The organism is Cellulosimicrobium sp. So1_17 (genome assembly GCF_055181235.1).
Map to the genome: position 1 here is coordinate 688547 of NZ_CM143702.1, position 110554 is coordinate 799100.

The window sequence follows — 110554 nt, forward strand, 5'->3', positions numbered from 1 at the left end:
GGTACGTGCGCGCGCCGTCGAGGACCTGCCCGTGCGCGTCGTGGGCGGTGTACGCGTACGCGGAGCCGGCGCCCACCTGGGCGTGCGCCATCGCCGGCGTGACGACCGTCGCGAGGAAGTGGAACTGGGTCCGGGCGTCGAGCAGGCGCGCGCCGTCGGCGAGGAACTCGTACGAGCCGCCGAGGAACCCGTTGAGCCAGCTCGACCCGGGAGCGACCGGCGCCTCGGGGTCGCGCGGGGAGTACACCAGCGCGCGGCTCATCGCCGCGGCCGTGCGTGCGGCGGTCTCGAGCGTCGCGCGGAGCTCCTCGCTCGGCGCGAACGGCCGGTCGTGCCGGATCCCGACGGCACGCAGCAGGCCGGCGCGCTCGGGGTCGAGCGAGCCCGGCGGCTCCTCCGCGACGATCTCGGCGACCTCGTCGAAGAAGGACGCGTCGTTGGCGTGGACGGTGTTGACGCGGGCCCCCGCGATGTTCACGAACTCCGTCGACGGGGGGTCGGCCGCGTCGGCGAGCGGGTAGACGCGCGTCTCCTTCATCGCCGGCACGCCGCCCAGCGCGCGCAGCACGACCCAGTTGGTGAACGTCGGCGTGCGGTAGACGAAGTACCCGTCCGGGACGTCGCCGTCGTGGTCCGGCGGGAGGAACAGGTACCGCCCGCCCTCGCCGCGGTCCGGCCCGGCGATGCCCATGTCGGCCACGTACCGGAACCAGAAGTCGTCCACGACGCACAAGGACTGCTTCGGCGGTTCGATGACGAACGGTCCCGTCTCGCGGAGGTCGAAGAAGAACGTCCCGTACGTCGTCTCGGTGTTCGCGGTGAGGAAGATGCCGTGCGAGTCCGCCCGGGGCTCGGTGTAGCCGATCTGCTGTGACCGCACCAGGCCGAGGCTGCGAAAGCCGTTCCGCATCGCGACGAGCGACGCGCCGGGGATCGCGCTGAGGTACGCCTCGATGCCCCGGACGAGGTCGAGCGACGCGTACAGGCGGTCGACCGACTCCGGCGTCGGTACCCCGTCCACGAGCTCGAACCGTCCGAGCGGCGTGTCCAGGGGGGACGGCGTGCTGACGGCGGCGAGGACCGCGGCGAGCGGATCCTCCTGCAGGTTCTCGGCGCGCTCGGTCATCGCAGTGCCCTTCGTCCGCGTGTGCGGCCGGCGCCCCGTCGACGCCCGCCCGACTACCGCGACCGTAGGGCTGCTGGGGGACCAGGGCGACCGGGACAGGAGCACTTCACCCGCGCCGGGTGCGGACACCGGTTCGGCGTTCACCGGCGCTCGACGGCGTCGGCCCACAGCCACGCCCAGCCCTCCCGTCCGTGCCGGTCGACATACCGGACGTTCACCTGGCGCCCTGCCCACGCGATCGCCTCCCCGTCGACGTGCGACTCGCCCGACTGGCGCTGCGTGATCCAGGCGCGGACCGGGATGCCCTCGTCGGGCCGCACGATCGCGGCGTCGCGGCGCGCGAGCGCAGGCGCCTCGTCGGCGCTGTCGCGCAGCGGCACGTTCTCGATGCCCGACGGCCTGCCGCCGTGCGGTCCTCGACGCGTACCCATCCGCCGATCGTAGTCGAACACCTGTTCGACAGGGGCTCTCTTACTCGCAGGTGAGGGCGGGTCGGCCGTCGTCGCCCGTGGAGACGGCGTGTCGACGACGGGCGACCCGCGGCGTCGTGCGACGTCGACCGACCCGTCGACAACGGGCCGACGCGGCAGGCCGGCCGGCTTCCTAGCGTCGCTGCCATGACAGAGAACCGACACCGCGCGACAGACGACCGGCCCGCACCGACGACGGACGTAGTCGGCAGGCCGACGAGAACCGGATGGACCCGCGGCCGCTGGGGGACGGCCGCCCGGGTCGTCGCGCTGGCCTACGCCTGGGTCGCCATGATCCTGCTCGGCGCCGTGGTGCTCGAGACGTTCATGATCTACCCGAACATCTTCAGCGACCCGCCCGCGTCGCTCGAGCTGGCGATGGAGTTCCTCGCCGTGAGCGGCCCGTCCGACGTCTTCCCGCCGCTCGGGTTCCTCTCGTGGACCCTCGTCGTCGCGGCGCTGCTGCTGTGCTGGCGCCAGCGTGACGCGCGGTGGTGGCTGCTGCTGAGCCTCGCGATGGCCGTCGGCGAGGGTGTCGCGTCCATCCTCTACTTCTGGCCGCGCAACGAGATCATGTTCGTCGAGGGCCTCGCGGTGCATCCGCCCGAGTACCTGGCCCAGGTCGCCCGCGAGTTCGAGACGTGGCACTGGCGGTCCCGCATGGGGTTCAGCGTGCTCGCCGCGGTGGGGGCGTTCGTCGCGTACCTGCGGATGTACCGCGCGCGGCTCCTCGGCGGCCCGACCCTCGCAACCGGCCGGTGAACGCGATGGTCGACGGCGTCGCGGCGCTCCTCGGGCGCGGGATGGCCGACAACCCCCTGCACCAGGTCGTCTACGGGACCGTGGAGGCCGCCGCCGCCCGCGCGCACGCCCGGCTGATGCGCGTCCTCGTGGCGAGCCCTCGCCTGCACGTCGACGTCGTCGAGCACGACGGGACGCTCGTGGGGGTCGCGGCGTCGGCGCCGCCGGGCAGGTGCCGGCCGTCGTCCGGCACGCGGCTGCGGCTGCTCGCCGCGGCGGCGCGTGAGGGGCCGCGGGTCGCCGCACGCCTGGTGGCCTGGACGGGGGTGTGGGCCCGGCACGATCCGGCCGAGCCGCACGTCCATCTCGGGCCGGTGTCCGTGGACCGGCACCTGCGGGGCCGAGGCATCGGCGGCGTGCTGCTGGCGCGCCACGCACGCTCGCTCGACGCGTCGCGCGCCGTCGGCTACCTCGAGACGGACCGGCCGGAGGCCGTCGGCTTCTATCGCCGGTTCGGCTACGACGTCGTCGGCGAGTCGGACGTGCTCGGCGTGCGCTGCTGGTTCATGCGGCGCGCGGGAGGATGAGCCGGTGTCGAGAGAGCAGGACGCCGAGGAGCACGCGATGATCGCCGAGATCGGCGTGCGGCACCGGCTGTGGCCGGCCGATGCCGCGGTGCGAACCGTCGCCCGCGGAACGGAGAACACCACGTGCGCCGTCGCGGACCACATCGTGCGTCGGTCGGACGACGTGGCCGCGGTGGCACGCGAGGTCGCGCTGCTGCACGCGCTCGCCGGCGCCACGGCGGTGCCCACCCCGGTTCCCGTCGCGCACGAGCCGGAGCTCGGGATCCTCGTCTACCGGCGGCTCGCGGGTGAGCCCCTCCTGCGACGGCCCCGCCGGGCGAGCGGCGGGGTCGAGGACGCCCTCGTGGACGTGCTGTCGACGCTGCGGCGCGTCGCCCCGCGCCTCGACCTGCCCCTCGACCACCCGTCGACCGAGGAGTGGCACCGGGACGCCGCGAGGTCGTTCGACGCCGTCCGGGCGGCCCTGCCGCCGGCGTGGGCGGCCGCGGTGGCCGCGTTCCTCGACGAGCCACCACCGCCGACGGCGACCCGGACGGTCGCGCAGCACAACGACCTCGGCGCCGAGCACGTCCTCGTGGACGCGCACGGTGGCGTGACGGGCGTCATCGACTGGACCGACACGGCCCGGGCGGTGCCCGCTCGCGACACCGGCCGCATCCTGCGCGACCTCGGGCCGGGGACGGCGTTCCGCGTCGCCGAGCGGCTCGACGGTCCGCTCGACCCCGACGACGAGCGCCGCGTCTGGTTCCACGCGCGCTGTGCGTGGCTCGAGGACGTCGAGTACGCGCTCGAGGAGCCCACGGCCAGGGCGGCGTACCTGGCGAACGCCGGGCGCGCCGTCGAGCACGTCTTCCCGGGCACGTCACGCCCGTCCCGAACCGCGGCCGACGAGCGCTCGTCGAGGCGACCTCATGGCCGCTGAGGTCGAGGGCGTGTCTCCCCGCTCGGAGCGGAGCCGGACGGCGGGCATCGCCGACCGATACCGGGCCGGGGTCTCGTGGCGGAACCTGCTGCGCGATCAGTTCGGGCCACGGCAAGGCTCGATGAGGAGGCGCGCCGGAGTGGTCGGTGCCGGTCATGCTGTCTACCCTGCTTGAGGAGTCCGTCCGACCCAGGGAGCTTGCGATGCCGCACGTGTGCTCAGCCGACGGCACGTCGATCGGGTACGACCGGCTCGGCGACGAGGGGCCCACGCTGGTGCTCATCGGTGGCGGCCTGGACGACGGCACGGAGAACCGCGCCCTCGGCGATCACCTGGCCAGCAGCTTCGCCGTCGTGAACTACCGGCGCCGTGGTCGCGGCGACAGCGACGACGGACAGCCCTACGCCGTGGAGCGGGAGGTCGACGACCTGGCGGCGGTGATCGACGCCACCGGAGGGCGAGCGCACCTCTTCGGGGCGTCGACCGGAGGGGCGCTCGCGTTCGAGGCGGCCGCCGCGGGACTCCCTGTCGACCGGATCGCCGTCCACGAGGTGCCGTACCAGGTGGGCGATGCGATGGTCTCCGCGTGGCAGGCGTACAGGCTCGAGCTCGACGCCGTTCTCGACGCCGGCGACCGCGATCAGGCGCTCCGGCTGTTCATGCAGCTGGCCGGATCCTCCGAGCAGGACGTCGCGGGCGCAGAGGCCTCCCCGGTGTGGCCCGCGCTGCGTGCGCTCGCGCCGACGCTGCGCTACGACGCGGCATGTCTCGGTGACGGCCCGCCGCCCGTCGACCGTCTTGCGATGGTGCGGCAACCGGTGCTCCTGACGACCGGCATCGCGGTCGACGCGCAGATGGCCGGACTTCCCGCCGACTTCTTCGGTGCGGCAGCCGACGCTGCCGCAGCCGTGCTGACCAACGCCCGGCGGGAGACCTTCGGGGTCGAGGGCCACGTGGCTGACCCGGCCGTGCTCGCCCCCGTCCTCAGCTCCTTCTTCGCCGGCTGACGCGTCGGTCGGGGGCGCGATCGGCTGGTGGTCGGCGAACGCGCGGTGGAGCATCCACCTCCTGCGTGGGATGAGGTCAGGCAGCTCGACGACGTGCCTTACGCCATCTCCACGACGCCCGTCGAGCCGGGCCCGTCCGTACCGAGATGCTCGTCGACGCCCCGCCACCGTACGGCTCGAGCTGCGTCAGGCGGGCTCTGCGGATGGTGCGAGGGTGGCTGCCAGAACCAGCCAGCCCGCATCGGCACGCACCCAGAGGCGTGTGTACACCAACCGCGCGGAGACTGCAGTACCGGCCTGGATCGCGTCCACGGCGGCGACCAGCCTGGTGACTCCGCTCGAGCCGTCCTCCTGGACGTCGAGCGACTCCTCCTCGAGGCGCGTGATCTGCAGCACGCCTGAGCGGTAGCTCTCCAGGTCGTCCTCCTTGGAGAAGACGGACCCGTCCGGGCCGGCGCCCACGCAACGAGGATGCAGCAACGCGTCCAGCGCGTCGACGTCGCCGGCACGCTGGGCGGCTTGGAGAGCGTGCTCAGCAGCAAGAAGACTCATCGCGCGAGTGTACGCACCGGGAGCTGCCCAGGGACACGCCCTAGAGGTCGCGCAGCTCCGCCTCCCGCTCGTCGTAGGCGCTGCGGGCCGCGGCGATGCGCTCCTGGTGCGCCTCGGTCCACACGACGAGAGCCTTGGTCGTCGCGTGGAGCGACCGGCCCATCTCCGTGAGCGCGTAGTCGACGCGCGGCGGGACGGTCGGGTAGACGGTGCGCTCGACGATGCCGTCGCGCTCGAGCTGGCGCAGCGTGCGCGACAGCATGCGCTGGCTGATGCCGTCGATCTCGCGCTTGAGCTCGGTGAAGCGCATGACCCGGCGGTCGAGCATCGCGATCGCGAGGAGCGACCACTTGTCGGCGATGCGGTCGAGGATCTGGCGGACCTCGCAGTCCTCGCGAGCGTCCCACTGCCACACGTCGACGTCGGACTCCCACCGGGTCGGGGAGCGCCGCGCGGGCGCGGTATCCGTGGTGATACCAGGTGCGTCGGATGTGCCGTCTTCCATGCTTCCTGATCCTGTCCCACGATGGGGTCGGTATCAAGAGGTAACCGGGTATCTGTCGGGCGGTGCCGACCGGTATCGAGAAGCATCGAGCGGCACGCGCACGATCGCCACGAGAGGGGACGCCATGACCGAGCCGACGACCGGTACGACCCGAACGGGCACGGGACCCGAGGCGCGCTTCACGCTGCGCGACTGGGGACTGCTGCTGGTGCTGTGCGGCGCGATCTTCCTCGAGGGCAGCGACATCGCGATGCTGTCGGTCGCGCTGCCCGGCATCCGCGCGGACCTCGGCCTGGCCACGGGGGAGCTCGGCGGCGTCGTCACCGCCTACGTCGTCGGGTACGGGGGCTTCATGCTGCTGGGCGGCCGTGCGGCCGACCTCTTCGGCCGGCGCCGCATGTTCGTGCTGTGGCTCGTCGTCTTCCTCCTGTTCTCCGGGCTGGGCGGCCTCGCGACCGACGGCTGGATGCTCCTCGTGTCCCGCTTCGTCACGGGCATCGCGGCCGGGTTCCTCACGCCCGCCGGCATGTCGCTCATCACGACGTCGTTCGCCGAGGGGCCGCGTCGCAACCGTGCGCTCGTCGTCTACGGGGCGGCCGGGGCGGCGGGGTTCTCGCTCGGGCTCGTGGTCGGCGGGCTGCTCGCCGCGATCCACTGGCGCTGGGTGTTCTTCGCCCCCGTCCTGCTCGCCGTCGTGCTCCTCGCGCTGGCGGTCGCGACGATCCGCCGGGACACCCCGACGCCCGGTCGCGGCACGCTGGACGTCCTCGGCGCCGTCCTCGCGACCGGGGCGATGGTGCTGCTCGCCGTCGGGATCGTGCGCCTCGAGCACCCGGGCGAGGGCGTGCCGTGGACGCTCACGGCCCTCGTCGGCGGCGCCGGGCTGCTCGCCGCGTTCGTCGCGCGGCAGCGGCGGGTCGAGCACCCGCTCCTGCCCTTGCGGCTCTTCCGCTCGACCGAGCTCGTCCGAGCGAACGTCGCGGCAGTGCTCTTCGCGAGCGGGTTCTACGGCTTCCAGGTGCTCCTCACGCTCTACCTGCAGGAGCTGCGCGGCTGGACGCCGCTGCAGACCGGTCTCGCGATGCTGCTCATGGCGCTCGACGTCGTGCTGGCCCCTGCGCTCACGCCGCGCCTCGTCGCCCGGTTCGGCGTGCCGCGCGTGATCGTCGTGGGACTCCTGGCCGGGGCCGTCGCCGCGGCGTGGTTCCTCGTGTCCGGTCTCGACTGGACGTACGCCGTGATGGTGCCCTCGATGGTGCTCCTGGGCGTGGCCTTCGCCCTCGTCTACGGACCGCTCGCCATCGCCGCGACCACGGGCGTCGGCGACGAGGAGCAGGGCGTGGCGGGCGGCGTGCTCAACACGGCCTACCAGCTCGGCGCCGCCGTCGGCATCTCCGCGGCGACGGCGGTCAGCGTCCTCGCGCTCGGCGACCGCACCGGCGCGGAGGCTGGGCTTCACGCCTTCCACGCCGCCCTCTGGGTCTCGGTCGCGGCCTTCGGCCTCGCCGCGGTCGTCATGGGGGCACCACGCCGGAGGGTCCACGCGTCGGCCGCCGCGCCCGACGGCGCGGGTCAGGCCGCCGAGCCGGCGCCCGTCGTGCGGTGAGCGCCCGGCGGTGTGGTCACCGCGTCCGCGACCTCGGTGGGGACGGTCTCGGGCAGCCAGTGACCGGCGTCGAGCTCGACGAACCGGTAGCTCGCGAGCACGTCCGCCTCCGTGCCCTCGGCGGCGTGCCGACCGAGCGCGCCGTCCTGCGAACCCCACACGTAGGTCGTCGGGACGCGCACGGGTCCGACGCTCCGCCGCGCGAGGGGCAGCGCCCGGTACCAGTTCAGCGCTGCCCGCAGCGCGTCCGGCCGGCGCAGGCGCTCCGCGTAGCGCGCGGCGTCGTCGGCGGGCAGCCCCGACCGCTCGAGCAGCGACGGCATCGACCGGGAGAGCACCGCCTCGGGCAGCGCGGGGAGCTGGAAGAAGCCCACGTACAGCGAGCGCAGAGCCTGGTCGGAGCGCACGAGCGAGCGGGACAGCGCCCGCGGGTGCGGCGTGGACAGCACGGTGAGGCTCCGCACGCGCTCCGGCGCCCACGCACCGAGCGCCCACGCGACGTTCCCGCCCCAGTCGTGCCCGACGACGTGGGCGGGACCGGTCGCGTCGAGCACCGCGAGCACGTCGGCGACGAGGAAGTCCAGCCGGTAGGCCGCGCGCTCGCGCGGTCGCGCACCGGGGGAGTAGCCCCGCTGGTCGAGCGAGACGGTGCGCAGCCCGGCGTCGTGCAGGTGCGGCGCGACGCGGTCCCAGCTCGACGAGTCCTCGGGGAACCCGTGCAGGAGCACCACCGGCTCGCCGTCCTCCGGGCCGGAGTCGTGCACGTGGAACGTGAGCCGACCGCGGCGCAGCGCGGCCAGTCGGGGCGACGTCATCGCTCCAGCGTGCGTGCGCCCCGCGGCGCCGGCAATCGCTCCCGTCGTCCCGGGCGGCGGAGCACCCCGGCCCGCCGTCGCGCGGGGCGGGCGGAGGTCGGTGAGGATGCACAGGTGGAGGCAGCGGAGCAGGGTGGGTCCTCGGGCACGCCCGTACCGGCGCAGCGCCGGGCGGCGCTCGCGGACCTCGAGCGCGGCACGACGACCACCGCGGCGCTCGCGTTCCACGACTCGCTGCCTGCGGTCGACGTCGACGACGTGCTCGGCACGTGGCACGGGTCCGGCATCCCGACCGGTCACCCGCTCGACGGCCTCCTGGAGGCGCTCGGGTGGTACGGCAAGCGGTTCGACGGCCCGGACGCCGCGCACCCGCTGCTCTTCGCGCACCGCCGCGAAGGCGTGATCGACGTCGACCCGGCGTACGCGCCGCTGCCGCTCGTCCTGCGGTGCGCCGGCCTCCTGCGCCGTCCACCCGTCGCGCGCGCCGTCCGGACGGTGCTGCCGCTCGTGCGGACCCGTCGGCCGCGGGCGCGCCTGCGCCGCGTGGAGCACCGCGGCGTCGTCACGACGGCGATGGTCTACGACGCGCTGCCGGTCCACGACGTGCTGCGCGCCGTCGACGACGACACCCTGCTCGGCCTCATGGACGCGCGCGGCCTGGCGCGGCCCTTCTTCTTCGTCCTGCGCCGGGTCGGCGCGCGACGTCAGGAGACCTTGCCCTGGAGCAGCCGGCGCCAGTAGATCGGTGGCTGCAGGTACCGGTCGAACAGCAGGAGGCTGCGGCGCGGTCGGGCGAGGTCGACGAGCCGGGTCGTCGGCTCCGGTCGGCGCTCGCGGTCGAACTCGGCGAGCAGCAGCTCGCTGCGCGACGTCGTCACGGGCGCGACGGAGTAGCCGTCGTAGCGGCTCATCGAGGTGCCCTTGCGGCGGGCCTGGATGTTGCGGGCCACCACCGGGACCTGGCGTCGCAGGGCACCGCCCGACGGCATCGCGTCGACCGCGGCCGCGTCGCCGAGCCCCCAGACGCGCGGGTAGGTGCGGTGCTGCAGCGTGGCCGGGTCGACGTCGACGAAGCCGTCGCTCGCGGCGGTCGCGAGCCCGCTCTCGGCGATCCAGCCCGGCGCCCGGTGCGGTGGCGCGAGGTAGAGGACGTCGTAGTGGGTCGTGTCCACGCCGTGGGGCGTGCGCAGGCGCGCGGTGCGGTCGGTGGCGTCGACGGACTCGACGGTCGTGCTCGTCCGGATCCGCACGCCGTAGTCCTGGGCGGCGGCGAGCAGCTCGTGCTCGGCACGCGGGTCGTCGACGAGCCGCGGCGACTCGACGACGAGCTCGACGTCGATCGCGTCGAGCACGCCCGTGCGCCGCCAGTGGTCGGCAGCGACGAACAGCGGCTTGAGCCCCACGGGGAAGCACGGCACGTGCCGCGACGCGATCGCGAAGAGCGCGCGCCCGGAGGTCAGCGCGGAGAGCATGTCCCAGGTCTTCGGCGCGAGCTCCGGCAGGTAGCTCGTCGACGCGGACGGCGTCCCCACGGCCTCCTCAGAGCCGGGCACCGCGTCCCAGTCGACCTCCGACCCCGGGCACACCGCGAGGTCGCCGTAGCCGAGCTCGGTCCCGTCGGCGAGGCGCACGACGGAGCGCTCGGCGTCGACGGACACGACCGGGCTCGGGTACCGCCGCACGCCGTCGGGCACGACGTCGTCCTGCGGCCGGCTGAGGTCGTCGAGCGTCGCCATGCCGGACGCTACGTACGAGAGCAGGGGCCGGTACCGGTGCACGTCCTTCGGCTCGACGACCGCGACGTCGCGGCAGCCGTCGCGCCGCACGCGACCGGCGAGGGACAGGCCGGCGTTGCCGCCGCCGAGGACGAGCACGTCGTGCGCCCGGGGTGAGCTCATGGGGGAACCGTTCCGGTGGGTGGCAGGGAAGACCCACGCTAGGAGCTGTCTCGCCCGCTCGCCGCTGGGCGCGGTGCCCACCGGTCGCGCCAGCGCTCCCACGGCGGCGACACCTCCCAGTTGAGATGGAGCGTGTTCCACGCGCGGTCCATCCGGCGGCGGCGTTGGCCCCGCCCGCGCAGCGACCGCGCCGAGACCCCGACGCGCCACGACCGCACGAGACGCGTCCGACGGCGCGGGCCGAGCCGGAATGCGAGGTCGAGGTCGTCGTGCACCTCGGCGTCCTCCCGGACGACACGGTCGCGGACCTCCTCCCACGTGTCGGCGCGCACGGCCATGCAGGACCCCCAGAGCGTGGTGTGCCCGAGCGCGAGGTGGGTGAAGAGGTAGTAGGCGCCGAGATAGCCGACCGACGCGACGGTCCGCACGCCGACGGGGAGGTCGTGGAAGCGTCCGGTCCCGGTCATCGCGTCGAGCGTCGGGTCGGCGGCCATGCGTTCGACGACGGTCTGCACCCAGCGCGCGTCGGGCCGCGAGTCCGCGTCGAGGCGACCGATGACGTCGCCCTTGGCGGTGTCGTAGCCGGCCGCGGCGGCGGCCGGGATGCCGACGCGCGGCTCGTGCACGACGACCGCGCCCCACCGGTGCGCGACGGCGGCCGAGTCGTCCGACGAGGCGTTGTCGACGACCACGACCTCGAGCGGCGCGACCGTCTGGCGCGCGAGGAGGGACAGGAGGTGGTCGAGCGCCGCGGCGTCGTCGCGCACCGGCACGACCACCGAGACCGTCGGCACACCGGCGGGCGTCACGACCGCACCTCGGGCCGGCGCTCGCGACGGGCGAGGACCAGGCCGGCGACCACCGCACCGAGGAGCCCCGCGGCGAGGTCCGTCACCGTGTCGTCGTACCCGACGCCGATGCCCTCGTCGAGGTAGGTGTGGCCGGCCCACTCGCCGACCTCCCAGAGGATCGCCGCGAACGCGCCGAGCCCCGCCGTCACCACGACGACGCCCGCGGACGCGCGCGCCGGGGGCGTGGCCACGGCGCCCGGCAGCAGCTCCCAGCGGACCAGCGCGAGGTACGCGACGGCCGCGATGAGTCCCGTGCAGACCAGGTGCACGGCGAGGTCGAGCCAGTCCACGGCGTCGTACCACTCGAGCTGGGACGCCCACGCCGCGAAGATCAAGGACGCCCCGTACGCGACGTCGAGCGGAGCGGGCAGGTCGAGCGCACGCGGCACCGAGACGCCGCCGAGCACGAGGAGGAACAGCGCTCCCGCGATGCCACCGAGCGTGAGCGTGCCCACCACGAGGCTCACGAGGGCCGCGACGCGCACGACGTCCGCCGGGGTGAAGGCCCGGCGGTCGGTGGCGGTGCGGGGCATGCAGACCTCTTCGCGGACGGGGGGACGGTGTGGTGTGACAGCGTCACATATCACCCGTGTGCTCGCAGGACCTCGGACGGCGTGCCGGTCCCGACCGGCCGGGCACGGTCAGACCGTGCGGACCGGGACCTCGCCGGCCGCGTCCCACGACGGTCCGAGCACGTCCACGGGAACCGCCTGGACGGTCAGCAGGTCGCCGCTCGCGACGTCGCCGTCGCCCGCGAGGTCGACGTGCACGCGCACCGTGGCGCCCGGCGGCACGGTGTCGACGTCGATCGCGAACGGCAGCCGACCGCCGGGGGAGAGGTCGACGCCGGGCAGCACCGCCTCGGCGAGGCGCACCGCCGCGACGTCCTGGAGCGTGGTGTCCTCGACGGAGACGCGGACGGTCGCGGCGCCGGCGGGGGCGTCGCCGGGGAGCGCGACCGTGCCGAACAGGGTGGTCATGCGACCACTCTGACACGGTCCCGGGACGCGAGCGCCTCGACGACGGCGTCCGTGATCGGCAGTCCTGTCAGGTGCTCGCAGAACAGCCAGAGCCCGGCGGGGTTGACCTCGAAGAACACGTGCTCGCCCGAGGGCGTCCGCCGCAGGTCGACCGCCCCGTAGACCAGCCCGAGCCGGTCCATGAGCGCCCGCACCTGCGCGAGCTCGGCGGCGGGCAGCGTGGCGGGCCGGACCGTCGCCTCGTCGAGCACCATGCGCATGTCGCTCGGCAGGCTCGTCGCCGTCGCGTCGATCTCGGTGGTGAACGCCTCGCCGTCGACCATCGTGACGCGCAGGTCCACGCCCGGGACGTACTCCTGGAGGATCGTCGGGGCGAACCGCACCTGGTCGAGCCGCTCGACGTCCTCGGCGTCCAGCACGTGCGTCTCGCGCCACGCGTCGAGGCGCGCGATGAACGCCTTGGTCACGACGCGGCCCGGTCCCATGGAGGCCACGAACTCGTGCGCCTGCGCCGGGTCGCGCGTGACGACCGTGCGCGGGAGCGCGAGACCGAGGTCCGCGGCGACGGCCCACTGCCACGGCTTGTGGTGCGCGTCGGCGTCGGACCGCGGGTCGTTGACCCAGCGGAGCGGCAGCGACGCGACGACGCCCTCGAACACCTCGGCGAGCTCGCTGCTCGCGAAGCCCGCGGCCGCCGGGTCGGTGATCGACGGGTCCGGCGGCGTGCCGCGCAGACGCCGCCACCAGCCCGTCGTCGCCTCCCGCAGGTCGTGCTCGCGCCGGTCGCCCTCACCGTCCGCGGCGACGAGCCGCATCGCGGCGGGTGCGCCGGTCCCGTACGCGAGCTCGAGCGAGCCCGTGGTTCCCAGGGTCGACGTGTCGAGCACGACGACCTCGTGGCCGAGCGCCCGCAGGCGCTCGACCACGACGGCCGTGTGGTCGTCGTCGGGGAAGCTGACGACGAGGATCATCGTCCGCGCCCCTCAGAGCCCGGCCTCGGCCGCGGCCTGCTCGGCCAGGGCCGCGACCGAGGCGCGGACGGCGTCGAGCGCCGTGACGACCTCGGCGAGCACGACCGCGAGGTCGGCGGCCGACGTCGTGCCCGCGCCCGCGTCCTGCGCCACGCCCGACTGCTGCGCGACCGCCGCCTGGTAGCGGCTCACGAAGTCGCTGTCGCGGCCGAGCACGAACGGGAGCGACCTGCCGAGCGCCGGGTTCACGACCGGGAGCTCGGGGCGGATCGGCTCGACCACCTCGCGGATCGTCGGGCCGGGGTCGCGCACCGGCTTGAGGACGTCGCGCAGCGGCTTGACCACCTCGTCGCGCGGCTCCTTGACGATCTCCTTGAACGGCTCCTTGACGTCCTTGAGCGGTTCCTTGATCGTCGCGATCTCGCCGACGTCGCCGATCGGCTCCTTGATGACGTCCTTGAAGACCGGCTTGGGCCACGACAGCCCGGGGTACATGACCTTGAGGCCCGCGAGGTCGCCCGCCGAGAGCGACGTGCGCTGCCCGATGACGGTCCCCGCCGGGACGGTGGCGAGGGGCACGATCGTCGGCTGACCGTTCTTGGAGAAGGCCGTCGTCGGGTAGTGCATGATCGAGCCGAAGTCGTAGCCGCCGAGGTCGTCGCCGTCGCTGATGTGCTGGTTGAAGTTGTGCGCCTTGCCGTCCTCGATGTTCGCGAAGTTGATCTGGACGAACGCGTCGCGGTCCTCGCGCGACTGCTCGTGCCACAGGCCCACGGCGTGCGCGATCTCGTGGATCGTGTTGCCCACCGTGCAGCCGGGGCCGAGCGTGATGTCCTGCCGCCCGCCGCGGCGCCCGACGGCCGAGCTGCAGCCGCCACCGCCCACGAACCGGACGAAGTCGCCCTCGCCGTTGCGCGGGACGAGACGCAGCGGGGTCTTGGCGTGCCAGTGCGCGATCGCGTTGTGCACGCGCGACGGGTTGGTGAGCGCGCCGTCGATCTCGAACGGGACGACCCCGTTCGGCCAGCGGAACTGGGCCCCGCTGATCCCCACGGCGTGCGCGACGTCGGTGTCCTCGTCCGACGTCAGCGTCGCGATGTCCCGCGCCCTCGCCTCCTCGACGGTGCCGATGACGATGTCGCCCTCGACGACCGCGAGCCCGTCGACCTCGGCCCACACCACCGGCATCGACGCGAAGCCGTAGCCGTCGATGAGCGCGGTACCGCCGACCGGTCCGGCCGCCTGCTCGCAGGACAGGTGCTCCCCGACGCCCGGCGATCTGCCCGCCGTCGTGCGCCGGCTCTTCGCGCCGCCGGACCGTCCGCCTGCCGGAGCCTTCTTCTCGACCATGACCGTCTCCTTCTCCGGAGAACCGCGCCGAGGTCGTTCTCCGCGCGGGCGGGGCTGTGTGCTCCTAGGGAGAGGGAGAGCCGCCGGGCGCCCGATGATGCGTGTCACCGTCATCAGCGCCGATCTCGCTCGACGCGTGCGACCCGGGCCAGCTCGCCGTCGCGGGGTCGACGCCGTGCTCCCGGGCGTTGTCCTCGACGGCCGCGCGCAGCCACGCCGCCAGCCCCGGCGCGAGCGCGTCGTAGTGCGCCCTGAACCCCGGGTCGTCGGTGTAGGTGCGCCCGAGGCAGACGTGCATGGCGTGCGAGCAGTCGAAGTACGTCCCGATCGACGCCCGGTGCCGCTCCGCCAGTTCGTGCGCACGCTCGCTGCCCGGCGGGACACCGTCGCGGCACGCGGCGGCGAGGGCCTCGTCGAGGGACGCGACCTCGGCGGCGACGCGCCGCCAGTCGTCGGGCGTGCGGTCCGCGGAGCGCTCGGCGTACTGCGCCCACTGCGCGGTCTCTCCCCAGCGCTCGCGCGCCTCGCGTGCCCAGGACGGCTGCCAGCTCTCGCCGAAGATCGCGACCTGCTCGGCGGGGGAGAGCAGCAGACCGCGCTCGCGCGCGTCGACGAGCCGGTCGAGCGCCGCTGCGGTCCGCTGCAGCGCGGCGATGCGCTCGCCCAGGAGCGTGCGCTCGCGCCGCAGGGTCGCGACCGCGTCGTCCGCGGGGGCGTCGAGGAGGCCCGGGATGTGCTCGAGGGACACCCCCAGCTCGCGGTACGCCACGACGCGGCGCAGGCGCGCGACGTCGGGCCCGGTGTAGAGCCGGTACCCGGCGGACGTGCGCGCCGACGGACGGGCGAGGCCCATGGCGTCCCAGTGGTGGAGCGTCCGGACGGTGACGCCGACCGCCGCGGCCACCTCGCCGACGGTGCGGCCGTCGCCGGTCTCGTCGTGGCGGCGGGTCGCCGCGGCGTCGGACGTCATGCCGCCCAGTGTCGCAGGGCTCACCGGTCCGGCGCCTCGATGCCGATGTCGCGCAGGAACCGGGCCTCGGCGCTCTCGGGCTCGAGCGGCTTCGCGGCCGTCATGATCACCCGGGCGTTCTCGGGTGTGCGGACCTCGACCTCGACCGAGTTCCACGGCATCGCGCGCGGTCCGGTGACCGAGCCGGGGCGGAGCCCCTCGCACGTGGTGGCGATCGCGTCGACCTGGCCGAGCACGCACGAGAAGCTCACGGTGAGCGCGGGCGCCTCGGCGGGCGGCGTGCCCGGGACGAGCAGGACGTCCTGGAACGCCCAGCGGCGCAGGTGGACGATCTGGTCCGGGACCGCGAACAGCCCGAAGAAGCCGAGACCGCGGGTCCAGAAGTCGACGGACGCTGCGAGGTCCGCCGTCGGCACGGTGACGAACTGGGGCATGCCGTAGATGCCGCGGAAGTGCTCCGGAGCCGTGGCGTCCTCGGACGGCTCGGGCACGGGGCTGATGTCGAAGGCAGGGTAGGTGTCGGTCATGCGACCACCCTGGAGCCTGACGTCGCGTCAGGGTCAAGCGGGGACGTCTCGGGGGACGCAGAAGGGCCGCGCGCTGCGCGGCCCTTCGTCGGTCAGACCCTCGACGCCGTGGGCGACGAGGGCCCGGGTGTCACAGAGGCTGGATGTTCGTCGCCTGGGGGCCCTTGGGGCCCTGGGTGACGTCGAACGAGACGCTCTGGTTCTCCTCGAGCGAGCGGAAGCCGGTGGCCGCGATCTCGCTGTAGTGGGCGAACACGTCGGCGGTGCCGTCCGAGGGGGCGATGAAGCCGAAGCCCTTCTCGGCGTTGAACCACTTCACGGTGCCAGTAGCCATGATGTCTTCTCTCGTTGAAACGTGCGTCCCACGAACGTGGGTCCGCTTGTCACGCCTTGTGGGGCGCTGACGGGTGTGGAGGCGGGATCGGGACGATCCGGCCGGGCTCGCGGTCGGTGCCGCGAGGTGTCTGGTCGCCTGCTCGAGCGCGGTCACCACGGTCGTCGGCCGCGTGTAGCGGTCGTGCACCTGGAATCCGTCGGGGAGCCGGGTGACCATGCCGGCGTACTCGCCGTCGGACGTGGCGACCCAGAGGTCGTCGTCGACGCGGCTCAGCACGGGCTGGGGTCGGGCGGTGCCCACGACGGCAGAAGCAGTCGTGGGGTGTACAAGGGTGGAGGTGGTGATGTTCTCTGCTCTCGCTCCGCGCTCAGTGGTGGGCGGAGATCGTCGGTGGCAGCTTCTGCTGCTCGGCGCGCGCGTCCTCGCGTCGGAGCTGAGGAACGCAGGACGTCGCAGGAGCATGTCCCGCGACCCGAGCGCGACTCCCAGACTACACCACACCTCTCCTCGTGCACGGGAAGGCTCAGCCGCAGCTGTCGCAGACGCCGGTCGCAGGGAGCGTCATGAAGCACGTGGGGCAGATGGGCGCGGGCCTCTCGGGCTCCGCGGCGCGGCGGGGCGTGGTCGTGCGTGCCCGCGGCGTGCTCGACGGAGCGCGTCGGGCACGCTGCACCGGAGGCGGCGTCGGGGCAGCGGGGCCGTACGCCTCGAAGCCGTGCTTGCGCAGGATCGTCGTCGCGTCGATCCTGCCGCCGTCGAGCTCCTCGGCCGTCGCCGCCCGGCCGGTCGCGTTCTTGTGCGCGACGCCGAGGACCGCCTTCGAGTCGTACGTCCGGTCCTCGTGGTCGAAGGTCTCGCGCACCGACGGCGTGAACCCGTAGACGCCGAGGAAGTTCTCGGCCCCGCGGTCGTCGTACTCGGCGATCGCGGAGAGGATGTGCTGGCGGGTCACGGCGGAGAAGGTAGCCACCCGACGAGCCTAGTCCGCCGTCCGGTCGTGCCGGACCGGGAGGCGGGGCGCCGCCGTGTGGCCCCCGACACGCCCCGGCCTGCACGCGCGGGCGTCCCGCTGAGCCGACCGGCGTCAGCTCAGCCGACGCTCGAGGTGCACGGTGACGGTGTCGCCGACGTCCTTGCCGAGCCGCTTGCGGACCTTCGCGCTCAGCGACAGCATGAGCCCGCCGCTGCCCGTCGGCATGAGACCCACGTTCGGGAGCGCGACGCCGTCGACGCTCGCGTCGACGCGCACCGACCGCCCGGTGCCCAGCAGCTCGCGCGCGCCCGGCACCTCCACGCAGGGCCAGGTGTCGCCCTTGACGTCCACGCCGATCGGCGCGGTGAACGTGTGGTCGAGGGCGACGGGGTCGAACGGCATGAAGGCCTCCGGAAGCGGGTGGCAGGGATCCTGACGACCTCACGACCCCGTGCACCGCCGGAAATCATCGGCACCGCACGCGACGCGTCGTGCGCGCACCTGCCCCCGACGCGCGATGATGCCGTGGTGAGACTGCGCAACGACGCGGACGGCTACGGCGTCGTGACGAAGACCCTGCACTGGGCCACCGTCGCGGCGCTCGTCGCGCAGCTCGTCGTCGGGTACCTCCTCGACGACGACGGCGACGACGGCGGGGGAAGAGGCCGCGGGCGTGGTCGCGGCGAGGGGTCGGGCCGTGGACGCGGTCGCGGTGGCGACGACCGCGACGACGACGACGGCGGGCTCGCGGAGCTGCTCGACGGCGACCTCGACGGGCTGCTCGGCGTGCACGTCGCGCTCGGACTGACGATCCTCGTCCTCACGGTGGTCCGGCTGCTGTGGCGGCGTCTGACGCCGCTGCCGCCCTGGGCGCCCGGCCTCAGCGCGGTCGAGCGCCGGCTGGCGCACGGCACGGAGGTGACGTTGTACGCGGCGCTGCTCGTCATGCCCGCCACGGGGATCACGCTGCTGCTCGTCGACGACGACCTGCTGTGGTTGCACGTCGCGAGCCACGTCGTGTTCTTCGTCGCGCTCGCCCTGCACCTCGGCCTCGTGCTCAAGCACCAGGTCGTGGACCGCGACCGGTTGCTGCGCCGGATGCTCTGAGCGTCGGCGACGTCAGCCACCGAATCCCCGGCCCATCGGGCCGGCGGGCGTGGCGTTGCGCTCCTTGCCGCACCGCGCGCACGTGAAGTACTGCGAGTCCTCCACCTGCCGGCGAAGCCATCGGTGCATCCCGACGAGGCATCGCAAGTCCTTCATGACGCGCCCCTCTCCACCCCGTGGCCGTCGTCGCGGTGCACCGCGACGGGTGACCACCTCCCACGGTAGCCCTGCCGAGGGCCGGAGCCCAGGGCGTCGTGCGGGCTGCTCACGACCGGCTCACGGCTCGGCCCCGGGATCCGCGGACGGTCTCCCACCCAGGACGGTGCGCAGCCGCTCCTGGCGCGCCCGGTACGCGGGCCCGAACCGGGCGTCCGAGCGTTCGAGCCGCCGCGGGTGCCGCGCGTACCGGCGTCGGGCCCAGTACGACGACGGCTTGGCGAGCCGGACTGCCCCGACGAACGCGACGAGCGGCACGACGATCCCGATCAGGCCCGTCGCGAGCTTGCCCTTGAGGATGCACACGAGCGCGAGGCACAGGTGCGCGACGACCGTGACGACGTACGCGACCCGGCCGCTCGCCGCGCCGTCCGACGTGACCCCGATCGGGGACGCGGAGAACAGCAGGGCGCCGCCGATCGCGCCCCCGAACGAGGATCGCCTCGATCGACCGCTGGCCCTGCTCGGCCCAGTACACGTCGTCGAGGTACAGCCAGAGCGCGAACTCGTCGAGGGCGAGCGCCGCGCCGGCTCCGAAGAGCAGCGCGAGGACCTCGGACCACGGGTGGCCGGGGGAGTAGCGGAACTCGAGCATCCCCGTGAGCAGGACGAGCAGGATGCCCCAGACCTGGTGATGCACGTGCACGCCGCCGATCGAGACGTCCCTGATCAGCGACCGCCTCCCGGGCGGACGATCGGCCTCCGAGGCCTGCCGCGCCCGGATCCTGCGGGTGACGGACCGGACGACGACGAAGGTCACGACGAACCCGACCAGCGCGAACAGCGCCGGCGCACGCCCGGCGTCGACCACGTGCTCCGTGTACCAGCCCATGTCCCTCCCGCTCCGAGACCATCGTCGGGCGCGCGGCGGGACGACGCGACCGCGTCGGCCGGCGCCGCGTCAGGGCCGGGCGACGGTGCGGCGTGCGGCTGCTAGCGTGACCGGGCCCCTCGGCCCGCCGTCGTCGGGCCGAGCGGAGGAGCGAGATGGACCTGGCAGTGCAGCGTGACGACGACGACGGCCCTGCCGGCCCCGCCGGCCCGGCGAGGGACCCTCGCGCTCGTGGCGCCGCGCGGGTGCGCACGGCCCTGCGTCTCGTGCTGGCGCTCGCGCTGCTCGCAGCGCCCGCCTGGGTGCTGGCGACGACGGGCGACGCCGTCCCGCACCAGCACTGGTCGCTCGCCGCGCTGCTCGCGCTGAGCGCCGTCGCGGGGCTCGCCCTGGGCATCGCGACGGTCCTCGCCGCTCGGCGCACGCCGACCGACCGGCGCCACGGGGACGGCCGGCGCCGCCGGGTGCTGCGCGCGACCGTCGCCGGGCTCGGGTTCGCGGCCCTCGTCGTCCTCGCGGCGGCGGTGGTGTGGCTGCGGCCCTTCGTCGCGACGGCACCGGCCCTCGCGGCGCTCGAGAGCGACGACGCCGTCGAGGTCCGCGAGGAGGCGGGGTGGTACGCGTTCGTGCCGCGCGACGGGGACCCGACGACGGGCCTCGTCTACTCGCCCGGCGCTCGCGTCGACGCGCGGGCCACGGCGGCGGTCCTGCGGCCGCTCGCCGAGGCCGGTTACCTGGTCGTCTCGCTCAAGGAGCCCCTCGGCATCGCGTTCACGTCGCCCGCGCAGTCGGCTGCCGCGATGGACGCGTTCGGCGGCGTCGACCGGTGGGCCGTCGGCGGTCATTCGCTCGGTGGCGTCGTGGCGTCGTCGTTCGCAGCGGACCACGAGGACGAGGTCGACGGCCTGCTGCTGCACGGCTCGTACCCCAGCAAGGACATCAGCGGGACGGACCTGCTGGTCACCTCGGTCTGGGGATCTCGGGACGGGCTCTCGACGCCGGACAAGATCCAGGCCTCGCGCGCCGACCTGCCGCCGGGCACGCGCTTCGTCGAGGTGCCCGGCGGGGTCCACGCGTTCTTCGCCGACTACGGGGAGCAGCCGGGCGACGGCGTCCCGGGGACCAGCCGCGCCGACGCCCAGGCGCAGATCGTCACGGCGAGCCTGGAGGCGCTCGACGCGGTGGCGGCTCCGTAGCCCCTGGCGGCCGGGGCGTGGCAGCGGTTCCGGCGGTCCGGGCGGTCAGGGCCGCCAGGACTCGTCGTAGTCCGGGTGGTCGGCGTAGACGGTGGCGAGCTCCTTGAGGATCCGGTCGCCGACGAACGAGACCCCGCTCTGGGCGCGGGCGCTGCTGTCACGCTCCAGGTCGACGGTCATGTCGTAGCCGGTGGCCTCGTGCGCGAGCTCGACGATGCGCCGCTTCGCGTCGCACTCGGCCAGCACCCGGGCCGGGCTCCAGCGCGCCCGATGCCGGGCAGGCCCCGCCTCGCCGTCCTCGCCGGCCTTGCCGTCGTCCGGCCCGACGGCTCGCGCCGCGGCCACGTCCTCGGCGATCCTGGAGAGCAAGAACTCGGTCGGCGTCATGGGCCTAGTGTCCCGCCTGCGCGTCCGTGACGACGAGCTCGACCACCTCCACGCCCCACCCGAGCGGCTCGTGGCGGGCGACGCGCCACCCGGCGCGCTCCGCGAGGCGGGCGACGTCGTCCGGCGTGCGCGGCGGCGCGCCGGTGGCGGCCAGCGACAGCAGGGCGTGCTCGGCGGCGTGCGGGCTGAGCCCGTCGGGTGCGAAGTCCTCGACCAGGACCACGTGGGGAGCGGCCGCCCGCAGCGTCGTCAGCAGCGAGACGAGCTCGGCGTCGGTGCGGTGCCCCGCGCCCAGCGCGCTGACGGCCACGTCGACGCCCGGCCACACCGTGGCGAAGGCCCACGACGACGCGTCCTGGTCGCCGCCCGCGGCGTCGCGCAGGGCGGCGAGCGGGACGGTCTCCTCGACCACGGTCACCGACTCGACGCCCGGGACGTCGCCGAGCCGCTCGGCGACGACCACCGCTCCCGGGCCCCCGACGGCGACCTTCGTCGCGCCCTCCCACACGGGCCACGACGCGAGACCGGTGAGGACGTACGCGAGGACGTCGGCGTGCTCGACGAGCTCCGCGGCGCGCTCCACGTCGCGCTCCACCTCGGACCGCAGGGTGCGTCCCCGCACCTGCTGCCACGCGGGCACGCCGGCGCGCTGCGCACGGGCGAGCCCGGCGAGCGCGAGGACGAGGTCGGCCTCGTGGCCGTCGTACTCCTCGCGCTCGTGCTCGTCGTCGAGGAGCTCCTCGCCGGCGTCGCCGAGCCGCAGGGTCGACCCGTCGACGTCCACGATCCCGACGCCGACCAGGACGCCCGCGAGGGTCTCGACGGTCCCCGGCGGCACGGAGAGCGCGCCCGCGAGGTCGTCGACGTCGCGCGGGCCCGTGCCGAGCGCGTCGAGCAGCCTGAGCTGCAGGGCCGCGCGCGTCGCGAGCCACGGCACGGGGGAGGGGACGCCAGCCGGCGCGGCCGCTGCCGGTGCCGCGGCGCCACCGCCGGCCGGTGTCGCGGCGGTGGTGCCGTCCTGCTCGGTCGGCATGGCATGGGCGACGTCGGCGGCGGCCGGCTCGAGGTGCCAGTAGCCGGTGACGTCCACGTGCGACCGGTCGAGCCCGCGCTCGCGCACGAGATGCCGGCGCACGGGCAGCAGCGCGCGGCTCTCCGCCGCGGCCCACGCGTACGCCTGCCCTGGCCACCAGTCGAGCGCGCGGACGGCGTCGTCGAGCACCGTCCGGTCGCCCTCCGGTGCGACGACCCAGCGGACCGTGTCGCCGGGGCGCAGCGCGAGCTCCTGCCGGGCGCACCCGTCCGCGACGTGGACCACGACCTGCACGGGCACGTCGACCGGGCGCTCGTCGAGGAAGCGGCCGATCGCCGGCAGCGCCGTCTCGTCGCCCGCGAGCAGCGCCCACACGACGTCGTCGGGCCACACGGTCGACGCCTTGGGCCCGACGAACCACACGTCCGAGCCCGGTACGGCTCCGGCGGCCCACGCGGCCGCCGGGCCGTCGCCGTGCAGCACGACGTCGAGGTCGAGCTCGCCCGCGACCGGGTCGACCCGGCGGGGCGTGTAGTCGCGGCCCTGGCGCTGGGACGAGGGGAGCCAGTCGATGCCGTGCGCACGCTGGACCGGCAGCGCGGCCTCGACGTCGCCGTCGGCGGCGAAGACCAGCTTTACGTGGTCGTCGAAGCCGGGCGCCGCGAACGCGGGCATCGGCAGGCCGTCGCGCTCGAACGCGCCGAGCTCGGGGCCCGCGAGGGTGAGGCGCCGCATGCGGGGCGTCACGTCCACGACGCGCGCGACCTCGACGTGCCGCAGGACGAGCGGGTGGGTGCGCAGGCGGTGCTGGGCCATCAGGAGAACTGCTCCTCGACGACGTCGAGCAGGCCCATCGCCTCGTGGTAGTCGCCGCGGATCGTCCACGTCGGCAGGTCGTGCGCCTGCCCGGCCTCGAACGACGGCAGCCCGGCGAACACCGGGTCCTCCGCGAGCGTCGCGACGTCGGCCGTCGCGCCGTTGAACCCGATGACGAACACGGTCGGAGCGGTGAACACCGAGCCGACCTGCTCCGCGGAGACCTCGAACATGTCGCCGCCTGCCGTGTACGGCTCGGCGCCCGTGCGCTCCTGGACCGTGTCGATCTCGAAGCCGAGGTCCTCGAACGTGCTGGGCAGTGCCTCGCCCTCGATGAGCGCGTACGTCGTCCCCTCCGACGTCCGCGCGAGGAAGGCCGTCGGGCCGTCGGGCACGGTGATCGCGTCGCGCACCTCGGCGAGGCGCTCGTCGTACCCGGAGACGAGCTCGTCGGCGGTGTCCGCCTGGGCGAACACGTCGTCGGCGAGGAACTCGAGCTGCTCCTGCCACGTGGTGAACGACCCGGACACGAGGACCGTGGGGGCGATCTGGCTCAGGCCGTCGTAGACGTCGGTCGCCTGCTTGAGGGGGAAGCCCCACCCGCCGCCCACGATGAGGTCGGGCTCGAGCGCGAGGATCGCCTCGAGGTTGTACCCGTCCGCGCTCCAGTCCATGAGCTCGGTGCCGTCCGCCTCGGCCTCCTCGGCCCAGAACGGGGAGAACGCCGGGTCGGGGTCGTCCGCGACCTCGGGGACCGTCGCGAGGACCGGGACGTCGAGGGCGTACAGGTACCCGGCGAGGGCATGGTTGAGCACGACGACGCGCTGCGGGTCCGCGGGGACGGTCACCTCGCCCTGGTCGGTCACCACGACGCGGTCCGCGGCCTCGGAGGTCGACGTGTCGGGGGCCGCGTCATCGGTCGCCGTGGCACCGGGGTCGGTGCTCGTGGAGCACGCGCCGAGCGCGAGCACGGCGGCGGTGGTCAGCGTGGCGGTGCGGAGGGTGGCATGACGCAGGGGCAGCATGGAGAGACCTCACACTCGGGAGTCGGGATGCGAGGGCCGCGTCCGGCGGCACGCCTCACGAGGTTAGGCTAACCACACCTGACGCCGCGAACGTCCCCGGAGGCGACATCTCCGGTCCCGGTCCTGACACCGGTCGCACCGCGGGAGCCACCCGTGCGGCACCGGGGAGAGGAGCACCATGACACCGACGGCCCTGAGCGCCGTCGTGCCCGAGAACTCGATCCGGTTCCTCGGCCACGGCACCCACACCCACGACGAGCCGCACCTCGTCCACGTCGTCACCGGCACCGCCGAGCTCGTCGTCGACGGCGCCCCTCTCACCCTGCGCACCCACGAGTGCCTGTGGCTCGCGCCGGGCGTGCCGCACTCGATGCGCCTGCCCGACGGCGCGATGGCGCTCGGCCCGATCCTGTCGCCGGGCGTCGAGCCCGGGCAGCGCGCCCGGCGGCTGGGCGTCGTGCCGGCCATCACCTCGCTGCTGACGGCCGCGCTGTGCGCCGGCCCCACCTCGCCCGAGCAGGTGGCCCCCTTCCGCGCCGCCCTCGAGGACGTGCTGCGGGGTCTCGGCACCGACTACTTCGCGCTCACGCCGCCCCAGCACCCCGTGGCGCGCGCCGTCGCGGCCGAGGCACCCGGCACCGGGGCGACCCTCGACGAGCTCGCCGCGCGCCGGCGCACGAGCACGCGCCACGTGCAGCGGCTCTTCGTCGAGGAGACGGGACTGGCGTTCGGGCGCTGGCGCACGCGGTCGCGGCTCAACGTCGCGATCGCACGCCTCCGCGGCGGGTCGCAGCTCGACGCGGCCGCCCACGCCGCCGGGTACACGACGCGGGCCGGGCTCCTGCGCGCCCTCAGCCGCGAGACGGGGATCGGCGTGGCCGAGCTGTCGCACGACCCCGTCGCGGCGCTCGCGGCGGGGACGGGCGTGCCGGTCTGAGCTCCGCGGTCGACGCCGGTCCATACTGACGTCGCGGCGGGCAGGGGTTCGCCGGGGCGCCCGGAGGACGGGCCCGCACCACGGAGGCAGCATGACGTCGAAGGTCGACCCCGAGCAGGTCCCCGCTCCCGCGCGGCGCGCGTCGTTCCTCGGCGCGCTCGTGCCGCCCGCGCAGCGTCGGCCTCTCGACGAGCTCGCCGACCGGCTCGACCTCGAGGCAGGCGACGCGCGGGCCAAGACGTCGGCCTTCTGGGTGATGCTCGTCCTGTCCGGGGTCATCGCGGTCGCCGGCGTCATCACCGACTCCACGGCGACGGTCATCGGCGCCATGATCATCGCGCCGCTGTCGACCCCGATCCTCGGCGTCGGGCTGGGGATCGTCACGGCGAAGGGCCGGCTCGTCGCCCGCTCCGTCCTGACGGTCGTCCTCGGGCTCGCGACGGTGGTCGTGCTCGGCTGGCTCGTGGCGCTCGTGCTCCCGGACACGGCGCACGTCCTCGCGAACTCCCAGGTGACCGGCCGGACGTCACCCGGCCTGCCCGAGCTCGTCGCGGCGTTCGCGACCGGCTTCGCGGGCGCCATCGCGCTCGCCCGCCGCGACCTCGGCGACGTGCTGCCCGGCATCGCCATCGCCATCTCGCTCGTCCCGCCGCTCGGCGTCGTGGGCGTGTGCCTCGGCGCCGGTGCGCCGTCGCTCGCCGCGGGCGCCCTGCTGCTCTTCACGTCGAACGCGGTCGCGCTCGTCATCGCCGCGACCGTCGTCTTCACCGGTGCGGGGTACGCGGCCGAGGCGTCCGAGGCGCGCGCGGCCGCGCACGGCCCGCGGCGCGTGCGCCGGGCCTACCTGGTCGCGGGCGCCGCGCTCGTCGTCGTCGCCGTCCCGATGGTCGCGAACACCGTGCAGGCGGCGCTCGCGGAGCTGTGGGCGGGCCAGACCCGCGCCGCCGCGCAGGACTGGCTCGCGGACGACCCGGCAGCGGTCGTCGAGGGCGTCACGTGGCAGGGCCAGGAGCTCGTCGTCGCCGTGCGGACGCCGAACGACCTCCCGCCCGTCGACACGCTCCAGTCCGACGTGGACGCGCTCGTCCCCTGGCAGCCCGAGGTCGTGGTCGTCCACACCGTCGGCGAGCGGGTCGAGGAGGACGGCTGACGGCGAGGGTCAGGCGACGTCGAGGTCCGCGTAGAGCGCCGCGTGGTCGGACGCCGCGTGCACCGGCGACGTCATCGTGTCGTAGTGGGGGAACAGGGTGCCGTTGCGCCCGCCCCAGACGCCCTGGCGGAAGACCGAGCCACCCACCGTGCGCTCGAACAGCGCGGGGGAGAGCAGCACGTAGTCGATCTTCTGGCTCGCGGTGCCGTTGCCGTAGGTGCCGGGCCGGTCGTCCCCGGCGAACGTCGGGTGCGTGCTGACGTCGCGCAGGTCCGTCCCCTCGAGCAGCGGCCGCAGCGGGGCGCTGTCGGGGGTGTCGTTGAGGTCGCCCGCGACGACGACGTTCTGCTGCCCGCTCGCGCGCAGCCGCCGGTAGATCTCGGCCACGTGCCGGGCCTGCCGGCGCCGGGTGGCGTCGCTGACCGCCTGGACGCCGTAGCCCTTCGACTTGAAGTGGTTGACGAGGACCGTGATCGTCGCACCGGACGGGAGCTGGACGACGTACTCGGGGCAGTCGCGCCCGAAGACGACCCGCCCGCTCGAGTCGCGGTCGTCGACGTGCGAGCGGATGCCCCCGATGCCGAGGCGGCGCGTCGTGAGGAGCCCGACGTCGATGCCGCGGTCGTCGTTGCCGTCGATGAGCATGACGTGCGGGTACAGCGGCTTGCCGCTGCGCGTGACGACGCCTGCGTCCGTGAAGTGCTTGAGCGCGATGCGGCTCTCGGCCTCGACGACGGCGAGGACGTCCGCGTCCACGTCGGCGATGACGCGCGCCGCGTGCGCCGTGGCGAGCTCGTCGACCCGCTCCTTGACGAGGTCGACCCACCCGATCCACTCGCCTCGTCCCGTCGCGACGACCTCGGTCCGCGCCGTTCCCGCGGCGAGCGAGCCGGTGCGGCGCAGGAGGCGTCCCCGGACCTGGCGCAGCACGGCGAGCTCCGCGCCGTCGGACCGGAGCAGGCCCAGCGTCTCCAGGTGCTCCAGGACCTCGGCGCGCACGGCGTCGGTGTAGACCTCCTCGCCGAGCAGCGCGTTGACGCGGGCGTGCGCCGCGAGGACCTCGTTCCCGCCCCCGCTCATCGGGCCGTGCATCGCGCGCGGCCGCTCGAACAGGTTCTCCACGTTGTACGCACCGACCCGGACCGGCATCGCGGCCTCCCTCACGTCGCCCCGACGCGAGGTCGGGGACCCGTCCGGGCGTCGTGACGGTCGGCGCCCTACCTGGGGAGAGGGCGCACCGCCGCGGTCCGGACGTCGTGCACGCGTCCGCCCGCAGCAGCGTGCACGGGAAAGGCTCGGCCGGTGTCACCGCCACCGACCGAGCCGCTCGGGACCCGACGACGCCGTCAGCGCGGGCGCGGCGCCGGTGCCGTCGGGTAGATGTCGCGGAACGTGGGCTCGAACGCGGGTCTGAGGAGTCTCATCCCCGCCTCGTCGGGCGTGCGCCCGCCCTTGACCGCGTTGCACGGCTCGCACGCCGCGACGGCGTTGAGCCACGTCGTCGTCCCGCCCTGGCAGCGGGGCACGACGTGGTCCATCGTGGTGGCGGTCCCGCCGCAGTAGGCGCACCGGTACCGGTCACGACGCAGCAGGGCCGCACGCGAGTACGGGACCCGGCCCTGGCGGTCGTAGACCCACCGTGCGTGGACGTAGCGCACGAGCTCGACGGAGCGGGGCCGCTGGTACGGCCCGAACGTCTCGCCCTCGACCACCTCGAGGACCTCGGCGACGCGGCGGTGCAGCATGCGGATCGCGTGCCGCAGCGAGACGCGGCCGAGCACCTGGCTGCCGCCGAGGTTGTAGATGACCACCTCGCTCATCGTCGCGTCTCCTGTCTCGTTCCTGGCCGGGACGACGAGAGCCGCCCCAGAACGGTGCCCCGGGACGGCTCAGCAGGTCGACGACAGAGGTCGTCTACCTGAGGAGCGCCCTTCGGGACAGGTCGGTGGTCCACGGGTACGTCATGCGGTCCACCAGCCTCTCGTCGGTCGTCACGGTCGAGCGTCCGGGCGGTCTCGACCGGACGAAAAGCAGGCTATGCCCGCCAGGGCCCCACGTCCACGGTTTACGCGCGCCTGTCGCTGCAGGACGGAGGCTAGCGTGGTCGTGCCGCCACGGGTCGGCGGGCGCGGGACGACAGGTGCGGGACGAGGAGAGGACGGCGACAGCGGTGGAGCTCACGGAGCGCACGACGTGGCGAGGGCGCGAGGTCGCCTGGGCGCGCGAGGGCAGCGGTCCGCCGCTCGTGCTGTGCCACGGGACGCCGTGGTCCTCCGCGCTGTGGGCGCCGTTCGCCCGGGCGCTCGCGGCCGAGTTCACCGTGCACGTCTGGGACATGCCCGGCTTCGGGCGGTCCTCGAAGGAGCCGGAGCACGCGGTCGACCTCGCGACCCAGGGCGAGCTGTTCGCCTTCCTGCTGGCGCAGTGGGGGCTCGACGCCAGGCGTGCCGGGGCGCAGGCGCCCCACGTGCTGGCCCACGACGTCGGGGGTGCGGTGGCGCTGCGGGCGCACCTCGTGCACGGGGTGCCGGTGTCCTCGCTGTGCCTCGTCGACGTCGTGGCCCTGCGCCCGTGGGGGTCGCCGTTCTTCCGGCTCGTCGCCGAGCACGCCGACGTCCTCGAGCGGCTGCCGCCCGCCGTCCACCGGGGCGCGGTCGAGGCGTACGTGCGCGGTGCGAGCCACCGCGGGCTGCGCGACGACGACCTCGCGACGCTCGTGGAGCCGTGGCTGGGCGACGAGGGCCGCGCGGCGTTCTACCGGCAGGTCGCCCAGGCCGACGAGCGGCACACGGCCGAGCTCGAGCCGCTGCTCGGGCAGGTCGGCGCACCGACGCACGTCGTGTGGGGCGAGGAGGACACCTGGATCCCGGTCGACCGGGCGCACCGCCTACGGGCGGCGATCCCGGGGGCGACCCTCGCGCTCGTCCCCGGCGCCGGGCACCTGGTCCATCTCGACGCGCCGGTCGAGCTGGCGACGGAGCTGCACCGCTGGCTCGTGTCCGTGCGCTGACCGCCTCCGCCGCAGGACCGCTGCCGGACGGGTCTCAGTCGCCCGCGGCGGGAGCGGGCGTCAGGGGCAGCCGGACGACGAAGCGCGTGTCGCCCGGCCGGGACGTCACCGACAGGTCGCCGTGGTGCTTGTTCACGACGATGCGCCACGAGATGTCGAGGCCGAGCCCCGTGCCCTGGCCGACGGGCTTCGTCGTGAAGAACGGCTCGAAGATGCGGGGCAGGACGTCCGCGGGGATCCCCGTCCCGGTGTCGGCGATCTCGATCTCTGCGGCGTCCTCGGTACGGCGCGTCGTCACGGTGAGCGTGCCCTCGCCCTGCGTCCGCCCGTCCGACGACGCGCCCATCGCCTGGGCGGCGTTCTCCACGAGGTTCGTCCAGACCTGGTTGAGCTCCGCGGCGAACACCGGCACGGCGGGCATGTCCGGGTCGTAGCGGCGCACGACGGCGATCCCGGCGAGCGCGCGGTCGAGCATGACGATCGTGGAGTCGATGAGCTCGTGCAGGTCGACGGGGCGGAACGGGGCGCGGTCGAGCTGGGAGTACTGGCGCGCGGCGCCGACGAGCGAGGAGATGCGCACGGTGGCGTCCTCGATCTCGGCCATGAGCTGCTCGGTCTCGATGGTGTAGGCGAGCCAGCTCACCGCGCCGGTGAGCGCGCCGGCGTCGATGCGCTCGGCGGCCCGGTCGAGCCACGGCTCGTCGATGCCGGCCTGCACCAGCGCGGGGGCGACCCGCCAGCCCTCGGGCATCCCGTGGTCGTCGAGCCAGTCCGTGAGCCGGTCCTCGAGATCGGAGGTCTCCAGCGCACCGACGACGTCCGCCTCGCGCGCGTCGGCGTACCGCTCGAGCGCCTCTTCCTGGAGGCGGATGAGGACGGCGAGCGTCGCGCGGTCGTAGGGGCCGTCGGCGATGAGTGCGAGCTTGTGGCGCATGGCGCTTACGCGCTCGCGGAGCGTGCCGGTGGCGCGCACGGCCGCTGCGGCCGGGTTGTTCAGCTCGTGGGTCAGCCCGGCCGAGAGGGAACCGAGCGCGAGGAGGCGCTCGCGCTGCCCGACGAGCTGCTGCGCGTCGCGCGTGCCCCAGAACACGCCCTCGAGCAGGTGCACCGCCATGGGGAACCACTCGGTCATGAGCTTGGCGAAGTCCGGCGCGGAGAGCACGAAGAACCGCGACGGCTCGAGCACGCGCACGCTGTGCAGGTATGTCTGGGGCAGGCGGTCGCCGAGGTAGGCGTTCCACGCGCCCATGTAGACGCCGACCTGCCGGGTGCGGTTGATCTCGACGTCGTCGGTGCCGACGCGCCGGAACAGCGCGACGCCGCCGTCGAGCAGGACGAAGAACCGCTCGGCGGGCTCGCCCTCGCGGCACAGCCAGCCCGGCTCGGCGTGCTCGACGTGCCCGGTGCGGCACAGCCACGCGAGCTGGTCGTCGGTGAGGTGCTCGAAGAGGAACGTGGCGCGCAGCTCGTCGACGTCGCACGGCAGCCAGCCGCTCGTGTCAGGGACCGTGGCGTCGCCGGGCGCCGTGCCGGTCCCGGTGCTCGGCAGGGCGTCGTCCTGGGTGCCGGTCATGGCGTCACCTCCGGTGGGTCAGAGCTGTTCGAGGTAGCGGTGCACGAGCATGACCGCCATCGCGCCCTCGCCCACGGCGGAGGCGACGCGCTTGGCGGACTCGGCGCGGACGTCGCCCGCGGCGAAGACGCCGGGGACGGACGTCTCGAGGTGGTAGGGCGGTCGCTCGAGCGGCCAGCCCGGGGGCAGGGGCCCGTCGTGCGGGAGGTCGGGGCCGGCGAGCACGTACCCGCGTTCGTCGCGCGCGACCACGCCGTCGAGCCAGTCGGTGCGAGGCGCGGCGCCGATGAAGACGAACGCCCACCCGCAGTCGACCCGGCTCGTCGCGCCGGTGTCGACGTCGCGCAGCTCGAGGTGCTCCAGGTGGTCGTCGCCGACGGCGGCCGTGACCTCGGTCCGGGTGAGGACCCGCAGGCGCGGGTGGGCCTCGACCTGCTCGACGAGGTACGCCGACATGGACCGGGACAGGGTGTCGCCGCGCACGACGAGGGTGACCTGCTTCGCCTCGCGCGCCAGGTACAGCGCTGCCTGGCCCGCGGAGTTGGCGCCGCCGACGACGTACACCTCCTGGTCGTGGCACGCGGCCGCCTCGGTGAGCGCCGACCCGTAGTACACGCCGCGCCCCACGAGGTCGCCGAGCCCGGGGCCGTCGAGCAGCCGGTACGACACCCCCGACGCGAGGACGACGGTGTGCGCGTCGATCGACGTGCCGTCGGGGAAGCGGACGCTGCGGGCCGAGCCCGCGACGTCGAGCTCGATCGCGTCGCGCGTCGTGACGATCTCCGCTCCGAACCGCACCGCCTGGCGCCGCGCGCGGTCGGCGAGCTGGGCGCCGGAGATGCCGTCGGGAAAGCCGAGGTAGTTGTCGATGCGCGAGCTCTGCCCGGCCTGCCCGCCCGTGGCGGTGCGTTCGACGAGCACGGTGCGCAGGCCCTCCGACGCGCCGTAGAGCGCCGCGCTGAGGCCCGCGGGACCGCCCCCCACGACCACGAGGTCGTAGAACTCCTCGGTGGGCCGGGTCGCGAGGCCGACGCGCTCGGCGAGGGTCGCGTCGTCGGGCGCGACGAGCGCCTCGCCGTCGGGCGTGACGACCAGCGGCAGGGAGGTGGCGTCGGCCTGGGCGGCGGTCAGCAGCCGCGTCCCCTGCTCCGAGTCCGAGGCGTACCAGCGGTAGGGCACCCGGTTGCGCGCGAGGAACTCGCGCACCTGCGACGACCGCGCGGACCAGCGGTGCCCGACGACGACCGCCTCCGCGGGGCGCCGCCGGTCGGTGCGCTGCCAGGCCTCGAGCTGGGCGTCGACGACGGGGTAGAGCTTCTCCTCGGGCGGGTCCCACGGCTTGAGGAGGTAGTAGTCGAGGTCGACGACGTTGATCGCCTCGATCGCGGCGTCGGTGTCCGCGTACGCGGTGAGCAGGACGCGACGCGCAGCGGGGAAGAGGTCCATCGCCTGCTCGAGCAGCTCGACGCCCGTCATCTGCGGCATGCGGTGGTCGGCGAGGATGACGGCGACGTCCTCGCCGCGCAGCGCGAGCTCACGCAGCGCCGCGAGCGTGTCGGCGCCCGACTCGGCGCGCACGACCCGGTACCGGTCGCCGTAGCGCCGCCGCAGGTCGCGCGCGACGGCGCGCGAGACCCCGGGGTCGTCGTCGACGGTGACGATGGCGGGTCGAGACGTCGGTGCGACGGGTTCCACGCGGCCTCCTCGGAGGGCCCCGGACGGGCCGAGTGCCATCCTCTCCCCGGGGCCCCCGCACGTCCACGGGTGCGGTCGTCGGGTCACCCGGGCGTGCGTGGCGCAGACCACACTTGACGCCCTCGTGGCGTGCGCTAGGTTAGGCAAGCCAAACCTCAGAACTTACCGGTGCGCGGTGTGCGCCCGGTCCTTCTCCCTGCCTCGAGGAGCTTCGTCATGCCCTCAGCACGACCACTCGTCGCGCCGGCCGCGTCCGTCGCGACCACGGCGCGCGCCGTGCCGCCCTCGCCCGCTCGCGCCGCCAAGTCGTTGCTCACGACGGCGAACGCCGGCGCCTACGCGACCACGCTGCACGCCGTCGTCGACGACGTCGCGGCCCGCGTGGCGGCCGTCACCCAGCCGTGGTCCGGCGCGTCGCGGGCCCAGCTCGCCGCACTGGTCGACGCCGTGGACCTCGACGCGCCGGGTGTCGGCACCGACGTCGCGCTGCGCGAGACCGCCGACCTCTACGCGACCCACGCCGTGTGGTTCCACGACCCGGCGTACGCCGCGCACCTCAACTGCCCGGTCGCGCTGCCGGCCGTGGGAGCCGAGGCGATGCTCGCGGCGGTCAACACGTCGGTCGACACCTACGACCAGTCGACCGTCGCGACGTTCATGGAGCGCCGCCTCGTCGCCTGGACCGCCGAGCGCATCGGGTACGTCGCGGGCGACGGCGTGTTCACCTCCGGGGGCACCCAGTCCAACCTGCAGGCGCTGTTCCTCGCCCGCGAGCACGCGGTCGAGCGCGAGACGCGCGGCGGCGCGACCGGCCGCGCCCCGGGGGCACCGACCCGCTCCGACGTGCTCCCGCGCCTGCGCGTCCTCACGAGCGCGTCCAGCCACTTCAGCGTCGCCCGCTCGGCGTTCCTGCTCGGCCTCGCGGAGGACGCCGTCGTCACGGTCGCCGCCGACGCCGACGGCCGCCTCGACCCCGCGGCGCTCGCGGGGGCGCTGGCGCGCGTGCTGGCGGCGGGCGACGTCGTCATGGCCGTCGTGGCCACCGCCGGGACGACCGACCGCGGCTGCGTCGACCCGCTCGCGGCGGTCGCCGACGCGTGCGACGCCGCGGACGCGTGGCTGCACGTCGACGCCGCGTACGGGTGCGGGCTGCTCGTGTCCCCGACGCGCCGCCACCTCCTGGACGGGATCGAGCGGTCGCGCTCGGTGACGGTGGACTACCACAAGGCGTTCTTCCAGCCGGTGTCCGCGAGCGCGCTCCTCGTGCGGGACGCGGCGGACCTCGCGCGCGTCGCGCACCACGCCGACTACCTCAACCCGCTCGAGAACGCCGAGCCCAACCAGGTCGACAAGTCGCTGCAGACGACCCGCCGGTTCGACGCGCTGAAGCTCTGGGCGACGCTGCGGGCGCTCGGCGCCGAGGGCGTCGGGCGCATGGTCGACGCGGTGTGCGACCTCGCGGCCGCGGTGCACGCGGACCTCGCGGACGACCCGGACCTGCGGGTCGTCGCGCGCACCGACCTGTCCACGGTCCTGTTCCGCTACGAGCCCGCCGGGCTGGCGCGCGAGCACGCGGACCGGCTCGTGCCGCTCGTGCGGCGCGTGCTGTTCGAGTCGGGTCGTGCGCTCGTCGCCAAGACCGTGCTCGACGGCGTGCCGTGCCTCAAGCTCACGCTCCTCAACCCCGACGTCACGCTCGACGACGTGCGCCGCGTGCTCGACCTCGTGCGCACGACCGCCCAGGCGCTCGTCGACACCGACGAGCTGCTCGCCGACGACGCCCCGGCGGTGGCCCGGTGACCGCCGTCGTGCGCGACGTCGTCGGGGTCGGGATCGGGCCGTTCAACCTCGGCCTCGCCGCGCTGTCCGCGCCGCTCGCCGACGTCGACGCCGTCTTCCTCGACCAGGCGCCGGAGTTCCGCTGGCACCCCGGCATGATGATCGAAGGCGCCACGATCCAGGTCCCGTTCCTCGCCGACCTCGTGACGATGGCGGACCCGACCTCGCCGTACTCGTTCCTCGCGTTCCTCAAGGCGACCGGGCGGCTGTACCCGTTCTACGTCCGGGAGTCGTTCTACCCGCTGCGCGCCGAGTACGACGCGTACTGCCGCTGGGTCGCGCAGCAGCTGCCGTCGCTGCGGTGGGGCCGGCGCGTCGTCGAGGTGTCCCGTGACGAGGCGTCCGACGCGTTCGTCGTCCGGGCCGAGGTGCTCGGACCCGACGGCACCGCCGCCGGTGTCGAGGAGCACCGTGGGCGGCACCTGGTCCTCGGGGTCGGCACGAGCCCCGTGCTGCCACCCGCGCTGCGGGCGCTCGCCCAGGAGGTCGCCGCCGGGGAGCACCCGGGTGCCGGCCCGCTCGTGCACAGCGCGCAGTACGTGCCGCACCGCGACGCGCTCGCCGCGAGCGGGTCCGTCACGGTCGTGGGCAGCGGGCAGTCGGCGGCGGAGATCTACCGCGACCTGCTCGACGGCGTGCACGGGGACGGCCGCGTCGGCAGCGCGAGCGAGGCGGGTCCCGGTGGCTACCGGCTCGACTGGGTGACGCGCTCGCCGCGCTTCTTCCCGATGGAGTACACGAAGCTGACGCTCGAGATGACCTCCCCGGAGTACACCGACCACTTCCACGCCCTGCCGCTGGAGCTGCGCCAGCTCCTCGGGCGCGAGCAGCGCGGGCTGTACAAGGGCATCAGCGGCGACCTGGTCGACGACATCTACGACGCGCTCTACCGGCTGAGCCTCGACCGACCGGTCCCGACGACGCTCCTCACCGACACCGAGGTCGTCGCCGCGCGCTACGAGCCGGCCGCCGTCCCCGGGTCCGGGTCCGGGTCCGACGGCGCGGGGGAGTACGTCCTGCGGCTGCGCCACGCGCAGCTCGGTCGCGAGGTCGAGCGCCGCACGCGGGCGCTCGTCGTCGCGACGGGGTACGCCGCCACGGTCCCGACGTTCCTCGACCCCGTGCGCGGTCTGCTGCGGTTCGACGAGCTCGGCCGCCTCGACGTCGCGCGCGACTACACCGTCGACGCCGCGCGACGCGTGCACGTGCTCAACGGCGAGGAGCACACCCACGGCCTCACGGCGCCCGACCTCGGCTTCGCGGCGTGGCGCAACTCGGTCGTGCTGCGCACCGTCACGGGGCGCGAGGTGTACCCGGTCGAGGAGCGCATCGCGTTCCAGCAGTTCGGCCTGCCCGACGACGAGCACACCCGCCCGGTCGAGACGTCGCCCGGTGCGTCCCTCGACGTGACGGCCGCGGCGAGAGAGGGGTCCCGATGACCGCGACGACCGACCTGACGGCTGACCTGACGACTGCGGTGACATCCACCGGGACGACTGCCACCACCTTCGCGGTGCGGGTGCGCTGCGGCGAGGGTGTCGCGGACGTGCGCATCGAGCCCGTCGACGCGGCGCGTGACGCGGCGCTCGTCCAGGGGTGGCTCGCCGACCCGCGCTCGGCGTTCTGGCAGCTCGGCCACCTCGACGTCGACGGGGTGCGCGAGTACCTCGACGGCGTCGCGACGGACCCGCACCAGGACGCGTGGCTCGGCCGCGTGGACGGCACGCCCGCGTTCCTCGTCGAGACGTACGACCCCGCGCGGGTCACCCTCGCAGACGTCCCGGAGGCCGCCGCGCTGCTCGAGCCGGGCGACGTCGGGATGCACCTGCTCGTCGCGCCGCCGCACCCCGCCGCTGTGCGGCACGGCCTGACGTCCGCGGTCATGGGCGCCGTCGTGCGGTTCTGCCTCGCGCCGGACGGGCGGGGCGCGCGGCGCGTCGTCGTCGAGCCGGACGTGCGCAACGCGGCGATCGGCGCGAAGAACGCCGCCGCCGGGTTCCGCGTGCTGCGCGAGATCGACCTGCCCGGCAAGCGTGCGCACCTCGCGGTCGCCACGCGGCCGGACCTCGACGCGAGCCCGCTCGGCGACGGCGTCGACCCCGCGCCGCACCTGCGCCCCGACCTCGCCGACCGCGCGCACCGGCACCTCGTCGCCAAGACGATCGCCGAGCTGACCCACGAGCGGCTGCTCGCTCCGCGCACCGTGCGCGAGGCCGCCACGCCGAACGGGCCGGGGGAGTACGTCCTGGCCGTCGCGGGCGGCGCGGTCGAGTACAGCTTCACCGCCCGCCGCTACGCGCTCGAGCACTGGGTGGTCGACGAGGCGTCGATCCGCCGCACGGTGCACGGCGGCGTACCCGCTGCCACCTCGCCCACCCCGACCGACGCACCGGTCGACGTGCTCGACCTCGTCGTCGAGCTCCAGCCGGACCTGCGGATCCCCGACGACCTGCTCGCGACCTACCTCGAGGAGGTGTCCTCGACGCTCGCGAGCGCGACGGCGAAGCTGGAGCGCAGCGAGTCCGCCGGCGGTCCGAGCGCGACGGACCTGCTCGACGCGTCGTTCCAGGAGGTCGAGGCGGCGATGACGGAGGGCCACCCCGCGTTCGTCGCCAACAACGGCCGCATCGGCTTCGGGCTCGCCGAGTACCGCGCCTACGCGCCCGAGAACGCCGGGCGCGTGCGCCTCGTCTGGCTCGCCGCGCGCCGGGAGCACACCCACCTCGCGCTCGGCGCGGGGCTGGACGAGGCCGCGCACTACGGCGCCGAGCTCACCGCCGACGAGCGCACCGCCTTCGCCGGGCGCCTCGCCGCCCGGGGTCTCGACCCGGCCGACTACCTGTACCTGCCGGTGCACCCGTGGCAGTGGGAGCACCGCGTGCCGATCACGTTCGCGGCAGACGTCGCGCGCGGTGACCTCGTGCCCGTCGGCCTCGGCGCGGACGAGTACCAGCCGCAGCAGTCCATACGCACCCTGTTCAACCTCACGCGGCCCGAGCGGCACTACGTCAAGGTCGCGCTCGCGATCCAGAACATGGGCTTCCTGCGCGGGCTGTCGCCCGCCTACATGCGCGCGACGCCGGCGATCAACGACTGGGTCGCCGACCTCGTGGCGGGCGACCCCGAGCTCGGCGGGAGCGGCTTCACCGTGCTGCGCGAGCTCGCCTCCGTCGGGTACACGGGCGACGTCTACCACCGCACCACGACGCCGTCCCCGCACCGCAAGATGCTCGCCGCGCTCTGGCGCGAGAGCCCGGTGCCGCGCACGGCCCCGGGCGAGCGCCTCGTGACCATGGCGTCGCTGCTGCACCGCGACGCCCGCGGCGGCGCGTACGCCACGGCACTCGTCCGCACGTCGGGCGTCGACCCGGCCGACTGGGTCCGGTCGTACCTGCGCGCCTACCTGCGCCCGCTCGCCCACGCGCTCCTCGCGCACGACCTCGCGTTCATGCCGCACGGGGAGAACCTCATCCTCGTCGTGCGCGACCATGTGGTGGTGCGCGCGTTCATGAAGGACGTCGGCGAGGAGGTCGCCGTGCTCGGCGAGCGCGCCCTGCCGCCCGGCGTCGAGCGCGTGCGCGCCGTCGTCGACGACGCCGAGAAGGCGCTCGCGATCTTCACCGACGTGTTCGACGGCGTGCTGCGCCACCTCGCCGCGATCCTCGCCGGCGACGGCGTGCTCGGCGAGGACCGGTTCTGGTCGCTCGTCGGCGAGTGCCTCGACGACCACCGCGCCGACCACCCGGACCTGGAGACCGGCGTCGACCTGCGCGCCCAGCGGTTCGCGCACTCGTGCCTCAACCGGCTCCAGCTGCGCAACACCCTGCAGATGGTCGACCTCGCCGACCAGTCCGCGTCGCTCCTCTACGCGGGCACGCTCGCCAACCCCGCCGCGCGGGTGCGCTGACGTGGCACCCGACCGCGACCTCGACGCCGACCACGGCGGCGTGCCGGGCCCGTGGCCGGCGGCAGGCACGTTCGAGGTCTTCCGCGACGCGTGGGGCGTGCCGCACGTGCGGGCCGGCGACGAGCTCGCGCTCGCGCGGGGCCAGGGCTACGTCACCGCCCGCGACCGCGGGTGGCAGGTCGAGGTGGACCGGTGGCGCGCGGAGGGCCGCCTCGCCGAGCGCCTCGGCGAGGCGGGGCTGGTCTGGGACCGGTTCGCCCACCGGGTGCGCCTCGCCGACACCGCCCGCCGCGTCCACGCGGCGCTCGCGGACGACGACCGGGCGTGGCTCGACGCGTACACGGCCGGCGTGAACGAGGGGCTCGCGCTCGGGCGCGACGTGCCCGAGATGCACGCGCTCGCCGACCCGGCGTGGCCGGGCGGCGGCGAGCTGCCACCCCACGAGCCGTGGCCCGCGTGGGCGCCCCTCGGCGTGTTCCTCGTCGCGCACGTGCTCTTCTCCGGGTTCCCGCACGTGCTGTGGCGCGACCACGTCGCCCGCACGCTCGGCCGTTCCGCCGCCGCCGCGGCACCCGGGGACCCGGACGCCGTCGACCGGGTCCTGGACCTGCTCGCCGTCGACGGCGGCCCGTCCTCCGGCTCGAACGCCTGGGCGCTCGCCGGGTCGCGCACGACGAGCGGCGCGCCGCTGCTCGCGGGCGACCCGCACCGCCTGCTCGAGCTGCCCGGCGTCTACCAGCAGGTGCGGCTCGCGTGCCCCGCGTACGACGTCGTCGGTCTCGCGTTCCCGGGGGTGCCCGGCGTGCTGCACTTCGGGCACGCCGGGGACGCGGCGTGGGGCATCACGAACGCCGCGGCGCACCACGTCGACGTCCTGGCCGAACGGCTGCGGCGCACGACGGACGGCGACGTGGAGGCGCTCGGGCCGGACGGGCCCGAACCGGTGGACACGGTCACCGCGACGGTCCGCGTGCGCGCGGCCGGTGGCCCGGTCGAGCACCGGGTCGAGACGTGGGAGACGGCGCGCGGCGTCGTCGTGACCGGTGGGCCGGACGCGGGCGAGGCGGATCCGGGCGACGAGGGACGCACGTTCGTGGTCCGGCTCGCCGCGCGGGTGGACGCCGACCTCGGCGTGCGCTCGTGGCGGCGGCTGCTGCACGCCCGCTCGGCGCGCGACGTCGCCGACGCGTTCGCCGGCTGGGTGGACCCGGTGAACCGCGTCCTCGCGGCCGACCGGGACACCGTGCTGAGCCTCACCGCAGGGCGCGTGCCGCGCCGGTCGCCGAGGGAGCGGGCGCTGCCGCTGGAGGCGTGGTCCGACGCCGCCCGCACCCGCCCGTGGGTCGACCTGCCGGCCCCGGTGACGGTCGACGGCGTCGCGGTCGACGCGAACGAACGGCCCGACCGGGAGGAGATCGCGCTCGGGCACACCTACGCGCCGCCCCACCGCGCGCGCCGGATCCGCGCGCTGCTGCAGGCGGCCGACGACCGGCTCGGGCCGGCGGACCAGGCGCGCGTGCACGGCGACACCGCCCTCGGCAGCGCCGACGCCCTCCTCGCGTGGCTGGACGACGGGGGCGTCGGGGGGCTGGACTTCGCGGGAGACGCGGGAGACGCGGGAGACGCGGGAGACGCGGGAGACGCGGGAGACGCGGGAGACGCGGGAGACGCGGAACCGCGCGAGACGGTCGACCGAGGCGTGGGAGGGCCGGACGGCGCGGCCCACAGGCGACGGAGCACGGCGACGCGCGCCGCGGCGGCGCGCCTGCTCGGGTGGGACCGGCACATGGACGCGGGAAGCACGGACGCGGCCCTGTACGCGACGTGGCGGTCCGCCCTCGTGCGACGCGTCGCGGCGCACCCGGCGCTCGCGCCGCTGCACGAACCCCACGGTCTCGACGAGATCTTCGCGCCGTGGTCGTCCGTCACCGCCCGCGTCGCCGACGCCCTGCCGATGCTGCTCGGCGCGTCGTGGCTCGGGATCGACGGCCGCACGGCGGCGTGGGCGGCGCTCGAGGACGTCGTGAGCGACGGGACGACGGCCGAACCCCCCGGGATGCCGCCCGAGCCCACCGGGGCGCCGGCATGGGGAGACACCCACCGCGTGCTCGGCCTGCACGTGCTGCTCGACGTCCCCGGCGCAGGCGCCGCGCGCGTCGCGCCGCTGCCCCTGTCGGGGGACACCGACACGGTCCGCTGCACCGCGAGCACGCCGGGCGTCACGGACGTGTGCGTGCGCGGCTCGGTCGCACGGTGGGTGTGGGACCTCGCCGACCGGGACGCGAGCCGGTGGGGCGTGCCGTTCGGCGCGAGCGGCGACCCGCGCTCCCCGCACTTCGCCGACCAGCACCCCGCGTGGGCGGACGCCACGACCGTGCCGGTCGTGACCGACTGGACCCTGCTCGACCTCGAGGAGACCCGATGACCGCGACCACCGCGACCGCCGCGGGCGTCACCGCCCAGGAAGCCGTCACCGCCCAGGAACCCGCCACCGGGAGACCTGCCGCCGACGCGGGGCCGGGAGCCGCCGTCGGGCGCCTGCCCACGGGCGCGCCGGGCGAGCTGCTGCTGGTGCGGGACCTGCCGGGGGCAGGCCGCCTCACGGTGCGGGTGCTCGACCCCGACGCCGACCTCGACGTGCTGCACTCCTGGGTCACGCGACCCTGGGCGCGCTTCTGGGGGCTCGGCGACCTCACGCCGCACGCGCTGCGGGACCTGTACGCGTACGTCGGGTCGCTGCCCACGCACCACGCGTTCCTCGTGCGCTGGGACGACCGGCCGGTCGCGCTCCTGCAGACCTACGAGCCCGAGCACGACCCGGTCGGCGAGTGCTACGACGTGCTGCCCGGCGACGTCGGCGTGCACTTCTTCCTCGGCGACCGGGGACCGCGCGGTACCGACCTGTGGGCGGTGCTGGCAGCCGTGCTCGCCGAGTTCCTGTTCGCCGACCCTGCGGCGCGCCGCGTCGTCGTGGAGCCGGACGTCGCGAACGTCCGCGCGCACGCCCGCATGCGCGCTCTCGGCTTCGAGCTCGGCGAGCCGGTGCGGGTGGGCGACAAGGACGCCCTCCTGGCCTTCCTGCCGCGGGACCGCGCGACGACGCTCGCGGAGCGGTGACCGGTGGAGCGGTGACCGGTGGAGCGGTGACCGGTGGAGCGGTGACGACGGGCGGTCGGCGTCACGGCACCGCGACGGCGTGCCCGGCGTCACGCAGCGCGTCGACGGCCCCCTCGAGGCGGTCCTGCGGCACGAGCACGAGGTCCGCGTGGAAGGTCGAGGCCACGAACACCGGGACCGACGCGTCGGCCAGCGGGCCGACGAGGGACGCGAGCACGCCCGGCACGTCGAGCCCGTGCGGCTCGGCGTAGAACCCGGCCCAGCGCTCGCCGTCGCCGCCCCAGGGGGACGCGTGCCGCAGCACCGTCAACCCTTCGGGTGCGCGCACGAGGGCGACCCACTCGTCGTCCTCGGGGAACGTCGCCCCGGGGTCGTGGGCGAGGACGAACCGGTCGGGCAGCACGCGCAGTCGCAGGGTGGGCACGCCGGGACGATAGCGGCCGTCGCCCACGCGCGCCGGGGACGGCCGCGACGACCGAGGGCCCGTCAGTCGAGCAGACCCGCGGCGTAGCCGACGAAGAACAGCGCGGTCAGCACGGCGACACCGCCGATCACGCCGATCCAGACCCACGGCACCGCGCGGTGCGGCCCGTGCTCCTCGTGACCCTGCGGTGCGCTCACCTGGTCCTCGGCGGGCGGGGTCTCGCCGGGCTGCACGTCACCGCTCGCGGAGAAGTCCGCGGCGGGGGAGCGGCCGGTCGAGTCCGTGGGGTCGGGGTCGGCCGGGGTGCTGTGCGTCATGGGTGGTCTCCTCGGGGAGTCGGTGCGGTTCGTGTCATGTCGCGCCGGGTGCGGCGGCCGGCGTCGCCGGGCCGGGTCGGTCGGGCCGGGCCGTCGTGCGACGGCTCGCGGCGGGTCAGGGGCGGCGCCAGTCGTCGGACTCCAGGTGCGAGCCGGCCATCGGGCCCATGGTGAGCATCCCGCCGTCGACGGCCCACGACGCCCCGGTGACGTACGACGCCGACGGCCCGCACAGGAACGCGACGACAGCGGCGACCTCGCGCGCGTCGCCGGGGCGGCCGAGCGGCACGCCGGGCCGGTGCGTGGCGTGCGGGTCCTCGTCCTCCTGCCCGGTCATCGGCGTCGCGATCTCGCCAGGGGCCACGGCGTTCACGGTGATGCCGTGCTCGGCGAGCTCGAGGGCGGCGACCTGCGTGAGCAGCCCGAGCCCGCCCTTCGCCGCGCAGTAGGGCGCCGCGCCGACGCGCGGCGCGCGCTCGTGGACGCTCGTGACGTTGACGACCCGCCCGCCGCGACCCCCCGCGATCATGTGCCGTGCGGCCACCTGCAGGAGGACGAACGGGCCGTCGAGGTCGGTGCGGATCACGCGGTGCCACGTCGCGAGGTCGAGGTCGAGGAGCAGCGTCGACGTGCCCGTCCCCGCGACGTTGACGAGCGCGTCGAGGCGACCGGTCTCGCCCACGATCTCGTCGACCGCGGGGGCGATCCCGTCCAGGTCCGTGACGTCGAGCCGGCGCAGGACGGCCCGCGCCCCGGCGTCGCGCACCTCGCGCTCCGTGCGCTGCGGGTCGTGCTCCTCGGCGTACCAGGTGAGGGCGAGGTCGAACCCCGCCTCGGCGAGCGCGACGGCGGTCGCGCGGCCGATCCCGGACTCCGAGCCGGTCACGAGGGCGACGGGCCGCTCGCGACCGGTGCCCGGGTCGCCGCCCGGATCGCTGCGCGAGTCGCTGCGCGAGTCGGTGCGCGGGTCGGACGTGCGGGGGTCCAGGTCGGGCGACGTCATCCGTCCAGCCTGGGAGCGGGTCCGGTCGCACGCACCCCGTGGGCTCAGCGGGCGAGACGCTCCACGACCGCGGCGTACAGCCAGGGCGCGGCGCTCGCGGCGGGGACGATCGCGCCGCGCGCCGGGCTCGCGGCCCACGCGAGCAGACCGGTGGTCAGCACGCGGTAGTCGCGCGTGGCGCGCACCCAGGCCCGCTCGTAGGCGTCGGCGTCGTCCAGGTGGCGTACGGCGACCTCCGCCTGCGCGAGACCCACCCGCACGCCCTCCCCGGTCAGCGCGTCGACGTAGCCGGACGCGTCGCCGACGAGGCGCACCCGTCCGGCCGTCCGGCGTCGCGCCCGACGGCGCAGGGGGCCGGCGCCGAGCACCCGGCCCACGACCGGGGCGTCCCCGAGCCGCGCGGCGAGCTCGGGGAAGGCCTCCAGCCGGTCGTGGGCGTCGGCGCCGTCCGGCGCGGTGCGGTCGCCCGAGCCGAGCGGGCTGCGCGCGCCGTGCGCGCTGCCGGTGGCGCGGGGCCCGAGGACGGCGACCCCGACGACGTCGGGGGCGACCGGCGTGACGTACGCCTCGGTGCGGGCGGACCAGTGCACCTCGACGAGATCGGTCCAGGGCGCGACGCGGTAGTGCGTCCGCAGGCCGTAGCGGGAGGCGGCGAACCGGTAGGGCGCACCCTCGAGGCCCGCGAGCCGGCGCACCGTCGAGTGCAGGCCGTCGCACCCGAGGACGTACCGGGCGCGGAGCTGCTCGGGCCCGTCCAGGGCGCCCGACCCGGGGCCGGGTCCGGCGAGGGTGACGTCGACGCCGTCGTCGTCCTGGCTCAGGTCCCGCACGGTCGCGTGGCGGACCTGCGCGCCGAGCGCGACGGCCCGTGCGTGCAGCGCGGCGTGCAGGGTCGTGCGCCGTACGCCGCGCCCCGGTCCGGCGGCGAACGGGTGGTCGGCGTGGCGCACGGACCCACGGCGGTCGAGCGTCCGGTAGCTGATGCCGGCGAGGGGATGCCCTGCCGGGTCGACGTCCAGCGCCCGCACGGCGGCGAGCGCGCCCGGCAGCAGCCCCTCTCCGCACGCCTTGTCGAGCGTGCCGTCCAGGACGGCTCCGCGGCGGTCCACGACGAGGACGCCCAGCCCGGCACGGCGGGCGTGCACCGCGGCCGCGAGGCCGACGGGGCCGCCGCCGACGACGAGGACGTCGACGCGCTCGGTCACGACCGGGCCGGGCCGGGCCCTGCGGGCGCCTGCGGCAGCAGGCCGAGGGCGCGCTCCTCGGCCGGGATGCGGAACCGCGCGAGGAGGACCGCGTTGAGCACCGTGAAGACGAGGGCGGTGACCCAGGACGTGTGCACGAGCGGGAGCGCGAAGCCCTCGACCACGACGGCGACGTAGTTGGGGTGCCGCAGCCATCGGTAGGGGCCCTTGTCGACGAGGGGCAGGCCCGGGACGACGACGACGCGCGTGTTCCACCGCGGGCCGAGGGTCGCGATGCACCACCAGCGCAGACCCTGGCTCGCGAGGACGAGAGCGAGCATGGGCCACCCGAGCCACGGCAGGAACGGCCGGTCGGCGAGCCACGCCTCGGCGACGCACGCGACGAGGAGGCCGGTGTGCAGCGCGACCATCGCGGGAAAGTGGCCGCGGCCGGTCTCGAAGCCGCCGCGCGCGAACGACCAGCGGGCGTTGCGGGCCGAGACGACCAGCTCCGCGAGCCGCTCCAGGGCCGTGGCGCCGACGAGCGCGACGTACCAGGCGAGGCTCACGCGGAGCTCCGGCCCGTCCCGGCGGCGCGTGCCCGCACCGGTCCCGAACGCGGCGGGCCGTCCAGGCGCAGGAGCACGAGCTCGGTGCTCACTCCGGGGCCGAACGCGACGAGGACGGCGGGGGAGCCCGCCGGCGCGGTGGAGGCCGCGAGCGTCGCGTCGAGCACGTGCAGCACCGACGCGGACGACAGGTTGCCGGCCTCGCGCAGGCTCGCCCGGCTGTGGCGCAGGTCCTGCTCGTCGAGGCCGAGCGTGTCGCGCACCGCGTCGAGGATGCGGGGCCCGCCGGCGTGCACGATCCACGTCGGCACCTGCGAGGGCTCCAGGTCGTGCTCGACGAGCAGCGCCTTGACGTCCCCGAGGAGGTGGGCCCCGACGAGCTCGGGCAGGCGCGCGGACAGCACGACCTGGAACCCGGTGTCGCGCACGCGCCACCCGAGGTCGCCGGTCGTGCCGGCGTGCAGCGTCGAGCGGGAGTCGAGGACGCGGGCGGTGCGGTGCGCGTCCGTCTGCCGGCCCGCGTACCCGGCGGCGAACCGCGGACGCGCGAGCCGGTGCTCGTCGCCGACGAGCACGACCGCCGCCGCGCCGTCGCCGAACAGGCCGGAGGCCGCGAGGTTCGCGGTGGAGTCGTCGCCGTGCTGCAGCGTCAGCGAGCACAGCTCGACGGCGATCAGGAGCGCGACGTCGCGCGGGCGCCCGCGCAGGATGTCGTCCGTGCGCGCGAGACCCGCCGCCCCGCCCGCGCACCCCCACCCGAAGGACGGCGTGCGGCGCACGTCGCTGCGCAGTCCCAGGCGCTCGGCGACGAGCACGTCCACCGAGGGTGCGCCGATCCCCGTGACCGACGTGACGACCACGTGGTCGACCTCGTGGGCTCCGAGCCCCGCCTCCTCGAGCGCACGGGCCGCGGCCTCTGCCGCCAGGTCCGTGGCGACGTCGAGGAACGCGTCGTTCGAGGCCCCGAACGTGCGCAGACCCGCGTACGCGTCGAGCGGCAGCGCGAGGTGCCGGGTGTCGACGCCCGCGTGGGCGTGCAGGCGCCGCGCCGCCGCCGCGCGGACGGGGTCGTCCGTCAGGAGCGGGGCGATGACGTCGGAGATCTCGGACTGGGTGTGGCGGCGGTCCGGCAGCGCGGTCCATACCGCGGCGACGCGCGACATGTCCGCATCGTCCCACCGGGGCCACGGGTTCGCGCGGCGAGCGCGGTCCGGTGCGGGCACCGGGCCCGAGGGGTCGGGTCGGACCGCCCGCTGCTAGCGTTCCCGCATGGCGCACCCGACCGGGCCGGGCGGCGCCCGCACGGGCGCCGCCGTGCGGGCGGTCTCGCTGCGCGGTCTCGTCGTCGCCGCGCACGCCGCTCCCGCCGCGCTCGTCACCGCGCTCGCGTGCGCGCTGTCGCTCGGCATCGGCTCGGGCCCGGGGACGACGGCGCTCGTCACCGCCGCCGTGCTCTGCGGGCAGCTCTCCGTCGGATGGTCGAACGACTGGATCGACGCGCCCCGCGACCTCGCGGTGGGCCGCGTCGGCAAGCCCGTCGTCGCGGGGCTCGTCACGCCCGCCGGGCTGCGCGCCGCCGCGCTCGCCGCCCTCGCGGCCTGCGTCGTCCTCTCCCTCGCCACCGGGCTCGTGCCCGGGCTCGTGCACCTCGTCGCGGTCGGCGGCGCATGGGCGTACAACGCGGGCCTCAAGGCGACGGCCTGGTCCTGGGTGCCCTACGCGGTCTCGTTCGCGCTCCTCGCGGTGTTCGTCGTCCTCGCGGCGCCCGGCGACGCCGTTCCCGCGCCCTGGGCGCTCGCGGCCGCGGCGCTGCTCGGCACGGGGGCGCACGTCGCGAACACGCTGCCGGACCTCGAGGACGACGCCGCCACGGGCGTGCGCGGCCTGCCGCACCGGCTCGGTCGGCGCGCCGCGAGCGTGCTCGCGCCCGTCCTGCTGGGGGCGGCGGTCGCCGTCGTGGTCCTCGCGCCGTCCGGTCCGCCGGGCGTCGCGGCGTGGGCGGGGGGCGGTCTCGCGCTCGTCGCTGCGGTCACGGCGGGCGTGGTCGGTGCCGTGCGGCCGTCGTCCCGGGCACCGTTCGCCCTCTCGATGGCGGTCGCGGCGGCGTGCGTCGTGCTGCTCGTCCTGGCGGCGCCGGAGGTCGCGGTCGCGCGCTGAGCACGGCGCGGCGACGCCCGCACGCGGTCGCGCGCTGAGCAAGGCGCGGCGACGCCCGCACGCGGTCGGCGCACGCCGAACCGGTCGGTGTGTCCGGCAGCCGAGACGGCGTCGGCGCCCCGGCGGGGGTGTCGGCGGGCGGTGGCAGGATGTGGGGAATCCCTTCCCCGCGCTCCGAGAGGTCGCTGCCGACCCGTGCCCGCACCGTCCAGCCCCACCGCCGCCCAGACCTCCGCCACGTCGGCTCGCGGTCTCCACGACGTCGCCGGACCCGGCACCGGACCTGCACCAGGGCCGACGCGCCGCGTTCTCGCGGCCGACCGTCGGGCGTCGACGGTCGCGTCGCTGCGGCGCCTGTACCCGTTCGTCCGCCCGGCGCTGCCGCGGCTCGTGGGCGGGATGCTCTCCGCGCTCGGCGCGAGCCTCGCGGCGCTCGCGATCCCGCGGGTTCTCGAGCATGTCGTCAACGGGCCGCTCGCCGCCGGGGCGCGCGAGCACGACACGGGCGCCCTCGCGGGTGCGGTCGCGCTCGTGGCCGGCCTGGGCCTGCTGGAGGCCGCGTTCATCCTCGCGCGGCGCAGCTTCGTCATGCTGCCCGGCACGCACGTCGAGGCGCGCATGCGCGTGGCCCTGTACCGGCACCTGCAGGACCTGCCCGTCGCGTTCCACGACCGGTGGGCGGGCGGGCAGCTCCTGTCGCGGTCGATGAGCGACCTCGGGCTCCTGCGCCGGTGGCTGGTCTTCGGCATGCCGACCCTCGTGGTCTCGGCGACCACGATCCTCGTCGGGGTCACGATCCTCATCGTGACCGGCGGGGTGCTCGGGCTCGTGTACCTCGCGGGCGCCGTCCCCGTGACGATCCTCGCGTTCCGCTTCTCGCGCCGGTACCGCGCGATCTCGCGCCTGTCCCAGGACCAGTCCGGCGACCTCGCCACCACGGTCGAGGAGTCGGTGCACGGCATCCGTGTCCTCAAGGCGTTCGGCCGCGGGCGGGACGCTCTCGACGCGTTCACCGACCAGGCCGACCGGCTGCGGCGCACCGAGATGGCCAAGGCGTCCACGCAGTCGACCGTCACCGCGGCGCTCACCGCGATCCCGGAGCTGACGCTCGGCGTCGCGCTCGTCGTCGGCGTGCTCCAGGCAGCGGACGGGCAGATCAGCGTCGGCGCGCTCGTCGCGTTCTTCGCGACCGCCGCCGTCGTCAACACGCCCGTCGTCGACCTCGGCATGACGCTGTCGATGACCCTGAACGCCCGCACCGCCGTCGACCGGTACTTCGAGGTCCTCGACACCGCGAACGACCTCACCGACCCGGACGCGCCGGTCGACCTGCGCGACCCGCGCGGCGACGTCGCGCTGCGCGGCGTGACGTTCCGGTACGACGACGCCGCCGAGCCCGTCCTGCGCGACGTCGACCTCGACCTCCCGGCCGGGACGACGACCGCGCTCGTCGGGCTCACCGGCTCGGGCAAGAGCACCCTCGCGATGCTCGTCCCGCGCCTGTACGACGTCTCGGAGGGGTCCGTGCGCCTCGACGACGTCGACGTGCGCGACCTGACCCGCACGACGCTGCGCACCCACGTCGCCGTCGCGTTCGAGGACTCGACGCTGTTCTCCGCCTCCGTGCGCGAGAACGTGCTCCTCGGCGCGCCGGACGACCTCGACGACGCGGCGCGCGACGCGCTGCTCGCCGAGGCGCTCGACGTCGCGCAGGCCGGGTTCGTGCACGACCTGCCCGACGGCGTCGGCACGACGATCGGGGAGGAGGGGCTGAGCCTGTCCGGCGGCCAGCGCCAGCGCCTCGCGCTCGCGCGCGCCATCGCCGCCCGGCCGCGGGTCCTCGTCCTCGACGACCCCCTCTCGGCGCTCGACGTCGCCACCGAGGAGGCCATCGAGACACGGCTGCGGACGGTCCTCGCGGGCACCACGACCCTCGTCGTCGCGCACCGCCCGTCGACCGTGGCGCTCGCCGACCGCGTCGCCGTGCTCCAGGGCGGGCGCATCACCGCGGTCGGCACGCACGCCGACCTGCTCGCCCACGACCCGCACTACCGGCACGTCATCTCGAGCCTCGAGTCCGACGCCGCCGCGCACGGCATCGGCGACCACGACGACGAGCACGAACCCGGCGCCGGACGGACGGAGGACGCATGAGCGCGCGCCGCGGCACCAGGCACGACGCCTCCACGCGTGCCGAGGCGGCCGCCCCGGCGGGCCCGGACGGGTCGGCGGCCGCCACGACACCGTCACCGCGCGGCGTCGCGGGCGAGGAGGACTCCCAGCTCGACCGGGCGCGCAGCCGCGCCGTGAGCGCTCGCTCGCGCGCGCTCCTCGCGGACCTGCTCCGCGCGCGCCGCGGAGCGCTCGCCGGCGCCGCCGTCCTCGTCGTCGTCGCCACCGCCGGCCAGGTCGCCGGTCCCGCGCTCATCGCCGTCGGCATCGACCGCGCGCTCCCGGCGCTGCGTGACGGCGACGTCGCCCCGCTCGTCGTCGTGGGCGCGGTGTACGTCCTCGCCGCGATCGCCGCCGGGTTCGCGATCGGCGCCTACGTGCGGGCCGCCGCCCGCATCGCGCAGGCCGTCCTGCTCGACCTGCGCCGCCGCGTGTTCCGCCAGACGCAGCGCCTGTCCCTCGAGTTCCACGAGTCCTACACGTCCGGGCGGATCATCTCCCGCCAGACGTCCGACCTCGAGGCGCTCCGCGAGCTGCTGGACGGCGGCCTGACCGGTGTCGTGTCGAGCGTCCTGTTCATGGCCTTCACCGCGATCGGGCTCTTCCTGCTCGACCCCCTCAGCGGCCTCGTCCTCGCGGTCGCCGTCGTGCCCGCCGCGCTGCTCACGCGGTGGTTCCAGAAGCGCTCGCAGCGGTTCTACCGCGCCTCGCGCGTCGCGTCCGCGCGCCTCATCGTGCACTTCGTGGAGACCATGACCGGGATCCGCGCCGTCCAGGCGTTCCGGCGCGAGGCCGCCGACCAGCGCGCCTACGCCGAGCTCGCCGAGGACTACCGCGCGGCCAACGCCCGGTCGTTCGGGCTCAACGGCCGCTACGACCCCGGGCTCGTCGTCATCGGCAACGTGACGGTCGTCGTGGCGCTCGCGGTGGGCGGGTGGCGCGTGCTCGACGGCGCGATGGACGTCGGCGTGCTGGCCGCGGTCCTGCTGTACACGAAGCGGTTCTTCGGCCCGATCCAACAGCTCGGGATGTTCTACAACTCGTTCCAGTCGGCGTCGGCGGCGCTCGAGAAGATCTCGGGTCTGCTCGAGGAGGAGCCGACCGTCGCCGAGCCCCGCCACCCGGTGCCGCTCCCGGCCGCGCGCGGCGAGCTGCGTCTGGAGCACGTGCGGTTCGGCTACGGGGCCGGGCGGACCGTCCTGCCGGACCTCGACCTGACGATCCCGGCGGGCCAGACCGTCGCGCTCGTGGGGACCACGGGTGCCGGCAAGTCGACCCTCGCGAAGCTCGTGACCCGCTTCTACGACGCCACCGACGGGGCGGTGCGGCTCGACGGCGTCGACGTGCGCGACCTGTCCTCGCGCGACCTGCGGCGCGCCGTCGTCATGGTCACGCAGGAGGCGTACCTGTTCAGCGGGTCGGTGCGCGAGAACATCGCGCTCGGGCGTCCGGACGCGACCCAGGCCGAGATCGAGGCCGCCGCGCGCGCGGTGGGTGCGCACGAGTTCGTCCTGCGCCTGCCCGACGGCTACGACACCGACGTGAACAAGCGCGGCGGACGCGTGTCCGCCGGGCAGCGCCAGCTCCTGTCGTTCGCGCGCGCCTTCCTCGCCGACCCGGCCGTCCTCGTGCTCGACGAGGCGACGAGCTCCCTCGACCTGCCGGGGGAGCGGCTCGTCCAGGAGGGCCTGCGCACCCTGCTCGCCGACCGGACGGCGATCATCATCGCCCACCGCCTGTCGACGGTCGCGATCGCCGACCGCGTCCTGGTCATGGCCGACGGCCGCGTCGTCGAGGACGGGACGCCCGCCGAGCTCGTCGCGACGCAGGGCGGACGCTTCGCCGCGCTCGACGCCGCGTGGCGGGCCTCGCTCGTCTGAACCGCCGCTCCTCTGACCACCGCTCGTCCGACCGCCGAGCACGGGGTCGCACACCGCACTCCTCAGGACCCGGTGGACGACCCCGTGCTCGACGGGGTGCGGTCCCGCGGTCGTCGGGGCGCCGACGCGGCCACGAGGCCGTCGACGACGGCGCGCGCCCCCGGCGGTGGGCGGTCCCCGTACGTGACCGCCAGCACGCGCCGCGCCGCGCCGGGGAGCGCGTGCGTCACGACGCGCGGGTCCCGGTGGGCGCGCAGCGCCAGCTCCGGGAGCACCGAGACCCCCACGCCCGCCGCGACGAGCGACTGGACCGCGACGTAGTCGTCGGTCTCGAACGCGATCCGCGGCGTGAAGCCCGCCCGCTCGCAGCGGCCCACGAGGTCGGCCCGGCACCGCTCGCAGCCGGCGATCCAGGGCACGTCCGCGAACCGCGCCAGGTCGGACGGGACCGTCGGGTCGTCACGCGCGACACCCGCACCCGCGACGTCGCCCCGTGGCGCGACGCTGCCCGCAGCGCCCGGCGCCACCCCGGACGTCACGACCGACAGCTCCTCCTCGAGCACCGGCACCGGCACCAGCCCGTCCAGGTCCGCGGGCGAGCGGTCGTGCTCGAACACCAGCGCCACGTCCACCGCGCCGCGCCGCAGCGCCGCCAGCGCCTCGGGCGGCTCCGCCTCCACCAGACCCACGACCAGACCGGGGTGGTCGACGGCGAGGCGCGCGACGACGTCGGGCACGAGCGTCGCGAGCGCCGACGGGAACGCCGCGAGCCGCACGCGCCCGGCGGCGAGCCCGGCGAGCGCCTCGACCTCCTCGCGCGCCGCGCCGACCCGGCCCAGGATCTCCTCGGCGCGCGCCGCCAGCAGGCGGCCCGCGTCCGTCAGCCGGATGCCCCGCCCGACGCGCTCCACGAGCGGCACCCCGACCTCCGCCTCGAGGCGCGCCAGGTGGTGGCTCACCGACGGCTGCGCGTAGTGCAGCACGCGCGCAGCACCGGTCACCGACCCCTCGCGCGCCACCGCCGCCAGCACGCGCAGCCTCGTCAGGTCCATGTCACGACCCCCGTCTCCTCGTACCCGTCGTGCGCCGTCCCGCCCACCGCACGAGCGTAGACCGACCCATCGACGACATCGATGGGTGCAGCGAAGTCCGGCATTGGACCTATGCGTCGCGCCGGGCCACCGTGGAACCATGACCGCCACCCCCGCCACGCCGCCCATGTCGCCGGACCCCGCGCTCCCGGCTCTCGTCCCGCCCACGGTGGGCGACGTCCTCGACGCGCGGCGCACGCTCGGCGCCCACCTCGAGCCCACGCCCGTGCGGACCTACGAGCCCCTCGACACCGCGACCGGCGCGCGTGTCGTCGTCAAGCACGAGAACCTCCAGCCCACCGGGGCGTTCAAGGTCCGCGGAGCCCTCAACCTCCTCCTGCGCACCACCCCTGAGGAGCGCGCCCGCGGTGTCGTCGCGTTCTCCACGGGCAACCATGCGCAGGCGGTCGCCTTCGCCGCGCGGTCCACCGGCACGCCCTGCACGATCGTCATGCCCACGGACCCGAACCCGGTCAAGGCCCACGCGGTGCGCGCCCTCGGCGCCGGGCTCGTCCTGCACGGCGCCACGTTCGACGACGCGCGCGAGCACGCCACGGCGCTCGCCGGCGAGACCGGCGCGCGACTGGTCAGCGCCGCGAACGAGCCGCTGCTCGTCGCCGGGGTCGCGACGGCGTACCTCGAGCTGCTCGAGCAGGCGCCGGACCTCGACGCGGTCGTCGTCCCGGTGGGCGGGGGCAGTGGCGCGGCGGCCGCGTGCCTCGTCGCCCGCGCGGTCGCTCCCGACCTCGAGGTGGTGGCGGTCCAGTCGTCCGCGTCGCCGGCGGCGCACGACTCGTGGCGGTCGGGCGCGCTGCGGACGGCGCAGAACGCCAGCCGCGCCGAGGGCCTCGCGACCGGGTGCGGGTTCGCCCTGACGCAGGAGATCCTGCGCGCCCACCTCGACGACTTCGTGCTCGTCGACGACGACGCGCTCGACCGCGCGGCCGGTCTCTTCCTCACCGGTGCGCGCACCGTGGCCGAGACCGCGGGAGCGGCCGGGCTCGCCGCGGTGCTCGCGGACCCCGGCCGGTTCGCCGGACGCCGCGTGGGCGTCGTGTGCACCGGCGGCAACGCGAGCCCGGCCGAGCTGCGCCGTGTGCTCGCGACGGTCCCGGCCTAGGCTCGGTCGCATGGCCCGCTACCTCGACGTGCACCCCGACAACCCGCAGCCCCGCGTGATCGCGCAGGTCGTCGCGCTGCTCGGCGACGGCGGGCTCGTCGCCTACCCGACCGACTCCGGCTACGCGCTCGGGTGCCGCATGGACGACCGCGAGGGCACGGAGCGCATCCGCCGCATCCGCCACCTCGGCGACAAGCACCACTTCACGCTCGTGTGCGCGGACTTCGCCCAGCTCGGGCACTTCGTCATGGTCGACAACTCGGCGTTCCGCGCGATCAAGGCGGCGACCCCGGGCCCGTACACGTTCATCATGCGCGCGACGTCCGAGGTGCCGCGCCGCCTCGCGCACCCGAAGAAGCGGACCGTCGGCGTGCGCATCCCGGACGACACCGTGGCCCAGGCGATCGTCGCCGCGCTGGGCGAGCCCATCCTGTCGAGCTCTCTCATCCTCCCGGGCTCGGAGGAGGCGCTCACCGACGGGTGGGCGATCAAGGAGGAGCTCGACCACGTGATCGACGCCGTGGTCGACGGCGGCGAGCGCGGCAGCGCGCCCACCACGGTCGTCGACGTGTCCGACGGCGTGCCCGAGGTCGTGCGCGTCGGTGCGGGCGACCCGTCGCGCTTCGAGTAGGGCTGCTCAGGCCGCCGGGCCGAGGAGACGTCGCATCCGGGCGAGGTCCACCGGGTCGACGAGGACCGCGAGCTCGTGCCGCACCCACCACGCGCCCGTGCGCCGGCGCTCGTCGCGCGTCGAGAACCGGTACCGGAAGAGCCGCGCACGGACCCACCGCGGCGCAGGCCCGGCGGGACCGGCGTCAGGGTCCGCGCGCAGCAGGCGCAGCGTCGCGGGATCGGCCTCGAGGAGCCGTAGGAGCAGCACCTCGAACCACCGCACCTCCGGCGAGCCCAGCGCGAGGAACCACATCTGCCAGTCGAGCCGCAGGTGGTACGGCGCGACCTGCGGCGGACGACGGCGCACGTCGCCCGGCTTGCCGCGGAACGCGTACTCCACCCAGTCGTCCGGCCCGGGGGAGCGCGCGGTCGAGCCCTCGACCACGACCTCGTCCCGGCGTCGCGTCACCGACCCGAACGCGCCGTAGGCGTTGACCAGCCGCAGCGGGTCGAAGCTCGCGTTCATCAGCTGGCGGCGCGCCACGAGGTTGCGAGCCGGGCGGTAGCTCAGCGCGACCAGCAGCGCGCTCACCGCGACGACCACCACGACCAGGGCGACCGGACCGCCGAGGCCGCCCGCGCCGTCGGGGACGACGGCGGCAGCCGCGGACGGTGCCGAGCCGGCGAGGCCGAGCAAGCCGCCCACGGCCGCCCACGACCCGTCGCTCACGAGCGACAGCCCGAGCACCACCGTCAACCAGTTCAGCCACGCGAAGTTGCCCGTCACCACGAGCCACAGCTGCGTGAGGACCACCGCGGCGCCCGCCCAGGACGCCACCGGCTGCGGCGCGAAGAACAGGAACGGGACCACGAGCTGTGTCACGTGGTTGCCCGCCACCTCGACCCGGTGCCACCACCGCGGCAGGTGGTGGGCGTGCCAGGAGAACGGTCCGGGCAGCGGTTGGGTCTCGTGGTGGTAGTCCAGCGCCGTCAGGTCCCGCCACGCCCGGTCCCCGCGGATCTTGATCAGCCCTGCGCCGAGCTCCACGCGGAACAGGCACCACCGCGCCAGCAGGATCACCAGCACGGGAGGGGCCACGCCCCCGCCCGACGAACCCAGCCACGCGACGAGGAACGTCACCTCGCACAGCAGCGACTCCCACCCGAACCCGTAGAACCGCCCCCCGGCGTTCACGACCGACAGGTAGACGACCCACAGCACGAGGAACGCGAGGGTCGTGACCCACCACGGCCCGAGCTGCGGCACCCCGGCCACGAGCAGCGCCGCGAGCGACGCACCACCCCACCCGAGCCCCACGACGAACCCGTCGGTGCAGCGCCACCTCAGCACGCTCGGGCCGTCCCGCCACCGCGTCCGGTCGAGCACCCGCACCGCCGGCGTCAGTCCCCGCACCCCCAGCAGCGGCCGCCACTGGCGCACCACCGCCCAGAACGCCACCACGAGCACCGCCGCCGTGCCGCGCTGCAACACCTCGCGCGCGACGTCGTACCCACCCGCCCAGAACCACGAGCCCAGCCACTCGGCCGCTCCGGCCACCGAGGCGTCGTCCATCAGCCCACCGTAGACATGTGACCCGCGTCTCACCCGCCCGCCCGAGCCCGCACCGCGCACCCGCCCCTAGCATCGGGACATGAGCAGCCAGACGGACGCCCCCGGTCTCGAGCAGTCACAGCGGCGCATGCGCGAGGCAGGCGTCGCCACCGCCGCCATCGACGTCTTCACCCGCTTCTACCGCCTCCTCGAGTCCGGGGAGACCGGGATGATCTCCGAGGCCGACGTCGAGCCCCTCACCGACGTCGCCCACCGCGACGCCCTCGACGTCCCCGCCGACGACGCCCGCACCGCCCTCGGGCGCACCGCGATCATCAAGCTCAACGGCGGCCTCGGCACCTCCATGGGCATGGACCGCGCCAAGTCCCTCCTCACGGTGCGCGACGCCGACCCGCACCGCGGCGCCGACGCCGACCCGCTGACGTTCCTCGACGTCATCGTCGCCCAGGTCCGCGCCGCCCGGCACGCCACCGGCGCCACCCTCCCGCTCCTGCTCATGAACAGCTTCCGCACCCAGGCCGACACCCTCGACGCGCTCGCCCCCCACGACGACCTCGCCGTCGAGGGCCTCCCGCTCGACTTCCTCCAGAACCGCGAGCCCAAGCTCCTCGCCACCGACCTCACCCCCGTCGACTGGCCCGCCGACCCCGGGCTCGAGTGGTGCCCGCCCGGTCACGGCGACCTCTACACCGCCCTCTACGCGTCAGGAGCCCTCCGCGCGCTCCTGGACGCCGGCTACCGGTACGCCAGCGTCTCCAACTCCGACAACCTCGGCGCAGCGCCGGACGCCGCCATGGCCGGCTGGTTCGCCGCGTCCGGCGCCCCCTTCGCCGCCGAGGTCGCCCGCCGCACGCCCGCGGACCGCAAGGGCGGCCACCTCGTCGTGCGCCGCGCCGACGGCCGCATCGTCCTGCGCGAGACCGCCCAGACACCCGACGCCGACGCGGACGCCGCCGCCGACATCACGCGCCACCGCTACTTCAACACCAACAACCTCTGGTTCGACCTCGAGGCGCTCGCGGCCGAGCTCGAGCGGACCGGCGGGGTGCTCGAGCTGCCGCTCATCCGGAACACGAAGACGGTCGACCCGACGGACCCGTCGTCGCCCGAGGTGATCCAGGTCGAGTCGGCGATGGGCGCGGCGGTCGAGGTGTTCGACGGCGCGGTGGCGATCGAGGTCGGCCGGGACCGGTTCCTCCCGGTCAAGACGACGAACGACCTCCTCGTGCTGCGCTCCGACGTCTACGAGCTCGACGACGCGTACCGCTTCGTCGCGCGGGCCGACGCACCGCTCGTCGACCTCGACCCGGCGCACTACAAGACCATCGCGGGGTTCGACGCGCGCTTCGACGACGGCACGCCGTCGTTGCGGGGAGCCCGGTCGCTCACCGTCCGCGGCGACTGGTCGTTCGGTGGGGGAGTGACCGTCGTGGACGACGCCCGGCTCGACGACGAGGGCGGCGCCGCGCGCGTACCCGACGGCGCCGTCGTGGGCCCGGACGGCGTGAGCGACTGACGGGTTGTCAGGGCGAGAGATCACTCGGGCGTGCTGACGCCCTGACACGTCGTGCGCTGCGCGCCCGTGTCAGGGCGACACGTCACCCGCGTGACCCGTCGCCCTGACACGAGGGTTCAGCGGTCCAGGTCGACGACGCGGTCCTCGCCGCGGCGCGCACGGAGCCCGCCGGCCGAGGCGGCCGCGAGGTCGGCGTCGAACCGGGCGAGGTCGGCGGGCGCGACGAGCACCGTGAAGCGCGCGACCTCCTCGTACGCGACCCCCGCGAGGACGGCGTCGTGCGTGCCCGCCCAGTCGTGCAGCACGCCGTGCAGACGACCTGCGTCGGCGTGGGGGACGTCGACGGTGACGACCGTGCGCACGGCGCGACGGACGACGCGCGCGACGTCCAGGGCCTCGCTCACCGCGGACGAGTAGGCGCGCACGAGCCCGCCCGCACCGAGCAGCACGCCGCCGAAGTACCGCGTGACCACCGCGACGACGTCCGTGAGCGCGCGGTGCCGCAGCACCTCGAGCATGGGGACGCCCGCGGTGCCGGAGGGCTCGCCGTCGTCGGTGGAACGCTGCTGGTCCGCGTGCGGGCCGACGACGAGCGCCACGCAGTGGTGACGCGCGTCCCAGTGCTCCTTGCGCACGCGCGCGACCACGGCGTCAGCCGCCGCGACGTCCGCCACCGGCGCGAGGTGGGTGAGGAACCGCGACCTCTTGACGACCAGCTCGTGGTCGACCGGGCGGGCGATCGTGCCCGGCAGCTCGTCGGCGCCCGTGCTCGTCCCCACCCGCCGACCCTACGGTCAGTCGGTGCCGCTCTCCATCGCGGCGCGATCGAGCAGCTCGTCGTCGGCGTCCACCGTGCCACGCGACGCGATGACCTCGGCGCCGCCCTCGGCCATCGCGCCGATGAGCGCGGTCTGCCCCTGGTCGGCGCCGACGAGCGTGGCGTGCGCGCTGCCGACGATGCCGAGGACGGCGTACTGCTCGAGCTTGGCGCGCGAGTCGGCGATGTCGAGGTTGCGCATGGTGAGCTGGCCGATGCGGTCCATCGGGCCGAACGCCGAGTCCTCGGTGCGCTCCATGGAGAGCTTGTCCGGGTGGTAGCTGAACGCAGGCCCGGACGTGTCCATCACCGAGTAGTCCTCGCCGCGGCGCAGCCGGAGCGTGACCTCGCCCGTGACGGCGGTGCTGACCCAGCGCTGCAGGGACTCGCGGATCATGAGCGCCTGCGGGTCGAGCCAGCGGCCCTCGTACATGAGGCGACCGAGCCGCCGGCCCTCGTTGTGGTACTGGGCGAGCGTGTCCTCGTTGTGGATCGCGTTGACGAGGCGCTCGTAGGCGGCGTGCAGCAGCGCCATGCCCGGGGCCTCGTAGATGCCGCGGCTCTTCGCCTCGATGATCCGGTTCTCGATCTGGTCCGACATGCCGAGGCCGTGCCGGCCACCGACCGCGTTCGCCGCCATCACCAGGTCGACGGGCGAGGCGAACTCCTGACCGTCGATCGACACGGGACGACCCTCGTGGAAGCCGATCGTCACGTCCTCCGTGGCGATCTCGACCTCGGGGTCCCAGAAGCGCACGCCCATGATCGGCTCGACGGTCTCGACGCCGGTGTCGAGGTGCTCCAGCGTCTTCGCCTCGTGGGTCGCGCCCCAGATGTTGGCGTCGGTCGAGTAGGCCTTCTCGGTGCTGTCGCGGTAGGGGAGCCCGTGCGCGAGCAGCCACTGCGACATCTCCGTGCGCCCGCCGAGCTCGGTGACGAAGTCGGCGTCGAGCCACGGCTTGTAGATGCGCAGGTGCGGGTTCGCGAGGAGTCCGTAGCGGTAGAACCGCTCGATGTCGTTGCCCTTGAACGTCGACCCGTCGCCCCAGATCTGCACGTCGTCCTCGCGCATGGCGCGGACGAGGAGCGTCCCGGTGACGGCGCGGCCCAGGGGAGTGGTGTTGAAGTACGAGCGCCCGCCCGAGCGGACGTGGAACGCGCCGCACGCGAGCGCGGCGAGTCCTTCCTCGACCAGCGCCGCGCGGCAGTCGACCAGTCGCGCCACCTCGGCGCCGTAGGCCGTGGCGCGGCTCGGGACGGAGGCGATGTCCGGCTCGTCGTACTGGCCGATGTCGGCGGTGTAGGTGCAGGGCACGGCGCCCTTGTCGCGCATCCAGGCGACGGCGACGGACGTGTCGAGACCACCGGAGAACGCGATGCCGACGCGCTCGCCGACGGGCAGGGAGGTGAGGACCTTGGACATGGAGAAGAGTATGCGCCATCTCGCATAGGTATGCAAAGAAGCGGCGGAGTCGGCTCGAGGTGGCGCGCGACAGCCTCCGCTGGGGCTCGCGCGCGTCGTACAGATAAAAGTGTGCCAAGCGCGTATCCTCCCCACCATGGCACCTCGCGCAGCGACCGACGCCGAGCCTCGAGCCGGGGGATCACCTCTCGGCCCGCCGGTGGGCCGGTATCCGCGCCCGACCGTCTCGCTCGCGGAGGCGGAGTGGGTGTGGCGTCTCCTCGCGACGGAGGCGATGGTCGAGGCGGCGAAGCCCGAGACCGTGCGCCTCGCGGTCATCACGGGCCTGACCCGGGCGACCGGCGCGCGCTACTCGGACCTGCTGCGCTGCACCGCCGACGCGATCGACCTCGGGCCGGCGGGGCCGCGAGCGGGGGAGGGGAGGGTCGTGCTCACGCACGGCAAGCACCGCACGGTCCGCGAGCACGTGCTCAGCGCGAGCGTCGTCGTGGTGCTGCGCCGGTGGATGGCGGTGCGCGCCGAGCTCGCCGCCGAGCTCGAGGGCTCGGTGCCCCGCGCGCTGCTGCTCACCGTGCACCACACGCACGACAACGGCGTGACGATCTCGAGCGGCCTGCCGATCACGAAGCAGGGTCTCGTGCTCTCGTGGCGCCGATTCGTGCACCGGACGAACGCCCGGTACGGCGGTGTGCGGGCCCCTCTGCCGACGCGGTTCGAGCAGGTGCGCCGCGCCTGGGTCGAGGCGTCAGGGCCCGTCGGGCCGGACGGGATCCTCGTCGGCCCGGGTCTCGGTGCGGACGCCGGGCGGGACGCCCTCCTCGCCGCCGAGCTCCTGGAAGAGCGTGACGTGGAGACCGGCGGGGGCGTCGAGCCGTGAGTTGAGCGAGTTCCACGGCGTGCGGGTCGGGGGAGCGACGAGCTGCGCGCCGGCGCCGACGAGGCGCTCGGTGGCGGCCGCGGCGTCGTCCACCTCGAACGCGACGCGGAGGTGCCCGGCGACCTGTCGGCCCACCTCGAGGTCGTCGATCGCCCGCTTGTGCGCGGGGTTCGCGATCTCGAGCGTCGCGTGCCCCACGTCGAGGATGGCGACCCGCTCGTCGTCACCGTCGGCATAGGCCACACGCTCGGGGAGACCCAGCACGTCGCGGTAGAACGTGAGGGCAGCGTCGTAGTCCTCGGCCTCGACGACGAGGCGCAGCTGGCGGACGGGGGGTTCTGTAGGCGGCATGCGATCACCGTAGTCCGTTTGTCGATATAAATAGTGTGCCAAGCGCGCCCTACTCGTTACTCGCCACCCGACAGACCTCACCACAGAGCGCCGAAAGAGCATGGCGCACGCGAAGGGCGCGCCTCCCGACGGGGGAGACGCGCCCTTCGTGGGAGAGGCGGGTCAGGGCTCGCCGACCGCACCGTCCGCAGCCTGCGCAGCGGCGCCCTTCTCGCTGTCGGCGCCGGCGGTGGAGAGAGCCCCGCCGGTCGACTCGAGGTGCGCCCGCACGAACCAGTGGAACAGCTCGAGCTCGTGGAGGTGACCGATGAGCAGGTCGTTGGTCACGTCGTCGATGCCCTCGGTCGCGGTCGCGGCCTCACGGTGCTCGGTGATGACGCCCACGTACACCTCGTCGAGGGCACCGAGGTGCGCGATCGTCGAGTCCCGGCCGAGGGAGTAGTCGTCCCACGTCCGGGCAGCGACCAGCGACCCGGGGGTTCCCTGCGGCGAGACGCCGAGCGTGGCGATGCGCTCCGCGATCGCGTCGACCATGGCGCGGACGGCGTCCACCTGGGGGTCGATCATCTCGTGGACGGCGATGAAGTGCGGGCCCACGACGTTCCAGTGGATGTGCTTGAGCGTGAGCTGGAGGTCGTTCAGCGCGTGCAGTCGCTGCTGCAGGATCGCGGCGGCCTTCGCTCCCTCCTCGGGCGTGAGCGACGGGACGGTGTACTTCGGCAGGTCGGGACGAGCAGCCATGTGGCGCCTCCTCGTGTCGGTGCGCACGCCGCCGGAGGCGGCGGACGGGCGGACGGCTCCGTCGGCTCCATCCTGGTCCGGTCCTGCGCGGCACGCAGGTCGAGCGTCAGTCCCGCGGCAGGACGAGCACCGTCAGGCCGAGGAGAGCCAGCCCACCGAGCGCGACACCGACCGGCACCGCGGACGCCCCGGCGACGAACAGGAGCACGAGCCCGACGAGCTGGAGCGCCACCTGGATCACGACGAGGCGACGCGCGTCCGGCACGAGCGCGCGCACCTCGACGGCGGCCGTCGCCGGGACGTGCGCGCACCACCACGAGAGGCGGAGCACGAGGTGCGCGAGCGGCAGGAGGGCGAGGACGACGGGGTCGAACGGTCCGGGACCGCCGGCGAGGGCGAGCCCGCCGAGCACCACGAGGACGTGCGGGACGGGCGGTCGGCAGAGCCCCGCGACGATCGCTCCGACGGAGACGGCGAGGCTCCACCGGAGGGCCGGGTCCCCGACGACGGGCACGAGCGCGATCCCCGTGTACGCGGTGGCGACGAGCAGGAGCGCGACGCGCAGCATGAGCCCACCGACGGTCGCGCCGGTCACGACCTCGACGCGGGGCGGCGTCGTCGCCTCCGAGGCGTCGCGCGACGCCCGGAGCCCGGTCATCGCGCACCGCCACGGCCGGCTCGCGGGGCGCGCGCGAGACGGCGCTCGTGCCGGCGCGCGGCCATCTCGAGCGCGCCGCGGGCGTCGGGCTCCGTCCGTCCGGCGTCGGTCCGGGTGTCGGGCAGCCACCGCACGACGTCGACCCCGGCCGCGCGCAGGACGTCGACGCGGTCCTCGCGCTCCCGTCGTGTGATCTGCCAGGCGAGCACGACCCGTCGGTCCGCGTCGGTGACCGCGACCGGCGGGAGCGTGTCGACGACCACGACGACGTGCCCGGCGTCGTGCCACTGCCGCGCGAGGCGGGGCGCCTCGTCGTCGAGCAGGGTCGAGAAGAGGTAGACGGCCGAACCGGCAGGGACCTGCGGGGGGCGCAGCCGCGTGGACGGGTCACCGACCGGGCGCGCGAGCGCGAGGCCGTGCAGGACGCGCCGCAGGTGACGCCGCCCGCCACCGGGACGGACGGGCCGGCGGAGCTGGCCGAGGTCGTCGAGCGCGACCCGGTCGCCGGCGTCCAGGACGACCTGCGCGACGGACGCCGCGGCGTGGCGCGCGAGGTCGAGCGACGTCGCCTCGTCGGGACGCCGGAACCCGACGCCGCCCCACGTGGCGAGGTCGGCGCCGACCTCGTCGCGCGAGTCGAGCACGAGCACCACGGTGGCCTCCGCGGTGCCGAACGTGCGGCGCACGTAGAGCGTGTCGAGCGCCGGGGAGCGTCGCGCGGTCGCCCGCCAGTCGACGCGTCGCACGGTGTCCCCGGGCCGGAAGGCGTCGACGTCGCGCAGCTCGGAGCCCTCGCCGGGCCGGCGTGACGTGTGCGGACCGGCGAGCCCGCGCAGGCGGGAGGCGAGAGGCACCCGGCCGAGCGTCACCGGGCGCGGCAGGACCAGCAGCGGCGGGCCGACCGTCGTCGACGGGACCTGCTCCTCGACGCCCTCGGGGCCGTAGGCGGCGTGGTCCACGCGGTACGACGGCTGCGGCCCGGTGCGGACCGATCGCGTGCTCACGGCGATCTCGCGCTCCGTCGTGCCGGTGACGGCGAGGGTGCGCTCGGCGGTGAGGTTCGCCGGCCCCACGACGCGGACGCTGACGGTCTCCACGCCCGGCGGGGAGGTGATCCGCAGCCGGGCGCCGAGGGTTCCGGCGGGTGCCTCGGGTTCGGGTGCGACAGCCACCGTCACGAAGCCCTCAGGACGCCGCGTCCGCCCCCACGTCGCGCTGAGCAGCGCCGGCAGCCCCAGCAGCGCGACGTCGGCGCGGCGCGCCACGAGCCCGACGGCGAGGAGGACGACCCCGACGGTCGTCCCGGCCGCGAGCGCCGTCGTGGTGCGCCACACGGGTGCGCTGGTGGGGCGGTCGGGGATGCTCACCCGCGCCCGCCGGCGACGGTGGTGGGGCCGGGGACGGTGGCGAGGAGGGAGCGCACGAGGGCTTCGGGGTGCCGGTCGGCGGCCCAGGCGGCGGGGGTGAGGGTGAGGCGGTGGGCGAGGACGGGGACGGCGACGCGCTTGACGTCCTCGGGCAGGACGTAGTCGCGGCCGTCGAGGACGGCGACGCTGCGGGCGAGGAGGGCGAGGTTCTGGGAGCCGCGGGGTGAGGCGCCGACCTCGAGGGCGTCGTGGGTGCGGGTGGCGGCGGCGAGGTCGACGCAGTAGCCGATGACGTCGGGGTCGATGTCGACGGTCTCGACGCCGGCCTGCATGGCGAGGACGGTGCGGTGGTCGACGACCTGGGTGACGGTGGGGTCGTCGTGGCGGCGGGCGACGCGGCGGGTGAGGACCTCGCGTTCTTCGTCGCGGGCGGGGTAGCCGACGGCGAGCCGGACCATGAAGCGGTCGAGCTGGGCTTCCGGCAGGGGGTAGGTGCCCTCGTACTCGACGGGGTTGGACGTGGCGACGACGTGGAAGGGGCGGGGCAGGGGGTGGGTGGTGCCGTCGACGGTGACCTGGCGCTCGGCCATGGCCTCGAGGAGCGCGGACTGGGTCTTGGGGGCGGTGCGGTTGATCTCGTCGGCGAGGAAGAGGCCGGTGAAGACGGGACCGGGGCGGAACTCGAAGGTGCGGGTCGCGGGGTCGTAGACGGCGGACCCGGTGATGTCGGAGGGCAGGAGGTCGGGGGTGCACTGGAGGCGGGCGAAGTCGAGGCCGAGGGCGCGGGCGAGGCTGCGTGCGGCGAGGGTCTTGCCGAGGCCGGGGACGTCCTCGAAGAGCACGTGCCCGCCGGCGAGGACGGTGGCGAGGGCGAGGGTGAGGGTCTCGCGCATGCCGACGACGGCGGTGGCGACCTCGTCGAGGATGCGTCGGGAGTGCTCGGCGACGTCGGTCACGGGGAGGGGGGCGACGTGGGCGGTGGCGTCGGCGCTCCGGTCGTCGGGCCGGGGGGTCCAGGAGGTCAACGGGGTGTCCCTTCGTCGGGTGGCGGCGTGGTGGCGAGTCGTTCGACGGCGTCGAGCCAGGTCTGGAGCTGCCGGGGGGTGGGCAGCGTGCCGTGGGTGGCGTGGTCGTGGAGGCCGTGGGCGGTCGGGGTGCCGAGGAGCGGCTCGGCGCGGGTGGCGACGTGGGGGTCGGCGAGGTCTCCGTGGAGGCCGTGGCGGGCGAGCTGGTGGTCGGCGAGGGTGCGGACTCGTCGGGCGGCGCGGTCGGTGACGCGTCCGTCCTTGCCGAGGATCGCCCAGCCGAGGTCGGAGACGTCGCGCCGGGCGCCGTCGCGGTGCAGGGGCGGGACCTGAGGCCAGGTCCCGTCTGCGGTGTACTCGGCGCTGTGCCACAGCAGGAGGGCGCTGAGGCCGGCGGCGGCGAGCATGACGGCGTGGGCGGCGGAGGAGCCGAGGACGACGAGCGCGATCGCGGTGAGGACGACGAGGATCGCGGGCGGCGCGGCGCGGCGCAGGATCGCGGGGAGGTGGTTCATGCGTCCGGGGTCCGGTCGGGGGCGTCGATCGCGAGGTCGTCGGCGAGGCGGCGCAGGGCGTCGCGGGCGGTCTGGACGTCGCTCGTGCCGATGTCCGCGTCGCGGAACCGGGCGCGGTGGTAGAGGGCACGCAGCGTGGCGACGGCTTCGGGGTCGGCGCGGGTGCGGTCGAGCACGGCGACGGTGAACTCGGTGGGGGTCTGCGCGGGGTCGCGGTGCGCGCCCGCGAGCGCCGCGGCGTCCTCGAGGGCGACCCAGGCGGCGACGACGGCGTCGCGCGGGGGGACGGCGGCGGTGAGGTGCTGCTGGGCGGTGCTCAGGCCGTCGCGCAGGTGGGGCGCGACGTCGTCCTCGGGGGTGCCGAGGAGGGTGTGCCCGGGGGTGGCGGTGACGGGGGGTGCGGGGGTGCCGCTGCGGCGGATGCGTGCGAGGACGTTGCGCAGGGCAAGGACGGCGATGACGAGCAGGGCGAGTCCGGCGAGCGCGAGCAGGACGTCGCCGAGGCCGAACGGGGCGTCGTCGAGGGGTGGCGGGGGTGGTGGTTCGACCGGTGGTGTGATCGGGGCGGGGGGTGGTTCGGGGGGCGGTGCCTGGTCTCCGGAGAGGGCCGAGAGCCAGCTGGGGGCGTTCCAGCTCCAGGGTGTGCCGGTGGCGGCGGCGGCGAGCACGACGGTGGCGAGGGTGGTGACGAGCGCGACGTGGCGCGGGCCGGGACGGCGGGACGGGGTCGTGTGCGTCGTGCCGGGCGGTGTCGTGGGTGCCCCCTGCGGTGCGGTCATGCCCGGGCGAGCGTCTCGGCGTGGACGCCGGCGACGGCGGCGGTGAGGAACGCGGCGGGGTCCTGGTCGAGGCCGCGTCCCATGGTGGACAGACGGACGGGGGCGTCGCGCAGGGCGCGCAGCAGCAAGGCGTCGGTGGTGACGTCGACGCGCTGGTGGCGCCCGGTGGGGGCGACGAGGGTGGCGGCCTGCTCGGCGATCCGCGCGGTGAGGTGCGGTCCCCACCCGGGGAGGGACTCGACGTCGGGCTCCGGGAGGGGGACGACGACGTCGCACGCGGTGAGGGCGACGCGCCCGTAGGCGGTGAGGGAGTGGTGGGAGACGCCGAGGTGGCGGTCGCGGGGGTCGGCGCCCGAGACGCGCAGGGAGGCGATCGCCCGGCCGCCGAGGGTCGACGTGGCGTTGAGGGCCTCGCCGGCGGCGACGCCGGAGTATCCCCACCGGGTGCCGGTGCCGAGGTTGCCGGGTCCCTGGGCGACGACGACGAGGTCGGCGCCGACGACGTGGCGGGCGGCGAGGAGGCCGGTGTGGACGGTGACGGCCTCGAGGTCGCCGCCGTACGCCTGCCCGACGGTGACGCAGGCCTCGAGCCAGCCGGTCTCGCGCAGGGTCGCGACGGTGCGGGAGAACGCGGCGGGCAGCGCGCCGCCGTCGGTCATGACGTAGGCGACGCGGGGTACGGGCCGGCCCGCGAGCGCCGCGGCGTGCCGGGCGCCGGCGACGATCGCGGGCAGGGCGGAGTGGAGGTCGGCGACGACGACGGGGGTCGCGTGGAGGTCGTCGGCGTCGCGGAGGGTGTCGTGGTGGGGCGACTCCTGCTCGTCGACGCCGAGGACGAGGGCCTGCAGGGGCGTGTACCGGGCCTTGACGAGGTGGCCGGGTCCGGGGGCGGGGTCGGGCGGCACGGGGGTGCCGGGTGCGGCGGGCCCGACGACGAGGGCGTACCCGCCGGTGCCGAGGCCGCGCGCGAGGGCGGAGACGTTGAGGAGGAGGCTGTCCCCGGCGTCGGGGGTGCCGACGAGGTCGGTGTAGGCCAGGGCGCGGACGGTGGCGAGGGGTGTGTCGTCCGCACCCGCGAGGGGGTCGTCGAGCTCGACGGTGAGCTCCTGCGCGCCGGGCCAGGCCCGTCCTCGCGACACCACGGTCCCGGTTCGCCACGTGATCACGTCGCTCACCCTATCGACCAGTAGCGTGGTGCCCGATGCCCGAGCCCCGCACCCCCTGGTCCTCGCCCGACGCGGCACCGCCCGCGCCGGGCGCGCCGTCGAACCCTGCCGCCAGGCTGCTGAACCTGGTCATCGCGCTGGTGAACACGAACGCGTCGATGACGAAGCAGCAGATCCGCACGAGCGTCGCGGGGTACGGCGACGCGCCGTCCCCGGACGCGTTCGAGCGCATGTTCGAGCGGGACAAGGACACGTTGCGGGACCTGGGCATCCCGATCGTCACGGTCGACGCGGGCGGGCACGCCGACGAGGTGGGGTACCGCATCGACCAGGACGCGTACGCGCTGCCCGCGGTGGACCTCACGCCGGCGGAGCTGGGGGTCCTGGCCCTGGCGGCGCAGTTCTGGCAGGACAAGTCGCTGCGGACGGACATCTCGCGCGCGCTGACGAAGCTGCGCGCCGCGGGCGCGGGGGAGACGGCGATGGACGCCGTCGCGGGCCTGGTGCCGCGCGTGCGGGCCGTGGGCGACGCGTACACGACGCTGCTCGACGCGATCTCGCAGCGCCGCGCGGTGTCGTTCACGTACCGGGCGGCGAGCACGGGCGAGGTGCGTCCCCGGCGCGTGCAGCCGTGGCGCATCGCGGCGCGACGCGGCGGCTGGTACCTCGTCGGGTTCGACGCCGACCGGGACGCGCCGCGGTCGTACCGGCTCAGCCGCGTCGAGGGCCGGGTACGTGCCACGGGTCCGCGCGACGCGTTCGACGTGCCTGAGCACGTGGACGTCGACGCGTTCCTCGGCGGGCACGGCGCCGGCGGGGTCGCGCGCCTCGCCGTCGTGCCGGAGCGCGCCGCGGCGCTGCGGGCGCGCGGCAAGGTCGTGGGTTCGATCCCCGCCGCCGGTGCGCCCGGTCCGGGGCGCGACGTCGTGGAGGTGCCGTTCGACGTGCGGACCGCGCTGGCCGACGAGGTCGTGGGCTACGGCGACGCGGTGCTCGTGCTGGAACCACCCGAGCTGCGCGACGTCGTCGTGCGCCGGCTGCAGGAGGCCGCCGGGCTGGGCGGGTCGAGCGGCGTGGGGGAGGAGGACCGTGGCTGAGCGCGCGGACGACCGGCTGGTGCGCCTGCTGGGCATCGTCGCCTACCTCGACGGCGCGGGCCCGGTGCCCGTGGGCGAGCTCGCGCGGCACTTCGGCGTCAGCGAGCGCCAGGTGCTCGAGGACGTCGACGCCCTGTGGGTGTCGGGCACGCCCGGCTACTGGCCCGACGACCTCATCGACTTCGACGCCGACTCGATCGAGCGTGGCGTCGTGCGCCTCACGGAGGCGCGCGGCATGACCCGGCCGCTGCGGCTCGGCACGCGCGAGGCGGTGGCGCTCGTGGCCGCGCTGCGGGCGATGCGTGAGACGGGCGCCGTGCAGGCCGACCCGGAGCGGGCGCGCGTCGTCGAGTCCGTCCTGACGAAGCTCACCGACGCCACGGGCGAGGCCGCCGCGGCGCTCGACGTGCGGCTCGCGCCCGAGGGCGACCCGCAGGTCGTGTCGACGATCGCGAGCGCCCTCGCCGCCGGGCACCGCCTGCGCATCCGCTACGTGACCGCGGCGGACGAGGCGTCGGACCGCGAGATCGACCCCGTGAGCCTGCACACCCAGGACGAGCACGCCTACCTGCTCGCGTGGTGCCACCGCGCGCAGGGGCGCCGCACGTTCCGCGTCGACCGCATCCTCGACGCCGTCGAGCTCGACACCCCGGTCCAGGCGCACGACGTCGACCCGGACGTCGACTTCACCCCGGCGGGCGACGCCCCCCTCGCGACGCTCGTCCTCGCGAGCCAGGCACGGACCGTGGCCGAGCAGGTGCCGGTCGAGTCCGTGCGGGACCTGCCCGACGGCGCGTTCGAGGTGCGCCTGCGCGTCACCAACCCGGTGTGGCTGCGCCAGCTCCTCCTGGCGCGGGCCCGGCACGTGCGTTCCGTCGAGCCCGCGTCCGTCGCCGACGACGTGCGCGAGACGGCGCGCGCCGCCCTCGCCGCGTACGCGCGCCTCGACGACGCTCCCGCTGGTTAGGGTGGGCGGCATGTGGTTCTGGGTGTGGACGCTGCTCGTCGTGGGCACGCTCGTGGTCGCGTTCTTCCTCGCCCGGCGCCTGTGGCGCTCGGTGAAGGGACTGGGGCGCGAGCTCGCGCGCGCCTCGCAGGTCGCGAGCGACCTCGGGACGCGCGCCGACGAGATCGCGCGGCGCCTCGAGGCGGAGCAGCCGTCCACGGCACCCACGCTGTACGACGACCCCGTCGTGCTGCGCGGACGCGTCGACGCGCTGCGGGCCGAGAAGGCCGGACGGCGTGTCCTGCGCCGGCAGCGCGACGAACAGGTGTGGGCACGGTGGCGCCGGTTCAACGCGTAGACTTCTGACCTGTCGTACCCGGTCCTCGAGGAGGAGTCGCACATGGGCATGTTGAAGCCCTGGCACATCATCGTGCTCGTCGTCGTGATCCTGCTGCTCTTCGGGGCGCGCCGGCTCCCCGACCTCGCGCGCAGCGTCGGTCAGTCGCTCAAGATCTTCAAGAAGGAGGTCAAGGAGCTGAACGAGGACGACACCCCCACGACGCCTCCTTCCTCCGTCACCCCGACCGACCGTGTCCCCGGGACCGGCACGTCGACCGTTCCCGGAGGGACCACGTCGCCCGCCCCGGACGACTCCTCCCCGAGGTGATCGGTGTCACGCACCACCCGTCGTGACCCCGAGGGGCGGATGGCGCTGCGCGAGCACCTGCTCGAGCTGCGCAAGAGGCTCTTCCTCGCGGCATGCGGCCTCGTCGCGGGCGCACTCGTCGGCTGGGTTCTCTACGAACCGCTGCTCGAGGCCCTGCAGGCCCCCCTCCAGCAGGCGGCCGAGGAGCAGAACAAGGTCATCAGCCTGAACTTCTCCGGCCTCGCGTCCGCGCTCGACATGAAGGTCAAGGTCTCGCTCTTCCTCGGCGTGATCGTCTCGTGCCCCTGGTGGCTCTACCAGCTGTGGGCGTTCATCACCCCGGGGCTCACGTCCAAGGAGAAGCGTTACGCCGTCGGCTTCCTCGCGGGCTCGGTGCCGCTGTTCCTCGGCGGCGCGCTCCTCGCGTGGTGGGTGCTGCCGCACGCCGTGGACATCCTCGCGGGCTTCGTCCCGGAGGGTGCGACGAACCTCGCGGACGCCCAGGGCTACCTGAGCTTCGTCATGCGCCTCGTCCTGGCGTTCGGCCTGGCGTTCGTCATGCCGGTCGTCCTCGTCGCGCTCAACTCCGCGGGGCTCATGCGCGCCTCCACGATGGCCCAGGGCTGGCGCTGGGCCGTGCTCATCGCGTTCGTCTTCGCGGCCGTCATGACGCCCACCCCGGACGCGCTGACGATGATCTTCGTCGCCCTGCCCATCTGCGCCCTGTACTTCGGCGCGCTCGGCATCAGCTACCTGCACGACCGCCGCGTCGACAAGCGCGACGCCGCCCGGCTCGCCCTGTGAACCGAGCGCACCACCCGCGCCCCGTGCGGCGCGCGGGACGCCCGTGAGCACGATCGCGCTCGTCGTCAACCCCACCGCCGGGCGAGGCCGCGGCCGCGTCGGCGGGGAGCGCACCGCCGCGGCGCTGCGCTCCGCCGGTCACGAGGTCGTCGACCTCAGCGCCCCGAGCCTCGCCCTCGCGCAGGAGTCCGCCGACGCCGCGGTGCGCGGGCTCGTGGGCCGCGGCAGGGTCGACGCGCTCGTCGTCGTCGGCGGCGACGGCATGGTGCACCTCGGCGTCAACGCGGCAGCCGGAACCGGGACACCGCTCGGGATCGTGGCCATCGGGACCGGAAACGACTTCGCGCACGCCCTCGGCCTCCCGACAGGACGCGTCGACCCGTGCGTCGACGCCGTCGTGCGGGCCGTCACCCACCGCACCACGCGCGCCGTCGACGCCGCCCGCGTCACCACGCCGGCCACCGGCGACACCCGTGCCACGACCGGACCCGGCGGACACGGGCCAACCGCGCCACCACCCACCGCGCCACCACCCGGCACGGCGCCGCACGAGCCGACGCGCGTCATGGTGCCCCGCTGGTACGCGGGCGTGCTGTCCGCGGGCGTCGACGCGGCCGTCAACGCGCACGCCAACGCCGCGACCTGGCCACGCGGGCGTGCCCGCTACGCACGTTCGGCCCTGCGCGAGATCGCGCGCTACCGCCCCTACGGGTACCGGGTCACCCTCGCGGGCGTCCCCGACGCCCCGAGCACCGGCAGCCCGCCCGACGTCATCGCCGGCGCGCCCCTCGTGCCGGGTGCGGGACCCGACGGGCCGACCCTCGTCTGGGAGTCTCCGGGCGCGCTCGTCTCCGTCGCCAACGGACCTCGCGTCGGCGGCGGGATCCGCATCGCGCCCGACGCGCTCGTCGACGACGCGCTCCTCGACGTGGTCCTCGCCGGACCGTTCACGCGCCGCGGCGCGGCCGCGATCTTCCCCGGCATGTACGCCGGACGGCACCTCGCGAACCCGGGCGTCGGCACGGTCCGCGCCCGCGTCGTGACGATCGAGCCCACCGCCGCCGGCGCGACGCCCCCGCACGCCTTCGCCGACGGCGAGCACCTCGGCCCGCTGCCCCTGCGCGTCGAGATCGTCCCCGGGGCGCTGCACGTGCTCACGTCCACGCCTCCCACGGCCTGACCACCACCCCGCAGCGGACGGGGACGTGCCGGGCGAGGTGGGCGCCGGACCGTAGGCTGAGGCCATGACGGCAGCTGACACGTCCGCCGACTCACCCGCCGCCCGGTACGCCGCCGCACGCGCGCGCCAGTCCGCGGCTCGCACGCGGCTCGCCGAGTTCCGCCACGTCCTCGACTTCCCGCTCGACGACTTCCAGGAGCGCGCGTGCGAAGCCCTCGAGGAGGGGCGGGGCGTCCTCGTCGCGGCCCCCACCGGGGCGGGCAAGACCGTGGTCGGCGAGTTCGCCGTCCACCTCGCGCTCGCGACCGGGCGCAAGGCGTTCTACACGACCCCCATCAAGGCGCTGTCGAACCAGAAGTACGCCGACCTCGTGCGCCGGCACGGCGCCGACAACGTCGGCCTGCTGACCGGGGACACCACGATCAACGGGGACGCCCCGGTCGTCGTCATGACGACCGAGGTGCTGCGCAACATGCTCTACGCGGGGTCCACCGCGCTCGACGGCCTCGGGTACGTCGTCATGGACGAGGTGCACTACCTCGCCGACCGGTTCCGCGGACCCGTGTGGGAAGAGGTGATCATCCACCTGTCCGACGACGTGCAGCTCGTCTCCCTGTCCGCGACCGTGTCCAACGCGGAGGAGTTCGGCGACTGGCTCGAGATGGTGCGCGGCGACACGACCGTCGTCGTCAGCGAGCGCCGCCCCGTGCCGCTGTGGCAGCACGTCCTCGTCGCGTCGGCGAACCCGACGGGCGCGGACCGGCACGCGGGCCGCGCAGGGTTCGGGGCGGACCTGCTCGACCTGTACGCGGGGCACGTCGACCCGACCGACCCCGGGGTGAACCCGCCCATCAACCCGGACCTGCTCGCCGCGTTCCGCGCTGCGCCGCGCTCGGGCACGTCGGGGCCGGGCGGGCGCCGCGGCGCGGGGGACCGCGGGTACCGGGGGCGCGGCGGCAGGCGGCCGGGCCCGGAGCGGTCCGGGTTCGCCCGGCGCACCCCGTCACGCTTCTCCGTGGTGGACGCGCTCGACGAGGACGCGCTGCTGCCCGCGATCTACTTCATCTTCTCCCGCGCCGGGTGCGAGGGCGCAGTCACGCAGTGCCTCACCGCGGGGCTGCGGCTCACGTCGGCGGAGGAGGAGGCGGAGATCCGCCGGGTCGCGGAGGAGCGCACCGCGACCATCCCGACCGAGGACCTCGACGTCCTCGGGTACTGGACGTGGAGCGAGTCCCTCGCGCGCGGCGTCGCGGCCCACCACGCCGGCATGCTGCCCGTGTTCAAGGAGACGGTCGAGGACCTGTTCAGCCGCGGCCTCATCAAGGTCGTGTTCGCCACGGAGACCCTCGCGCTCGGCATCAACATGCCCGCGCGCTCCGTGGTGCTCGAGCGGCTCGTGAAGTGGGACGGGTCCGCGCACGTGGACGTCACCCCCGGGGAGTACACGCAGCTCACCGGGCGCGCGGGGCGGCGCGGCATCGACGTCGAGGGGCACGCGGTCGTCGTGGACCACGCCGGCCTGGACCCCGTGCAGCTCGCGGGCCTGGCGTCCAAGCGCCTGTACCCGCTGCGCTCGAGCTTCCGGCCCACGTACAACATGGCGGTCAACCTCGTCGCGCAGGTGGGGCGGGACCGGGCGCGCGACGTGCTGGAGACGTCGTTCGCGCAGTTCCAGGCCGACCGCGGCGTCGTCGGGCTCGCGAAGCAGGCGCAGGCGCACGCCGAGGCCCTCGACGGGTACGCGCAGGCCATGACGTGCGACCGCGGCGACTTCTCGCAGTACGCGGCCCTGCGGCGCCGCATCGCCCAGCGCGAGACGGACCTGTCCCGGGCGGCGAGCCGGTCCCGGCGGGCCGAGGTGGTCGCGGCGTTCGAGCGGCTGCGCCCCGGCGACGTGGTCGAGGTGCCGTCCGGCCGCCGGGCGGGGTACGTCGTCGTGCTCGACCCGGGGGAGGGCGCCGGGTTCGACGGGCCGCGCCCGACGGTGCTCACGCAGGACCGCGCCGTGAAGAAGCTCACGGTCGCGGACGCTCCCGGCGGGCTCCGCGTCGTCGCACGGGTCAAGGTCCCCAAGGCGTTCAACCCCCGCGTCCCGGCGCAGCGGCGCGACCTCGCGTCGAGCCTGCGCAACGCGCTCGGTGCGCTCGACGAGCCCGGCGGCCGCCCCGGGAAGGCGGCGCGGGGGCGGTCCGGCGCCGCGGACGACGCCGAGCTCGCCCGCCTGCGCGCGCAGCTGCGGGCCCACCCGTGCCACGGATGCCCCGACCGGGAGGAACACGCCCGGTGGGCCGAGCGGTGGGCCCGGCTCAAGAAGGAGCACGACCAGCTCGTGCGCCGCGTCGAGGGCCGCACCGGGTCGATCGCCAAGCTGTTCGACCGCACGTGCGACGTCCTGCTCGAGCTCGGGTACCTCGAACGGGCCGAGAACCAGCGGGCGACGAGCCCTGGCGCCGCCGACACGCTCGACGCCGACACGCTCGACGCCGACACGCTCGACGGCGACACGCTCGACGGCGACACGCTCGACGGCGACGCGTTCGACGCAGCACCCGACACCGGCGGCGAGCCGACCGGCGGCACGGTGCACGCCGGGGGGCTGCGCATCACGGCGGACGGGCGGTGGCTGCGCCGCCTGTACGCCGAGAACGACCTGCTGCTCGCCGAGTGCCTGCGGCGCGGCGTGTGGGACGACCTCGACGCCCCGGCCCTGGCCGCGGTGGTGTCGACGTGCGTGTACTCGGGGCGCCGGGACGAGCCCACGGAGCCGAACGTGCCCGGCGGGCCGCACGGTCCGCTCGCCCGCGCGCTCGACGCGACCGTGCGCGTGTGGTCCGAGGTCGAGGACCTGGAGAGCGCGCACCGTCTGGAGGCGACGGGCCAGCTCGACGACGGTCTCGTCACCGCCGTGCACCGCTGGGCGGTGGGACGTAGCCTCGACGCGGTCCTGCGCGGGTCGGAGATCGCGGCCGGGGACTTCGTGCGCTGGTGCAAGCAGGTCATCGACGTGCTCGACCAGCTCGCGGGTGCCGCACCCACCCCTGCGCTGCGGCGCACGGCGGTGCAGGCGATCGAGCGGCTGCGCCGCGGCGTGGTCGCGTACTCGAGCGTGTGACGGAGCCACCTGCACGAACACCGCGAATGTGGCGGTATGGTGAAGGATTGTGGCCTCAACCTTGTACCGCGGTGGCGTGATCCACTCCTCGGCCGACCCCTTCGCCGAGGCCCTGCTCGTCGACGACGGCGTCATCGCCTGGATCGGCGCCGACGACACCGCCGACGGGCTCGCCGCCCGGGCCGACCGGGTGGTCGAGCTCGACGGCGCGCTCGTCGCACCCGGCTTCGTCGACGCGCACGTGCACCTGTTCGAGATCGGCCTCGCCCTCGCCGGGGTGGACCTGTCCGCGAGCGCCGGCGTGACGTCGCTCGGGTCGGCGCTGGACGCGGTGGCGAAGGCTGCCGCCGTGGCGGGGGACGACGAGGTCGTGCTGGCGTTCGGGTGGGACGAGCGGTCGTGGCCCGAGGGGCGTCCCCCGACGGCGAAGGAGCTGGACGCCGCCGCGGGTGGCCGGGCGGTGTACGCGGCGCGCGTGGACGTGCACTCCGCGGTCGTCTCGGCGGCGCTCGCGCGGCGGGCGGGGCTCGACGGCCGGCCCGGCTGGGACGCGTCGGGGTGGGTGACCGGCGAGGCGCACCACGTGGCGCGCGACGCGGCGCGCGAGGTGTCGCCGGGGCGACGCACGGACCTGTACCGGGCGGCGCTGCGCGCAGCGGCGGAGCAGGGCATCGTGTCGGTGCACGAGATGAGCGCACCGCACATCGACACCCGGGCCGGGCTGCGCGAGGTGCTCGACCTGACGCACGACGCGGCGGGCGGGCTGGCGCACGTCGTGGCGTACCGGGGCGAGCTGTGCACGACGGCCGACGACGCGCGCTCCCTCCTGGCGGACGTGCCGGGCCTGGCGGGCATCGCGGGGGACCTCAACGTGGACGGGTCGATCGGGTCGCGCACGGCGGCCATGCGGCAGCCGTACCGGGACGCGCCGGTGCCGGGGGAGCGCGGCGCGCTGTACCTGACGGCGGAGCAGATCGCGAACCACCTGTCCGCGGTCGCGGCGGCCGGGACGCAGGGCGGGTTCCACGTCATCGGCGACCGCGCGATGGACGAGCTCGTGCTGGGCCTCAAGGCGGCGGCGGACGTGCACGGGGCGAGCTCGGTGCGTGCGGCGCGGCACCGGGTCGAGCACGCGCTGTTCGTCGACGCGACCGCGCTGGCGACCCTGCTGCTGTTCGGCGTGTCCCTGAGCGTCCAGCCCGCGTTCGACGCCGCGTGGGGCGGCCCCGGCGGCATGTACGCGGCGCGCGTCGGGGCGACGCGCGCGGAGGGGCTGAGCCCGTTCGCGGACCTCGCGGGGGCGGGCGTGCCGGTCGCCTTCGGGTCGGACGCCCCGGTGACGCGGCTCGACCCGTGGGCGGGGGTCCTGGCGGCGATGTCGCACGTCGACCTGGACCAGCGGGTCTCGGCGCGGGCGGCGTTCCAGGCGCACACGCGCGGCGGGTGGCGCATCGCCGGCCTGGACCACACGGGCGCGGGCCAGCTGCGCGTCGGCGCGCCCGCGCACCTCGCGGTGTGGCGCGCGGAGCACCTCGTGGTGCAGGGCACCCTGGGGCGTCCTGCGTCGTCGTGGAGCACGGACGCCCGCTCGGGTACGCCGCTCCTGCCCGAGCTCGGTGGGGACGCCCCGCGGCCCACGTGCCTGCAGACCGTGCGGGACGGCGTCGTGCTGTTCGACACGTTCGGGTGAGAAAGTCCGCGCACGCCGGACAGGTTCCGGTTGACAGTGCGAGGAGCGGGAGTAGTTTCGACAGGGTGTTCCGGCCCCCGCGGCCGCAGGGGGATCAGCCACCGTCGACGATCCCTCGGCATGCTGCGACGGGTGTGTCTGGCCGGGCCCGCGCGCTCAGTAGAAAACGTGCCCAGCCGGTGGCGGCAAGGCACGGGCCGAAGGGCGCGCGGGCCCGCCGCACCCTGCTGCGCGCTCTCGTCGTCCGTGCGTCGCCCGCTCGTCGCCCGCGGCCGCCGCGCACCGAGTCCGTGCAGGCACGTGGCGTATCCTGCACCCCGTGCCAGCCCCAGCGTCCGCGACCGACCCGAGCCTCGGTCGGCCCGCTCCGAGCCCTCGACGTGACGCGGGCGGCCCTGTCTCCCGACCGCTGACCCTGCTCCTCGCGCTCCTCGGTGGCCTGCTCACGGATGCCGCGTTCCCCGACCGGGGCTGGTGGCCCGCCGCGTTCGTCGGCGTCGGCCTGCTGTTCTGGGCGCTGCGTCGCGACGACGCCCGGTGGGGCGCCCTGGTCGGTCTCGTGTGGGGACTGTCGTTCTTCCTGCCGCACCTGTGGTGGGCGAACGAGGCGACCGACACCGTCCCGTGGATCGCGCTGTCCGTCATGGAGGCCTGCTTCGTCGCGGTGCTGGGTGCTGCCTGGGTGTGGGCGCGGCGCTGGTCCTGGCTGCGGGGCCGACCCGGCCGGCAGGCGGTCGCGTTCACGGTGCTGTTCGTCGGCGTCGAGCAGGCGCGCACCGAGGTGCCGTTCGGCGGGTTCCCCTGGGGCCGGCTCGCGTTCTCCCAGGCCGGCTCCCCGCTCGGGCGCGCGGCGTGGCTCGGCGGCGAGGTGCTCGTCTCCCTCCTCGTCGCGCTCGTCGGCTCGCTGCTCGCCGCCGCCGTCCTCGCCGTCGCGCGGCGCCGCGCCGCCGCGGCGCACACGGTGCCCGGGACGCCCGGGGCGGACCGGGAGGGCGGCACGCGCGGGACCGCCTCCGTGGTGGTGCCGCTCCTCGTCGCGGGCGCGCTCGTCGCCGCGCCGCTGCTCGTGCCGCTCGACACCCGCGCGCAGGCCGGCACGCTCGAGGTCGGCGCCGTGCAGGGCAACGTCGGCGAGCCGGGGCTCGGGTCGTTCGCGAACCGGGCCGAGGTGCTGAACAACCACCTCGACGGCACCGTCGCGCTGCTGGACCAGGTGGACCCGGGAGAGCTGGACGTCGTGCTGTGGCCGGAGAACGGCTCGGACCTGGACCCGCAGGAGGCCCCCGAGGTCGCCGCGGCGATCGACGACGCCGCGCGCGAGGTCGGCGCGCCGATCCTCGTCGGCGCCCAGGAGTTCCCGGAGACGGGCGGGCGGTACAACGTGGCGCTGCTCTGGGAGCCGGGCGCCGGCGTGGTCGACCGGTACGCCAAGCAGCACCCCGCACCGTTCGGCGAGTACATGCCGCTGCGCCCGCTCCTGCGGGTCTTCTCCGACCAGGTCGACCGCGTGACCATCGACATGATCCCCGGCGACGAGACCGGCGTGGTCGACCTCGCGTCCGAGCGGCTGGGGCGCACCGTGCCGCTGGGTGTCGTCATCTGCTTCGAGGTCGCCTACGACGAGCTCGTGCGCGACGCGGTTCGTGCCGGTGCCGAGGTGCTCGTCGTCCCGACGAACAACGCGTCCTTCGGGTACACGGCCGAGTCGACCCAGCAGCTCGCGATGTCACGGCTGCGCGCGATCTCGACCGGGCGCGCGACCGTCCAGGTGTCCACGGTCGGGGTCAGCGGCGTGGTCGCGCCCGACGGCACCCTGCTGCAGAGCACGGACCTGTTCACCGCCGACCAGCTCGTCGCGTCCTTGCCGCTGCGTACCGACCTGACGCCGTCCGTGCGCGCCGGCGGCCTGCCCGCCCTCGTCGTCGGACTGCTCGCCGCGGGTCTCGTCCTCGCCGGGGTCGTCGGGTCGGTCCGCGAGCGCCGGCGCGGGCGCCCCGCCGACGGCACCACCGCTGCCGGGTCCGGCGCCTCGGTGGCCGCAGCGGACGGTCAGGACGGCCAGGAGGACCGCCGGTGAGCGACCGACCCGGGCGCGTGCTCGTCGTCGTGCCGACGTACGACGAGGCGCTGACCCTGCCGGGGACGCTCGCGCGCCTGCGCGCGGCGGTCCCGGCCGCGGACGTCCTCGTGGTCGACGACGCGTCGCCCGACGGGACGGGCGACCTCGCGGACACGGTCGCCGGCCGGGACGCGGCGGTGCACGTGCTGCACCGCGCGGGCAAGGAGGGGCTGGGGGCCGCGTACGTCGCGGGCTTCGGGTGGGCACTGGAGCGCGGGTACGACGTCGTGGTGGAGATGGACGCCGACGGGTCGCACCGCCCGGAGGAGCTGCCGCGCCTGCTCGACGCGCTGGCCGCGGCCCCGGCAGGCGCTCCGGACGGCGCCGCGAGCGCGGGCCGGTCGGGGCGAGCGGACCTGGTGATCGGGTCGCGCTGGGTGCCGGGCGGCGAGGTGGAGAACTGGCCGTGGCACCGCGAGGTGCTCTCGCGGGGCGGCAACGCGTACGTGCGGCTCGCCCTCGGGCTGCGGCTGCGGGACGCGACGGCCGGGTTCCGCGCCTACCGGGCGGACGCGCTGCGGGCGCTGGACCTCGCGGCCGTGGAGTCGCACGGGTACTGCTTCCAGGTCGACATGGCGTGGCGCGTCGCCCGGGCCGGGGGTCGCGTCGTGGAGGTCCCGATCACGTTCGTCGAACGCACGGCGGGGCGGTCCAAGATGAGCCGGGCCATCGTCGCCGAGGCGCTGTGGAAGGTCACCGTGTGGGGTGCCCGACGTCGCGCGGAGCAGCTCGCGTCGTTCGTCCGGCGGGGTCGCACGCACCGGCCGTAGCCGCCGGACCCGGCGCCGCGAGCATGCGCCGGTCGGGACGCCGACGGGGCCGGGCGCAGGAAAGGCCCGGTCCGTGGGGACCGGGCCCTCGTGCGAGCAGCCGTCGCGCGCCGACCGGTTCGGTCGGCTGCGGGCGTCAGGCGGAGCGGCGGAGCTTGCCGGCGCGCAGCAGGTCGAGGCGCTCGTCGAGGAGCTCCTCGAGCTCGGAGATCGTGCGGCGCTCGAGCAGCATGTCCCAGTGGGTGCGGGCAGGCTTGCCGGCCTTGGGCTCGGGGCGCTCGGCGTCACGCAGGAGCGCCTCGGCGCCGCAGCGGCACTCCCACACGGGAGGGACCTCGGCGTCGGTCGAGAACGGCAGGATGATGGTGTGGCCGTTGGGGCAGTCGTAGTGCGCCTGGAAGCGGGGCGCGAAGTCGACGCCCTCGTCCGACTCCATGCTCTTCGCACCGATGCTCATGCCACGCAGCGAACGGTCGGCCATGGTGTCCTCCAGAGGATCGTCGGGGGTGTACGGGGCGGGCCCGTGGGTGCGAGCGTGCCCGGTCTACGAGTACGCAACGCCGTGTCGTGGTGGGGTGTTCCGACGCGGGGTGAAGGTCCGGTGAACGTCGCGGTCGCGGCCCGCCGGGCGGGCCGCGCGACGTCGGGGCCGGGTCCGCCACGGCGCGTCGCCGTCCCAGGCTCCCGGGTTTCGATGCCCCGCGCAACTCGCGCGGCGTGAGATCCGCCGCTCCACGGCCAGGCTGCGGCGTCGGGAACAAACACGGAGGGTGTCCGGTTGAGCCGCATGTACATGCAAACGCATGAACCACAGGACGTCAGAGGACACTTGGAGCGCACCATGCAGTTCGGCATCTTCACCGTCGGCGACGTGACGACGGACCCCACGACGGGCCGGACCCCGGACGACACCGAGCGGGTGCGCGCGATGCTCACCATCGCGAAGCACGCCGACGAGGCCGGGCTGGACGTCTTCGCGACGGGCGAGCACCACAACCCGCCGTTCGTGCCGTCGTCGCCCACGACGATGCTCGGCTACCTCGCGGGTGTGACCAAGGACATCGTCCTGTCGACGTCGACGACGCTCATCACGACGAACGACCCGGTGCGCCTCGCCGAGGAGTACGCGATGCTCCAGGTCATCACCGACGGGCGCATGGACCTCATGATGGGTCGCGGCAACACCGGCCCGGTGTACCCGTGGTTCGGGCAGGACATCCGCAACGGCATCCCGCTCGCGGTCGAGAACTACGCGCTGCTGCGCCGCCTGTGGACCGAGGACGTCGTCGACTGGGAGGGGAAGTTCCGCACCCCGCTGCAGGGCTTCACCTCCACGCCGCGCCCCCTGGACGGGGTCCCGCCGTTCGTGTGGCACGGGTCGATCCGCAGCCCCGAGATCGCGGAGCAGGCCGCGTACTACGGCGACGGGTTCTTCCACAACAACATCTTCTGGCCCATGAGCCACACGAAGCAGATGGTGCAGTTCTACCGGCAGCGCTGGGAGCACCACGGTCACGGGCCCGCGGACACCGCGATCGTCGGCCTCGGCGGCCAGGTCTTCATGCGCAAGGACTCGCAGAAGGCGTGGGACGAGTTCCGCCCCTACTTCGACAACGCGCCCGTGTACGGGCACGGGCCGTCGATGGAGGACTTCACGCGCGAGACCCCGCTGACCGTCGGCTCGCCGCAGCAGGTCATCGACCGCTACGGGGCGATGCGCGAGGACGTCGGCGACTACCAGCGCCAGCTGTTCCTCATGGACCACGCCGGGCTGCCCCTCAAGACGGTCCTCGAGCAGATCGACCTCCTCGCGGGCGAGGTCGTGCCGGTCCTGCGCCGCGAGGCGGAGGCCGCGCGCCCCGCGCACGTGCCGTCCGGCCCGCCGACGCACGCCGAGCGCGTGGCCGCCGCCCGCGCCGCGGGCGAGACCCACGCCGGTCACGTCGGCGCTGCGGAGGACCGGTGGACCGGTCGCACCGCCGAGGACGACGCCTCCGCGCAGCAGCCCGCGCGCGCCGGCTCGGCCTTCGGCCTCTGACGCTCCTCCGCGAGCAACCGCCCGACGGCGTACGGTCACGGGGTGCGGACACCGCACCTCGGGACCGGCGCCGTCGGGCCACCGCGGGCCACGGGCTCGCAGCAGCACGCCGCAGCACACGCACGACATCGCAGCACCAGGAGCACCGCATGACCCAGCAGACCACCCCCGGCGGCACCGACCGGCGCCTCGTCGTCGTCTCCGCCGGCCTGTCCAAGCCCTCCTCGACCCGGCTGCTCGCCGACCGTCTCGGCGAGGCCGCCGTCCGCGAGCTCGGCGCGCTCGGGGTCACCGCCGAGGTCGAGACGGTCGAGCTGCGCGACCACGCGCACGCCGTCGTCGACACCATGCTCACCGGGTTCCCCACGGGCGAGCTGGCCGGCGTGCTCGACCGCCTCTACGCTGCGGACGGCATCGTCGTGACCACGCCGCTGTTCACCACGACCTACTCGGGCCTGCTCAAGTCCTTCGTCGACGTCCTCGACAAGGACGCGCTCACCGGCACGCCCGTCCTGCTCGGCGCGACCGGCGGCACGGCCAGGCACTCGCTCGCGCTCGAGTACTCGCTGCGCCCGCTGTTCACGTACCTGCGCGCCGACGTCGCCACGACGTCGGTGTTCGCCGCGACCGACGACTGGGCCGCGGGCGAGTCCGACTCCGGCGGGGGCCTGCCGCGACGCATCGCGCGCGCCGGTCGCGAGCTCGCGGAGAAGGTCGCGCTGCGCACCAGCAGCGGCCCCGCCGACCCGTTCGCCGACACCCCCGACTTCACCGCCCTCCTCGGGGGACTCTGACCTGACCCGGGCCGCCGCTTCCCGTCCCCCGGGCCGCTGACCTGCGCGGGCGCGCGCCACGGCGCCGGCGGAGGCCTTGCGTCGGCGCTCCCGGTCGGGGACGATCGGCACGAGGGGGCACCGGCACGACGGGGAACGGATCCATGACGGCAGCGCACGACGAGCACGGCACCGACGCCCCCGCCCGCCCGGCGCGCCGCAGCATCGGCGTCACCGCCCGCCGGGCCGATCCCGACCGGGCCACCGCCCGACGGTTCACCCCGGACCCGCGCTACCCGGCGATGTTCCACGTCGCCGGCGGGCGCCTCGTGTGGGACGGGACGCGGCTCCACCTCCTCGGCCCCGACGGCACCCGCGCGCGCGTCGAGCTGCCCGCCGGCCGCGTCACGCTCACGATCGGCGAGGGCGTCGTGGTCCACCTGCACCCGGCACGACCCGCCGCCGGGGGACGGGCCGCGAGCGCCCCCGGCACGTCGCGGGCCGTCGTGCTCGACCGGTCCGCGGAGCGCTTCGTCCGGTTCGCCCGTGCGCTGCGGGCGGCCCACCCCGGCGCCGTCACGATCGACGACCGCACCACGCCGTCCCCGCGCACGCCCCGCCTGCGGACCGCGTCGCGCGGCTCCGAGCACCGGCCGGGCGTGTTCGCGCGCACGGTGTGGCACGTGCACGCCCCGAGCACCTCGGGCTCCGACACCCACGCCGACGGGGGAGCTGACCTCGTGGAGCGGCTCGAGCGGCTCGCCGCGCTGCACCGCGCCGGCGACCTCACGGACGCCGAGTACGCCCGCGCCAAGGCCCGCCTGCTCGGCTGAGCGCCCCGGGCCGGGCCGTCCTGTGGCGGCACGCCGACGCCCCCGGGGCGCCGTCGGGCCCGGTGCGGCGTAGCGTGCCGAGGACGGAACTGTCGTCGACGACGCCCGCAGGAGGCCGCCATGTCGGACCGGGACTACCAGCTCGCCGCGATCGTGCTCTACCTGCTCGTCATGCTGGGCATCGGGTACTACGCCTACCGCCGCACGCAGAACCTCGACGGCTACATGCTCGCCAACCGCGGGCTCAGACCCTCCGTCGCCGCGCTGTCCGCCAACGCGTCCGACATGTCGGGCTGGCTCCTGCTCGGCCTGCCCGGCGCGATCTACGCCGCCGGCCTCGTCGAGGCGTGGATCGCGATCGGGCTCATCGTCGGCGCGTGGCTCAACTGGCGGTTCGTCGCCCCCCGGCTGCGTGCCTACACCGAGATCTCCGACAACGCGATCACCATCCCGAGCTTCTTCTCCAAACGGCTCAAGGGGGACAGCCGGCCCCTGCGCATCGCCGCGGCCCTCGTCATCCTCGTGTTCTTCACGTTCTACGTCTCCAGCGGCATGGTCGCCGCCGGGAAGTTCTTCGAGTCGTCCTTCGGCTGGCCCTACCTCACGGGGCTCGCCGTCGTCGCCGTCGTCACCCTCGGATACACGCTCTTCGGCGGGTTCCTCGGCGCCACCCTCACCGACGTCGCCCAGGGCCTGCTCATGCTCGCCGCCCTCATCGCCGTCCCCGTCGTCGCCGTCACCCAGATGGGCGGCGTAGGCGCCGTCGTCGACGAGGCCCGGGCCGTCAACCCGGACGCGTTCAACCTGTTCTCCGGGCTCAGCAACGAGGGCGCGTTCCTCGGGATCGTCGCGATCGTCTCCACCGCCGCGTGGGGACTCGGCTACTTCGGCCAGCCCCACATCATCGTCCGGTTCATGGCCCTGCGGTCCGTCAAGGAGGCGACCGTCGCGCGCCGCGTCAGCCTCACGTGGATGCTCCTCACCACCGGGGGCGCCGTCGCGACCGCCCTCATCGGCATCGCCTACTTCGCCGACGACCCCGCGCTGCCGCTCGACGACCCCGAGACGGTGTTCCTCGTCCTCAGCCAGATCCTCTTCCACCCGTTCGTCGCCGGGCTCGTCCTCGCCGCCGTCCTCGCCGCGATCATGTCCACCATGTCGAGCCAGCTCGTCGTGTGCTCCTCCGCGCTCGTCGAGGACCTGTACAACCTCGCCGGGCGACGCTCCTCCGAGAAGACCGAGCTGCTCCTCGGGCGCGGGGCAGTCCTCGCCGTCGCGGTGGTCGCCGCCGTCCTCGCCCTCGACGACGACTCCGCCATCCTCGACCTCGTCGCCTTCGCGTGGGCCGGGTTCGGCGCCGCCTTCGGGCCGATCGTGCTGCTGAGCCTCTACTGGCGCAAGCTCACGCCGGCGGGGGCGCTCGCCGGGCTCGTCACCGGTGCCGTGGTCGTGCTCGTGTGGGGGAACGTCTCCGCGCTCAGCGACGCCATGTACGAGATCGTGCCGGGCTTCCTGCTCAACCTGCTCGTCGCCGTCCTGGTCAGCCGGGCCACCGCGAGGTCGGACGCAGCGGTCGACGCCGAGTTCGACGCGATGGAGGCCGAGGTCGCCCGGAGCTGACGCCGGCCCCTCGCCGGCCTGGCGGCGGCGCGGCGTCAGGAGGGGAGGGCGACGTCCGACGTCACGGGGACGGCACCTCGGAAGTTCCCGTGGCGCGCCCAGGTGAGCGTCACGCGGACGACGACGATGCCGTCGTCCGCGAGCGAGGCCGCGAACTGCGGGAACGCGGCGGCGTACGCCGCGGCGCACCGCTCCCGCTCCGCGCCGGAGGGCACGTCGGCCACGCCCTCGGCCTGCAGCGTCGTGCCGTCCGCGCCGCCGACGACGACCGCCACCCGTCCGTCGCGCCGCACGTTCGCCACCTTGCGCGACGACGCGCGCGCGTCGAGCACGAGCTCGCCCCGGTCCGTCGCCGTCAGCGCGAGGTACGCGGCCTGCGGTGCGCCGCCCGGACCGAGCGTCGAGACGACGCCGTCCCCGTGCGCGCGCACGTACGCCACCAGCTGCTCGAGATCCACGGGCGCATCGTACGGCCGCCCTGCCGCGCGGGGGAGGGGCGAACTACGATCGGGACCGTGACCAGCATCGGAGGCGACGACGCGCACGTGGACGCGCACCTGGTCGCGCACCTGCGCACGCTGGCGCTGCTGCGCCGCGTCCGCGACCGGATGGACCGCGAGTACGCCCAGCCGCTCGACGTGGAGGCGCTCGCACGCGGCGTGCACATGTCGGCCGGCCACCTCAGCCGCCAGTTCAGGGCCGCCTACGGCGAGTCGCCGTACTCCTACCTCATGACGCGTCGCGTCGAGCGCGCGATGACGCTCCTGCGCCGCGGCGACCTCAGCGTGACGGAGGTCTGCTTCGCCGTCGGCAGCTCGTCCCTCGGCACGTTCAGCACGCGCTTCACCGAGCTCGTGGGCATGTCCCCGAGCGAGTACGCGCGCCGTGCCCTCACGGCGGGTGCGGGCGAGCTGCCGTCGTGCGTGACCAAGCAGGCCACCCGACCGGTCAGGAATCGAGAAGCGCCGGCCGTGGACGTGCACCTAGCGTGAGAGGCATGGACATCACCCTGCACACCACGTTCCTGCCGCACACCGACCCCGAGGCCTCTCTCGGCTTCTACCGCGACCTCCTCGGCTTCGAGCTCACCATGGACGTCGGCGAGGGCGCCATGCGCTGGCTCACCTTCGTCGCGCCGTCGCAGCCCGACGTCCGCCTCGTCCTGACGCCGCCGGCCGCCGACCCGGGGGTCACCGACGCGGAGCGCCGCACCGTCCTCGAGCTCATGGCCAAGGGTGCCTACCAGTCGATCATCCTCGCCACGAAGGACCTCGACGCGACGTTCGAGCACCTCCAGGCCGCCGACGCCGAGGTCGTCTCCGAGCCGACCGAGCAGCCGTGGGGCGTGCGCGACTGCGCGTTCCGCGACCCCGCGGGCAACATGGTCCGCATCGACGAGGTCCGGTGACCGGCCCGTCCGTGGGGCGCTGAGGACCGCCGCCGTGTGCGTCCCCGGTCTGCCGCACGCCACCGCGCCCAGCGGCGGTGCGACGATGAGTTCTCGGGCCGCCGCCGGTCGTCCCCACCACGCCCCCCGCACCACGACCCGAAGGAGCCCCCAGGGTGACCGCAACGCAGACCCCGAGCCCCGCCACGACGTCGGGAGCGACCGCGCCGCACGCCGCCGACACCCACGACGTCATCCGCGTGCAGGGCGCCCGCGAGAACAACCTGCGTGAGGTGGACGTCGAGATCCCCAAGCGGCGGCTCACCGTCTTCACCGGGGTCTCGGGCTCGGGCAAGAGCTCGCTCGTGTTCGCGACCATCGCCGCCGAGTCGCGACGCCTCATCGACGAGACCTACTCGACGTTCGTGCAGGGCTTCATGCCGTCCCTGCCGCGACCGGACGTCGACGTGCTCGAGGGCATCACCACCGCGATCCTGGTCGACCAGGAACGCATGGGCGCCAACGTCCGGTCGACCGTCGGGACCGTGACGGACGCGAACGCGATGCTGCGCAACCTCTTCAGCCGCGTGGGAGACCCGTACGTCGGGCCGCCGACGGCGTTCTCGTTCAACGTCCCGACCTCGACGGCCAGCGGCGTGTTCAGCACGGACAAGGCCGACGGCACGACGGAGAAGAAGGTGGTGCGCAACCAGGTGTACCTGGGCGGCATGTGCCCCGAGTGCGAGGGCCGGGGCACGGTCTCCGACCTGGACCTGTCGGTCATCGTCGACGAGTCGAGGTCCCTCAACGACGGCGCGATCCTCGTGCCCGGCTACAAGGCCGACGGCTGGATGGTCAAGGGGTTCGCCGAGTCCGGGTTCGTCGACGGCGACAAGCCGGTCCGCGACTACACCGAGACCGAGCGGCACGACTTCCTCTACCGCGAGAAGGGGAAGGTCAAGGCGCTCGGGATGAACATGACCTACCAGGGCCTCATCCCCAAGCTGCGCGAGTCGGTGTTCAGCAAGGCCCCCGAGTCGCTCCAGCCGCACATCCGGGCGTTCGTCGAACGAGCGGCCGTGTTCGTGCCCTGCCCGGCGTGCGACGGCACACGGCTCAACGAGTCCGCCAGGTCGGCGAAGGTCAACGGGGCCGGCATCGCGGACGTGTGCCGCATGCAGATCTCCGACGCCGCCGACTGGGCGCGCGGCGTCGACGCCCCCGGCGTCGCCCCCCTGGTCGCGAGCCTGCTGCACCTGTTCGACAAGTTCGTCGAGATCGGCCTCGGCTACCTGTCGCTCGACCGGCCCGCGGGCACGCTGTCCGGGGGAGAGGCGCAGCGCACCAAGATGATCCGCCACCTCGGCTCCGCGCTCACCGACGTCACCTACGTCTTCGACGAACCCACCATCGGCCTGCACCCCCACGACATCCAGCGCATGAACTCCCTGCTGCTCGACCTGCGCGACAAGGGCAACACGGTGCTCGTCGTCGAGCACAAGCCGGAGGCGATCGCCATCGCCGACCACGTGATCGACCTCGGCCCCGGCGCCGGAACCGACGGCGGCACGATCTGCTTCCAGGGGACCGTCGAAGAGCTGCGGGCGAGCGACACGCTCACCGGCCGCCACCTCGACGACCGCGCCGCCGTCAAGGAGTCCGTGCGCACGCCGTCCGGCGCGCTGGAGATCCGGGGAGCGTCGCAGAACAACCTGCGAGGCGTGGACGTCGACGTGCCCACCGGCGTCCTGACCGTCGTCACCGGTGTCGCGGGCTCGGGCAAGAGCTCGCTGATCCACGGCAACCTCGCAGGGCACGAAGGCGTCGTCGTCGTCGACCAGGGCGCGATCAAGGGCTCGCGCCGCTCCAACCCCGCCACGTACACCGGCCTGCTCGAGCCGATCCGCAAGGCGTTCGCGAAGGCGAACGGCGTCAAGCCCGCCCTGTTCAGCGCCAACTCCGAGGGCGCCTGCCCCACCTGCAAGGGCAACGGGCGCATCTACACCGAGCTCGGGTTCATGGAGACCGTCGAGACGCCGTGCGAGGACTGCGGCGGCAAGCGGTTCATGGCGTCCGTGCTCGAGTACACGCTGGGCGGGCTGAACATCGCCGAGGTGCTCGACCTCTCCGTGGCACGAGCCCACGACGTCTTCCACGACGGCGACGCGAAGATCCCCGCCGCGCACAAGATCCTCGCGCACCTCAAGGACGTCGGCCTCGGCTACGTCAAGCTCGGCCAGCCGCTCAACACCCTCTCCGGCGGCGAGCGCCAGCGGCTCAAGCTCGCGATGCACCTGGGGGACTCCGGCGGGGTGATCGTCCTCGACGAGCCCACCACCGGGCTGCACCTCGCCGACGTCGAGAACCTGCTGCGCCTGCTCGACCACATCGTCGACTCCGGCAAGTCCGTCATCGTCATCGAGCACCACCAGGCCGTCATGGCCCACGCCGACTGGATCATCGACCTCGGGCCCGGCGCCGGGCACGACGGCGGCCGCGTCGTCTTCGAGGGCACACCCGCCGACCTCGTGGCGCAGCGCGCCACGCTCACCGGGGAGCACCTCGCCGCCTACGTAGGGGCCGAGCAGGGCTGAGCAACCCGGCGCGCACACCCCCAGCCGTTGCTCCCACACGCGGACCGTCCGACGATCGAGGTGTGCGCGTCAAGGTCCGCGGGCTGAGCATCGCCTACGAGCGCGCCGGGGCCGGGCCCCCGGTGCTGCTGCTGCACGGCTTCGTGGGAGACGCCCACGCCACCTGGGGCGCACAGCTCGACGCCCTCTCCGACGAGTTCACCGTGATCGCCTGGGGCGCACCCGGCGCGGGAGCGTCGGACGACCCGCCGGAGGAGCTCGGCATGGACGGCTACGCCGACTGCCTCGCTGCCGTCCTCGCGGCGCTCCGGATCGAGCAGGCCCACCTCGTCGGGCTCTCCTTCGGGGCAGCCCTGGCGCTCGCGGTCTCCCGTCGGCACCGCCGGGTCGTCCGGTCGCTGGCCCTCGTGAGCGGCTACGCGGGCTGGGTCGGCTCCCTCGGCCCGGAGGAGGCCGACCTGAGGCTGGCGCGCTCGCTACAGGCATCGACGCTGCCGCCCGACGACTTCGTCACCGCGATGGCACCGTCCCTGTTCTCACCCTCCGCCGAGGGCGAGCGAGTGGTCGCCTTCGTCGACAGCGTCCGCGCGACCCGCCCACGAGGCTTCCGGGCGATGGCCCACGCGAGCCACCCCGACCAGAGCCACGTGCTGCCCGACATCGACGTGCCCACCCTGCTGCTGTACGCCGACCACGACGTCCGCGCACCCGTCGCGGTCGGCGAGGCGCTGCACCACGCCCTACCCGGATCCGAGCTCCTCGTCCTCACCGGCCCCGGCCACGCCAGCCCCGTCGAGGCGCCCGAAGCCGTCACGCACGAGCTGCGCCGCTTCCTGCACGCCGCCGAACAGCGCCCCGGGTGACCGACGACGCCCGGACGCCACGCCACGACGCGGCACGGCACGGCACGGCACGGCACGAACCAGGCTCCCTTCGCCCGCAGGCGGCGTGAGGCGATTGCCCACCCCCAGCCCCTCTCGGCACAATCGCCGCATGCCCATCCTCCCGACCGACAGGGACCCCCGACTGATCACCGTGCGCCGCGGGGGATCCCTGACGGACGACCACCATCGTCTGCTCGCCGAGTGGGCGATCCTCTGCGCCGACCACGTCCTGCCCCTCTTCGAACAGGCCCGACCGGACGACACACGGCCCCGGGGCGCCCTCGAGACGGCACGCGGCTGGATGCGCGGCGACGTACCCGTGCGCGACGCCCACCGCGCCGCGTTCCCCGCGAACGCCGCCGGACGCGACCAACCCGCCCCCGCGAAGTACGCGGCGCTCGCGGCCGGGCAGGCGGTCGCGGTCGCGCACGTCGCGGCGCACGACCTCGGCGCCGCGGCGTACGCGATCCGTGCGGCGGCGGCAGAGGCAGCGACGAGGGGGCAGGGCGAGGCGGCCCGCGTCGCCGAGCGGGACTGGCAGCGCGAGCGGATCCCTGAGGAGGTTCGCGAGCTCGTCCTCGACGACCAACGCCTGAGGAGCCCGATCTGCTGGAACGTCTTCGACGACTGAGGCCGGCCGGTCCCGTACGGCCGAGGCTCAGCGCGCGCGTGCCAGGTCTTCCAGCTGGTCGTGCGCCGAGCGTCCCCACCCCGTCGGGTCCTCGCCGGGCGGCACGAGCGCCCAGGCGTGCCAGAGCACCAGGGTGTCCCACCAGCCGGCCTCGGCCGGTGTCAGCGGCCGGACGGTCTCGTAGCCCGCCAGGAACGTCGCACGGACCTCGGCCGAGACCGGCCCCCAGTTCCGGTAGCGCGTGCCGAGCATGACGGCCGACCGAGCCACCTCGACGACGCAGTGGTCGAGCCTGACCTCCTCGAGATCGATCACCGCGGCGACGTCCCGGCCCCGGCAGATCACGTTCGACGAGCGGAAGTCACCGTGCACGAGCTGCGTCGGCAGCCGGTCGGCGGGTGCGTCGTCGACCAGCCGTCGGAGGATGGTGCGAGCCGCTGCCGGAACGTGGTCGCGGAGCGAGCCGAGCCAGTCGGAGACCCGGGTCGCCACGGGGGCCGGGGGAGCGGCCGGCGCGACGGCCCGGTCGGCGTCGGGGTAGGTCGCGAGCGCGAGATGCAGCCGGGCGAGGACGGCACCGGCGGCTCGGACCTGCTGAGGGTCGTCGACGTCGAGCAGCTCACCGTCGACCACGTCCTGCAGGCTCATCGTGACGTCGTCGACCTCTACCTGGAGATCGCCGTCCAGCGAACGGACCGGTGCTGACACCGGCAGCCCTTCACGGTGGAGCCAGTGCGTGAGCCGAGCGACCTGCGTCAGCCGCGCGAAGCGCTCGGGCACGACCGACCACTTGGCGAGCCGGTCGCCCGACGGGGTAGCGACCCACGCCAGCGCGTTGTGGTCGCTGATCACGATCCGTTCGCACGCGTCGACCCGGACACCCCAGTGGTCGTCGAGGACCGTCGCGACCCAGCGAGCCGCCGAGCCCGCGTCCTGGAGACCGAACCTCTCGGCGAGCGCGTCGTGAGGGTCGCACGCTTCCCACAGCATCTCGAGCGTGGGCAGGGACGTATCGGCCATAGGTGCCATCTCAGCACGTCCAGCAGCCGGTGCTCCTCACGCGACCGGTCGTGTCGACGTCGTCCGGTCCGGCGTCGGCGTCGGCACCGGCGAGGAGCGGGGGAGTGCCGCACGCACCGGCGGCCGAAGGCTCAGCGGGTGCGGTAGCGCGTGTAGACGAGACCCGAGTCGAACGCACGCTGGTCCACGAGCTCGAGGTCGAGGCGCACACCGTCGGGGAAGAACCGCTTGCCGCCGCCGACCACGCTCGAGGTGGTGAACAGGTGGTACTCGTCCACCAGGCCCGCCGCGATCGCCTGCGCGGCGAGGTTCGGGCCGTCGACGGAGAGGTCGTGATCGGTCTCGGACTTGAGCCGGCGCACCGCGTCGGGGTCGAAGGTTCGCTCGATCCTGGTCCGCTCGCTCGATGGCGACTCCAGCGTCGTGGAGTACACGACCTTGTCCGCGGCCTGCCAGTCACGGGCGTACTGCACGATGTGCGGGGGAGCGTCGGGGTCCTCGTGCGCGGTCTCCCAGAACACCATCGTCTCGTACATCCGCCGGCCGTAGAGGAACGTGCGCACGGGCCGGAAGAGGTCACCGATGAACGTGTGCACCTCCTCCACCTCGGCGCCGACGCCCAGGTCGCCCTCCGCCGCCTCGGCGTAGCCGTCGAGCGAGGTGATCATCGAGTAGATGAGCTTGCCCATGTCGTCTCCTTCGCCTGACCGAGTCGATGTGCCGGGGCCGCGAAGGCTGTGACCTGCGCGCGACCTGGAACTCATCGCACGGGTGCGCGGATCACACGAGGAGAGCCTGTGGGCCACCTGCCAGGGCGAGTCACGTCACGCTGATGCTCGTGTGGGCCGGTACCGCTGGGCGACCACCCCGGACCGGAACTCCTGGCGATCCACGAGCTCGAGCTGGATGCGCTCGCGCAGACCGGCGAGCAACGTCGGTCCGTGCCCGGCGAGCACCGGCTGCACGAGGAAGACGTACTCGTCGATCAGTCCCAGGTCCGCCAACGCCAGGGGGAGCGTCACGCCACCCACGAACAGACCCTCGCCCGGCTCCTGCTTGAGCCGCTGAACCGCTTGCCCCACGTCGCCTCGCACCAGCTCGGCGTTCCAGTCGACCCCGCTCAGCGTGGACGACACGACGTGCTTCTTCGCGCGGTCGAGGGTCTCGGCGAACGGGATCTCCCACTCGTCCATCCAGTCGGGCCACGTGCCCGAAGCCGGTCGCCGCCACGCCGACTCCATCATCTCGTAGGTCACCCGGCCGAAGATCACGGCATCGGCTCGTGCCATCTCGGAGGTCCAGTAGCGCATCGACTCCTCGTCGGGGGAGAGCCCTGCCTCGTGATGGCAGCAGCCGTCGAGCGTGACGTTGATCGAGTAGCGAAGTGGTCTCATCTCGTTCCTCTCCCGTGATGCGCGCGCAGCGCGAGTGGCCGGACAGTGCTCAGACTGCGGTCGGCGCCACATCTCATCGGCTCCCGATTCCACCCGGCAGGGGCGCGCGCCGGGCCTGCGAGTGGCCTCTCACCCCGGGTGTCGCACGGGTCCCCGGTGTCCGGAACTCTGCTTGACAGAATTACTGATCGGACTCAGACTTGATCATGCTCGGTGAGCAGCCAGGAAACGGGGGCTGCACGGCGACATCGACCGGATGGTCCCGCCCGGGGTGCGCCGACGCCCTGCTACAGCGGCCCCTCGACGCGCGTGTGCGTTACCTCCCGGACTTCGGGCACGGGGCCGCGTCGAGAGCCGCGAGCCGCGAGCCGTCACCGCGCTCACCAGCCGCTCCCTGCACCACTGACCGCCATCCCGTAGGAGACAGAGGACCATGCGAGCGTTCGTGTTCGACAAGTACAAGCAGGCCGTCCACGAGGCCGACGTGCCCGAGCCCGACGTGGGCGATCGCGACGTGCTCGTGAGTGTCGCGGCTGCGGGGGTGAACCAGCTGGACGAGAAGATCCGGGACGGAGAGTTCAAGGCAATCCTGCCCTACAAGACCCCCCTCGCCCTCGGGCACGATGTCGCCGGCACCGTCACCCGCACCGGCGCGCGCGTCACCAGGTTCACGGCAGGGGACCAGGTGTTCGCCCGCCCCCGGGACGGGCGGATCGGAACGTTCGCCGAACGCATCGCGATCGACGAGGCCGACCTCGCTCCCGCCCCGGCCACGATCAGTCCCGTCGAGGCGGCGTCGCTCCCGCTCGTGGCGCTGACCGCGTGGCAGGCGCTCGTCGTCAAGGGCAACGTGACGCCGGGCCAGAAGGTTCTCGTCCACGCCGGTGCCGGTGGGGTCGGCACCGTCGCGATCCAGCTCGCGAAGCACCTCGGCGCACAGGTGGCGACCACGGCCTCGGGCAAGAACGCGGAGTTCGTCCGAGACCTCGGCGCTGACGTCGTGATCGACTACCGCACGCAGGACTTCGAGACCGAGCTCTCCGGATACGACCTGGTGCTGGACAGCCTCGGCGGAGAGAACCTCGAGAAGTCCCTGCGCGTCCTGCGCCCAGGTGGGAAGGCGATCGGGATCTCCGGCCCGCCAGACCCTGCGTTCGCCAGGGCGGCGGGCCTGAACCCGGTGCTACGCCTAGCTGTCTCCGCGCTCAGCGGGAAGATCCGTCGGCAGGCGAAGAAGCTCGGCGTGAGCTACGAGTTCCTCCTCATGGCCGCCGACGGCGACCAGCTGCGGCAGATCGCCGCCCTCGTCGAGGACGGCACGCTGCGTCCCGTGGTGGGAAAGACGTTCCCGTTCGACCAGACCCCGCAGGCACTCGAAGCCCTGGCCCAGGGCGGACTCCGCGGCAAGGTCGTGATCACCGGCGCGTGACCCCACTCCAGCCACGCATCAGCCAGCACGACGAACGGCCGAAGGAGTCACCATCATGAGCACCGTCGACGAACCCGTCATCACGTCGTACGCCGAGGCCCCGGCGAAGACCGTCACCGCGGGAGGCACCACGTTCGCCTACCGCGAGCTCGGCCCGAAGGGCGGCATCCCCGTCGTGTTCTTCGTGCACCTCGCGGCGACCCTGGACAACTGGGATCCGCGCATCGTGGAGGCGATCGCGAAGACACGTCACGTGATCACGTTCGACCAGCGCGGTGTCGGCGCCTCCTCCGGCACCGTCCCCGACACGATCGAGGAAGCAGCCGACGACGCGTACGCCTTCATCACGAAGGGTCTCGGTGACGACACGATCGACGTCTTCGCGTTCTCCATGGGCGGCATGATCGCCCAGGACCTGGTCGTCAAGCACCCCGACCTGGTGCGCAGGCTCGTCCTGACGGGCACCGGTCCTCGCGGAGGCAGGAACATCGACAGGGTCGTGGGCGTGACGTACTGGGACATCGTGCGCGCCACCGTCACCCGGTCCGACCCGAAGGAGTTCCTCTTCTTCAACCGGGACGGGGTCGGCAAGAGGGCCGGCAAGGCATTCGTGGAGCGGCTCCAGGAGCGCACCGTCGACCGCGACAGGTCCATCAGCCCCACGGCGTTCCGGACCCAGCTGAAGGCCATCCAGAAGTTCGGCCGCTCCGCGCCCTCGGACCTTTCGGTGATCACCCAGCCCACCCTGATCGCCAACGGCGACAACGACCGCATGGTGCCCTCCATCCTCTCCGCGGACCTGCACCAGCGCATCAAGGACTCCGAGCTGATCATCTACCCCAACTCCGGGCACGGCGGCATCTTCCAGTACTGGGAGCAGTTCGCCCCCGTCGCCGCGAAGTTCCTCGCCCCGTGATCCATCGGGATCACCGAGCCGGAAGGGCGCTACGACAGGCCAGGCGGCGGTGAGGCGCCAGCCGACCATGCGGGGAGACAGCCTCTCCCGGCAGTATCCGCAGTGCCGTCAGCGCGGAAGGATCGCTGCGACCTGGGTGCGGATGCTCTCGAGGAGCCTCGGGATGCTCGACTCCGCGTTCAGGCTTGCCCCCAGCTCCAGAAGCAGGATCGCCGAGACCACCCGGGCCAGCGTCGCGGCCTCCGCAGCGGGCAGCTGCGACCGGCCGGTCAGGACGCTGGCAACGGCCTCCTCGGTCTCCGCGACGATCGACAATGCCTCGGCGTGGTGGGGCTCGCCCGGATCGCCGAAGGCCATCTCCCGGAGATACGTACGGCCGTTGTCGACCTGGACCCGGTTGCACTCCACGACCGGGGCGACCAGCGCCATCACCCCGTCCAGCGCCGTCGCTGCATCCGCGGCCGCGGCGCGTCCGCGTTCCAGGGCCGCTGCGTAGTGGGTGTTCTGCACGAGGAGCAGCAGTTCACCCTTGGTGTTCGCATACAGAAAGAGGGTGCCCGTACCGATGTCCGCCGCGTCGGCGATCTGCTGCGTGGTGACCTCGTCCACCCCGTGCTTCTCGAACAGCTCGCTCGCGGCCGCGGTGATGCGCTCGAGCTTGGCCTGCTTGTTCCGCTCGCGTCGCCCGATCGGCGGGATGGCCACTGACATCGTGCTCCTCCGGGAATGGTCCGTGACGTACCTCAGTCAGTTCTGAGTATAGTCACTGTCGAGTTCGGGCCGCCGGACGCGGTCAAGGAGCTCGGGCGGCCTCTGCGCTCCTGTCCGAGCGGCGACAGCGAACAGGCTGCGGCCGCTGGGGGAGTGCGACGCCTGGAGCCGAGCCGTGACTCGGTCGAACCAGGGGGTGGTCAGAGCACCGAGCACCACCGCAGCCTGGTTCCGTCCATCCCGTTCGCCCATCGCACCACCGTCCGTAGACGGTCATGTGGGGGTTCGGCATCAGATGCAGCTCGCCGTAGTGAGGTAGGTGTGCATGAATCGACTGATGCGACTGATGCGACTGATGCGAGTGATCAGCGCTCGCGCGGGGGAGCGAGGCGACCTCAGTGGCGTCCTCTGGCGCTAGGGTCGCCCCGTGGCAGGACGCGAGATCGTGACGCGGTATCGGTTTGCGCTCCCCAACGGGACCTCGCCCCGGGCGGCGCGGGCGCTACGCCTTGCCGTCGTCAGCGTCGCTTTGGGAGCGATCACGTGTTGCTCGAGCGTTGCGGGTGCCGACCTGACGGCGTACTGCCAGCCTGAAGACCCGACTGTGACGCCGCAGAGTGCGGCACCTGGCGATGTCCTGCAGGTCGAGACCGTTGGGCGCGAGGGCGACGTGGACTGCGAGCCGAGCATGCCGGACCGCGCTCGGTACGAGGTCTCGATAGCGTCTGAGGAGCCCGACGGCGACCCCGACATGGACCGCTACACGACGACTCTCGGTTCTCTGGACCCTGAGAGCGACGGCTCTGTGCGGGGCACCATCCGCGTCCCGGACGACATCCCGATGGGCAGGGCCGAGGTGTCCCTCAGGCTCCAGGGCGCCAAGACGATCTGCGAGATCGACCCGAGCGTCGGTTGCGCACAGAACCCCTTCGCCCCGATAGAGATCATCGAGTGATCCGTACGGAGGGGCGAGGCAACCGACCAACGCGCACGTCGATCTCGCTGCGAGGTGCGAGTCCTTGCATCCAAGGCAACTCGCGGTACTTGCACGCCGATAATGTACATTATGTCATTTCGCTGAGGACAGAGGTGTCGTCGTGCATCACCGGGCGGCGGTGAAACCTCCCCCCGAGCATGACGACGACGACTGCACATGCCGCGGCCCGACCGGCCCGCGCCGTCGTCGTGCCCACGGCACCCGTCGCCGAGCTGCGGTCGCCGAGAACGCGCCGTGAGCGCCCACGCGTCCGTGACGGCGAGCCGCGGAACGTGTCGAGCTTTCTGGGCGCTCTGGTCGCCGTGCCGGTCGTCATCGTCTCGCTCGTCGCGTTCCTGCTCGTCGCCGTCGCCGCCGGCCTCGCGACGGCCTGCGTCTGGACCTGGCGCACGGTGTCCCCTGCGCGCTCCGCCCGGCCGGTGCCGACCCCGCCCCACGGCAGCGCCTTCGGCGCGACGACTGCCACGGACACCACCAGCGAGCCCTCGAGCCGACGCGACGGCCCCGCGACCACGGCGTCGCTCACCCTGGCCAGGGACCGCGGGTTCGGCTACGATCTCTAGAATCGGACATTCGGGCTAAACCACTGTGTTTAGGTCAACACCGTCCTGTCGGAGCGGTGACGCCCAGGACGCGCACAGCCGTCCTGCGTGGGTCCCGCTCATCGCCTGAGCGGTCCTCGCGCGGCCACCTCGTGCGGCGGCGCAGCGCCTCGAGGGGCGGGTGCTCGTCCGCGCGCCCTCGTGACAGGGTGGATCCCGTGCCCCCGGAACCACCGCCTGCGTCGTCCGCTCCCCCGCCACCCGTCCCCGGTCAGGTCCCGCCCCGCGCCCGGACGGTGCACCTCATCACCCACCCCGAGGCGACCCACCACGTGGACGGGATCGTCGGGGGTCAGCACGACTCTGACCTGACGCCGGCGGGTGCCCGCGCAGCGGACCGGCTCGGCGCCGTCCTGCGCGACCGGATCCCCGGAGCCGCCGGTACGGGCATCGTGGCCTCGGACCTGCGGCGCACGCGCCGGACCGCGGACGCGATCGGCCGCGCCCTCGACGTCGTGCCGAGCTACGACACCCGCTTGCGCGAGAAGTCGTACGGGGTCGCCGAGGGCCGGCCACAGGAATGGTTGGACGCCCGCTTCGTCCCGCCCCCGCGGGTCGGTGACCGGCTGCGACACCACGAGGGCGTCGACGGCGCCGAGACGCGTCTCGACCTCGCGCTCCGCGTCTACACGGCGACGTCGGCCGCTCTGGCATCGCACGACGGCGACCACCTCGTGATCGTGACGCACGGCTTCGCGGCGACCTTCGTCGTGGCCGCGTGGATCGGGATGCCCGTCGAGGCGGCAGGGCACGTGACCTTCCCGGTGCCGTCCGGGAGCATCACGACGCTGCGGGAGGACGCGTTCTTCGGCAACCGTGGCGTCGTGTCGCTCGGCGAGGTCGTCCACCCGCTCTGACCTGCGGTGTCGGTGCCCGGGCCTAGGCTCGGCGTGCCCGGCCGCCCCTGGCCGGCGTCCACGCCGAAGGGAGACCGCGAGGGATGGTCGCGCCGCCCCGCCTCGATCTCGTCACCGTCCAGGACGCCGCCGACCGCTACCTCGCGAGCGTCGCGTCGCAGACCGTGCGCGGCGTGCTCTCGGTCACGACGCAGCGCAGCTACGTCCGCGACGTGCGCGAGTTCACGCGACTCGTCGGTCCCGGGCGCACCCTGGACGACGTCACCGGCGACGACGTCGACGACGTGCTCGTGCGCTACCAGACGACTCCCGACCTCCGCTACCAGGACGCGACCCGCAAGCCCGGCGGCACCGGCCGCTCCCCCGCGACCGTCAACCGGTTCCGGCAGTCCCTCACGCGGTTCTTCGCCCACGCGTCCCGAGAGGGGTGGGTGCAGGCCGACCCCATGCAGTGGGCCGCTCCCCCGGCCCGTCTGCGCGACGGCCTCCGGGTCGCGCGCACGGCCCTCTCCGCAGGGTCCGCGGCGGCGCTGCTCACGGTGGCCACCGACGACGCGCCGGTCGGCCCCTCGCGTCAGGACCACGACCTGCGCCTGCGGGACCGCCTCGTCGTCGCGCTGCTCCTCGTCCTGGGGCCACGCGTCTCCGAGCTCGTGCGCGCAGATGTCGACGACTTCGCCCGCGAACCTGACCGGACGCGATGGCGCATCCACGGGAAGGGCGGTCACGTACGGACTGTCGAGCTGTCCCCGCCGCTCGCGGACGCCCTCGAGGAGTACCTCGCACGCCTGCGCCCGCTGCTGCGATCCCGTCGTCCGGACGACGCCGACGCGCAGCGCGCGCTGCTGCTCTCGTGGCGCGGGCGCAGGATCGACGCCCAGGCCGTGCGCGCCCTGCTGCGCCGGTGCATCGACCGCATGCCCGACCAGTACCGGCGCGAGGCCACACCGCACGCGCTGCGGCACACGACCGCGACCCTCCTGGCGGCCGACGGCTGGGACGTCAAGGTCGTCGCGGAGCTCCTCGGTCACGCGTCCATCGCCACGACCGGCGTCTACCTGGACCGCATCGAGGGCGAGCTCGCCGCGGCGATCCGGTCCCACCCCCTCAGCGGGGCGCTCGCGGGGGGTCAGGAGGCGGGCCCCAGCCACAGCAGCGCGGAGTAGTGTGCGCTGCATGGTCGCGAACCGGCGCGAGGACGCGCTCCGGCGGCTCGAGCTGGTCGAGACGGACGAGCTCGCACCGGACGACGCCGCCCGGCCCGACCCCTCGTACGGACGACGCGCGACACCCGGGGAGCGACACCTCCCGGTCGAGCCCTCCGCCGGTGGTGGCCCCCCGTCGGCACGACGACGCGTCGTGACGGCGGTGGTCGCCGTCGCCCTGGTCGCCGCGGTCTTCGTGGCGAGCAGCCTCTGGCAGTCGCGTGCCGGTCGCCTCGCCCTCCTCGACGCGCACGGCGGGGTCGCGTCGCTCGCGACCCCGCCCGTCGGGCAGTGGACGACCAGCACGACCGGTCTCGACGTGTGGGCCCTCGGCGACGCCGTCGTCGTCGTGAAGTCGGACACCGTCGTGGGACTCGACCCGTCCGACGGAGAGGCGCGCTGGTCGGCCGACCTGGGCGGTCCGCCGCGCTGCGGTCCCTCGCCCGAGGACCTGTCGAGCGCACCGCTGGAGGCGCTCGTGTGCCTCACCGGCCCTGAGGACGACCCGCGGGCCTGGGTCCTGAGCGCGGACGGGACGGTCGCCTCGCGCACCGACCTCGGCGACGGCCTCGGGCAGGCGGTCGCCGTCCCGGACGGCCACGTCGTGCGGTGGCAGCGCACCGGCGGCGTGCTCGAGGTCGCCGTGCAGGACGCCACGGACGCCTCGGTGCGCTGGCGGTCCACGGTCGCTCCCGACGACCTCGCCCGGACCGACCTGTGCCGCCCTCAGGTGTCGGCGTACGCGACGGCGCGCGTCGAGCACGGCCTGATCGTGCTGCGCGGGTGCCGGCTCAGCGCCGTGTTCACCCTCGACGGCGCCCGCGTCGACGACCGCGGTGAACCCGTGACGTCGCAGGTGCTCGGCTCTCGCGCCGAGACCTTCCTGCGCACGACGAGCGGCTCCGCGACGGGCGCGGTCCAGATCACCGAGCTCGTCCGGACCGACGGGACGGTCGAGCGCATCGTGCCCGGTCGTCCTCTCGTGCCTCTCGCGTCGGACGGCACGGCCGACCCGACCCGGCTCCTCCTCGTACCGAGCGGCGTGCAGGCGGTCGACCTGTCCGGGAACGAGCGCTGGACGCTCAGCGGCACCGTCTCCCAGGTCGTGGCGGTGGCCGACGGCACCGCGGCGCTCGACCTCGGGTACGTCGTCCTCGGCGTGGACCTCGCCTCCGGTCGCGAGGTCTGGTCGTGGGAGCGCGCGAGCCTGGGGACGACCGACCAGATCGTCGGCGCCTTCACCGACGGGGTCGTCGCCGCACTCGTCATCACCTCGCTCGACGGCTCCGGCGGTGCTCGGGTCGTGGCGCTCGACCTGGAGCGGGGCGACGTCGTCTGGGACGAGGAGTACCCGCTCGGCGCGGCCGGGTTCAGCGCGGTCGGCGGACGGCTGGTCCACCTGGACCCGGCGCTCGGTCAGCTCGTCGTGCACGAGTGACGCGAGGCCACCGACGGAGCCGACGTGCGAGGGACGTACCGCGCGGCGACGCTGGGAGGAGCCAGGCGGCGGCACGACACCCGCCGCACCCGTCGACCGAGGAGGCGACCATGCCCAGGCGTGACCCCGGACCGAGCGTCAAGGACCCGGAGCTGTACGAGAAGCTGCGCGACGAGGGCGACTCGAAGGAGAAGGCGGCGCGCATCGCGAACGCCGCCGCCGGGTCGTCCCGGAAGTCGGTCGGCCGCAAGGGTGGCACGAGCGGCGACTACGACGACTGGACCGTCGAGAAGCTTCGTCGGCGTGCGGCGGAGATCGGCATCGAGGGTCGCTCCTCGATGCGCAAGGCCGAGCTGGTCAAGGCGCTGCGCTCGCACTGATGTCGTGACGGCTTCCCCGGGCGGCGTCCCGGGGCGCCCAGCAGGACGGACGGGACGGACGTCACCCGCGCGCCCCTCGCCGCTGCGCTCGCATCGCGGGCCGCGGCGACTACGGTGAGCACGTGCGCATCCTCCCCGACACCTCCTGGCAGCTGGCCCGGCGCATCGCGGCACGAGCGCTCGTCCTCACCGTCGCCGTCCCGGCGACGGTCGCGGGCGCGCTCGTCGTCGCCGACGCGATCCGCAAGCGACGCAACACGACCGAGGCCTCGTTCCCGAGGTCGGCGCCCGCCGAGGCCGAGGTCGCCGGGACGACGGCCACCGTCTACACCTTCGGCGACGACCTCTACCAGGAGATGCTCGCCGCGATCCGCGGTGCCCAGCAGTGCATCCTGCTCGAGACGTACATCTGGAAGGCCGACGCGGTCGGTGAGCAGTTCAAGCAGGCGCTGGTCGAGGCGAGCGAGCGGGGCGTCCAGGTCTTCGTCATCTACGACGGGTTCGCCAACCTCGTCGTCCCCCGCGACTTCTACGACCTCCCCGAGTCGGTCCACGTCATCCGGTACCCCGTGTTCCGGCCGGGGATCCTCATGCTCAACGTCCGCAAGTCCGGGCGCGACCACCGCAAGATCCTCGTCGTCGACGACGAGATCGGCTTCGTCGGCGGCTACAACATCGGCGCCCTGTACGCGACGCAGTGGCGCGACACGCACGTCCGGCTCGAGGGGCCGAGCACGTGGGAGCTGCGGAACGCGTTCGTCGACTTCTGGAACGCGAACCGCGCGGAGGGCCAACCGATGCTCGCCGACCCGGGGTCGATGCACTGGGAGCCGCGCCTGCGCGCCGCCCGCAACGCGCCCGCGCACCTGGTGTTCCCCATCCGCGGCATCTACCTGGACGCGATCGACCGCGCGAGCTCCCACGTCTACATCACGCAGGCGTACTTCATCCCGGACCGCGAGATCCTCGCGACGCTCCTCACCGCGGCAGCGCGCGGCGTGGACGTGCGCGTGCTGGTCCCCGAGCGCTCCAACCACGTCGTCGCCGACTGGCTGGCGCGTGGCCTGTACACCTCGCTCCTCAAGGGCGGCGTGCGCATCCACCTCTACCTGGACGCGATGGTGCACGCGAAGACCGCGACCATCGACGGCCGGTGGACCACGATCGGGACCGCCAACATCGACCGTCTGTCCCTCACGGGCAACTACGAGGTCAACCTCGAGATCACGGACGAGGGCGTGGCGGAGCAGATGGAGAAGATTTTCGCGGTCGACCTGTCGAACACGCGTGAGCTGACGCTCGCCGAGTGGGAGACCCGGTCGCTCGCCGCCAAGCTGGGCGAGGTCGTGCTCACACCGCTGCGCCCGCTGCTGTAGCGCGCTCCGGCTCAGGAGCGCTCGCGCGCGGCGTCCGCCGCGTCCTCCTCGGGCCGGGGCGGCACCGTCTCGTCGTCCTCGAGCAGCGCGACCTCGGAGTACTCGGGATGCTCGCGCAGCACCGCCTCCGCCACGGTGTGGGCGTCGACAGCCAGGGTGAACGACTCCCCCGCGCCCAACCGTCGGTACTCGTACGTGCCGCCCGTGCGCGCGTGGTCGAGGAGCCGAGCCACCGACCCGTGGCCGATCTGCGAGAGCAGAGCGTCGTGGACCGGGACGACGACGCGGGGGTCGAGCGCCCGCACGAGGTCGATCGTCTCCCCGATCTTCAGCCACGGCGCGGACACGGGAGCGAGCAGCACGTCGAGGCGCGCGTCCTGCGGCCCGTCCACCGGGTTCGCGTCCCGCGTCACGGGCAGGTCGACGGAGTCCCCCGGGTGGTACACCGCCACGCCCCCGCCACGCACGAGGTACGTGACGTTGGAGATCCGCGGCACGTCGCGGTGGATCTCCGCGTGCCGGCCACCGCCCACCACGACCTCGAGACCGCCCAGGTCGATCCCGTCCCCCGGCGAGACCGCGTGCACGCGCCGCGCCGCGTCGTCGGGCAGGGTCGCGCGCAGGCCCGACACGACGGCCTCCGGCCCCCAGACCTCGAGGTCCTCGCGCGCCCCGAGGGCGGTGCCGAGCGTGTCCGGGTCGACGTGGTCCGCGTGCTCGTGCGTGACCAGCACGGCGTCCGCGTCCCGCAGCGCGCCGGCTGCGTCGGAGAACGAGCCGGGGTCGATCACGACGTCGGTGCCACCGTGGCGCAGGGCGACGCACGCGTGCCCGTGGAACGTGATCTGCATGAGCTCCTCCGTCCGGTCCGACCTCACCCGACGACCAGGACCAGGTCGCCGCCCTCGAGCTGCTGCACGGCGCCGATCGCGACGCGCTGCACCGTGCCCGCGACGGGCGACGTGATCGCCGCCTCCATCTTCATCGCCTCGACGGTCGCGACGGTCTGCCCGGCCTCGACGACGTCGCCGGCCGCCACGACCGGCGTCACCGCGCCCGCGAACGGCGCCGCGACCTGGCCCGGTTGCGTCGGGTCCGCCTTCTCCGCGGCCCGCACGTCCGCGTCGACCGCGCGGTCCCGGACCTGGATCGGGCGCAGCTGGCCGTTGAGCGTGAACATCACGGTCCGCATCCCACGTCCGTCCGGCGTCCCGATCGCCTCGAGACCGACGAGGAGCCGCACGCCCCTCTCGAGACCGACCGCGACCTCCTGGCCGGGCTCCAGCCCGTAGAGGTACGTCGGGGTGTCCAGCACGGACACGTCCCCGAACGTCGTGCGCACCTGCTCGAACTCCTTCGTCGGTCCCGCGAAGAGCAGGTGGTTCAGCCGACGACGGCGCACCGGGCCCGGCTGCGCGAGCTCCGCCTCGTCCTCGTCGGTCAGCGGGGTCACGCCGGCACGTGCGGCGCGCCCCTCGAGCGCCCGGGACCGGAACGGCTCGGGCCACCCGCCCGGCGGGTCACCCAGCTCTCCGCCGAGGAACCCGACGACCGAGTCCGGGATGTCGAACGCCTGCGGGTTCGCCGCGAACTCCGCCGGGTCGGCGCCGGCCGCCACGAGGTGCAGCGCGAGGTCGCCCACGACCTTCGACGACGGCGTCACCTTCACGAGGCGACCGAGGATGCGGTCCGCGGCCGCGTACATCGCCTCGATCTGCTCGAACTTCTCCCCGAGCCCCAGCGCGATCGCCTGCTGCCGGAGGTTCGACAGCTGACCCCCGGGGATCTCGTGCTCGTACACGCGGCCCGTCGGTCCAGGGAGCCCGGATTCGAACGGCGCGTAGGCACGCCGCACGCCCTCCCAGTACGGCTCCAGGTCCGCGACGGCGCGCAGCGACAGCCCCGTGTCACGCTCGGTGTGCTCGAGCGCCGCGACGAGCGCCGACAGCGACGGCTGGCTCGTGGTCCCCGCCAGGGCGGCGCTCGCGGCGTCGACCGCGTCGACGCCGGCCGCCGCAGCGGCGAGGAGGGTCGCCGTCTGGCCGCCCGCGGTGTCGTGGGTGTGCAGGTGCACGGGGAGGTCGAACCGCTCGCGCAGGGCGGTGACGAGTCGCGCGGCGGCGGCGGGGCGCAGGAGCCCGGCCATGTCCTTGATGGCGAGGACGTGCGCGCCCGCGTCGACGATGCGCTCGGCGAGGCGCAGGTAGTAGTCGAGCGTGTACAGGTCCTCGGCGGGATCCAGCAGGTTGCCGGTGTAGCACAGGGCGACCTCGGCGACCGTGGTCCCGGTCTCGCGGACGGCGTCGATCGCGGGGCGCATCTGGTCGACGTCGTTGAGGGCGTCGAAGACGCGGAAGACGTCGATCCCCGTCGCCGCGGCCTCGGCGACGAACGCGCGCGTGACCTGCGTCGGGTAGGGCGTGTATCCCACGGTGTTGCGCCCGCGCAGCAGCATCTGGATCGCGAGGTTGGGCATCGCGTCGCGCAGCGTCGCGAGCCGCTCCCAGGGGTCCTCGCCGAGGAACCGCAGCGCGACGTCGTACGTCGCCCCGCCCCACGCCTCGACGGACAGCAGACCGGGTGTGGCGCGCGCGACGTACGGCGCGACGGCGGCGAGGTCGTGCGTGCGCACGCGCGTCGCGAGGAGGGACTGGTGCGCGTCGCGGAACGTCGTGTCGGTGACGCGCAGGCGCTGCTCGGCGCGCAGCGCGCGGGCGAAGCCCTCCGGGCCGAGCTCGAGGAGCTCCTGGCGCGTGCCGGGCGGCGCGGCGACGCCGAGGTCGAGCGCGGGCAGCTTGAGCGCCGGGTCCGCCACGGCGCGCGGTGCGCCGTGCGGGCGGTTGACGGTGACGTCCCCGACGTAGGCGAGGAGCCGCGTCCCCCGGTCCGCGCTCTCGCGGGCGGAGAGCAGCTCGGGCCGTTCGTCGATGAACGACGTGGCGACGTTCCCGGCGACGAACTCCGGGTCGGCGAGCACCGCCTGGAGGAACGGGATGTTGGTGCGGATGCCCCGGATGCGGAACTCGGCGAGCGCGCGCCGGGCGCGGCGGACCGCCGTCGGAAAGTCGCGACCGCGGCACGTGAGCTTGACGAGCATGGAGTCGAAGTGGCCGGAGACCTCCGACCCGGCGGTCGCGGTCGCGCCGTCGAGCCGCACGCCCGCCCCGCCGGGCGAGCGGTAGGCGATGATCCGGCCGGTGTCGGGTCGGAACCCGTTCGCGGGGTCCTCCGTCGTGATACGGGTCTGCAGGGCGGCACCGTTGACCCGCACGTCCTCCTGACGGATCCCGAGGTCCTCGAGCGTCTCCCCCGCCGCGATGCGCATCTGCGCGGAGACGAGGTCGACGTCGGTGACCTCCTCGGTCACGGTGTGCTCGACCTGGATCCGGGGGTTCATCTCGATGAACACGTGCTGGCCCGCGCGCTCGCCGACGGTGTCGACGAGGAACTCGACGGTGCCGGCGTTCTGGTAGCCGATGTGGCGCGCGAACCGCACCGCGTCGGCGCACAGCGCGTCGCGGATCGCGGGGTCGAGGTTCGGGGCGGGCGCGATCTCGACGACCTTCTGGTGCCGGCGCTGCAGCGAGCAGTCGCGCTCGTAGAGGTGCACGACGTTCCCGGCGCCGTCGGCGAGGATCTGCACCTCGATGTGGCGGGGCCGCAGCACGGCCCGCTCGAGGAACACCGTCGGGTCCCCGAACGCGCCGTCGGCCTCGCGCATCGCGGCGGCGAGGGCCTCGGGCAGGTCTTCGCGCGTGTCGACACGTCGCATGCCACGCCCGCCACCGCCCGCGACGGCCTTGACGAACACGGGGAACCCGACCGCGTCGGCCGCGGCGAGGAGCTGGTCGACGTCGGCGGACGGCTCCGACGACGCGAGGACGGGCAGCCCCGCCTCGCGCGCCGCCCTGAGCGCGCGCACCTTGTTGCCGGCGAGCTCGAGGACCTCGGGAGGTGGGCCGACGAACGTCAGCCCCGCGTCGGCGCACGCGCGCGCCAGGTCGGGGTTCTCGGAGAGGAAGCCGTAGCCGGGGTAGACGGCGTCGGCACCCGACTCGCGCGCGACGCGCACGATCTCCTCGATGTCGAGGTAGGCCCGCACCGGGTGCCCGGGCTCGCCGATGGCGTAGGCCTCGTCGGCCTTGAGGCGGTGCTCGGAGTTGCGGTCCTCCTGCGGGAAGACGGCCACCGTCCGCGCCCCGAGCTCGTACGCGGCGCGGAACGCGCGGACGGCGATCTCGGCACGGTTGGCGACAAGGACCTTAAAGAACACGGCACTCCATCCGACGGACCGTCCGGCCACGGGTCTGCGCTGCCGACCCCGACCGGCTTCCGGCCGATCCTCCCACGCACCCCGGCGCAGGGGCCTCGCCGAGCGTGTGACGTGCTCCACAGAGCGGGGCCCGCCGGCCCTACGGCGACTGTCAGCCGGCGGAGCGTGCCCGACGGCGCGCGGCGAGCTCGTCCTGCTCGCTCACCTCGGGTTCGGCGACGTCCTCGAGCGACTCGGTCGGCAGCTCCGCGAGCGTGCCCTCGACCTCGCGCCACACGCGTCCTACGGCGATGCCGAACACTCCTTGTCCACCCTGGACGAGGTCGACGACCTCGTCCGGCGACGTGCACTCGTACACGCTCGCGCCGTCGCTCATGAGGGTGATCTGCGCGAGGTCGTCGACGCCCCGCTCGCGCAGGTGCTCGACGGCGGTGCGGATCTGCTGGAGGGAGACGCCGGTGTCGAGCAGTCGCTTGACGACCTTGAGGACGAGGATGTCGCGGAAGCTGTACAGCCGGTGGGAGCCCGACCCCGCGGCGGGCCGCACCGTGGGCTCGACGAGTCCGGTGCGTGCCCAGTAGTCGAGCTGTCGGTAGGTGATGCCGGCGGCCCGGCACGCGGTGGGGCCGCGGTAGCCGGTGGTGGTGTCCTGCTCGGTGATGTCCTCCCCGAAGAGGAGACCCTGTGCACCGTGCGGAACCGTCGCGCCGGACCCGACGCTCGCCTCACCGCTGCTCTTCACTGTCGCCTCCTGGGGTGTCCTCGTCCACGCTATGGGCGCCGCAGGGGGCCGTCAACGACCGACGAGCCGACGCGTCGGGCGTGTCGCCCACCTCACCCCCTGCACGGCGGTCCTTCACCCTCGACCTGAGGTCGAAGGTCCGTTCTGTCCGGTTGAGTCGGATGCTGCGGTGATGACGGGAAGCGCTCCTCGCGCGTGTCACTCCTCGGTGGTGAAGTCCTCGGGGGTGACGTGCTCGAGGAAGTCGCGGAACCGCTCGACCTCTTCCTGCTGGGTGACGTCGACCACCTCGACGCCGGCGGTCGCGACCACCTCTGCCGAGCAGAGCACGGGGCTGCCGGTGCGCACCGCGACGGCGATGGCGTCCGACGCCCGGGAGTCGAGCCGTGCCCCGTTGCTGAGCACGAGCTCGGCGAAGAAGATCCCGCCGTCGAGCGCGACGATCTCGGCCCGCTCGAGCCGGACGTCGACCGCCTCGAGCAGGTCGCGCAGCAGGTCGTGCGTCATCGGTCGCGGCGTGGGCAGACCGGCCTGCGCCATCGCGATGGCGCTCGCCTCGCGCGGACCGATGACGATGGGCACGACGAGGTCGGACGCGCCGTCGAGCAGCAGCACCACGATCTCCTGGTCCCGCTGCTGCTGACGGACGCCGAGGACCTCCACGGGGACCATCGGCACGTCGTCGCTCACCCGTCCACGGTACGACGGTCGCGGGCATCTGGCAGGTCTGGGGGACCCGCCTCGTGCGGCTCAGCGGGTCAGGTCGTCGATGCCCTGGCGGAGGAAGACGGTGTGCAGCCGTGAGCACATCTCGCCGACCTCCCCCGCGACGGTGCCCGCGTGCGCGCGGGCGGACGCGGTCTGCTGGCTGCGCCACGGGGCGACCACCTGGTGCACGAGGCTCACGTGCCGGTCCGCGGCCGTGCGCAACGACCTCAGGTGCCGCGGCTCGATGCCGTACTCCGCGAGTCCCGCCGCGAGCACGACGACGTCCAGGGCGTGCGCGTCGAGCTGCCCTCCGGGGGCCTGGGTGAGCACGCCGACCTCGATCAGCCCGTCGACGAGGGCCCGGTCGACGCCCGCGGCGGACACGAGCGCGTCGACCGTGTACCGCTGGCGGACCGCGGCCGAGCCGGGATCGCCGTCGGCCGTGGCGAGGCGGGGCACGATGCCCTCCGCGGCCGTGCCGGCGTCGAGCGCCGCGAGGTTCTCCTTGATGACCTTCAGCGGCAGGTACCGATCACGCTGCTCCACCAGGACGTACCGCAGGCGCTCGACGTCGGCGGGGCTGTACTGGCGGTAGCCCGACGCGGTACGCACGGGGTCGATGAGGCCTTGCTCCTCGAGGAACCGCAACTTGGAGTGGCTGACGTTCGGGAACTCGGTCCGGAGCGCGCGCAGGACGTCGGAGATCCGCATCGTCGCGCGCCGGGAGATCCCGTGCGGCCACGGCTCCGGACCGGAGTCCTCCCCCGGTTCCGGGACGCGCACGGCGCTCGTCGACGCGCTCACGACTGCGGGGCCGACCCGCCGGCAGGGGTGCCCGCGTGCGGGCTGGCGTGGAACGTGAGCCGGTACTTGCCGATCTGCACCTCGTCACCCGTGCCGAGCGCGGCGGCGTCGATGCGGCTCCGGTTGACGTACGTGCCGTTGAGCGAGCCGACGTCGCGCACGACGAAGCGGTCGTCCTCACGGACGAACTCGGCGTGCTTGCGGGACACGGTCACGTCGTCGAGGAAGATGTCGGCGTGCTCCGACCGGCCGGCGACCGTGCGCTCGGCGTCGAGCAGGAACCGCGACCCCTGGCCCGGTCCGCGCTGCATGATGAGGAGCGCGGAGTGCCGCGGCAGAGCGGCGACGGCGGCCACCTCCTCGGGGCTCAGCCCACCGGGCTGGACACCTTCCTCGACAGGTGCCTCGATCCGGCCGAAGCTGATCGTCGTGTCGCTCCCCGCCCGGTTCGGCACGCCAGCACCACCTGGGACAGTCATCTCGCCTCCTCGGGACTCACGGCGCCCTCCTCGTGACCTGGTTCGTCACGCATCGGGAGCTTCGCTCCTTCTGCGGGAAAACTACTACACCCGCAGGTCATGCGGTGCATCCGACGCGGTACACCCAACCTACCCGGCGCGGGAGAGCACCGGAAGCGTCCCGAGGTACCGGCGCACCGCCCGTCGCTCAGTCGTCGGCGGGGACGGGCGTCGCGTACCGGGGCTCGGCGGGCTCGCGCGTGGCCGTGACGTCGACCGTCTCCTGCTGGCGGATGGTGGTGCGCGCCCCGTCGGCGCGGAGGGTCGCCATCGCGCCGCCCGGGATCTCGAGCGCCGTCTCGAGCGTCGACGGGTCCCCGATGACCGTCCACCGGTACGGGGACGAGATCGGCTGGCCGTCGACCACGACCCCGTCGGCGGTGTCCTCGAAGTAGCTGCTCGCCACGAGCCGCACGCCGTTGACCTCCATGGCCTCGGCCCCGGCGTTGCGCAGCTCCTCGAGGACGTTGAACAGGGAGAACGCGTCGAGGGGTGTCTCGCCCTCGACGACCTCGATCTCGACGCCCGGCCCCTGCGCCGGGAGGCGTCCCGAGAGGATGCCCTGGGTCTGCTCCTGCTGCTGCGCAACCTCCAGCGCGGCGCGTGCGCGGCCGGAGCCCGACTGCAGCTCGTCGCGCGTCGCCTCGAGGGACGAGACCTGGTCCTCGAGCTCGCCCGACCGCTGCGTCACGTCGTCGAGCAGCCGGACGAGGTCGCTCTGCCGCAACGAGGACAGCTGGTCCTCCTGGGTCTGGCTCACCTGCGCGACGAGCGCGAACCCGACCAGCGCGCACAGCAGGCCGACGATGATCTGGGACCGGCTGGCCCGGGGCCGCAGCACCCTGCCCAGCCCGCGCAGCCCCTGCGGCTCGGGGAGCGCGCCCCCGCCGTGCCGCCCGCCGGGGGCCGGTCGGTGCGGCGTCGACGTGGGCTCGTCGGACGTCGCCGCCGCGCCGAGGGGCGCCCGCTCGACCGGCTCGACCGGCTCGGCGGTCCTGTCCGAGGTGCCGGCAGCGTCGTCCGCGGTGTCGTCGACCGGGCTGCTCGAGGCGGCGGGGGGCTCCTCGGTGGGCGCCCCGCTCTCGGCGAGCTGCCGGTCTCCCGTGGGCGGTTCTCCCGCGCGGCGATCCCGGTCCGGGTCCCCGCCCGCGCCCTGGTCCGCGCCGTGGTCCGAGTCCTGGTCCGCGTCGGGATCCGAGTCCTGGTCGACGTCGGGATCCGAGTCCTGGTCGACGTCGGGGTCCGCGTCGCCATGGTCGTCGCGGTCGTCCGCGGCGACGGCGTCGGGGTGATCAGCGTCCTCGTCGCGCCGGGAGTCCGGCTCGGCGTCTCCCTGTGCGTCGCGCGCGTCGTCGCTCGGCGTGGCGGCGTCGCGGTCGGACGCCGGTGGGTCGCGCAACGCGTCGTCGCCGTGCTCGGTTCCGGCGTCCGCGGGGAGCTCGTCCTCTCCGAGGACATCCCGGTCGCCCGGGGCCGCGGGGTCGACAGGTGCGGCGCTCGCGGCGTCCTCGTCCTGCGTGCGGTCGTCCTGCGTCTCGTCGACGGGCGTCTCGTCGACGGGGGTGTCGTCCCGCTCGGGGTCCGGGGGTCCGGTGGGCGCGGCAACCATCGTCAGGCCTTGAAGACGTGGCGGCGGATCGCGGCCGCGTTGGAGAAGATGCGGATGCCGAGGACCACGACGACGGCGGTGGAGAG

At 74.5% G+C, this 110554-nt stretch carries 108 protein-coding genes (2 of these 108 cut by a window edge); 51 read left to right on the plus strand and 57 right to left on the minus strand.

Going from position 1 to position 110554, the window contains the following annotated elements; all coding sequences use genetic code 11:
- Nucleotides 1-1126, minus strand: partial view of a DUF1254 domain-containing protein gene (locus tag ACZCLJ_RS03005; RefSeq protein ID WP_463105418.1) — the 5' portion only. The gene continues 323 nt to the left of window position 1, outside the view; only the first 1126 of its 1449 coding nucleotides appear in the window; the start codon lies at nucleotides 1124-1126; its stop codon lies off the left edge, out of view.
- 140 nt (nucleotides 1127-1266) lie between these two features.
- On the minus strand, nucleotides 1267-1557 hold the full coding sequence (locus tag ACZCLJ_RS03010; protein WP_251151057.1) for a hypothetical protein: 291 nt from the start codon (nucleotides 1555-1557) through the stop codon (nucleotides 1267-1269).
- 186 nt (nucleotides 1558-1743) lie between these two features.
- Between ACZCLJ_RS03010 and ACZCLJ_RS03015 the strand changes: the two genes are divergently transcribed.
- The 4 genes from ACZCLJ_RS03015 (at nucleotide 1744) to ACZCLJ_RS03030 (ending at nucleotide 4853) form a co-directional block, all read left to right on the plus strand.
- Nucleotides 1744-2358, plus strand: a complete 615-nt coding sequence (locus tag ACZCLJ_RS03015; RefSeq protein ID WP_463105419.1) for a hypothetical protein — start codon at nucleotides 1744-1746, stop codon at nucleotides 2356-2358.
- A 5-nt stretch (nucleotides 2359-2363) separates the two neighbouring features.
- Nucleotides 2364-2924 carry a GNAT family N-acetyltransferase gene (locus ACZCLJ_RS03020; RefSeq protein WP_463105420.1) on the plus strand — a complete coding sequence of 187 codons (561 nt, stop codon included), beginning with the start codon at nucleotides 2364-2366 and terminating at the stop codon, nucleotides 2922-2924.
- Between the two features lie 4 nt (nucleotides 2925-2928).
- Nucleotides 2929-3846: a phosphotransferase family protein gene (locus tag ACZCLJ_RS03025; protein ID WP_463105421.1), complete on the plus strand. Its 918-nt coding sequence runs from the start codon at nucleotides 2929-2931 to the stop codon at nucleotides 3844-3846.
- Nucleotides 3847-4049: 203 nt separating this feature from the next.
- The gene (locus tag ACZCLJ_RS03030; protein WP_463105422.1) at nucleotides 4050-4853 is read left to right on the plus strand and encodes an alpha/beta fold hydrolase; all 804 of its coding nucleotides are present in this window, start codon (nucleotides 4050-4052) and stop codon (nucleotides 4851-4853) included.
- 186 nt (nucleotides 4854-5039) lie between these two features.
- Here ACZCLJ_RS03030 and ACZCLJ_RS03035 read toward each other — a convergent pair whose 3' ends face one another.
- Both ACZCLJ_RS03035 and ACZCLJ_RS03040 read right to left on the minus strand, forming a co-directional pair.
- A complete protein-coding gene (locus ACZCLJ_RS03035; RefSeq protein WP_463105423.1) occupies nucleotides 5040-5405 on the minus strand; it encodes a nuclear transport factor 2 family protein in 366 nt (121 codons plus the stop codon).
- Between the two features lie 40 nt (nucleotides 5406-5445).
- Nucleotides 5446-5910 (minus strand): winged helix-turn-helix transcriptional regulator, encoded by a 465-nt coding sequence (locus tag ACZCLJ_RS03040; RefSeq protein ID WP_463105424.1) that lies wholly within the window; start codon nucleotides 5908-5910, stop codon nucleotides 5446-5448.
- A gap of 124 nt (nucleotides 5911-6034) precedes the next feature.
- On the opposite strand from ACZCLJ_RS03040, the gene ACZCLJ_RS03045 reads away from it, so the two are divergent.
- Nucleotides 6035-7516 (plus strand): MFS transporter, encoded by a 1482-nt coding sequence (locus ACZCLJ_RS03045; RefSeq protein ID WP_463105425.1) that lies wholly within the window; start codon nucleotides 6035-6037, stop codon nucleotides 7514-7516.
- Here ACZCLJ_RS03045 and ACZCLJ_RS03050 read toward each other — a convergent pair.
- On the minus strand, nucleotides 7483-8331 hold the full coding sequence (locus ACZCLJ_RS03050; RefSeq protein ID WP_463105426.1) for an alpha/beta fold hydrolase: 849 nt from the start codon (nucleotides 8329-8331) through the stop codon (nucleotides 7483-7485). The genes ACZCLJ_RS03045 and ACZCLJ_RS03050 overlap by 34 nt on opposite strands.
- A gap of 114 nt (nucleotides 8332-8445) precedes the next feature.
- Here ACZCLJ_RS03050 and ACZCLJ_RS03055 point away from each other — a divergent pair, with 114 nt between their 5' ends.
- Complete coding sequence (locus ACZCLJ_RS03055; protein ID WP_463105427.1) at nucleotides 8446-9072, plus strand: DUF4334 domain-containing protein; 627 nt, start codon at nucleotides 8446-8448, stop codon at nucleotides 9070-9072.
- On the opposite strand, the gene ACZCLJ_RS03060 is transcribed toward ACZCLJ_RS03055, so the two are convergent.
- The 11 genes from ACZCLJ_RS03060 to ACZCLJ_RS03110 form a co-directional block, all read right to left on the minus strand.
- Nucleotides 9036-10229: an NAD(P)/FAD-dependent oxidoreductase gene (locus ACZCLJ_RS03060; protein WP_463105428.1), complete on the minus strand. Its 1194-nt coding sequence runs from the start codon at nucleotides 10227-10229 to the stop codon at nucleotides 9036-9038. The two genes, ACZCLJ_RS03055 and ACZCLJ_RS03060, sit on opposite strands and share 37 nt — an antisense overlap.
- 38 nt (nucleotides 10230-10267) lie before the next feature.
- Nucleotides 10268-11038, minus strand: coding sequence for a glycosyltransferase family 2 protein (locus ACZCLJ_RS03065; protein WP_463105429.1), 771 nt, complete (start codon nucleotides 11036-11038; stop codon nucleotides 10268-10270).
- Complete coding sequence (locus ACZCLJ_RS03070) at nucleotides 11035-11613, minus strand: hypothetical protein (RefSeq protein WP_463105430.1); 579 nt, start codon at nucleotides 11611-11613, stop codon at nucleotides 11035-11037. Before ACZCLJ_RS03070 ends, ACZCLJ_RS03065 begins: the two co-directional genes overlap by 4 nt.
- A gap of 108 nt (nucleotides 11614-11721) precedes the next feature.
- Nucleotides 11722-12060: a hypothetical protein gene (locus ACZCLJ_RS03075; protein ID WP_463105431.1), complete on the minus strand. Its 339-nt coding sequence runs from the start codon at nucleotides 12058-12060 to the stop codon at nucleotides 11722-11724.
- Complete coding sequence (locus ACZCLJ_RS03080) at nucleotides 12057-13031, minus strand: hypothetical protein (protein WP_463105432.1); 975 nt, start codon at nucleotides 13029-13031, stop codon at nucleotides 12057-12059. Before ACZCLJ_RS03080 ends, ACZCLJ_RS03075 begins: the two co-directional genes overlap by 4 nt.
- A gap of 12 nt (nucleotides 13032-13043) precedes the next feature.
- On the minus strand, nucleotides 13044-14381 hold the full coding sequence (locus tag ACZCLJ_RS03085; RefSeq protein WP_251151042.1) for a M12 family metallopeptidase: 1338 nt from the start codon (nucleotides 14379-14381) through the stop codon (nucleotides 13044-13046).
- Between the two features lie 64 nt (nucleotides 14382-14445).
- Complete coding sequence (locus ACZCLJ_RS03090; RefSeq protein ID WP_463105433.1) at nucleotides 14446-15351, minus strand: MerR family transcriptional regulator; 906 nt, start codon at nucleotides 15349-15351, stop codon at nucleotides 14446-14448.
- 20 nt (nucleotides 15352-15371) lie between these two features.
- Complete coding sequence (locus ACZCLJ_RS03095; RefSeq protein ID WP_463105434.1) at nucleotides 15372-15878, minus strand: VOC family protein; 507 nt, start codon at nucleotides 15876-15878, stop codon at nucleotides 15372-15374.
- 130 nt (nucleotides 15879-16008) lie between these two features.
- The gene (locus tag ACZCLJ_RS03100) at nucleotides 16009-16212 is read right to left on the minus strand and encodes a cold-shock protein (protein WP_251151039.1); all 204 of its coding nucleotides are present in this window, start codon (nucleotides 16210-16212) and stop codon (nucleotides 16009-16011) included.
- Nucleotides 16213-16738: 526 nt separating this feature from the next.
- Entirely contained in the window at nucleotides 16739-17185 is a 447-nt protein-coding gene (locus tag ACZCLJ_RS03105; RefSeq protein ID WP_463105435.1) for a hypothetical protein, read from the minus strand.
- 114 nt (nucleotides 17186-17299) lie between these two features.
- On the minus strand, nucleotides 17300-17590 hold the full coding sequence (locus tag ACZCLJ_RS03110) for a DUF1905 domain-containing protein (protein WP_251151037.1): 291 nt from the start codon (nucleotides 17588-17590) through the stop codon (nucleotides 17300-17302).
- A gap of 126 nt (nucleotides 17591-17716) precedes the next feature.
- Here ACZCLJ_RS03110 and ACZCLJ_RS03115 point away from each other — a divergent pair, with 126 nt between their 5' ends.
- Entirely contained in the window at nucleotides 17717-18295 is a 579-nt protein-coding gene (locus tag ACZCLJ_RS03115) for a cytochrome b (RefSeq protein ID WP_463105436.1), read from the plus strand.
- 12 nt (nucleotides 18296-18307) lie between these two features.
- On the opposite strand, the gene ACZCLJ_RS03120 is transcribed toward ACZCLJ_RS03115, so the two are convergent.
- A complete protein-coding gene (locus tag ACZCLJ_RS03120; RefSeq protein ID WP_251151035.1) occupies nucleotides 18308-18451 on the minus strand; it encodes a hypothetical protein in 144 nt (47 codons plus the stop codon).
- A gap of 120 nt (nucleotides 18452-18571) precedes the next feature.
- Entirely contained in the window at nucleotides 18572-18817 is a 246-nt protein-coding gene (locus ACZCLJ_RS03125) for a hypothetical protein (protein WP_463105437.1), read from the minus strand.
- Nucleotides 18818-18845: 28 nt separating this feature from the next.
- On the opposite strand from ACZCLJ_RS03125, the gene ACZCLJ_RS03130 reads away from it, so the two are divergent.
- On the plus strand, nucleotides 18846-19448 hold the full coding sequence (locus ACZCLJ_RS03130) for a hypothetical protein (RefSeq protein ID WP_463105438.1): 603 nt from the start codon (nucleotides 18846-18848) through the stop codon (nucleotides 19446-19448).
- Nucleotides 19449-19498: 50 nt separating this feature from the next.
- Entirely contained in the window at nucleotides 19499-20539 is a 1041-nt protein-coding gene (locus tag ACZCLJ_RS03135) for an alpha/beta hydrolase (protein ID WP_463105439.1), read from the plus strand.
- Nucleotides 20540-20584: 45 nt separating this feature from the next.
- Here ACZCLJ_RS03135 and ACZCLJ_RS03140 read toward each other — a convergent pair whose 3' ends face one another.
- From ACZCLJ_RS03140 to ACZCLJ_RS03150, 3 genes are read right to left on the minus strand one after another with little or no spacing between them, the layout of a single operon-like run.
- Entirely contained in the window at nucleotides 20585-20926 is a 342-nt protein-coding gene (locus ACZCLJ_RS03140) for a DUF6221 family protein (protein WP_251151032.1), read from the minus strand.
- Nucleotides 20927-20930: 4 nt separating this feature from the next.
- A complete protein-coding gene (locus tag ACZCLJ_RS03145; RefSeq protein WP_463105440.1) occupies nucleotides 20931-22775 on the minus strand; it encodes an SIP domain-containing protein in 1845 nt (614 codons plus the stop codon).
- Complete coding sequence (locus tag ACZCLJ_RS03150) at nucleotides 22775-23800, minus strand: ABC transporter substrate-binding protein (RefSeq protein ID WP_463105441.1); 1026 nt, start codon at nucleotides 23798-23800, stop codon at nucleotides 22775-22777. The genes ACZCLJ_RS03145 and ACZCLJ_RS03150 overlap by 1 nt, the downstream gene beginning before the upstream one ends.
- Before the next feature lie 178 nt (nucleotides 23801-23978).
- Here ACZCLJ_RS03150 and ACZCLJ_RS03155 point away from each other — a divergent pair, with 178 nt between their 5' ends.
- Both ACZCLJ_RS03155 and ACZCLJ_RS03160 read left to right on the plus strand, forming a co-directional pair.
- Nucleotides 23979-24737 carry a helix-turn-helix domain-containing protein gene (locus tag ACZCLJ_RS03155; protein ID WP_463105442.1) on the plus strand — a complete coding sequence of 253 codons (759 nt, stop codon included), beginning with the start codon at nucleotides 23979-23981 and terminating at the stop codon, nucleotides 24735-24737.
- A gap of 91 nt (nucleotides 24738-24828) precedes the next feature.
- Nucleotides 24829-25887: a TIGR00341 family protein gene (locus ACZCLJ_RS03160; protein ID WP_463105443.1), complete on the plus strand. Its 1059-nt coding sequence runs from the start codon at nucleotides 24829-24831 to the stop codon at nucleotides 25885-25887.
- A 9-nt stretch (nucleotides 25888-25896) separates the two neighbouring features.
- On the opposite strand, the gene ACZCLJ_RS03165 is transcribed toward ACZCLJ_RS03160, so the two are convergent.
- Both ACZCLJ_RS03165 and ACZCLJ_RS03170 read right to left on the minus strand, forming a co-directional pair.
- The gene (locus tag ACZCLJ_RS03165; protein WP_463105444.1) at nucleotides 25897-27036 is read right to left on the minus strand and encodes an endonuclease/exonuclease/phosphatase family protein; all 1140 of its coding nucleotides are present in this window, start codon (nucleotides 27034-27036) and stop codon (nucleotides 25897-25899) included.
- Between the two features lie 197 nt (nucleotides 27037-27233).
- Complete coding sequence (locus ACZCLJ_RS03170; protein WP_251151026.1) at nucleotides 27234-27707, minus strand: HNH endonuclease; 474 nt, start codon at nucleotides 27705-27707, stop codon at nucleotides 27234-27236.
- A 350-nt stretch (nucleotides 27708-28057) separates the two neighbouring features.
- Here ACZCLJ_RS03170 and ACZCLJ_RS03175 point away from each other — a divergent pair, with 350 nt between their 5' ends.
- Entirely contained in the window at nucleotides 28058-28897 is an 840-nt protein-coding gene (locus tag ACZCLJ_RS03175) for an alpha/beta fold hydrolase (RefSeq protein ID WP_463105445.1), read from the plus strand.
- Nucleotides 28898-28931: 34 nt separating this feature from the next.
- Here ACZCLJ_RS03175 and ACZCLJ_RS03180 read toward each other — a convergent pair whose 3' ends face one another.
- Entirely contained in the window at nucleotides 28932-30470 is a 1539-nt protein-coding gene (locus ACZCLJ_RS03180) for an ATP-binding protein (protein WP_463105446.1), read from the minus strand.
- Between the two features lie 18 nt (nucleotides 30471-30488).
- The gene (locus tag ACZCLJ_RS03185) at nucleotides 30489-32165 is read right to left on the minus strand and encodes an NAD(P)/FAD-dependent oxidoreductase (RefSeq protein WP_463105447.1); all 1677 of its coding nucleotides are present in this window, start codon (nucleotides 32163-32165) and stop codon (nucleotides 30489-30491) included.
- Nucleotides 32166-32381: 216 nt separating this feature from the next.
- Between ACZCLJ_RS03185 and ACZCLJ_RS03190 the strand changes: the two genes are divergently transcribed.
- The 5 genes from ACZCLJ_RS03190 to ACZCLJ_RS03210 are packed head-to-tail and all read left to right on the plus strand — an operon-like array spanning nucleotide 32382 to nucleotide 41028.
- Complete coding sequence (locus ACZCLJ_RS03190; protein WP_463105448.1) at nucleotides 32382-33965, plus strand: pyridoxal phosphate-dependent decarboxylase family protein; 1584 nt, start codon at nucleotides 32382-32384, stop codon at nucleotides 33963-33965.
- On the plus strand, nucleotides 33962-35443 hold the full coding sequence (locus tag ACZCLJ_RS03195; protein WP_463105449.1) for a lysine N(6)-hydroxylase/L-ornithine N(5)-oxygenase family protein: 1482 nt from the start codon (nucleotides 33962-33964) through the stop codon (nucleotides 35441-35443). Before ACZCLJ_RS03190 ends, ACZCLJ_RS03195 begins: the two co-directional genes overlap by 4 nt.
- Entirely contained in the window at nucleotides 35440-37911 is a 2472-nt protein-coding gene (locus ACZCLJ_RS03200) for a GNAT family N-acetyltransferase (protein WP_463105450.1), read from the plus strand. The genes ACZCLJ_RS03195 and ACZCLJ_RS03200 overlap by 4 nt, the downstream gene beginning before the upstream one ends.
- 1 nt (nucleotide 37912) lies before the next feature.
- Entirely contained in the window at nucleotides 37913-40336 is a 2424-nt protein-coding gene (locus tag ACZCLJ_RS03205) for a penicillin acylase family protein (RefSeq protein ID WP_463105451.1), read from the plus strand.
- Entirely contained in the window at nucleotides 40333-41028 is a 696-nt protein-coding gene (locus tag ACZCLJ_RS03210; RefSeq protein ID WP_463105452.1) for a GNAT family N-acetyltransferase, read from the plus strand. Before ACZCLJ_RS03205 ends, ACZCLJ_RS03210 begins: the two co-directional genes overlap by 4 nt.
- 61 nt (nucleotides 41029-41089) lie before the next feature.
- On the opposite strand, the gene ACZCLJ_RS03215 is transcribed toward ACZCLJ_RS03210, so the two are convergent.
- From ACZCLJ_RS03215 to ACZCLJ_RS03240, 6 genes are all read right to left on the minus strand, one after another.
- Nucleotides 41090-41452, minus strand: coding sequence for an ACT domain-containing protein (locus ACZCLJ_RS03215; RefSeq protein WP_463105453.1), 363 nt, complete (start codon nucleotides 41450-41452; stop codon nucleotides 41090-41092).
- 62 nt (nucleotides 41453-41514) lie between these two features.
- Nucleotides 41515-41769 carry a DUF6480 family protein gene (locus ACZCLJ_RS03220; protein ID WP_251151016.1) on the minus strand — a complete coding sequence of 85 codons (255 nt, stop codon included), beginning with the start codon at nucleotides 41767-41769 and terminating at the stop codon, nucleotides 41515-41517.
- Between the two features lie 115 nt (nucleotides 41770-41884).
- Nucleotides 41885-42772 carry an SDR family oxidoreductase gene (locus ACZCLJ_RS03225; RefSeq protein WP_463105454.1) on the minus strand — a complete coding sequence of 296 codons (888 nt, stop codon included), beginning with the start codon at nucleotides 42770-42772 and terminating at the stop codon, nucleotides 41885-41887.
- 44 nt (nucleotides 42773-42816) lie between these two features.
- Nucleotides 42817-43977, minus strand: coding sequence for an NAD(P)/FAD-dependent oxidoreductase (locus tag ACZCLJ_RS03230; protein WP_463105455.1), 1161 nt, complete (start codon nucleotides 43975-43977; stop codon nucleotides 42817-42819).
- The gene (locus ACZCLJ_RS03235) at nucleotides 43974-44525 is read right to left on the minus strand and encodes an isoprenylcysteine carboxyl methyltransferase family protein (protein WP_251151013.1); all 552 of its coding nucleotides are present in this window, start codon (nucleotides 44523-44525) and stop codon (nucleotides 43974-43976) included. Before ACZCLJ_RS03235 ends, ACZCLJ_RS03230 begins: the two co-directional genes overlap by 4 nt.
- Nucleotides 44522-45688 carry a type III polyketide synthase gene (locus tag ACZCLJ_RS03240; protein WP_463105456.1) on the minus strand — a complete coding sequence of 389 codons (1167 nt, stop codon included), beginning with the start codon at nucleotides 45686-45688 and terminating at the stop codon, nucleotides 44522-44524. The genes ACZCLJ_RS03235 and ACZCLJ_RS03240 overlap by 4 nt, the downstream gene beginning before the upstream one ends.
- 106 nt (nucleotides 45689-45794) lie before the next feature.
- Between ACZCLJ_RS03240 and ACZCLJ_RS03245 the strand changes: the two genes are divergently transcribed.
- The 3 genes from ACZCLJ_RS03245 (at nucleotide 45795) to ACZCLJ_RS03255 (ending at nucleotide 50734) form a co-directional block, all read left to right on the plus strand.
- The gene (locus ACZCLJ_RS03245) at nucleotides 45795-46682 is read left to right on the plus strand and encodes a UbiA family prenyltransferase (protein ID WP_463105457.1); all 888 of its coding nucleotides are present in this window, start codon (nucleotides 45795-45797) and stop codon (nucleotides 46680-46682) included.
- 399 nt (nucleotides 46683-47081) lie between these two features.
- The gene (locus tag ACZCLJ_RS03250) at nucleotides 47082-48836 is read left to right on the plus strand and encodes an ABC transporter ATP-binding protein (RefSeq protein WP_463106343.1); all 1755 of its coding nucleotides are present in this window, start codon (nucleotides 47082-47084) and stop codon (nucleotides 48834-48836) included.
- The gene (locus ACZCLJ_RS03255; protein ID WP_463105458.1) at nucleotides 48833-50734 is read left to right on the plus strand and encodes an ABC transporter ATP-binding protein; all 1902 of its coding nucleotides are present in this window, start codon (nucleotides 48833-48835) and stop codon (nucleotides 50732-50734) included. Before ACZCLJ_RS03250 ends, ACZCLJ_RS03255 begins: the two co-directional genes overlap by 4 nt.
- 62 nt (nucleotides 50735-50796) lie before the next feature.
- Here the strand turns inward: ACZCLJ_RS03255 and ACZCLJ_RS03260 are convergent, their stop codons facing one another.
- On the minus strand, nucleotides 50797-51786 hold the full coding sequence (locus ACZCLJ_RS03260; RefSeq protein ID WP_463105459.1) for a LysR family transcriptional regulator: 990 nt from the start codon (nucleotides 51784-51786) through the stop codon (nucleotides 50797-50799).
- Between the two features lie 139 nt (nucleotides 51787-51925).
- Between ACZCLJ_RS03260 and ACZCLJ_RS03265 the strand changes: the two genes are divergently transcribed.
- Entirely contained in the window at nucleotides 51926-52945 is a 1020-nt protein-coding gene (locus tag ACZCLJ_RS03265) for a threonine ammonia-lyase (RefSeq protein WP_463105460.1), read from the plus strand.
- A 10-nt stretch (nucleotides 52946-52955) separates the two neighbouring features.
- Nucleotides 52956-53576: an L-threonylcarbamoyladenylate synthase gene (locus tag ACZCLJ_RS03270; protein WP_251151007.1), complete on the plus strand. Its 621-nt coding sequence runs from the start codon at nucleotides 52956-52958 to the stop codon at nucleotides 53574-53576.
- 6 nt (nucleotides 53577-53582) lie between these two features.
- Here ACZCLJ_RS03270 and ACZCLJ_RS03275 read toward each other — a convergent pair whose 3' ends face one another.
- Nucleotides 53583-55130 carry a lipase maturation factor family protein gene (locus ACZCLJ_RS03275; RefSeq protein ID WP_463105461.1) on the minus strand — a complete coding sequence of 516 codons (1548 nt, stop codon included), beginning with the start codon at nucleotides 55128-55130 and terminating at the stop codon, nucleotides 53583-53585.
- A gap of 79 nt (nucleotides 55131-55209) precedes the next feature.
- On the opposite strand from ACZCLJ_RS03275, the gene ACZCLJ_RS03280 reads away from it, so the two are divergent.
- Nucleotides 55210-56646, plus strand: coding sequence for a UTP--glucose-1-phosphate uridylyltransferase (locus ACZCLJ_RS03280; RefSeq protein ID WP_463105462.1), 1437 nt, complete (start codon nucleotides 55210-55212; stop codon nucleotides 56644-56646).
- A 116-nt stretch (nucleotides 56647-56762) separates the two neighbouring features.
- Here ACZCLJ_RS03280 and ACZCLJ_RS03285 read toward each other — a convergent pair whose 3' ends face one another.
- From ACZCLJ_RS03285 to ACZCLJ_RS03330, 10 genes are all read right to left on the minus strand, one after another.
- Entirely contained in the window at nucleotides 56763-57425 is a 663-nt protein-coding gene (locus ACZCLJ_RS03285; protein ID WP_251151004.1) for an IMPACT family protein, read from the minus strand.
- Between the two features lie 15 nt (nucleotides 57426-57440).
- Complete coding sequence (gene argG / locus ACZCLJ_RS03290; RefSeq protein WP_251151003.1) at nucleotides 57441-58886, minus strand: argininosuccinate synthase; 1446 nt, start codon at nucleotides 58884-58886, stop codon at nucleotides 57441-57443.
- A 745-nt stretch (nucleotides 58887-59631) separates the two neighbouring features.
- A complete protein-coding gene (locus tag ACZCLJ_RS03295; RefSeq protein WP_251151002.1) occupies nucleotides 59632-60114 on the minus strand; it encodes a VOC family protein in 483 nt (160 codons plus the stop codon).
- Nucleotides 60115-60276: 162 nt separating this feature from the next.
- The gene (locus ACZCLJ_RS03300; protein ID WP_251151001.1) at nucleotides 60277-60855 is read right to left on the minus strand and encodes a Dps family protein; all 579 of its coding nucleotides are present in this window, start codon (nucleotides 60853-60855) and stop codon (nucleotides 60277-60279) included.
- 106 nt (nucleotides 60856-60961) lie between these two features.
- Nucleotides 60962-61513, minus strand: coding sequence for a hypothetical protein (locus ACZCLJ_RS03305; protein ID WP_463105463.1), 552 nt, complete (start codon nucleotides 61511-61513; stop codon nucleotides 60962-60964).
- On the minus strand, nucleotides 61510-62880 hold the full coding sequence (locus ACZCLJ_RS03310) for a DUF58 domain-containing protein (protein WP_463105464.1): 1371 nt from the start codon (nucleotides 62878-62880) through the stop codon (nucleotides 61510-61512). The genes ACZCLJ_RS03305 and ACZCLJ_RS03310 overlap by 4 nt, the downstream gene beginning before the upstream one ends.
- Nucleotides 62877-63905, minus strand: a complete 1029-nt coding sequence (locus tag ACZCLJ_RS03315) for an AAA family ATPase (RefSeq protein WP_251150998.1) — start codon at nucleotides 63903-63905, stop codon at nucleotides 62877-62879. The genes ACZCLJ_RS03310 and ACZCLJ_RS03315 overlap by 4 nt, the downstream gene beginning before the upstream one ends.
- On the minus strand, nucleotides 63902-64420 hold the full coding sequence (locus ACZCLJ_RS03320) for a hypothetical protein (protein ID WP_251150997.1): 519 nt from the start codon (nucleotides 64418-64420) through the stop codon (nucleotides 63902-63904). The genes ACZCLJ_RS03315 and ACZCLJ_RS03320 overlap by 4 nt, the downstream gene beginning before the upstream one ends.
- A complete protein-coding gene (locus ACZCLJ_RS03325) occupies nucleotides 64417-65199 on the minus strand; it encodes a DUF4129 domain-containing protein (protein WP_463105465.1) in 783 nt (260 codons plus the stop codon). The genes ACZCLJ_RS03320 and ACZCLJ_RS03325 overlap by 4 nt, the downstream gene beginning before the upstream one ends.
- Nucleotides 65196-66365 (minus strand): DUF3866 family protein, encoded by a 1170-nt coding sequence (locus ACZCLJ_RS03330; protein WP_463105466.1) that lies wholly within the window; start codon nucleotides 66363-66365, stop codon nucleotides 65196-65198. Before ACZCLJ_RS03330 ends, ACZCLJ_RS03325 begins: the two co-directional genes overlap by 4 nt.
- A 35-nt stretch (nucleotides 66366-66400) precedes the next feature.
- On the opposite strand from ACZCLJ_RS03330, the gene ACZCLJ_RS03335 reads away from it, so the two are divergent.
- From ACZCLJ_RS03335 to ACZCLJ_RS03380, 10 genes are all read left to right on the plus strand, one after another.
- Entirely contained in the window at nucleotides 66401-67462 is a 1062-nt protein-coding gene (locus ACZCLJ_RS03335; RefSeq protein WP_251150995.1) for a helix-turn-helix transcriptional regulator, read from the plus strand.
- Nucleotides 67455-68429, plus strand: a complete 975-nt coding sequence (locus ACZCLJ_RS03340; RefSeq protein ID WP_251150994.1) for a helix-turn-helix transcriptional regulator — start codon at nucleotides 67455-67457, stop codon at nucleotides 68427-68429. Before ACZCLJ_RS03335 ends, ACZCLJ_RS03340 begins: the two co-directional genes overlap by 8 nt.
- A gap of 10 nt (nucleotides 68430-68439) precedes the next feature.
- Nucleotides 68440-68766 (plus strand): hypothetical protein, encoded by a 327-nt coding sequence (locus ACZCLJ_RS03345; RefSeq protein WP_463105467.1) that lies wholly within the window; start codon nucleotides 68440-68442, stop codon nucleotides 68764-68766.
- Nucleotides 68767-68808: 42 nt separating this feature from the next.
- Nucleotides 68809-69075, plus strand: a complete 267-nt coding sequence (tatA, locus tag ACZCLJ_RS03350) for a Sec-independent protein translocase subunit TatA (RefSeq protein ID WP_251150992.1) — start codon at nucleotides 68809-68811, stop codon at nucleotides 69073-69075.
- A 39-nt stretch (nucleotides 69076-69114) separates the two neighbouring features.
- Nucleotides 69115-69858 (plus strand): twin-arginine translocase subunit TatC, encoded by a 744-nt coding sequence (tatC, locus tag ACZCLJ_RS03355; protein WP_463106344.1) that lies wholly within the window; start codon nucleotides 69115-69117, stop codon nucleotides 69856-69858.
- A gap of 43 nt (nucleotides 69859-69901) precedes the next feature.
- Complete coding sequence (locus ACZCLJ_RS03360; protein WP_463105468.1) at nucleotides 69902-71038, plus strand: diacylglycerol/lipid kinase family protein; 1137 nt, start codon at nucleotides 69902-69904, stop codon at nucleotides 71036-71038.
- Between the two features lie 64 nt (nucleotides 71039-71102).
- The gene (locus tag ACZCLJ_RS03365) at nucleotides 71103-74150 is read left to right on the plus strand and encodes a DEAD/DEAH box helicase (RefSeq protein WP_463105469.1); all 3048 of its coding nucleotides are present in this window, start codon (nucleotides 71103-71105) and stop codon (nucleotides 74148-74150) included.
- 49 nt (nucleotides 74151-74199) lie between these two features.
- Complete coding sequence (locus tag ACZCLJ_RS03370) at nucleotides 74200-75840, plus strand: amidohydrolase (protein WP_463105470.1); 1641 nt, start codon at nucleotides 74200-74202, stop codon at nucleotides 75838-75840.
- A 319-nt stretch (nucleotides 75841-76159) separates the two neighbouring features.
- Nucleotides 76160-77917 carry an apolipoprotein N-acyltransferase gene (lnt, locus tag ACZCLJ_RS03375; RefSeq protein WP_463105471.1) on the plus strand — a complete coding sequence of 586 codons (1758 nt, stop codon included), beginning with the start codon at nucleotides 76160-76162 and terminating at the stop codon, nucleotides 77915-77917.
- On the plus strand, nucleotides 77914-78729 hold the full coding sequence (locus ACZCLJ_RS03380) for a polyprenol monophosphomannose synthase (RefSeq protein WP_463105472.1): 816 nt from the start codon (nucleotides 77914-77916) through the stop codon (nucleotides 78727-78729). The genes lnt and ACZCLJ_RS03380 overlap by 4 nt, the downstream gene beginning before the upstream one ends.
- 136 nt (nucleotides 78730-78865) lie before the next feature.
- Here ACZCLJ_RS03380 and ACZCLJ_RS03385 read toward each other — a convergent pair whose 3' ends face one another.
- Complete coding sequence (locus ACZCLJ_RS03385) at nucleotides 78866-79210, minus strand: RNA polymerase-binding protein RbpA (protein WP_069387551.1); 345 nt, start codon at nucleotides 79208-79210, stop codon at nucleotides 78866-78868.
- A gap of 360 nt (nucleotides 79211-79570) precedes the next feature.
- Between ACZCLJ_RS03385 and ACZCLJ_RS03390 the strand changes: the two genes are divergently transcribed.
- The 4 genes from ACZCLJ_RS03390 (at nucleotide 79571) to putP (ending at nucleotide 83993) form a co-directional block, all read left to right on the plus strand.
- The gene (locus ACZCLJ_RS03390; RefSeq protein WP_251150987.1) at nucleotides 79571-80767 is read left to right on the plus strand and encodes an LLM class flavin-dependent oxidoreductase; all 1197 of its coding nucleotides are present in this window, start codon (nucleotides 79571-79573) and stop codon (nucleotides 80765-80767) included.
- Nucleotides 80768-80916: 149 nt separating this feature from the next.
- Nucleotides 80917-81561, plus strand: a complete 645-nt coding sequence (locus ACZCLJ_RS03395; RefSeq protein WP_251150986.1) for an FMN reductase — start codon at nucleotides 80917-80919, stop codon at nucleotides 81559-81561.
- Between the two features lie 143 nt (nucleotides 81562-81704).
- On the plus strand, nucleotides 81705-82373 hold the full coding sequence (locus ACZCLJ_RS03400; RefSeq protein ID WP_463105473.1) for an SHOCT domain-containing protein: 669 nt from the start codon (nucleotides 81705-81707) through the stop codon (nucleotides 82371-82373).
- Nucleotides 82374-82493: 120 nt separating this feature from the next.
- Nucleotides 82494-83993 carry a sodium/proline symporter PutP gene (gene putP / locus ACZCLJ_RS03405; protein ID WP_463105474.1) on the plus strand — a complete coding sequence of 500 codons (1500 nt, stop codon included), beginning with the start codon at nucleotides 82494-82496 and terminating at the stop codon, nucleotides 83991-83993.
- Between the two features lie 35 nt (nucleotides 83994-84028).
- Here the strand turns inward: putP and ACZCLJ_RS03410 are convergent, their stop codons facing one another.
- Nucleotides 84029-84451, minus strand: a complete 423-nt coding sequence (locus ACZCLJ_RS03410) for a pyridoxamine 5'-phosphate oxidase family protein (RefSeq protein ID WP_463105475.1) — start codon at nucleotides 84449-84451, stop codon at nucleotides 84029-84031.
- Between the two features lie 150 nt (nucleotides 84452-84601).
- On the opposite strand from ACZCLJ_RS03410, the gene ACZCLJ_RS03415 reads away from it, so the two are divergent.
- The 5 genes from ACZCLJ_RS03415 (at nucleotide 84602) to ACZCLJ_RS03435 (ending at nucleotide 89489) form a co-directional block, all read left to right on the plus strand.
- Nucleotides 84602-84985 (plus strand): helix-turn-helix transcriptional regulator, encoded by a 384-nt coding sequence (locus ACZCLJ_RS03415; RefSeq protein ID WP_463106345.1) that lies wholly within the window; start codon nucleotides 84602-84604, stop codon nucleotides 84983-84985.
- A 5-nt stretch (nucleotides 84986-84990) separates the two neighbouring features.
- On the plus strand, nucleotides 84991-85401 hold the full coding sequence (locus tag ACZCLJ_RS03420; protein WP_251150982.1) for a VOC family protein: 411 nt from the start codon (nucleotides 84991-84993) through the stop codon (nucleotides 85399-85401).
- 155 nt (nucleotides 85402-85556) lie between these two features.
- The gene (locus tag ACZCLJ_RS03425; RefSeq protein WP_463105476.1) at nucleotides 85557-87974 is read left to right on the plus strand and encodes an ATP-binding cassette domain-containing protein; all 2418 of its coding nucleotides are present in this window, start codon (nucleotides 85557-85559) and stop codon (nucleotides 87972-87974) included.
- Between the two features lie 62 nt (nucleotides 87975-88036).
- Nucleotides 88037-88837, plus strand: a complete 801-nt coding sequence (locus tag ACZCLJ_RS03430; RefSeq protein WP_463105477.1) for an alpha/beta fold hydrolase — start codon at nucleotides 88037-88039, stop codon at nucleotides 88835-88837.
- 130 nt (nucleotides 88838-88967) lie between these two features.
- A complete protein-coding gene (locus tag ACZCLJ_RS03435; protein ID WP_251150979.1) occupies nucleotides 88968-89489 on the plus strand; it encodes a putative immunity protein in 522 nt (173 codons plus the stop codon).
- 27 nt (nucleotides 89490-89516) lie between these two features.
- On the opposite strand, the gene ACZCLJ_RS03440 is transcribed toward ACZCLJ_RS03435, so the two are convergent.
- The 3 genes from ACZCLJ_RS03440 to ACZCLJ_RS03450 all read right to left on the minus strand — a co-directional run bounded on the left by ACZCLJ_RS03440 (nucleotide 89517) and on the right by ACZCLJ_RS03450 (nucleotide 91903).
- Complete coding sequence (locus ACZCLJ_RS03440; protein WP_251150978.1) at nucleotides 89517-90509, minus strand: phosphotransferase enzyme family protein; 993 nt, start codon at nucleotides 90507-90509, stop codon at nucleotides 89517-89519.
- Nucleotides 90510-90640: 131 nt separating this feature from the next.
- A complete protein-coding gene (locus tag ACZCLJ_RS03445; RefSeq protein ID WP_463105478.1) occupies nucleotides 90641-91198 on the minus strand; it encodes a dihydrofolate reductase family protein in 558 nt (185 codons plus the stop codon).
- A gap of 135 nt (nucleotides 91199-91333) precedes the next feature.
- A complete protein-coding gene (locus ACZCLJ_RS03450; protein WP_463105479.1) occupies nucleotides 91334-91903 on the minus strand; it encodes a dihydrofolate reductase family protein in 570 nt (189 codons plus the stop codon).
- A gap of 433 nt (nucleotides 91904-92336) precedes the next feature.
- Between ACZCLJ_RS03450 and ACZCLJ_RS03455 the strand changes: the two genes are divergently transcribed.
- Nucleotides 92337-93332: an NADP-dependent oxidoreductase gene (locus tag ACZCLJ_RS03455; protein WP_463105480.1), complete on the plus strand. Its 996-nt coding sequence runs from the start codon at nucleotides 92337-92339 to the stop codon at nucleotides 93330-93332.
- A gap of 55 nt (nucleotides 93333-93387) precedes the next feature.
- Nucleotides 93388-94248, plus strand: a complete 861-nt coding sequence (locus ACZCLJ_RS03460; protein ID WP_463105481.1) for an alpha/beta fold hydrolase — start codon at nucleotides 93388-93390, stop codon at nucleotides 94246-94248.
- Nucleotides 94249-94356: 108 nt separating this feature from the next.
- On the opposite strand, the gene ACZCLJ_RS03465 is transcribed toward ACZCLJ_RS03460, so the two are convergent.
- On the minus strand, nucleotides 94357-94959 hold the full coding sequence (locus ACZCLJ_RS03465; protein ID WP_463105482.1) for a TetR/AcrR family transcriptional regulator: 603 nt from the start codon (nucleotides 94957-94959) through the stop codon (nucleotides 94357-94359).
- 427 nt (nucleotides 94960-95386) lie between these two features.
- On the opposite strand from ACZCLJ_RS03465, the gene ACZCLJ_RS03470 reads away from it, so the two are divergent.
- From ACZCLJ_RS03470 to ACZCLJ_RS03500, 7 genes are all read left to right on the plus strand, one after another.
- The gene (locus ACZCLJ_RS03470; RefSeq protein WP_463105483.1) at nucleotides 95387-95914 is read left to right on the plus strand and encodes a hypothetical protein; all 528 of its coding nucleotides are present in this window, start codon (nucleotides 95387-95389) and stop codon (nucleotides 95912-95914) included.
- 179 nt (nucleotides 95915-96093) lie between these two features.
- Nucleotides 96094-96519 carry a hypothetical protein gene (locus ACZCLJ_RS03475; RefSeq protein WP_463105484.1) on the plus strand — a complete coding sequence of 142 codons (426 nt, stop codon included), beginning with the start codon at nucleotides 96094-96096 and terminating at the stop codon, nucleotides 96517-96519.
- 197 nt (nucleotides 96520-96716) lie between these two features.
- Nucleotides 96717-97415: a histidine phosphatase family protein gene (locus ACZCLJ_RS03480; RefSeq protein WP_463105485.1), complete on the plus strand. Its 699-nt coding sequence runs from the start codon at nucleotides 96717-96719 to the stop codon at nucleotides 97413-97415.
- 83 nt (nucleotides 97416-97498) lie between these two features.
- Nucleotides 97499-98581, plus strand: coding sequence for a tyrosine-type recombinase/integrase (locus ACZCLJ_RS03485; protein ID WP_463105486.1), 1083 nt, complete (start codon nucleotides 97499-97501; stop codon nucleotides 98579-98581).
- 10 nt (nucleotides 98582-98591) lie between these two features.
- Complete coding sequence (locus tag ACZCLJ_RS03490) at nucleotides 98592-100058, plus strand: outer membrane protein assembly factor BamB family protein (protein ID WP_463105487.1); 1467 nt, start codon at nucleotides 98592-98594, stop codon at nucleotides 100056-100058.
- 110 nt (nucleotides 100059-100168) lie between these two features.
- Nucleotides 100169-100438 carry a DUF7218 family protein gene (locus tag ACZCLJ_RS03495; protein WP_251150967.1) on the plus strand — a complete coding sequence of 90 codons (270 nt, stop codon included), beginning with the start codon at nucleotides 100169-100171 and terminating at the stop codon, nucleotides 100436-100438.
- A 122-nt stretch (nucleotides 100439-100560) separates the two neighbouring features.
- Nucleotides 100561-101814 (plus strand): phospholipase D-like domain-containing protein, encoded by a 1254-nt coding sequence (locus ACZCLJ_RS03500; protein WP_463105488.1) that lies wholly within the window; start codon nucleotides 100561-100563, stop codon nucleotides 101812-101814.
- Between the two features lie 11 nt (nucleotides 101815-101825).
- On the opposite strand, the gene ACZCLJ_RS03505 is transcribed toward ACZCLJ_RS03500, so the two are convergent.
- The 8 genes from ACZCLJ_RS03505 to ACZCLJ_RS03540 form a co-directional block, all read right to left on the minus strand.
- On the minus strand, nucleotides 101826-102665 hold the full coding sequence (locus tag ACZCLJ_RS03505) for an MBL fold metallo-hydrolase (protein WP_463105489.1): 840 nt from the start codon (nucleotides 102663-102665) through the stop codon (nucleotides 101826-101828).
- A 23-nt stretch (nucleotides 102666-102688) separates the two neighbouring features.
- Nucleotides 102689-106087, minus strand: coding sequence for a pyruvate carboxylase (locus ACZCLJ_RS03510; RefSeq protein WP_463105490.1), 3399 nt, complete (start codon nucleotides 106085-106087; stop codon nucleotides 102689-102691).
- A 151-nt stretch (nucleotides 106088-106238) separates the two neighbouring features.
- The gene (locus ACZCLJ_RS03515; RefSeq protein WP_251150964.1) at nucleotides 106239-106829 is read right to left on the minus strand and encodes a MerR family transcriptional regulator; all 591 of its coding nucleotides are present in this window, start codon (nucleotides 106827-106829) and stop codon (nucleotides 106239-106241) included.
- 198 nt (nucleotides 106830-107027) lie between these two features.
- Entirely contained in the window at nucleotides 107028-107501 is a 474-nt protein-coding gene (locus tag ACZCLJ_RS03520) for a bifunctional nuclease family protein (protein ID WP_251151244.1), read from the minus strand.
- Between the two features lie 78 nt (nucleotides 107502-107579).
- Entirely contained in the window at nucleotides 107580-108341 is a 762-nt protein-coding gene (gene ftsR / locus ACZCLJ_RS03525) for a transcriptional regulator FtsR (protein ID WP_463105491.1), read from the minus strand.
- On the minus strand, nucleotides 108338-108820 hold the full coding sequence (locus ACZCLJ_RS03530; protein WP_251150962.1) for an FHA domain-containing protein: 483 nt from the start codon (nucleotides 108818-108820) through the stop codon (nucleotides 108338-108340). Before ACZCLJ_RS03530 ends, ftsR begins: the two co-directional genes overlap by 4 nt.
- A 187-nt stretch (nucleotides 108821-109007) precedes the next feature.
- Nucleotides 109008-110468: a DUF881 domain-containing protein gene (locus tag ACZCLJ_RS03535; protein ID WP_463105492.1), complete on the minus strand. Its 1461-nt coding sequence runs from the start codon at nucleotides 110466-110468 to the stop codon at nucleotides 109008-109010.
- Nucleotides 110469-110470: 2 nt separating this feature from the next.
- Nucleotides 110471-110554, minus strand: partial view of a small basic family protein gene (locus ACZCLJ_RS03540; RefSeq protein ID WP_251150960.1) — the 3' end only. It continues 249 nt past the right edge of the window; only the last 84 of its 333 coding nucleotides appear in the window; the start codon falls outside the window, past its right edge — the gene reads right to left on this strand; it ends in the stop codon at nucleotides 110471-110473.

Excerpts from the sequence above, each read along its gene's own strand:
- ACZCLJ_RS03010 (WP_251151057.1), bottom strand. The coding sequence starts at position 1,557 with ATGGGTACGCGTCGAGGACCGCACGGCGGCAGGCCGTCGGGCATCGAG.
- ACZCLJ_RS03015 (WP_463105419.1), top strand. The coding sequence starts at position 1,744 with ATGACAGAGAACCGACACCGCGCGACAGACGACCGGCCCGCACCGACG.
- ACZCLJ_RS03020 (WP_463105420.1), top strand. The coding sequence starts at position 2,364 with ATGGTCGACGGCGTCGCGGCGCTCCTCGGGCGCGGGATGGCCGACAAC.
- ACZCLJ_RS03030 (WP_463105422.1), top strand. The coding sequence starts at position 4,050 with ATGCCGCACGTGTGCTCAGCCGACGGCACGTCGATCGGGTACGACCGG.
- ACZCLJ_RS03035 (WP_463105423.1), bottom strand. The coding sequence starts at position 5,405 with ATGAGTCTTCTTGCTGCTGAGCACGCTCTCCAAGCCGCCCAGCGTGCC.
- ACZCLJ_RS03040 (WP_463105424.1), bottom strand. The coding sequence starts at position 5,910 with ATGGAAGACGGCACATCCGACGCACCTGGTATCACCACGGATACCGCG.
- ACZCLJ_RS03045 (WP_463105425.1), top strand. The coding sequence starts at position 6,035 with ATGACCGAGCCGACGACCGGTACGACCCGAACGGGCACGGGACCCGAG.
- ACZCLJ_RS03050 (WP_463105426.1), bottom strand. The coding sequence starts at position 8,331 with ATGACGTCGCCCCGACTGGCCGCGCTGCGCCGCGGTCGGCTCACGTTC.
- ACZCLJ_RS03060 (WP_463105428.1), bottom strand. The coding sequence starts at position 10,229 with ATGAGCTCACCCCGGGCGCACGACGTGCTCGTCCTCGGCGGCGGCAAC.
- ACZCLJ_RS03070 (WP_463105430.1), bottom strand. The coding sequence starts at position 11,613 with ATGCCCCGCACCGCCACCGACCGCCGGGCCTTCACCCCGGCGGACGTC.
- ACZCLJ_RS03075 (WP_463105431.1), bottom strand. The coding sequence starts at position 12,060 with ATGACCACCCTGTTCGGCACGGTCGCGCTCCCCGGCGACGCCCCCGCC.
- ACZCLJ_RS03080 (WP_463105432.1), bottom strand. The coding sequence starts at position 13,031 with ATGATCCTCGTCGTCAGCTTCCCCGACGACGACCACACGGCCGTCGTG.
- ACZCLJ_RS03085 (WP_251151042.1), bottom strand. The coding sequence starts at position 14,381 with ATGGTCGAGAAGAAGGCTCCGGCAGGCGGACGGTCCGGCGGCGCGAAG.
- ACZCLJ_RS03090 (WP_463105433.1), bottom strand. The coding sequence starts at position 15,351 with ATGACGTCCGACGCCGCGGCGACCCGCCGCCACGACGAGACCGGCGAC.
- ACZCLJ_RS03095 (WP_463105434.1), bottom strand. The coding sequence starts at position 15,878 with ATGACCGACACCTACCCTGCCTTCGACATCAGCCCCGTGCCCGAGCCG.
- ACZCLJ_RS03100 (WP_251151039.1), bottom strand. The coding sequence starts at position 16,212 with ATGGCTACTGGCACCGTGAAGTGGTTCAACGCCGAGAAGGGCTTCGGC.
- ACZCLJ_RS03110 (WP_251151037.1), bottom strand. The coding sequence starts at position 17,590 with ATGCCGTTCGACCCCGTCGCCCTCGACCACACGTTCACCGCGCCGATC.
- ACZCLJ_RS03120 (WP_251151035.1), bottom strand. The coding sequence starts at position 18,451 with ATGAAGGACTTGCGATGCCTCGTCGGGATGCACCGATGGCTTCGCCGG.
- ACZCLJ_RS03135 (WP_463105439.1), top strand. The coding sequence starts at position 19,499 with ATGGACCTGGCAGTGCAGCGTGACGACGACGACGGCCCTGCCGGCCCC.
- ACZCLJ_RS03140 (WP_251151032.1), bottom strand. The coding sequence starts at position 20,926 with ATGACGCCGACCGAGTTCTTGCTCTCCAGGATCGCCGAGGACGTGGCC.
- ACZCLJ_RS03145 (WP_463105440.1), bottom strand. The coding sequence starts at position 22,775 with ATGGCCCAGCACCGCCTGCGCACCCACCCGCTCGTCCTGCGGCACGTC.
- ACZCLJ_RS03150 (WP_463105441.1), bottom strand. The coding sequence starts at position 23,800 with ATGCTGCCCCTGCGTCATGCCACCCTCCGCACCGCCACGCTGACCACC.
- ACZCLJ_RS03155 (WP_463105442.1), top strand. The coding sequence starts at position 23,979 with ATGACACCGACGGCCCTGAGCGCCGTCGTGCCCGAGAACTCGATCCGG.
- ACZCLJ_RS03160 (WP_463105443.1), top strand. The coding sequence starts at position 24,829 with ATGACGTCGAAGGTCGACCCCGAGCAGGTCCCCGCTCCCGCGCGGCGC.
- ACZCLJ_RS03165 (WP_463105444.1), bottom strand. The coding sequence starts at position 27,036 with ATGCCGGTCCGGGTCGGTGCGTACAACGTGGAGAACCTGTTCGAGCGG.
- ACZCLJ_RS03170 (WP_251151026.1), bottom strand. The coding sequence starts at position 27,707 with ATGAGCGAGGTGGTCATCTACAACCTCGGCGGCAGCCAGGTGCTCGGC.
- ACZCLJ_RS03180 (WP_463105446.1), bottom strand. The coding sequence starts at position 30,470 with ATGACCGGCACCCAGGACGACGCCCTGCCGAGCACCGGGACCGGCACG.
- ACZCLJ_RS03190 (WP_463105448.1), top strand. The coding sequence starts at position 32,382 with ATGCCCTCAGCACGACCACTCGTCGCGCCGGCCGCGTCCGTCGCGACC.
- ACZCLJ_RS03200 (WP_463105450.1), top strand. The coding sequence starts at position 35,440 with ATGACCGCGACGACCGACCTGACGGCTGACCTGACGACTGCGGTGACA.
- ACZCLJ_RS03210 (WP_463105452.1), top strand. The coding sequence starts at position 40,333 with ATGACCGCGACCACCGCGACCGCCGCGGGCGTCACCGCCCAGGAAGCC.
- ACZCLJ_RS03220 (WP_251151016.1), bottom strand. The coding sequence starts at position 41,769 with ATGACGCACAGCACCCCGGCCGACCCCGACCCCACGGACTCGACCGGC.
- ACZCLJ_RS03225 (WP_463105454.1), bottom strand. The coding sequence starts at position 42,772 with ATGACGTCGCCCGACCTGGACCCCCGCACGTCCGACCCGCGCACCGAC.
- ACZCLJ_RS03240 (WP_463105456.1), bottom strand. The coding sequence starts at position 45,688 with ATGTCGCGCGTCGCCGCGGTATGGACCGCGCTGCCGGACCGCCGCCAC.
- ACZCLJ_RS03245 (WP_463105457.1), top strand. The coding sequence starts at position 45,795 with ATGGCGCACCCGACCGGGCCGGGCGGCGCCCGCACGGGCGCCGCCGTG.
- ACZCLJ_RS03250 (WP_463106343.1), top strand. The coding sequence starts at position 47,082 with ATGCTCTCCGCGCTCGGCGCGAGCCTCGCGGCGCTCGCGATCCCGCGG.
- ACZCLJ_RS03255 (WP_463105458.1), top strand. The coding sequence starts at position 48,833 with ATGAGCGCGCGCCGCGGCACCAGGCACGACGCCTCCACGCGTGCCGAG.
- ACZCLJ_RS03260 (WP_463105459.1), bottom strand. The coding sequence starts at position 51,786 with ATGGACCTGACGAGGCTGCGCGTGCTGGCGGCGGTGGCGCGCGAGGGG.
- ACZCLJ_RS03265 (WP_463105460.1), top strand. The coding sequence starts at position 51,926 with ATGACCGCCACCCCCGCCACGCCGCCCATGTCGCCGGACCCCGCGCTC.
- ACZCLJ_RS03270 (WP_251151007.1), top strand. The coding sequence starts at position 52,956 with ATGGCCCGCTACCTCGACGTGCACCCCGACAACCCGCAGCCCCGCGTG.
- ACZCLJ_RS03275 (WP_463105461.1), bottom strand. The coding sequence starts at position 55,130 with ATGGACGACGCCTCGGTGGCCGGAGCGGCCGAGTGGCTGGGCTCGTGG.
- ACZCLJ_RS03280 (WP_463105462.1), top strand. The coding sequence starts at position 55,210 with ATGAGCAGCCAGACGGACGCCCCCGGTCTCGAGCAGTCACAGCGGCGC.
- argG (WP_251151003.1), bottom strand. The coding sequence starts at position 58,886 with ATGTCCAAGGTCCTCACCTCCCTGCCCGTCGGCGAGCGCGTCGGCATC.
- ACZCLJ_RS03295 (WP_251151002.1), bottom strand. The coding sequence starts at position 60,114 with ATGCCGCCTACAGAACCCCCCGTCCGCCAGCTGCGCCTCGTCGTCGAG.
- ACZCLJ_RS03300 (WP_251151001.1), bottom strand. The coding sequence starts at position 60,855 with ATGGCTGCTCGTCCCGACCTGCCGAAGTACACCGTCCCGTCGCTCACG.
- ACZCLJ_RS03305 (WP_463105463.1), bottom strand. The coding sequence starts at position 61,513 with ATGACCGGGCTCCGGGCGTCGCGCGACGCCTCGGAGGCGACGACGCCG.
- ACZCLJ_RS03320 (WP_251150997.1), bottom strand. The coding sequence starts at position 64,420 with ATGAACCACCTCCCCGCGATCCTGCGCCGCGCCGCGCCGCCCGCGATC.
- ACZCLJ_RS03325 (WP_463105465.1), bottom strand. The coding sequence starts at position 65,199 with ATGACCGCACCGCAGGGGGCACCCACGACACCGCCCGGCACGACGCAC.
- ACZCLJ_RS03335 (WP_251150995.1), top strand. The coding sequence starts at position 66,401 with ATGCCCGAGCCCCGCACCCCCTGGTCCTCGCCCGACGCGGCACCGCCC.
- ACZCLJ_RS03345 (WP_463105467.1), top strand. The coding sequence starts at position 68,440 with ATGTGGTTCTGGGTGTGGACGCTGCTCGTCGTGGGCACGCTCGTGGTC.
- tatA (WP_251150992.1), top strand. The coding sequence starts at position 68,809 with ATGGGCATGTTGAAGCCCTGGCACATCATCGTGCTCGTCGTCGTGATC.
- tatC (WP_463106344.1), top strand. The coding sequence starts at position 69,115 with ATGGCGCTGCGCGAGCACCTGCTCGAGCTGCGCAAGAGGCTCTTCCTC.
- ACZCLJ_RS03365 (WP_463105469.1), top strand. The coding sequence starts at position 71,103 with ATGACGGCAGCTGACACGTCCGCCGACTCACCCGCCGCCCGGTACGCC.
- ACZCLJ_RS03385 (WP_069387551.1), bottom strand. The coding sequence starts at position 79,210 with ATGGCCGACCGTTCGCTGCGTGGCATGAGCATCGGTGCGAAGAGCATG.
- ACZCLJ_RS03390 (WP_251150987.1), top strand. The coding sequence starts at position 79,571 with ATGCAGTTCGGCATCTTCACCGTCGGCGACGTGACGACGGACCCCACG.
- ACZCLJ_RS03395 (WP_251150986.1), top strand. The coding sequence starts at position 80,917 with ATGACCCAGCAGACCACCCCCGGCGGCACCGACCGGCGCCTCGTCGTC.
- ACZCLJ_RS03400 (WP_463105473.1), top strand. The coding sequence starts at position 81,705 with ATGACGGCAGCGCACGACGAGCACGGCACCGACGCCCCCGCCCGCCCG.
- putP (WP_463105474.1), top strand. The coding sequence starts at position 82,494 with ATGTCGGACCGGGACTACCAGCTCGCCGCGATCGTGCTCTACCTGCTC.
- ACZCLJ_RS03415 (WP_463106345.1), top strand. The coding sequence starts at position 84,602 with ATGGACCGCGAGTACGCCCAGCCGCTCGACGTGGAGGCGCTCGCACGC.
- ACZCLJ_RS03420 (WP_251150982.1), top strand. The coding sequence starts at position 84,991 with ATGGACATCACCCTGCACACCACGTTCCTGCCGCACACCGACCCCGAG.
- ACZCLJ_RS03435 (WP_251150979.1), top strand. The coding sequence starts at position 88,968 with ATGCCCATCCTCCCGACCGACAGGGACCCCCGACTGATCACCGTGCGC.
- ACZCLJ_RS03440 (WP_251150978.1), bottom strand. The coding sequence starts at position 90,509 with ATGGCCGATACGTCCCTGCCCACGCTCGAGATGCTGTGGGAAGCGTGC.
- ACZCLJ_RS03445 (WP_463105478.1), bottom strand. The coding sequence starts at position 91,198 with ATGGGCAAGCTCATCTACTCGATGATCACCTCGCTCGACGGCTACGCC.
- ACZCLJ_RS03450 (WP_463105479.1), bottom strand. The coding sequence starts at position 91,903 with ATGAGACCACTTCGCTACTCGATCAACGTCACGCTCGACGGCTGCTGC.
- ACZCLJ_RS03455 (WP_463105480.1), top strand. The coding sequence starts at position 92,337 with ATGCGAGCGTTCGTGTTCGACAAGTACAAGCAGGCCGTCCACGAGGCC.
- ACZCLJ_RS03460 (WP_463105481.1), top strand. The coding sequence starts at position 93,388 with ATGAGCACCGTCGACGAACCCGTCATCACGTCGTACGCCGAGGCCCCG.
- ACZCLJ_RS03465 (WP_463105482.1), bottom strand. The coding sequence starts at position 94,959 with ATGTCAGTGGCCATCCCGCCGATCGGGCGACGCGAGCGGAACAAGCAG.
- ACZCLJ_RS03475 (WP_463105484.1), top strand. The coding sequence starts at position 96,094 with ATGACGACGACGACTGCACATGCCGCGGCCCGACCGGCCCGCGCCGTC.
- ACZCLJ_RS03485 (WP_463105486.1), top strand. The coding sequence starts at position 97,499 with ATGGTCGCGCCGCCCCGCCTCGATCTCGTCACCGTCCAGGACGCCGCC.
- ACZCLJ_RS03490 (WP_463105487.1), top strand. The coding sequence starts at position 98,592 with ATGGTCGCGAACCGGCGCGAGGACGCGCTCCGGCGGCTCGAGCTGGTC.
- ACZCLJ_RS03495 (WP_251150967.1), top strand. The coding sequence starts at position 100,169 with ATGCCCAGGCGTGACCCCGGACCGAGCGTCAAGGACCCGGAGCTGTAC.
- ACZCLJ_RS03505 (WP_463105489.1), bottom strand. The coding sequence starts at position 102,665 with ATGCAGATCACGTTCCACGGGCACGCGTGCGTCGCCCTGCGCCACGGT.
- ACZCLJ_RS03520 (WP_251151244.1), bottom strand. The coding sequence starts at position 107,501 with ATGGTCCCCGTGGAGGTCCTCGGCGTCCGTCAGCAGCAGCGGGACCAG.
- ACZCLJ_RS03530 (WP_251150962.1), bottom strand. The coding sequence starts at position 108,820 with ATGACTGTCCCAGGTGGTGCTGGCGTGCCGAACCGGGCGGGGAGCGAC.
- ACZCLJ_RS03535 (WP_463105492.1), bottom strand. The coding sequence starts at position 110,468 with ATGGTTGCCGCGCCCACCGGACCCCCGGACCCCGAGCGGGACGACACC.